The organism is Mesorhizobium sp. WSM4837, assembly GCF_055811435.1.
In genome coordinates this window covers 55,352-140,176 of sequence record NZ_JBVVQE010000010.1, presented here as the reverse complement: position 1 = coordinate 140,176, position 84,825 = coordinate 55,352, and the positions used below count along the sequence as shown (strand labels likewise).

The following is an 84,825-nucleotide window of genomic DNA, read 5'->3' as shown; positions in this document are numbered from 1 at the left end:
TGGCGGCTTTGCTTATAAACCCCCCCGGGCGGCCCCCCCCCCCCCACAAACCCCCCCCCCCCCCCCCGCCCCCCCCCCACCTCTCCCCCGCATGCGGGGGCGAGGAACCAAGGTTTCAGAGGTCGCCGACAAGCTCCGTGTAGGTCCTCACCGTCCCATCCTGCCCGCGAATCCGCCAGGTCTCCCCGTCCCGCGCCTCGACATAGCACGGCCCGAGCGGCACCTTGCCGCCGCCGTCCGGCAGGTCCAGCACGTAGACGGGGTTGCAGATGCCCGACAGGCGCGCCCGCAAGGCGCTGACCAGCGCCCGTCCCTCGGCAATCGTGGTGCGCCGATGCGCCATGCCGCGCGCGAGGTCGCCGTGGTGCAGGTAATAGGGTTTTATGCCGAGGCGGTACATCAGCTCGCGGCACAGTTCCTCCAGCACCTCGACGGTGTCGTTGACGCCTTTCAGCAGGACGCTCTGATTGAGCAGCACGAAGCCGCCCTGCCGCAACGCGCGGCAGGCTTCTTCGGTGGCCGGCGTGATCTCCCGCGCGTGGTTGAAATGGGTGACGACTGTGACCATCAGCCGGCCCTGCAGCGAGCGAACCAGCCCTGACGTGACGCGCGAGGGCAGCGCTACGGGCACGCGGGTGTGGATGCGCAAGAGCCGCACATGCGCAACCGCCTCGATGCGGGCGCGGATTTCTGCCAGCGCCTTGTCCGGCAGCGACAGCGGGTCGCCGCCGGTCAGGATCACCTCGCGGATTTCGGGGTGGGCCTCGATATAGGCGAAGGCGGGCTCCAGCGCCTCGCGCGAAAAACCCCGGCCGATCGAGGTCAGCGACTCCTTGCGAAAGCAGAACCGGCAATAGACCGCGCACTGGTAGGTCGCAAACAGCAGAACCCGGTCGGCATGGCGATGCGTCAATCGCGGCACCGGGCTGAAGGCGTGGTCGGCGATCGGATCGTCGAGCTCGCCTTCCTGCTCGGCCAGCTCTTCGGGCGACGGGATGACCTGCGCCCGGATCGGATCGGCGGGGTCGCTCCAGTCGATCAGCTCGAGATAGGCTTTTGGGATGCGAACCTTGTGGCGCGTGGCCGCGGCTTGAGCCGCCGCGCGCTCGGCTGGCGACAGCGGCAGGGAGTCGAGATCGCGCACCTGCCGCACGCCGGCGCGAACATCGTCCTGCCACGCGGCGTCGTAGGCGTGCTCGTCGTCGGCCGCCATGCGGCTGGCGTCGGGGATGTCGAGGTGTGAGGTCATCGCAGGCTCCTTGAATTCGGGCTGGATACAGCATTGGAGCCGAGGTGCGAACCCTTGCCGGATGCACTCGCGAACGCGCACGGCGTCGAAGCTGCCAATCTCCCCCCTCGTGGGGAGTGCCCGGCAGGGCAGAGGGGGGCGCGAAGGATCGCCAACCTTGTTCGTTCTGAATGCGCAAAGGACGTTCTAAGCGAATGCGCGTGAGAGCGGATCGGTGAGAGAAGTCGGCGGGACAGCGCCCCCCTCTGTCCTGCCGGACATCTCCCCCACAAGGGGGGAGATTGGCAGCTTCAGCGCCCGCCTGGGTTCTCAGCACGCCCGTCCGGCTTCATGATGATCTCGCGATGCGGATAGGGGATGTCTATGCCGTTTTCCCTAAAAGTGTCCCACAGCGCCAGCAGCACCCTGCCGCGCACGTTGGTCAGGCCTTGCTGAGGGTCGTGGATCCAGAAGCGCAGCACGAAATTGAGCGAGGATTCGCCGAAGTCGGTGAGCCAGCAGACCGGCCGCCGGTCCGCTTCGACACGGCCGACGCTCATGGCGGCCTTGATGGCCAGTTCACTGACCTTATGCGGGTCGGCGTCGTAAGAGACCCCGAAATTCACGTCGAGCCGCACGAGGTTGTCGCTGAACGACCAGTTGATGACCCTTTGGGTGATGAAGTCTTCGTTCGGGATCAGGTACTCGCGGCCGTCGCGCGTCACCACCGAGACAAACCGCGCCCGCAATTCGCGCACCCAGCCGAAAGTGCCTTCGAGCGAAATGGTGTCGCCCGGCTTGATCGACTTGTCGAGCAGGATGATCATGCCGGAGACGAAATTCGAAACCACCTTTTGCAGCCCGAAAGCCAGGCCGACGCCGACGGCGCCGGAGAATATCGTCAGGGCCGTCAGGTCTAGTCCGACGGAGGACAGGGCGATGGCACCCGCCACCAGCACAAGGGCGACCTTTGCGACCTTGCCGACGAGGACGCGGATCGAGGGCGTCAGCTCTTCGGAGATGCGGACGCGCTCGTCGATATACTTGCCGACGACCACCGCAAGCCAAACCGTGGCGATCAGCAGCAGCGCCGCTTTCAGCACCATGAGCGCCGAAAGGCGCACCGCGCCCAACGGTATTGCGAGGCCTTCCATGAAAGTCGCGGCGTCGTCATCGATGCCCAGGATGACGAGGGCCGCATAGATCCAGGTCAGCCAGGCGAGAGCCCGCGCGACAAAGCGATTGCGGACGATGCGCGACAGCACCGACGCAAACAGCCACGCAAGCGATAGCGAGAGCGCGATATAGATGAAATGGGTCCGGCTTGGCCAGGTGACGGCGCGCATGAGAACGAGCGCTGCAAGCAGGAAGACCGTGAACAGAATCCAGTCGGTGCGCCGCAGCAGGGCAACGACGACCCTCAACAGTCCGGGATGCCCCTTGATCTGGCGTGCCCGGCTCTCCATGAGCGGTTCGATGCGCTGCGCTGCGAGCTTCGCGACGAGGAAGAGCACGACGATGATGGCAGCCTGATAGAAAAACCACGGCGTGACGGCGTAGTCGAACCATCGGCTGGCCCAGGCCAGCGATTCATCGATGGCGTTGCGAAAATCCATTCCCACACGACCGTTATGAACTGGCGACCAGCACAATGTCGCCGGCCTGGTGCAGGGTCAAGCCGGCGCTCTGCGCTTCAGCCCCGCGCCCCCGGCGCCTCTTGGCCGGTGCGCTCAACATGCCAGGTATAGCCGCCGCCATAGGAGTGACGCGCGCGGCCAGGAAGCGGCCGCCAGAAACAACAACTGATCGGAGACAACCGCTGGAAAATCGCCAACGCGCAACATTGAATCACTGTTACATTAGCTTGCTCTTAAATTAGATTTAGCGTATGTATGCAGTTGGCCGGTGATCTACCCCCCAACCGGTTAGGCTCGGCGCCAGTCCCGCCCCCCTCAGGCCAACGACGCCGGGCCGCTCGGGGTCTATTTCCTCTTTAAGTATCCCCTACTGTTCCTGTCGCGCAGTTGAGAAGTCGACCGATCGTCGGCCTCTTCGATAATCGATCAAGGGGCGTTCACCACCGGCGGTGAAAACATCGACGACGTCCGCGATCCCCTCAGGTGTCGGCCTTCCCGTCGCCAGCCATGGTCGCTAATCTCGGCTCACGGAAAGAGCTGGAGAAGCGGAATGGCGAACGACTTGTCGCCAAGGCTTTTGGCGATCGTCGATGCGCTGCCTTTGCGGCACGGCATGCGGGTTCTGGAGATCGGCTGCGGCCCGGGTGCTGCGGCGCGCGAGATCGCGCGCCGGATTGGCGACGGCTACGTGCTGGCGATCGACCGCTCGGCCAAGGCCATCACGCAGGCCAGGGCCGCCTCGCGCGCCGAGATTGCAGCGGGCCGGCTGAGCCTGCGTCAGGTCGCCATCGAGGATTTCCAGTTGGAGGCGGACGAGAAGCATTTCGACATTGCCGTTGCGGTGCGCGTCGGCGCGTTGGACGGGCGTCATCCCGAGGCAGGAAAAATCGCCCTGCAACGGCTCAAGGCCGCGTTGACGGCGCAAGGCCGGCTGTTCATCGACGGCGGCGATCCGCTGTGCGAAATTGTGATACACGGCTGAGCAGCCCGTGCTTCCTTTCCGGAATCGAGCGTTTGGGTCATGATGAGCGGCAACGCCGCTCTGCGCCTCAGCTCCGCAGCCCCGGCGCCTCCTGCCCCGTTCTCTCGACATACTCCGTATAGCCGCCGCCATAGGTATGAATCCCCTCGGGCGTCAGTTCCAGCACCCGGTTCGACAGCGCCGCCAGAAAATGCCGATCGTGGGAGACGAACAACATGGTGCCTTCGTACTGCGAAAGTGCCGTGATCAGCATCTCCTTGGTGGCGATGTCGAGGTGGTTGGTCGGCTCGTCCAGCACCAGCAGGTTGGGCGGGTCGAACAGCATCAGCGCCATCACCAGCCGCGCCTTCTCGCCGCCCGACAGCACCCGGCATTTCTTGTCGATCTCGTCGCCTGAAAAGCCGAAGCAGCCGGCCAGCGCGCGCAACGGCGCCTGGCCTGCCTGCGGAAAGGCACCCTCCAGCGTCTGGAACACGGTGCGTTCGCCCTCCAGCACTTCCATGGCGTGCTGGGCGAAATATCCCATCCTGACGCTGGGACCGCGCGCCACCGTGCCATTGTCCGGCTCGGAAGCGCCGGCGACCAGCTTCAGCAGCGTCGACTTGCCGGCGCCATTGATGCCCATCACGCACCAGCGCTCGCGGCGGCGCACCTGGAAATCCAGCCCCTGATAGATCGGGCGGCTGCCATAGCCCTTGTGGACGTTCTTCAGCGTCACCACGTCCTCGCCGCAGCGCGGCGCCGGCTGGAAATCGAACGACACTTTCTGGCGGCGTTTTGGCGGCTCGACGCGGTCGATCTTCTCCAGCTTCTTCACCCGGCTCTGCACCTGGGCAGCGTGCGAGGCGCGCGCCTTGAAGCGCTCGATGAAGGCGATCTCCTTGGCCAGCATCGCCTGCTGGCGTTCGAACTGCGCCAGCTGCTGCCGGTCGGCGATCGCCCGCTGCTGCTGGTAGAATTCATAGTTGCCGGAGTAAGCGGTCAGCGAGCCGCCATCGATCTCGACCACCTTGTCGACGATGCGGTTCATGAACTCGCGGTCGTGCGAGGTCATCAGCAGGGCGCCGTCATAATTCTTCAGGAACTGTTCCAGCCAGATCAGGCTTTCCAGGTCGAGATGGTTGCTCGGCTCGTCGAGCAGCATGGCGTCGGGCCGCATCAGCAGGATCCTGGCCAGCGCCACGCGCATCTTCCAGCCGCCGGAAAGTTTTCCGACGTCGCCGTCCATCATCTCCTGGCTGAAGCCGAGGCCGTCCAGCACCTCGCGGGCGCGGCCATCCAGCGCATAGCCGTCGAGCTCCTCGAAACGCGCCTGCAGGTCGCCGTAGCGGGCGATGGTGGCGTCCATCTCGTCGGCGCGATAGGGATCGCCCATGGCCGCTTCGAGCGCGCCCATCTCGGCCGCCACTTCGCTCACCGGCCCGGCGCCGTCCATCACTTCGGCAACCGCGCTGCGGCCCGCCATGTCGCCGACATCCTGGCTGAAATAGCCGATGGTGACGCCGCGATCGACCGAGACCTGGCCCTCGTCGGGCTGCTCCTCGCCGTTGATCATGCGAAACAGCGTCGTCTTGCCGGCGCCGTTCGGGCCGACCAGGCCGACCTTCTCGCCCTTCTGCAAGGAGGCGGAGGCCTCGATGAAGACGATCTGCCGGCCGTTCTGCTTGCTGATGCTTTCCAGTCGAATCATGCTTTTCACGCGCGCCCAAGGGAGTTTCCCCGCGCCAATACGCGATAGGCGGCGCCTGCGGAAGCCCGCAAATCAATCGGAATACGACGCCACATTCGAAGTTCGAACTGAATTGGCGGAACCTCAGATAGGGCCGGCAGTTTAGAAAGATGACCTCAAACAGCGAAGGAGGACGAGATGAAGACCCTAACCGCTATTTTGCTCGCCACCTCAATGATCGGGCTGACGGCCGGCACGGCAAGCGCTACCTGCCACGACACGACCGCATCGATCGAAGCTCAATCAGGCGTCGCAAAAGACGCAACGCGCGCGCCCCTCGAAACCGACGCGAATACCGGTAACAGGGTAAAGGGCGGCCCGGCCAACAAGACCGGCAACACCATGCCGCTTGCCAACCAGGAAGCCGGCGGCGATAAAAACCTTGCCACCTCGCAACAGGATGTCGAGGCGCAGCAGGAGGGCGAGAAGACAGCAGCGGCCAAGGCCGACCCCTGCAAGCCGGACTGACGCGAATTGAAAAGCCGTTTGCAGACGGCGCGCCGCAGCACAAGGCGAAGCGCGATGGTCACCGATCCCGCCGGTCACCACGTAGGCGCCGGCGGCGCGTCCGTCCTCAAGACGCACGACGGCGGTGACGATCGAGCCGTACACGCCGCGCCAGACGCTGTGAATTCTCTCATGCTCTTTGGCCGGTACGACTGCACGCCCGGTGAAGCGCGCGCCGGTCCGTTGCATGCGAATGGGCTCGCCGTTGACATGGACTTTCACGCTGGTCTCGATTCCCGTTCCGGCCACATCTAGCGTGACTGTTATCCCGTCCTGATCACCGGCATGGCGCGTCTCGGCGGCAAGCGCCACGGTCAGCGGCGGCGTCTCGCCGGGCATGCTCGCGTTGTGTCGGGCGAAAAAAACATTGTCGGGAAGTTCCGGCGTGCGCGGCGGGCGGCTGCGGCGCTGGTCAAAACGCTCGAAGTCGCCGGCCAGCCGCAGCAGCCGGGTGTCGTCATAGGCCTTGCCGGCGAAGGTTAGGCCGACCGGCATGCCGATATCGGCCATCGCGCCCATCGGCACGGTGACGGTCGGAATGCCGAGATGGCGCGGCACCAGATTGCCATTGGCGACCCAGGTGCCGTTGCGCCAGGCCAGTGCTGCGGAGGCCTCGTTGACATCGGCATCGGCCCGACCGACATCAGCGACGGCGGGAAACACCACCGCGTCGAGCCGTTGCGCGGCGAGCCAATCCTCGAAATCGATGCGCCGCGTCGCCTCCAGGCCTTTCAGGCCGGCCTCCAGCTCGGGAATGGCCAGGAATGGCGTGACGCCGCGCTTGGCCCGCTCGACATATTCCGCCACATCAAAACTGTCCTCATAACGGTCCGGCAGCGTGCCCGGCGGCTGCGGAAAGATCTTTGCGCCGTCGACCGACGCGAGATCGGCGATGCCAGGGTCGGCATTGGCGCGCAGGAAATCGTCCCAGGCGAAGACGCACAGGTCCCAGATCTCGCGCTCGGCGAATCCTTTGGGAATCAGCCCGCGATCGACCATGTTTTTTGCTCCCGGCCGGTCGCGCTCGTAGTTGGAGACGACGGGAAAATCGACCTCGACCACATCTGCGCCGAGCCGCCGCAGATCGGCCGCCGCCTGCTGCCACAGTTCCAGCACCGAGGCGCGGGTCTGGATCGCAACGTCCGTATCGCGGCCGATATACATGCGGGGCACGCCGAGCCGCATGCCTCGGAGCGCTCCCTCCAGCTCGAGGCCGGTGTAGCTTGGCGGCCCTACATCCGAGCTCTTCGGCAGCGCCACCCAGGGCTGCGCACGCCAGAAATCGCCCCTTGTGTTCGGATCGTCGGCGACGATCACGTCGAGCAGTTCGAGCATGTCGGGCACGCTGCGCGTATGCGGCACCACCACGTCCATCGTCGGCACCAGCGGCCAGTTGCCGCGCACGGAAATGACGCCGCGCGACGGCGTGTAGGCGACCAGCGCGTTGTTCGACGCCGGCGCGCGGCCCGACGACCATGTCTCCTCGCCAAGCCCGAAGGCGGCGAAGCTGGCGGCGGTCGCGGTGCCGGAACCATTCGACGAGCCCGACGCGAAGGCGGCGGTCAGGTAATCGGCATTGTAGGGGCTTTCCGCCCGGCCGTAGACGCCGCGCTGCATGCCGCCATTGGCCATAGGCGGCATATTGGTCAGTCCGATCAGCACCGCGCCGCCGGCCCGCAGCCGCCCGACGGTGAAGGCGTCCTCGTTGGCGATGAGATGCTCGAAGGCCGGCGAGCCGGCGGCGACTGTCATGCCTGATACCTTGTAGCTGTCCTTGGCGGTATAGGGGATGCCGTCCAGCGGCCCGAGCGCAGCACCATTCCTGCGGCGCCAGTCGGACGCGGCCGCCTCCTCGAACATTTTGGGATTGAGCAAGGGAACGGCATTGAGGGCGGTGCCATGGCGGTCGTAGTGCGCAATCCTGCGCAGGCAGGCGCCGACCAGCTCGACGCTGGTGACAGTGCCGGCCTCCAGCGCCTGCCGCAGCTCTGCGATCGACGCTTCGACGATGTGGGGAAAGCCAAACGTCTGTTATCCGCAACAAGGTCAAATATGATCTTCGCCTACAATGTCTTGGTGTCCAACAGACCTTCCTCCTTCATCATATCCAGATAAATCTGGACACCGGGATGGCCATGGGAAGAAGCCTTGAGCAACCATTTAGCGGCTTCCTTGTAGTCCGGTTGTCCATCGATACCGCGATAATACAGCATCCCAAGACTGGCTTCGGCATCGACATTTCCCGTTTTCGCGGCAGCCAGCCACCAGAACTCAGCAGATTTGTGGTCTCTGGCGATGCCTTCACCATTGGCATAGGCGTATGCCACGAGGAGCTGGGCCTGGATATCTCCCTGCTTTGCGGCCTTGAGCCACCACGAAACCGCGTCCGCCTTGCTTTTGCTAACACCAGCGCCTTTCGAATAGGCGACCCCCAGGTTCAGTTGCGAACTGACGTCTCCCTGATTGGCCGCCTTGAGCCACCAAGACGCTGCGTCCGCATCGCTTTGGGTAACACCGTTGCCGATTGAGTATGCATAGCCAAGCGCGGCTTGTGCCTGGGCGTTGGCGTGTTCGGACGCTTTACGCCACCAGACGGCAGCCTGAGCATGATCATGTTGAACCCCCCAACCCTGTGAATAGGCTTGGCCAACAGCGAATTGAGCGTTGGGATATCCCTGATCGGCCGCCTTACTGAACCAGGAAAATGCCTTTGCGTCATCCTTGCCCACGCCTTTTCCCAACGCATATGCAGTTCCAACGGCATATTGCGCATCGGCGAGGCCACTGGCCGCGGCTTTCATCCACCATTCGAACGCCCTGCGGTCATCCTTCGCCACCGCCCGGCCTTCTGAATAGAGAACGCCAAGGAAGTGTTGACCATTTGCGTGCCCATTGTCCGCAGCCTTCCGCGCCCACATTAAGGCCAACTGATCGTCTTTTCCGATACCTCTGCCATCATAATAAGCTTGGCTGAGGCCGGACGCACCATCTAGGTTTCCTGCCTCTGCGGTCTTGCGCCAAAAGTTCACTGCCAGCGCGTCGTTCCGAGCAACGCCTTGGCCTAACCAATACATCAAACCAATATTGTTCTGCGCATCGGGGTTGCCGGCGTCGGCCACTATCTTCCACTGGCGGAATGCCTCGGCGTAGTCCTTGGCGAGGAATGCCGCTTGCGCCTTCTGGATGGCCGACCACTGAGCGTAATAATTGCGAGCTGGCCAAAACAGCACGACAGCAGCCAACACAAGCAAGACGATGGGAAAGATTCTTCGGCGATGTGGCACCGGCAAAATGGACACAGTTGTGTTCGCCTCAAGCGGCCAGTCTTCACTGCTCACGTTCGCCAATCCATTTGTCGATAGCGGTAATCATTAGCGCACGCCGCCTCTTTCCGAAATATTCGCACCTTGAAAATCTAATCAATCTGGCGCTCCGGCGAAAAGCACCACCCCGTCTCCGCCGCCTGCCGGCCAGTCCCGGATGGTGCGGTCGTAGCCGCCGGTCAGCACTGTGCCGTCGGCGGCGAACGCCACGGCGTAGACCGGTCCGGACCGGCTGTCGAACAGCGCGGTCTCGCTGCCGGTTTCCATGTCCCACAGCCGTGCCGTGCCGTCGAGTGAGCCGGACAGCAGCCGCTTGCCGTCGGCCGACAGCGCCAGCGCATAGACCGTGCCCGAATGGCCCTCAGGCGGCGGACTTCGCGGCCGCTGTCGAGATCCCAGAGCTTGATCGTATAATCGTCGCTGCCGGTGATCAGATGGCGCCCGTCGGCCGTGAACACCACGCCATAGGGGCCGCGCTCATGCCCGTGCCAGCTGCGCAGCTGCTTGCCGGTGCCGATGTCCCATAGTTTTAGCGTGCCCTCGATGCTGCCGCTGATCGCACGCGTGCCGTCGGGCGAGACGGCGACCCCGCTGATCGACCAGTCGTGCCCCGGCATCTTGTGAAGCACCGAGCCTTTCTCGATATCCCGGACGATGACCCTGCCGGTGTCGTGCCCGCTGACGGCACGTTTGCCGTCGGGGCTGATCGCCAGCTTGTTGACGCCGCCGTTCTGGCCTGACGAGAAGACGTGCAGCACCGCGCCATCGGCGAGCCGACGCAGCACGATCTCGCCGTCGTCTCCCGCCGTCAGCGCCCGCGCCCCATCGGGCAGGAAAAGCGCGGTACGGGCCATGTCCTTGTCGACGCCAAGCGTGTGGATCAGGCGCTTGCCGTCGATATCCCAGAGCTTGATCGTGCGGTCGGTGCTGGCGCTCATGATCGAGTGACCGTCGGGCGCCACCGCCAGCCAGACCACGGGCTCGCGGTGGCCGTCGGGCTGCGTCGGCTGCGGCGGCGGAACCTGTGGCAGCGGCGCGACGGTCTGCGGTGGCGCAGCCGGGGCTGGAGCAGGCTCCGGCGGTGAAACAGGTGGGACCAGCGCGACCTCGGATGGCGAGGCAGGAGCCGCTCCGGTTCCGGGGCCGGTGCGCTGGTGACCTCTTGGCCTTCCGGCGCGCTCGGCACAGTTTGCTCGGCGGTCAGGCTTTTGCCGGCGTCCTGTGGCTGCCGCGACCAGGGGCCGAGTTGGTCGGCCACCAGAGCGAGCACGGCGAGGAACGGAACGACGGCAAAGAGCCGCCGCAGGCGTGGTCGTCCGCCGGGTTGCGTTTCCGCACCCCTGCCGAACAGCGGCACCTTCGGATCGTGCGTCGACCGGCCCGGCAACAGGCCGGCCCAGAACAGCAGGGCTGCAAGGGCTGAGACAACGCCCGCTGTCCCGAAGAAAGCCAGGCGCGCGAACACGAAGCCTTCGCCGACGCCCCCCAGCGCGAAATACAAGCGTGTGAAGCACAGCATGCCGATCGCCAGCAGCAGCATTGCCAGCAGCCTGTCGACAAACCTGTTCATCGGGCTCCCCTCGCGCCGCTGTTCGCTTCGTCCGCAATGATGCAGGTCGGCGCCGGGCTTGTCGATGCCCGGTCAATTCCGAAGAGCGAAACAGCGAGCGCAAAACGCGCGCCTGCGCCAAAGCGCTCGATATGGCCTGGCGACACTCTTGGTCGCCGCAATGTTGCCCGGTCGCGCGCTAGAATCGCCTGCCAGGGAACTCAGCACCGAGGCCAAGTGATGGATGATTGGAAACTACCCTGGGACGGCGGCTGCCTGTGCGGTGGGATACGCTTTCGCATAAGTGCGCCGCCCTTGCTGACCATGGCCTGTCATTGCACCGGCTGTCAGAAGCTGAGCGCGAGCGCTTATTCCCTGACCATGGCGGTGCCAAGCAGCGGGTTCAGCGTTACGCAAGGCGAGCCGGTGGTCGGCGGCATGCACGGCCCGCACCGGCAACTCTACTGCCCGCACTGCAAGAACTGGATGTTCACGCATCCGCACGGCTTGGACTTCTTCGTCAATGTTCGCGCTACCATGCTCGACGAGCACAATTGGTACGTGCCCTTCGTCGAGGTTTTCACGTCGGAAAGGCTGCCCTGGGCCACGACCGCCGCCAGCCACAGCTTCGCCACCCAACCCGACCTTGAGGGGTATACGCCATTGATCGAGGCCTTCGCCCGCGAAGGCGCGCGACCGGGCTGACCGGTTGCGCATGAAGGATTAAGATTGGCGAAACCGCCAATGACGGCCAATCTCCGCCCTCACCGCAACTCAACCCAAACCGGCGCGTGGTCGCTGGCGCCGGGCTCGCCGCGAACGTCGCGGTCGATGCCTGCCCCGGCCAGCCGGCGCGTCAGTTTCTTGGACAGCACGATATGGTCGAGCCGCAGGCCGGCGTCGCGCTGCCAGCGGTTGCGGCGATAATCCCAGAATGTGTAGAGCGTCTCCTTCGGGTGTTTTTTGCGCAGCGCATCGGTCCAGCCCTGGTCGAGCAGCGCTGCGAAAGCGGCGCGGCTTTCCGGCTGCACCAGCGCATTGTCGTCATAGGAGCGGGTCGGATAGATGTCGCGCGGCTCGGGCACGATGTTGTAGTCGCCGGCCAGCACCACCGGCAGGCCGGTGTCGAACAGTTCTTCCGCATGCGCGTTCAGGCGTTGGTGCCAGGCAAGTTTGTACTGGAATTTCGGGCCGGGCTGCGGGTTGCCGTTCGGCGCATAGAGGCAGGCGACGACGATGCCGCTAACCGCCGCCTCGATGTAGCGGGCCTGGTTATCGCTGTCGTCGCCGGGCAGCGCCTCGCGGGTCAGAACCGGTTCTGAACCCCGCGCCAGTATGGCGACGCCGTTCCAGGTCGGCTGTCCCACCCAAACCGCGCCATAGCCGGCCGCGGCGAGTGCTGTGCGCGGAAACTGCGTCTGCCTTGCCTTCAGCTCCTGCAGGCAGACGATGTCGGGCTTGGCGACAGTCAGCCAGGCGAGCAGGTTCTGCAGCCGGCCGTTGATGTTGTTGACGTTGAAGGTGGCGATCTTCATTGGCCTGCTTCAGCGCACGATGCGCTCGGTCCACGCCTTCACCGCATCGGCTAGTGTCTTCAGATGATCGGCGGCCGAAAAACCGGAGATGCTCTTGCGCGGCTTCAAATCGTGGTCTCCATCTTCCAGCCACCGCATTTCGATGGTGTCGGAAAGGTCATAGGTCGCGACCTCGTCCCTGGTCCCGAATTCGTCGCGTGTGCCCTGAAAAATCAATGTCGGCGTCTTGAGACCGGCGAGGTGTTTTGTCCGAAGCTGCGTCGGTTTCCCCGGCGGATGGAAGGGATAGCCGAGGCAAAGCAGCCCTGAAATGTCGCCCTTCGAAAACACCTCGTCGGCGATCATCGAAGCGACGCGGCCGCCCATCGACTTGCCGCCGATGATGAGCGGCCCGTTCACGCCCTTCGCCCTGAGGTCGGCGATCGCCTTGATGTATTCCGGGTTCACCGTCTCGGCGCGCGGCGGCGGCTTGCGGTGGCCGTAGCGGCGGGCCGCCATGTAGTGGAATTCAAAGCGCGCAACGCGGAACCCGGCTTCGGCCAGCGCTTTTGCCGTGGCATTCATCGAGGCAGAATCCATCGGCGCGCCGGCGCCATGGGCGAGCAGGATGGTGATGGGAGCGGTGTCTGGGCCGTCGTAGAGGAAGGTGGTCATGGGAACTCCAACGTAGACGACCCCTTCTCCCCTTGTGGGAGAAGGTGGCCGAGCGAAGCTCGGTCGGATGAGGGGTGTTCCAGGGAACGCCAACGCCTCATTTCTTCCAGCACCCCTCATCCGTCTCGGCGCTAACGCGCCGATCCACCTTCTCCCACAAGGGGAGAAGGGAGCGCCATCGCCTCACCCCGCCGACATCCGCGCCAGCTGCAAATCGATGAACTGAATACCCTTGGCCGCCATCCGCGCCCATTCGGAGCCGGCGTCGAGCTCGAGATAGCGCGCCCAGTTCCGCCGCGCCTCGGCGAGGTTGCCGGCGTCGAACTCCAGCCTTGCCAGGTTGAACACCGCATCGGCATAGTTTTGGTCGAGCGCTATCGCCTTCTGCAGATGCCGGCGCGCCGAGGCCTCGCGACCCTCATCGCTCATCAGCCCGGCCAGATTGAACCAGGCCTCGACAAAGCCAGGGTCACACTTGATGGCGCGGGCATAGTCGTGCGCCGCCTCGGGCGCGCGTCCAGCGGCGCGCAGGCAGTTGGCGCGGTTGAAGGCGGCGATCGCATCGCTCGGATCGATGGCAAGGCAGCGCTGGTAGAGTGCAGCCGCCTGTTCGTGGTCTTCAGCCTCTTCCGCGGCTTCAGCATCGGCGAACAGTTCTTCCAGCGTGTCATCGTCAGGCGTTCCCAGATCGAACAGCAGCTGGCCGTCGAGTTCGCTCTGGCCGCCCTCGAGATAGATCTGATCGGCGCGCCCGTGCTGCGAGCCGACATTCAGCGACTTGGCGGTCAGCGAAGCGACCGGACCGCAGCGGTGCACCGAGCGCGCGATCGCCCCCCACGAGGCGCCGCCGGCGACCAGCCCGGCATATTTGCGGGCCAGGATCAAATCGCGAAACGAATAGGGTTCGCAATCATGCTCAAAGGCATCGAAAAGCGACAACAGGTCGAGGTCGGATGCGGCCAATCGCGATTGATCGAGAAGCGACTGCCGCGACAACGCCGAGGCCTCTGGCGCCTTGATCAGCCCGAGCAGGCGCAAAAAACCGTTTTCGCTGATCAGCTTGCGCCCGGCCGCACGCTCGGCGGCGACGCGGCGCTCGATCTCGGCATCCCCGGCCTTGGCCAGAAGTTTGCGGCCGAACACGACATGGCTGGTGCGCCTGTTGACGCCGCGTCGCAACTGGCCCTGCCGGCGCTCGACTTCACGCGCCGCCAGCCTCAGCGGGAACGCCGCCAGCGCGCCGATCGCGCCGAAGACGCTGCCGGAAATCATACCGGTGGGCGCTGTCACCCTTTGCTCTTGCCGACGGCCTTGAGCAGATTGGCCTTGAGCGGATTTTCCTTGGCCGCGCCGGCGCCGCCCCTGGCGGATTTCGTTGCCGGTTTCGCCGCTTCATCGGCCTTGCTCTTGCTCTTGGCCGGCGGCTTGGCCGACTGCGACAGGCTGGCCTTCAGCGCATCCATCAGATTGATCACGTTGCCGCGCTCGGGCGCGGCGGCGATGATCGGCTTGTGACCCTTGAGCTTCTCGCGGATCATCGCCATCAGCGCGATCTCATAGCGGTCCTCGTAGTTCTTCGGGTCGAAGGTGGTTTCCTTCTGCTTGATCAGCGCTTCGGCAAGCTGCAGCATTTCCGGGTCGGGCTTGCCGGCCGGGATGTTGCCGAAATATTCAGCCGTGCCGCGCACTTCGTTCGGGTTCCTCAAGGTGCAGACGAACATGCCGTTCTCGCGCGCCCCGATCGTCACCACGCGCTCGCGGCTGGACAGCACCAGCCGTGCGATCGCCAGCTTGCCGGATTTGCGCATGGCTTCGCGCAGCACCGCGAAAGTTTCCTCGGCCATCGCGCCATCCGGCGCCAGATAGTAGGGCGCGTCCTGGTAGATGACGTCGACCGAATGCTCGTCGACAAAAGCCTCGATGTTCATCGTGTGGTTGGATTCGATGCGCACCGCCTCGAGGTCGGCATCTTCGATGATAATATACTGCTTGTCCTCGTATTCGTAGCCCTTGACCAGATCCGAGCGCTCGACCAGTCCCAGCTCGGGGTCGACCGGCTTCATGTTGATGCGGTTGTGGGTGTCCTTGTGCAGCTGGTTGAAACTGATGCGCTCACTGGCACTCGTAGCCGGATACAGCCGGACCGGACAGCTGACGAGACTGAGCTTGAGGTAACCTTTCCAACTTGCCCTGGGCGCCATGAAACTCTCCTACGCGGCCGTGCACTGTCGAACTGTTCGCAGCGCTTCGTCCAAAGGACGAACGACGCTGCGCAAAACCTACATCGCCCTCACAATACCGGCAAATCCCTAGCGAAATCTTCCATGTCGGCCCAAGGATCGCCGGAGGTGGCCAGAAGCCCCGGCAGTGAAGAATAATTCAAATCTTCCGGAGCGTCGATGGATTCCAGATCGGACCAACTTACCGGCGTCGAGGCCGGCAGGTTTGTGCGGGCGCGCAGCGAATAGGGTGCCGCCGAAGTGTGGCCGCGCGCGTTGCGGTGAAAGTCGATGAAGATGCGCCTCTTGCGGTTGTCCTTGCCCATGGTGGTGGTGAAGGTGTCGGGCGCCGTGGCGGCCAATGCCGAGGAGATGGCGCTGGTCGCCTGGTGCAGTTTTTTCCAGTTCTGTTTTTGCCTCACCGGCACTGAGATGTGGATGCCCTTGCCGCCCGAGGTCTTGGCAAACGGCACCAGCCCCATCGCCTCCAGTTCGGCGCGGATATGCACCGCCGCCTCGACCACCTCGCGCCAGCTAACCCCCTCGCCCGGATCGAGGTCGAAGACGATCAGGTCGGGTTTGTCGAGCCGAATGCGATGGGTGCCCCAGGTGTGGAACTCGACGACGCCGAACTGCGCCAGCGCCAGATAGCCCTTGGCGTCCTCGACCGACAGGTAGGATTTGGTCTCGCCCTCGGAATTGGTCGCCTCAAAAGTCGCCACCGATTTCGGCATGCCGGTGAAGGCATGGCGCTGGAAGAAGCAGTCCTGCGGCTTGCCGGTCGGGCAGCGCACCAGTGACACCGGGCGGCCCAAAATATGCGGCAGCATGAAGTCGCCGACCAGCGCGTAATAAACGGCGATATCGAGCTTGGTCGGTCCGGTTCTGCCGAACAGCCGCCGCGTCGGGTTGGTCACCCAGATCGTGGCGAGGTCGGCCTCGGCGATCAGCCGCTTGCGCTTGGCCGATACAGGCGTCGACAGGCCGACGTCGCGCAGTCCGCGGAACACGGCATGGCGCAGCGCATTGTCGGTGGTCCGGTTGGCATAGTGGATATGGGCCGAAAGCAGCGGCCGCACCCACTTCATCTCGCGCATGATCTCGCGTGGAACGCCTTCGGGTGCAGACGCGCCGGCGCGCAGCGGCTCCAGCCGGGCCAGCAACGCGGTGGCGGTGGCGGCGTCGAAGCCGGTGCCGACCTTGCCGCGATAGTGCAGCTCGCCATCCTCGAATTCGCCGAGCCCGAGTGCGGCCAGCCCCTCGGCTGCAGCGGAGGTGGTGTAGCCGGCGATGACGAAATCGCCGGTCTTCAGCGCCTTGGTCTTGGTCCACGTCTTGGTGCGGCCGCTCTGGTAGATCGCCGTGGCGCGCTTGGAGACGATGCCTTCCAGCCCCATCTCGGAGGCCTGGTCGTAGAGCGCCTGGCCATCGCCTTCGACATGGTCCGAGAACTGGATGGCGGAGTTGGCGCCCAGGCCGGACAGCAATTGCGACAGCAGCGCCTTGCGCCGGCCGAGCGGCGCTTTTGTCAGGTCCCAGCCGTCGAGATACAACAGGTCGAAGGCATAGTAGTGGAGCTTGTTGCCGGCGCCCTCGGCCAGCGCCTCCTGCAAAAAGGCAAAGCGGCTGATGCCCCTGGCGTCGAGCACGACGACCTCGCCGTCGATGATTGCATCGCGGCAGGGCAGCCTGGCAAAGGCGAGCGGCAGGTCGCCATAGCGCCTGGTCCAGTCGAGGCCGGCGCGGGTGATCAATTTGACCGCGCCGTCGGCCAGATGCGCCATGGTGCGGTAGCCGTCGAATTTTATTTCGTGCAGCCAGATTTCACGCGTTTTTTCGGCAGGGCTTTCGCCGCCCGGCGGCTTCGGAACCTGCGTGGCCAGCTGCGGCTCGATCCGGGAAGGCAGCGGCGCCTTGACCGCGCCCGGCAGCGCACCGGGTTTCAATGCCACCGGTTTCGCAGGCCTTGCGGCAGGCTTCGGGGTTGCCACCAGTTCCTCGATGCGGCGGCCGGATTTGACGCTTTCCGGCCGGGCTTCCAGTATGTCGAGCCCGGCGGCGGCGGCGAGGTCGCGCTCCTTGAACAGCAGCCAGTTCTTTTTGCCCTCATCCTCGCCGGGCTTCGGTTTCAGCTTGGTCAGCATCCAGCCGCCATTCAGTTTCTCGCCGGCGAGACGAAATTTGAAGGAACCGGTGCGCAGGCTCTTTTCGACATCGTCCATCGGCGCCCAGACGCCGGTGTCCCAGACGATCATCGGCCCGCCGCCATATTCGCCCTCGGGAATGACGCCTTCGAAGTCGATATATTCAAGCGGATGGTCCTCGGTCTCGACCGCCAGCCGCTTGTCGGCCGGATTGAGCGACGGGCCGCGAGGCACCGCCCAGCTCTTCAGCACGTCACCGACCTGCAGGCGAAGATCGTAATGGTCGGCGGTGGCATGGTGTTTGTGCACGACGAAGCGATTGCCTTCTGCGGCAACCGGCCCGCCGGCGGGCTCCGGCGTCTTGCTGAATTCGCGCTTGGCGCGATAGGCCTTGAGTTTTGAAGGAGCTGGCATGTCAAAGATCGAAGCGCGCGGCAGTCAGCAACCAGCGTCTCATTCCTTCGCGCCCCCCTCTGTCCTGCCGGACTGTCCGCCAGGACAGAGGGGGGCGCTGTCCCGCCAACATCAAAACTCCATCGCAGCGGCGCTCCGATGTCACGGCATGGATCCCAGGGTCTCCGCGACGTCGCTTCGCTCCTGCTCCGCCCTGGGATGACGAAGGGATGGATGTCACACGCAGCTCAATCGTCGGTGGCCGGCGTCAATTCGAGCTCGGCCGGGGACAGACCCTGCTGGAGCTGGCTCAGCCGGAATTCGTCGACCCAATAGGCCTCGCCGTCGACGAGCACACGCGCCTTGTAGGCACCGGCTGAAAAACTTTGTGCGGTGATGTAGACCTTGTGGCGGTCGAGCGCCTTGCGCACCGCAGCGCGCTTGGAATTCTGGCTGGTGGCGGAACTGGCCATGGACTCGCTCATACACACGCCGCCGCAGGAGAAGGCGGCTGGGCTAAGGATGGCCGAGACCGGCTGTCGTGTCAATTTTTCCGTGGGCGCGAACGGTCTGGACGATCGCCGCGTCATGCCGAAACGAGCCCGCATCGTACCATGTCTGCCTTTTGGGTTGTCCTTCGTAAGAGGACAATCACTGAAGGAAACGGGCTTGCATCACGACATTCTTTTTTGTATCACTAATAATGGTTGACTCTCCTATTATCGTCCGGCCAGCAGCAGGGAAAGGAGCCTTTTGACATGACCCGCAAGAACCGCATGAAAGAGTTCGTTCCCGGTCGGGGTTACACCAAGGAAGACTGGGACAGTGCCGACAGCCCGGAATTGACCGACGAGCATATCGCCAAGGGCAAACCTTTTGCCGAAGCGTTTCCCGATCTGGCCGAGAGCATCAAGCGCGGCCGGGGGCGCCCACCTGTCGCGGTCCCGTTGCAGCAGATTTCCATCCGGCTTGAACCGGCGGTGATCGAGAAGTTCAAAGCAACCGGCAAGGGCTGGCAGGCCAAGGTCAACGATGTGCTGAAGAAGGCGAAAGTGGGCTGAGGCGGATATCATTTCGGCGAGGCCCACCCCGTAGCGCGGTGCCCATTTGGTGCTTGTGCAGGGCGGCAACACCCGCCTGATCGGCCGGCATCGATCGGGCGAGCCGGCACCGACCCCTGCATGCATCAACTTGCCTACGGCAGCTTCGCCAGCTCGGCAGCGTGGCGGATGGCAAGCAAGGCGTCCCGGTTGGTCACCGGATAGCCTGCGATGAAGCGTTCCACCGAAAAGCCTGGAAATTCGGCTCTCAAGCGGGCCGCGGCGCGCGCCGCATCGCCGGTCTCGCCCATGGCCGCATGCGAAAGCGCCAGGAACATCAGCACGTCCGGCGACTCCGGCGAACTCCTGCGGAGCGCCGCGACAGCTTCCCGATGCCTGCCGGCGGCAAACAGGATGCGGCCTTGCATGGCGAAATACCAGTGCGGGGCCAATGGATTGAGGCGCATGGCACGCTCGATGAGCGGGATCGCCTCGGCTGGATCGCCGGCGACAAGCGCTTTGCTGCCGGCCAGCAGCAGCAGTATGCCGGCGTGGTTGGAGCCGTATTCGAGAGCGCGCCGGTGCGCGCGCTCCGCTCCTTCGAGATCGCCAAGGCATGCCCTGACATTGCCAAGGCATGCGTGGGCGCAGCTGTCCGTCGGGTCGAGGCGCAAGGCGTTTTCGGCCGTGATCCGCCCGTTCTCGGTCGACGTCAGCACGTCGTCGCCAAAGCCGTTACAGGCCTCGACCGAATAGGCGTAGGCGAGTTCGGCCCAGCAGTTGGCGAAAGCAGGATCAAGCTCCAGCGCGCGCAAAAACAGGCGGATCGCCTCGGCATTGCCGGCGCGGCTGAACGTGGTGTGCTGTTCGAGCGCAAGCAGATAAAAATCATAGGCCCGCAAGCTGGCCGGTGGCTTGCGGCGAGCCGCATTGCGGCCGACCGTGGCCAGCGTTCCGTAACTGCCGGCGAACACGTTGATGATGCTTTCGGCCAGGCTGTCCTGCAGCGCGAAAATGTCCTCGGCCGGGCGGTCGTAACGCTCCCTCCACAGGTCGACGCCGCTACGGGCATCGGCAAGCTCTATCGTCAAGCGAATCCTCTGGTCGTCCGCACGCAACTGGCCCGATACGAAATAGGTGGCGCCGAGCGCCTTGCCGTCCGCCGCGAAATCGGCCGGCTTGCTGCCCAGCGATTTCATCGTGTGGAAGGCGATGACAGGCAAGCCAGCGTATCGCGCCAGGTTGATGGTGATGTCTGACGACAGCCCGTCGGCAAATCGGCGCCAGCGCTCGTCGGAATTCAGGCATTCGATCGGAAATATGGCGAGCACCGGCGGAGCGTCCGACGGGGGTGACTGCCCGCCCGGCCGAGCGCCGGAAGCGCCGGCAAAATACGCCGCGAGCCCGATCTTGGTGCGCACGCCAAGTTTTTCGTAGATGGCCGCAAGGTGGGTGCGAACGGTGGTCGGGGCAATGAAAAGTGCATCGCCGATTTCGCGATAGGTCATGCCGGTTGCGAATTTTTCCGCGACCGCGCGCTCGCGACCCGACAAGGCATCGAGCGTCTGCGCTTTCGAAGCGTCATTGACCGTCATAGTGGAACCCGTCCCAAGACAGAATACTACAAATGCAGGAGGCCGAATACTGCATCTGCCCGATCCCGCCGCGGGCGCACAAATTGCAAGGTCGTTTGCCGCAAAAGCGGCAATCAGGGGGAGGTTTCCATGCGTCCTGTTTCGATATTGCTGGCATGCACGATCTTGAGTTTTTCCGCCGCCCAGTCGCCGTCGTTCGCAAGAGGATGCAGGCAGGTGCTGGAATCGGATGTGAAAATCACGAGCATGCGCCTCTATGCCGACATCCTGGCCAATGCCGCCCGCAACGGCTGGGACTACACGCCTGAATCGATCGTCAGCGGCTCAAAGCGGCATTTCGAGGAGATGAAGCTCCAGTTGAATGACGCCGGCTATGAGATCATGCCAGTCGGCGTCCGCCTGTATTGCAAGCGGTGGGACAAGCTCGCCGCCCGCTAGCAACCAGCGATCCGCCCTTTGCGGCGCAAGCTTTGCCGAGACATCGATATGTCGAAGGTGCAGGCCAACTGTCTGCTTCTGCTTGCCGCTGCCTTTTGGGGCTTCGGCAATGTTGCGCAGAAGACTGTGCTGGATCATCTCGATCCGCTCAGCGCCGTGGGCATGCGCTGCCTGATCGCGGGGCTCATGGCCGCGCCGCTGACGGGGCTCGAATGGGGAACGAAATCCGGGCCAGGCTACTGGATCAGCCTCGCCAAAGTCAGCGCTCTGTTCTCGATATCCATCATCATCCAGCAGGTCTCCTATCTCGACACGTCGGTTACCAATGCGAGTTTCCTGGTGAGCACCGCAACGGTGATGACACCGCTTGCGGCCTGGTTCCTGATTGGCGAGCGCCCGACTGCTGTCGGCGGGCTTGCGGCTGCCATGACATTGGCCGGTGTCCTGTTGCTGTCAGGAGGCTTGATCACCAGCTTCAGCCAGGGCGATCTCGCTGCGACACTTTCGGCCGCGTGCTACGCGCTGTGGATGGTGGAGCTTGGCCGCCACGTGCAGACCCACGGCGCGCCGGTCGCGGCGGCTGCCGCGCAATTTCTCGGCGCCGCCGTGATCACGCTGCCGCTCGGCACCCTTCTGGGTAATCTGTCGCTGGCCGCCATCAGCGATGCCGCCCCGGAACTCGCCGTGCTCGGCATCTTCTCGACCGGGGCCGCCTTCGGCATGCAGACGATCGCTCAACGCTTCACGTCGGCCAGCCATGCCGCGGTGATCGTCAGCGCAGAGAGCGTGTTCGGAGCGGTTGGCGCCGCCATATTTCTGGGCGAGCGGCTGTCGCCGACCGGAGCAGCCGGTGCTGCGGTCATATTTGGATCAATCACCTTGCTGTCGCTGACAACCGGCAAAATCAGCAAGCCGGCGGTGGCAGACTGAGAGATTGTGGGACCAGCCGCTGCGGCTCCATTCGATTTCAGCACAATATCAGCATCCGTTCAGGACGCGGATGCCTTGTCGCGGCGATGCTCCCGGGAGACAAACCCGATGAGCGACCATGATAATCGCCCTGACAGAAGACCTCCTCGCCAGGATCGATCGCAAGATCGAAGACGCTGGCCCGGCGCCTGGACTGCGCAATCTGGAGGATCGCGACTATGTCGGCATTCGCAAGCAACTGCTTGCGGGACGCCCGCGTGACGTCTGGGTTTTCGCCTACGGCTCCCTGCTGTGGAACCCTTGCTTCGAATTCGTCGAGGAGCGACCGGCAACCCTGCATGGCTGGCATCGGCGATTTTCGCTGTGGCTGACCCGCTGGCGCGGCACGCGCGAGCGGCCCGGGCTGATGCTTGCGCTCAACCGCGGCGGCAGCTGCCGCGGTGTCGTCTATCGTCTCCCCGACCTTGATATCAACGCGGCAATCGACCGGCTGCTGCGCCGGGAGATGAGCGCCAACCCGCCGACCAACATTCCGCGCTGGGTTTCGGTTCGAGGCGCGGGTGGGAATTTGCGGGCCATCGCCTTCGTCGCCGACCGGAGTGGCCCCGCCTATGCAGCAGACCTGCCCGAGCAGACCACGGTGGAAATCCTGTCGCTCGCCGCCGGCCACATCGGAAGTTGCGCCGACTATCTGCGCCGCACCGTCGGTCAGCTTGAAGCCCGCAACATCCGCGACGCCACGCTAGGGCGGCTGCAGGGCAAGGTCGCCGCCTACCTCGGATCATTGCAATCCGGCACGCCCTTGCCGGCACCAACCGTGGAGATCGAACATGCATGCGAAGGCTGAAGGATCATTCCCCCCGTCGGTTCTGGCACGGGAAGCCGTGCACCGGATCCTGTCGACGGGCAACGTTGAATTCTGTGGCGGCGAAACGGCTCAGATGCTGCACTATCTCGACCGGCTGATGCCGAGTGAGACAGCCATGATTCCTGCCGAAACGATTCCTGCAGAAACGATGCCGCGCCTATGGCAGTGCCTTTCCCGCTTCTTTCGGGCTTGACCTTTACCGGCTTATGCGGCTCCGATGATCCTTGCGCAATCAGGCGCAGCGGTGGCGCAGGAGCTTGGCACACCAGGTCGGCAGCTCGGTTCTCGATCTCGACCGCGGCACATTGCGGCGTGACGGCGAGATCGTGCCGGTGCGGCCAAAGACCTTCGACCTGCTCGCCTTCCTGGTGCGCAATCCCGGCCGTGTGCTGAGCAAGGACGAACTGTTCCATGCGGTCTGGCCCAACACCATCGTGACAGAGGATTCGCTCACGCAATGCATTCGCGATGTGCGCAAATGCATAGGCGACGAGACGCAGTCGCTGGTTCGCACCGTGCCCCGGCGCGGCTACATGTTCCAGGCTGCCGACGATCTGTCCGCTTCGCTGCCGCCGGCCAGAGCTTCGGTTCAGATTGAACGAGCGCCCGAGCCGATGGTCGCCATCCTGCCGTTTCGCGTTAACATTGACGATGCGATGGCAAAGCCGCTCTTCGACGGCGCGGTCGAGGAGATCATCAACGCGCTTTCCTACTTCAAGACCATCGCGGTGCTGGCGCGCCATTCGGCCTTCGCGCTTGCCGAACATTCCGACCAGGACATCTGGGCGACTGCTGAGCGTCTCGGCGCCGACTATGTTGCGGAAGGCAGCGTCGAGAGCGCTGAGGATGGTTACAGCACGCACGTCGTGCTGTCCGAGACAGCGTCCGGTCGCCGCATCTGGGCTCATGCATTTTCGTTCAGGACCAGCGATCTCTTCGTCTTTCAAAGGATGGTGGCGCAACGGATCGCGACCGCGCTGGTCGCCAACATCGAGAGCGCGGCGATGCGGCGCATGTCCCCCGCGCCCGCCGCCAACATCGAGGCCTACGTCCATATCTTGCGCGGCATGGCACTGCTGCGCAGCTATGGCGAGGGCGTCAACCAGCAGGCCCGCGAACATTTGCTGAAGGCGCTCGAACGCGATCCGGACTCGGGGCTCGCTCACGCCTATCTCGCCTTGGCGGACACGATCATAGGCGGCTATGGCGGTGCGCCCCGCGCCTTGCTCGATCAGGCGCGGGACCGAGCCTTGCACGCCACTGCACTCAGCCCGGACGAGGCACGTTGCCACCGTATCCTGGCGTTGATCCTCCTCTACCTGGCCGAGTTCGACGCCGCAGCACGCCATTTCGCGCGCGCGTTGGATCTGAACCCCTACGACGCCGACACCTTGGCCCAGACGGGCTTTTTCGAGGTGATACGCGGTCATGGCGAGACCGGCCTGGTGCTGCTGGACCAGGCGGTTCAACTCAATCCGATGCATCCCGCCTGGTATTATAACGACCGGGGTGAGGCCCTGCTTGTCGTTGGCCGCTACCCGGAAGCGGCCGCGTCTTTTTCCTGCCTTCCGCGAAAAAGTGCCTGGCAATGGTCGCGGCTGGCGGCTTGTCACGCGCTTGACGGCAATATCGACAAGGCAAGGGCCTGCACCAGGGAGGGCCGTCGCCTAAACCCCGGCCTGACCGTGCAGGAAATCATGGCGGACCTTCATATGATGCGCTCGGAAGATCAGGAGCGGATACGATCCGGTCTCGAGTTGGCCGGATGGGATGAAGCGCAATTGCCGGACGCGCTATTGCCGACAACACCATGAGCAGCATCGGAGCGTCGAGCACATGACGCGGCCCTGTGTCGGATCCGCGCGTTCTTGCGCAAATCTCCGGCCTTGGCTAGCATCCGCCCGCCGGCGCCGAGCGGAGGAGAACGTCGCGGTGGACCGGCTGGAGCGCCGTTGCGTCCCCTTGGGCGCTCAAAGGACACTCCATTTCTGGATCGACGCAGGAATTTTCGGAAACCGGAACCGGTTTTCGGGTTCATGCGCTCATGTGGGAGGAGACTAAATTGATCAACAGACGTGAATTCCTGCTGTCGTCCGTGGCGATCGGCACGATGGCGCTGGCCGCTCCGCAACTGGCTTTCGCCCAGGACAAGCTGACCATCCTTGGTTCGGTGCCGAGCCTCGGCTTTCCGTTCTTCGTGCACATGCTGAACCAGATCAAGGCGGAAGCTCAGGCGCAGGGCGTCAATCTTGTCGAAAGCGACGGCCAGAACTCGGCGCCCAAGCAGACCGCCGATATCGAGGCAGCGCTCGTGCAGAAGGTCAATGCCATCGTCATCTCGCCACTCGACGTCAACGCGCTGGCCCCGGCCATCGAGCAAGCGATCCAGGCCGGCGTCCCCGTCGTCACCATCGACCGCCGCGTCGACGGCGTCGAAGGCATCCTCGCCCATGTCGGCGCCGACAACGTCAAGGGCGGCGAGGCCGAAGCGCAGGCCATGGTGGCGGCTTTCCCGAACGGCGCCAAGATCTTCCATCTGCAGGGCCAGCCAGGTGCCGGGCCGGCGATCGACCGCAACAAGGGCGTGCACAACGTCCTCGACCCGATGAAGGACAAGTACCAGATCATCTTCGAGCAGACCGCCAATTTCGCCCGCGCCGAGGCGCTCTCGGTCACCGAGGCCGGCCTTGCCGCCAACGGCAAGCCCGACGCGATCATCTGCGCCAATGACGACATGGCGCTGGGCGCGGTCGAAGCCTGCGCGGCGCGCAACTTCACCGACGTCAAGATCTACGGCTTCGATGCGCTTCCCGAAGCGCTGGTCGCCGTGCGCGACGGCAAGCTGGCCGGCACCGTCGAACAGTTCCCCGGCGAGCAGTCGCGCACCGCGGTGCAGATCGCCGTCGCCTACGCCAGGGACAAGACTGAGCCCAAGGAAAAGCTCGTGCTGCTGACGCCGATCGTCATTGGCAAGGACAATCTCGACAAGGCGGAAAGGCTGGGCGAGACGAAGTAGGCCAATTGGCGAGGCCGGTGGGACAGCACCCCCCCTCTGGCCTGCCGGCCATCTCCCCCTCAAGGGGGGAGATTGGCAGTTTCAACGCGTCGCCCCTTTCTTCAACGCCGAGGATTAGCGAAAGCGGCCATGACATCCGATCTCCCCCCTTAAGGGGGGAGATGTCCGGCAGGACAGAGGGGGTGTTCAAGCGCGGCGTGAACAACTGCATCGAGGGAAAAGCTTTTGCCAGCCGAAGCCACTGCGTCGCCCAATACTCCCCTCCTCGCGGTAGAAGGCGTGACCAAGCGCTTTGCCGGCGTCACCGCACTGAGCGATGTCTCGCTCGAGGTTCGGCCCGGCGAAATCCTCGGCCTGCTCGGCGAGAACGGCGCCGGCAAGTCGACGCTGCTCAAGATCCTGTCCGGCGTGATGCCGCCGTCCAGCGGCCGCATCGTCTTCGACGGCGTCGAATTCAATCCGCACAATCCGCAGGATGCCAAGCGCCTCGGCATCGTCACCATCTACCAAGAACTGAGCCTGATCCCGACGCTGACCGTGGCGGAGAATATTTTTATCGGCCGCGCGCCGCTCGGGCGCTTCGGCCTGGTCAGCTGGCGGAAGATGGAGGTAGACTCGCGCGCGATCATCGCCCGCGTCGGCCTTGACCTCGACCCGGCGACGCCGGTGTCTGCGCTGTCGGTGGCCGAGCAGCAGCTGGTCGAGATCGCCCGCGCGCTGTCGCTGAAGAGCCGGCTCATCATCATGGACGAGCCGACCTCGGCGCTGACCGAAACCGAAGTGCAAAAACTGATGTCGATCATGGGCCGGCTGCGCAAGGACGGCGTCGCCATCATGTTCGTCACCCACCGGCTGGAAGAGGCCTCCGCGATCTGCGACCGCATGACGGTGCTGCGCGACGGCAGGCTGGCCGGCCATCTCGACCGCGATGGCGGGCCGATCAAGCTGCCGAAAATCATCGAAAAAATGGTCGGCCGCGCCGCGTCCGAGCTTTATGCCAGGCCGACGCTGCGCGATGTCGCCGGCGACGTCAGGCTTTCCGTGCGCGGCCTGCGCACGGTGCGCGATCCGCAGGCGCCGCACGCCATCGTGCTCGAAGGCATCGATCTCGACCTGAAGGCCGGCGAGATCCTCGGCGTTGCCGGCCTCGTCGGCTCCGGCCGCACCGAGCTGGCCCGCGCCATCTTCGGCGCCGACCGCATCGCCGCCGGCACCATCACCCTCGACGGCAAGACGATCGCGCCTGAAACACCCGCCGACGCCATCGCCCTCGGCATCGGCCTGGTGCCGGAAGACCGCAAGCATCAGGCGATCTTCGCCGCGCTCGGCATTCTCACCAACTTTTCCGTCGCTGCGCTCGGCCGCTACTCCAACGCTCTCGGCTTCATGGCCGAGCGCCGCGAGCGCCAGGCGCTGGCGAGCTACAGAAAAACGCTGTCGATCCGCATGGCCTCGCCCGAGCAGCCCATCGAGGGGCTGTCCGGCGGCAACCAGCAGAAGGTCATCCTCGCCCGCTGGCTGGCGCGCGACCCCAAGGTGCTGATCGTCGACGAGCCGACGCGCGGCGTCGATGTCGGCGCCAAGGCCGAGGTGCACCAGATCCTGGTGCACCTCGCCGGGCGCGGCATCGCCATCATGATGATCTCGTCGGAATTGCCCGAAGTACTTGCGGTGTCGGACAGGATCGTCACCATGCGGCGCGGCCGCATCACCGGCGAGATGGCAGGTATCGAGGCGACCGAGGAAAAACTGATGGAACTGATGGCGCTCGATCAAACGCAGGAAGCGACGCAATGACCAGCACGACCGAACAGAGCCAGCGCGGCGGCATCAATGTCGCGCGCCTGCTGATGAGCTTCGGCCCGCTGATGTTCCTGGCGCTGCTGATCGTCGTCTTCACCGTGCTGAAGCCGAGCTTCATCGACCCGATCAACATCTTCAACATCATGCGGCAGATCTCGATCACCGGGCTGATCGCGCTCGGCATGACCTTCGTCATCCTCACCGCCGGCATCGACCTGTCGGTCGGCTCGCTGCTGGCTTTCTGCGGCATGGTCGCGGCGGTGGTGGCCAAGGGCGGCACCGCCAACACGCTGTCGCTGTCGACGTCCGGCGCACAAGGCTATGGCTGGTTCGCAGCCCTTCTGGCCGCCGTCGTCGTCGGCGCCCTGGCCGGCGGCGTCCAGGGCTTTGCCATCACCCGGCTGAAAGTGCCGCCCTTCGTCGTTACGCTCGGCGGCCTCACCGTGTTTCGCGGCCTGACGCTGACAATCTCCAATGGCGGCCCGATCTCCGGCTTCGACGCTTCGATGCGCTGGTTCGGCACCGGGCTAATCGGCCCGGTGCCGGTGCCGGCGATCATTTTCGCTGCGGCGGCCATCCTCTGCCACATCGTCCTGCGCTACACGCGCTACGGCCGCGCCGTCTACGCCGTCGGTGGCAATGCCGAGGCGGCGCGGCTGTCCGGCCTGCGCGTCGACCGCATCCTGATCTCGGTCTACATCATCGTCGGCTTCTTCGCCGGCCTTGCCGCCTTCGTGCTGTCGGCCAGGCTCAATTCCTCGGAAGCCGTCGCCGGCATCGGCTACGAGCTGACCGTGATCTCGGCGGTGGTCATCGGCGGCACCTCGCTGTTCGGCGGCATTGGCTCGGTCGGCGGCACGGTGGTGGGTGCAGCACTGATCGGCGTGCTGCAGAACGGGCTGCAGTTCAACAACGTCTCGTCCTACACGCAAAGCATCGTCATCGGCCTGATCCTGATCCTCGCCGTGGCCTTCGACCGCTGGCTGAAATCGCGGGTAAGGCGGTAGTCCGAGGGGCAATACAGACCTAGGTCGTCGGGACAGTACCCCCTCTGTCCTACCGGACATCTCCCCCCTCAAGGGGGGAGATTGGATGTCGCTTCGCCTTTCGCCAATCTCAGAAGAAGCGCTACCGGCGAAGCTGCCAATCTCCCCCCTTGAGGGGGAGATGTCCGGCAGGACAGAGGGGGGTCCTCGACCGTAGGGCGGAGAGATCAAAGGCAGTGCACCACTATCCGTACCTCCCCGTAACCGCGGCACATGCGCCAGATGCGCGAGGTCGTGATCGTAGCCGGCTTGGCAGGCGCGGAGATGCGCAACGTTGGCGCGAGGCACCCCCCTCTGTCCTGCCGGACATCTCCCCCTCAAGGGGGGAGATTGGATGTTGCTGCGGCTTTCGCCATTCTCCAACTTGGGGAAAAGCCGCGTTCATGCCGGTGCGTTGAGACGCTGCGAACGCGTTGCCCAATCGATGACTGTCCCGCCGGCAACGGTAGAACTCGTCAGCGGCGCGAGAAGATCGTTGCGGCGGGCGAACGCCACGAAGGTCGCCCGCGCCGTCTCGGCGTCGATCTCTCCGTCCATCGCCGCCCGGCAGGCTTTGGCGGCGATGTCATGCGCGGCCGTCCGGCTCGCCCGCGGCCAGTCGGCAAGCAGCGCATAGGCCTCAGCCGCGCTTTCTATCCTGGTCGGCGTGCCGAGGCCGGTCAGGATGGTGACCGGCTTTTCAAAAGAAGAACGGTCCATGACACTCTCCTTTCCGGTTCAACTGTCTCCAACAGGCGCAGGCATGCGCGCCTGCGCGGCAATCATTTACGCTCCTCCTGGCCGGCCCCGACGCGTTGGGCCGACAGGAACATCAGCGTATAGGTCGCCTTGCGGCGATCCCAGCCGGCCGACTCGGCCATGTCCAGCAAGCCGTCGACCAAGGGCGCCAGCGCCGCCCTGCAATCGGTTTCATAGTTGAAATCGTTCTTCGGGCGGGTCGGCGCCGCGATCTTTCCAAAACTGTCCATCACATCCATCGCAACACCTGCTCCGCATTAATCCCGGACCGGCAAGACCGCGCCCGCTTTGGCGGACACGGTCCATCTGCCGTTCAGAAGCCTCGCTTTGGAGGCCTGACCTTAGTAGTCCATGCCGCCACCGCCGGGCATTGCCGGTGCGGCAGCTTCCTTCTTCGGCTTCTCGGCCACCATCGCCTCGGTGGTTACCAGCAGGCCGGCGACCGACGCGGCGTCCTGCAGAGCGGCGCGCACCACCTTGGCCGGGTCGATCACGCCCTGCGCGTAGAGGTCGCCGAACTCGTTGGTCTGGGCGTTCCAGCCATAGCCGAATTCGGTCTTCTCGCGCAGCTTGCCGACGATGATCGAACCTTCCGCACCGGCATTCTCGGCGATCTGGCGCACCGGCTGCTCGATGGCGCGACGCACGATCTCGACGCCGGTCTTCTGGTCGGGATTGTCGACCGCGACATTGTCGAGCGCCTTCGCCGCCCTGAGCAGCGCCACGCCGCCGCCGGGCAGTATGCCTTCCTCGACCGCAGCGCGGGTGGCGTGCATGGCGTCGTCGACGCGGTCCTTGCGCTCCTTGACCTCGACCTCGGTCGAGCCGCCGACGCGGATGACGGCGACGCCGCCGGCGAGCTTGGCCAGCCGTTCCTGCAGCTTCTCGCGGTCATAGTCGGAGGTGGTCTCCTCGATCTGCGCCTTGATCTGGCTGATGCGTGCCTGGATCTCGTCCTTGCGGCCGGCACCGTCGACGATCGTGGTGTTCTCCTTCTCGATCAGCACCTTCTTGGCGCGGCCGAGCATCTCCAGCGTGACGTTTTCGAGCTTGATGCCGAGATCCTCGCTGATTGCCGTGCCGCCGGTCAGGATGGCAATGTCTTCCAGCATCGCCTTGCGGCGGTCACCAAAACCCGGCGCCTTGACGGCGGCAACCTTCAGTCCACCGCGCAGCTTGTTGACGACCAGCGTCGCCAGCGCCTCGCCTTCGACATCCTCGGCGATGATCAGCAGCGGCTTGCTCGATTGCACAGCGGCTTCGAGCACCGGCAGCATGGCCTGCAGGTTGGACAGCTTCTTCTCGTGGATCAGCACATAGGGCTCTTCGAGCTCGACGCGCATCTTGTCCTGGTTGGTGATGAAATAAGGCGAGAGATAGCCGCGATCGAATTGCATGCCCTCGACCACTTCGAGCTCAGTCTCGGCGGTCTTGGCCTCCTCGACCGTGATGACGCCCTCATTGCCGACCTTTTCCATCGCTTCTGCGAGGAAGCGGCCGATCTCCACATCGCCATTGGCCGAGATGGCGCCGACCTGGGCGATCTCGTCGTTCCTTGTCACCTTGCGGGCATTGGCCTTGAGTTCGGCGACGATGGCGTCGACCGCCTTGTCGATGCCGCGCTTCAGGTCCATCGGGTTCATGCCGGCGGCAACCGCCTTGGCGCCCTCCTGGACGATCGACTGCGCCAGAACGGTCGCGGTCGTCGTGCCGTCGCCGGCGACGTCGCTGGTCTTCGAGGCGACCTCGCGCACCATCTGCGCACCCATGTTCTCGAACTTGTCCTCGAGCTCGATTTCCTTGGCGACGGTAACGCCGTCCTTGGTGATGCGCGGGGCGCCGAATGACTTGTCGAGGATGACATTGCGGCCCTTGGGACCGAGCGTCACCTTCACCGCGTCGGCGAGGATGTTGACACCGCGCAACATCTTCTCGCGGGCTTCGGTATGGAATTTCACATCCTTGGCAGCCATTGGATAACTCCTTCAAATAGGCAGCTTACGTTGACTGATGGCTTGTTCAGGGCCCGCTCAGGCGGCCTTCTGCATCTTGTCGGTCAATTCGATCACGCCCAGCACATCGCTTTCCTTCATGATGAGCAGGTCCTCGCCGTTGAGCTTGATCTCGGTGCCCGACCATTTGCCGAACAGGATGCGATCGCCGACCTTGACGTCGAGCGGCTGCAACTGTCCGCTATCGTCGCGCGCGCCGGGGCCGGCGGCGATGACCTCGCCTTCCTGCGGCTTCTCCTTGGCTGTGTCAGGAATGATGATGCCGCCCGCGGTCTTCTCGTCGACCTCGATGCGGCGGACCAGGATACGGTCATGCAATGGACGGAACGCCATGTCGTTCTCCTCATAGGACAAACAGATTTTCTTGGACCTCCCTTCGCAGCCGACCAGTGGGTCGGTGCGACGGTGCGCGACCCCTGCTCAGGCATCACGCGCCTATCGAATTAGTCTGCCTATCCAGCCTTTCAAGAGGACGCCGAAAAAATTTTAGCACTCGCCGTTGTCGAGTGCCAACGCACCGTAATAACGCACTGTAATAATGGCGCTATTCCAGGATTTGAACGATGGATGCGGCTTGAAATCGGGGCGCAACCTTCCGACATCATCGTCGATCCCGGCACCGTCTGCCGGCGGCCGGAACCGATGAGGAAGTGGAAGCGTTTTCCCCCGCGGAGGATAGACGCCTGATCGTTCGGAAAGGAGACGGGCATGGTCGATAATGAGTTCCAGGTCAGCAACGAGTTCCGGCTCCAGATGCAGGGTTTTGGCCTGACGACGGCAGAGATCCATTATCGTCTTCCCGACTATCGGGACCTGCTCCAGCTCTTCATCTGGCAGCAATACGACATCGCCCCGGATTTCCCGACGCTGAAGCATTTCCTCGAATTTTGGGAACGTGAGATCGAGGGCCCGCTGCATTCTGTGCGCGTCGCCCATCACCGTCTGATTCAGCCCTCCGAATGGCGGGCGGTGGACGGCGTCATTACGCTGCAGTGAAATAGAAAAAAGGCGGCGCTTTTCATGAATGGCGCCGCCTCTGCGGCACAGCGCGTCCGCCCCGGCTTCAGGTTCCCCGGCTTCAGGTTCATTGGCGTTCAGGTGGATTGGCGTTCAGGTGGATTTACGTCCCGTGACCAGCAGTCCGGCGGTGCGCGCCGCCTTGACGAAGGCGGTTCGCGCCTCGCGGGCGGTGCGCCAGCCGTCGAGCGCGTCGCGGCAGGCGCGATAGGCTACGCGCCAGCTCCGGCCGCGCGCCCGGTCCGGCCATTGCTGCATGCATTCGATGGCTTCCCAGCTGCTGGCGACCTTGCGCTCTCCGACGGATTGGAGCTTGAGCGTGATCGGCTCGGAGAATGGGACGTCGTTCATCACTTCCTCCTTTTTTCTTTTTGAGAATAACCAGGAAGGCGGCCCGATCGGCGCCCGACTGACGAGATGGTTCGTCTAGCTGCACGCTTCAAGACCTCCCCCCCGGCTTAGCCTTACTTGCCTCCAGCCCTGCTTGCCGAAACCCGGCGCTATATGTCGTCGTCCGGCGGTTCGAGAAGTCCGATCAGCGTCGCCACCCTTGCCGACGGCAGCGGGCGGCCCTCGTTGACCAGCGCCTCATCGGCGCCGACCCAGGCAAAGGCCTCGCGCAACTCTTCGATCGTCGCGCCGGTCGAGGCGATGTCGGCGATCACGGCGTCGTCGACCGGGCCCAGCACCGAAATGATGTCGTCGCGTGTCATGGTCATGATGTCCTCCATGCGGCGTGCCGGCGCGACCCGCAAACGACGGTTGGAACCGGCATTACCAGTACAATCTGGCAACAAAAAATTCTGGCAGCGGGACAGAATCTGGGTCTTGATTTCGGCCTGACAATAACCAAATCGAAATTGCCGGTTGCCGAATGGGACCGGCAGAGCCCAGGGAGCGCCAAGCTCTTTGGCGTCCCTCGTACTATGTTGCTCCATGGAGGATGTAGCTATGAGAACCGCATTCGACTTTTCCCCGCTTTATCGGTCGAGCATCGGTTTCGACCGCATCTTCAACCTGCTGGAAAACGCGCCTCAGGCAGTCGAAACCTGGCCGCCTTATGACATCGAGCGAAGCGACGAGAACACCTATCGCGTGACGATCGCCGTCGCCGGCTTTTCCGACGACGATCTCGACATCAGCCACGAGCCGAACCTTCTCATCGTCTCGGGCGAGCGCAAGAAACAGGACGAGGTGGAATATCTCCATCGCGGCCTTCCGGTGCGACCGTTCACACGCCGCTTCGAGCTTGCCGATCACATGACGGTCACCGGCGCCTCGCTCAGCAACGGCCTGCTGACGATCGACCTCGTGCGCCAGGTGCCCGAGGAGATGAAGCCCCGTCGCATCACGATTGCCAAGCAAGACGGCGCGCGCAAGGCCGGGCAGGTCGAGAAGCCGAAGCAGGCCGCCTGAGCCAAGGCGATCTCTGGCGTTCGCCTTTGACACAACCACTCGAGAAAAGGAGAACAGCAATGGCTATTCGTGATCTCATACCCTGGGGCCGGGAGAACAGTCCGGTTCCCAGCTTCTATCGTGACGAGGACCGCGACCCGTTCATGGCGTTGCATCGCGAGATGAACCGCCTGATCGACGACGCTTTCCGCGGTTTCGAGACGCGCATGCCGATGCTCAGCGGATTTTCGTCGGCGCGCGGCAGCTGGCCGAGCGTCGAAATCGCCGACGGCGAGAAGGAGATCCGCGTGACCGCGGAAATTCCCGGCATGGACGAAAAGGACGTCGAGGTGATGCTCGATGACGGCGTGCTGACGCTGCGTGGCGAGAAGCGCTCCGAGACCGAAGACAAGGACAGGCAGTTCTCCGAGCGGTTCTACGGCCGCTTCGAGCGCCGCATCCCGCTCGGCTACGAGGTCGAGGAGGACAAGGTGAACGCCGCCTTCCATAACGGCGTGCTCACCGTGACGCTGCCCAAGACGGAGCGCGCACGGACGAAAGCCAAGCGCATCGCCATCAGTGGCAGTGCCGCCAGCCCCGGCAAGAGCAAGCACTGACGACATCGGCAGCCGGACGCGCCAGCCGCGCCCGGCTGCAGATCGGGCTGCATCCCGATCGGCCCGCGCGCTCCGCCCAAAGGCACGGGCTTCATTTGTTCGGCCGATGCGCCTGACGGCGCGCAGGCCGCATAGTGAGTATCTACGGAGCATTGAGTAGCAGCGTCGCTACCGTGGCGTTCCTGGCGCACAGGCTACGGAGCCCGTCATCCCTTGGGGTGGCGGGCTTTCGTATCAATTGTCGGCTTTATCGGCCTGTGAAAAGTCCTCGCCATCCGCTTCGTGTCACGATCGCGGGCGGAGGCAGCCACCCGTCTCAGATCGCCTCGCGCTGCCGTTCCGGCGTGGCGACCAGCAAGGCCGCGGCGGCGTTGGCGGCAGCAAGTGCGGCCTCGACCCGATGCCCGCGGGCAAGGCCTGCCGCGAACGCGCCGACGAACTCGTCGCCGGCGCCATGGGTGCTGACCACCTTCACCGGAAGGGCGGCCCGCGCGAACGCCTGGCCGTCGCGGCCGCAATAGGCAACGCCCTCCCCGCCGGCCGTGACGATCGCCGCCGGGTAGAAATCGATCAGCATGCGTGCCGCATCGGCAGCACCCTCGAGCGTATCGACGACCGCAACGCCGGCCAGGAATTCCGCCTCGATGGCGTTGACGATGACGATATCGGTGAGTGCGATCAATTCGCCGGACAGTTTTCGCGCGGGGGCGGCGTTGAGCACGACGCGGCCGCCATGCGCCTTCACCGCCCGCGCTGCGGCAATGTTGGCGGCTTCCGGCACCTCGTTCTGCAGCAGCAGCACCGCCGTTTGCGCAACCATCTCGGTCGCGGCCACGATGTCCTTCTCGCCCAAGGTGAGATTGCTGCCCGAGACGATCACCGCGCCATAATCGCCGCCGGCGTCGAAGATCGCCACGCTCATGCCCGAGCCGGCGCCAGGTGCGACCCGCACGAAGCGGCTGTCGACGCCGCGGCGCGCGAGATTGCCGACAAGCGCGCGGCCGAAATCGTCATCGCCGACGGCGCCGATCATTGCCGAGCGCACGCCGGCCCGCGCCGCCGAGACCGCCTGGTTGCCGCCCTTGCCGCCGCATTTCGGCTGCCAGGCATCGCCGGTTACGGTTTCGCCCTTGCGCGGGCGGTCAGGCGCTTCGACCATGATGTCGTAATGCAGGCTGCCGAACACGGTGACCAGCGGAGCCGTCATGTGCCCCGATCTTTCATGAGCCGCCCCAATCTTTCATGAACCGCCCTTGTCCCGGCGTTTCGACGTCACCGCCGACATCGTGCGGCCGAGATTGCGCTCCGCCGCCTGGTAGTCGCGCTGCGCCACCGCGACGAACAGCGCGTCGAGAATGTTGAGCTGGGCGATGCGCGCCGCCGCGTTCTCGCCCAACAATGGCGAGCCCTGCGCAGTCGAGCACAGCACGATGTCGGCGACGGCGGCCAGCGGCGAGTTGTCGTAATTGGTGATCGCCAGCGTCCGCGCACCGCTCTTGCGGGCGAGATGGATGGCATCGATGACGGCGCTGGTGTTGCCGGAATGCGAGAAGCCGACGGCGATGTCGTCGGCGCCGAGCAGCGAGGCCGACATCAGCATCATGTGCGAATCGTCGTAGACGGATGCGCGGATGCCGATGCGCAGGAATTTGTGCGAGACGTCGCGCGCGATCTGCGCCGAACCGCCGACGCCATAGAAATCGCGGTTCCTGGCGCGGTACAAAAGATCGGCGGCGCGGTCGAAATCGTCCATGTCGAGGATCGCCAGCGTTTCCTCCAGCGCCTGGATCGAGGTGCGGAACACTTTTTGGACGATCTCGGCCGAGCTGTCGTCGACCGACAGTTCCTGGTGCATTTCGGCGGTCGGCAGGCGGCTGTATTCGTAAACCGCGGTGCGGAAGTCGCGATAGCCGGAAAAGCCCAGTTTCTTGGCGATCTTCACCACCATCGCCTCCGACACGCCGGCTTCTTCGGCGATCTGCTTGAGCGGAATGGTCTCGTCGAAGCCGCGCCGTCCGAACACGGTTTCCACCACCTTCGCCTCGAGCGGTGTCAAATGCGGCATCATCATGCGGATCCGCGGTCCTACTGCTTTCAGATCCAGGCTGGTCAAGGTCATCCACGTCCCCTCGTCACGCGATCGATGAGCATCGCGGCGAGGATTATAAGGCCAGTTGCCAAGAGCTGATAGAAGGACTGGACATTCATCAGCGTCAGGCCGTTGCGCATGGTGCCGAGAATGACGGCGCCCAGGATGGTGCCGACGACGCTGCCCTTGCCGCCCATCAGCGAGGCGCCGCCGATGGCCGCCGCGGCAATGGCATCGAGCTCCCAGAGATTGCCGAGAATGGGTTCGGCGGCACCCAGCCGTCCGATCAGGATCTGCGCGGCAAGGGCCGCCAGCAGGCCCGAGATCATGTAGGCGGCGATCTTGGTGCGAGCGATCGGCACGCCGGCTATGTAGGCCGCCTCCTCATTGCCGCCGACGGCGAGCAGATATTCGCCGAAAGGCGTCTTCTTGAGGATGATCCAGGCGATCAGCGCGACCACGGCCACGATGATGACCGCCAGTGGCAATCCGAACAGCGAGCCGTTGAAGATGGCGCGGAAGCCGGCTGGCAGGCCGAGCACCGGATTGCCGCCGGTATAGATCAGCGCCAGCGCCCGGTAGGTGCTGAGCGTTCCCAGTGTGACGATGAAAGGCTGCAGCCCGACATAGGCGACCAGCACGCCATTGAGCAGGCCGCAGACGAGGCCGATAGCGAAGCCGGCGGCGATGGCGAGCGGAAACGGCACGCCGGCAACCAGCATCGAGGCCGAGATGACGGCCGAAAGGGCTGCCGTCGGCCCGACCGACAGATCGATGCCGCCCGAGATGATCACCAGCGTCATGCCCAACGCCAGGCAGGCGTTGATGCTCGACTGCTGCAGGATGTTGATCAAATTGCGCTCGGCAAAGAAGCCCGGGACCAGCGCGCCGAAGACGGCGAGGATCACCACCAGGCCGATCAGCGTGCCGGCGTCGCGCAGCGAAAACCGGTGCAGGAATTCAGCCCGTGGGCGCGCTGCTGTGTGTTCGGTTACATCAGTCATACGCTGGTCCTGTCCGTTATGACTTGCCGGCCCGATGGCCTTGCGCCTTGCCGGCCTTGCGTCTCCGATTGGGGTATGGCGTGCGCCGCGATCGCCTGTTCGCTGAGATCGGCCCGGTCGAGTTCGGCGGCGACCGTGCCGTCGCGCATGACCAGCACGCGGTCGGCGAGCCGGATCACCTCGGGAAGCTCGGACGACACGACGACGACCGAATGGCCTTCGGCGGCGAGCTCCTCGATCAAATGGTAGATCTCCGCCTTGGCGCCGACGTCGATGCCGCGCGTCGGCTCATCGAACAAAAGGATGCGCGTTCCCGCCGCCAGCCAGCGGCCGATGATCGCCTTCTGCTGGTTGCCGCCGCTGAACAGCCGGATCGGCCGGTCGAGCAGGAACGGGCGCAAATTGACGCGCTTCATCTTCTCGGCCGCGACCCGTTTCAGCCTGGCGTGATCGATGACGCCGCACGGTGCGAACACGCCCATCGAGGCCAACGCCATATTGCTGGAGATCGACCGCAGCGGCACGATGCCTTCGCGCTTGCGCTCCTCCGGCACCAGGCCGATGCCGGCGGCGATGGCTTCGCGCGGACTGGAAAGTTTTATCGCCTTGCCGTCGATCTCGACCCTGCCCGACGAGGCGCGGTCGGCGCCGGCCAGCAGCCGCAGCAGTTCGGTACGGCCCGAGCCGACCAGGCCGGCAATGCCCAGCACCTCGCCGCGGTGCAGGTCGAACGAGACGTTACGGACTTTTGTCGCCGAGGCGAGGCCACGCACGCTCAGCCTGACCTCGCTCGAGGTGTGCGAACGGTGCTGTTCCTGGGCGAGCTCGCGGCCGACCATCATCGAAACGACGGCTTTTTCCGACATTTGCGCCAGATCGACGGATCCGACCACGACGCCGTCGCGCATGATTGTGGCGCGCTGGCAGATGCCGAACACCTCGTCCAGCTTGTGCGAGACATAGACGACCGCGACACCGTCGCGCGCCAGCCCGGCAATGACTTCGGCCAGCCGCTCGAACTCGCTCGGCGTCAGGCTCGATGTCGGCTCGTCCATCGCCACGACGCGCGCCCGATCGAGCAGCGCCCGGGCGATCTCGACGATCTGCCGCTGCGCAACCTTCAGGCTGCCGAGCGGGACTGCCGGATCGATGGTCGGATCGAGGGCGGCAAGGGCTTCCGCGGCGCGGCGTTCCTGCTCGCGGCGGGCGACGAAGATGCCGCCGCGCGTCAGCGGATGGCCGAGGAACATGTTCTGGGCGACGCTGAGATGCGGCACCTGCTGCAATTCCTGATGGATCATGGCGACGCCCGCGGCGCGCGCCGCGACCGGATTGTTCAGCGCCACCGGTCTGCCGTCGATCAGCACGCTTCCGGCGGTCGGCCTGTAGACCCCCGACAGGATGCGCAGCAGCGTCGATTTGCCGGCGCCGTTCTCACCGAGCAGGCCATGGATTTCGCCGGCGCCGACGGAAAAGGACACATCGCTCAGCGCTCGCACCGCCGGAAACACCTTGGAAATGCCCTCGAATTGCAGCCGCGGGACAGACATTGGTTCTATTCTCCAGGCAAAGGGCGCCAGCCCGGCCGGCACCCGCAGTCCTGCCCTTAATTGCCCGCTGCCGCGTCCTCGAGCAGCGCCTTGCGCACGGCGTCGCCGGCGCCGGAATAGCGGTCGGCATTGTCCTTGGTGATAAGCGCCTGCGGCGTGGCGACGACGCGCGGCAGCTTCTGCCCGGCCACCAGCCGCAGCGCCGATTCCAGCGCCACCTCGCCGGTCAGCACCGGGAAGCTGTCGACGGTGCCGGTCAGTTCGCCGGCGCGGATCGAGGCATAGGCGTCGGAGATGCCGTCGGTGCCGAAGACGGCGACCTTGTCCTGCAGGCCGGCGGCCTTGACCGCCTCGACGATGCCCAGCGCCATGCCGTCATTGTTGGCATAGAAGCCGATCAGGTCGGGGTGCTGCTGCAGGATGTTGCTGGCCGCGTCGAAGGAGGTCTGGCGGTCCCAGTTGCCGGGCACGCTGGCGACGACCTCGAACTTGCCGGCCTCGGTGATCGTGGTCTTGAAGCCATCGGTGCGCTGGACGGCGGCATAGACGCCGGCCTGGCCTTCGACGATGGCGACCTTGCCGCCATCCGGCCGGTTCTTGATGAACCATTTGGCGACGCGCACCCCATTGTCGCGCTGGACATTGCCGACATAGTGCTCGGCCTGCGGGATGACCGCGTCGTTGACATTGACCACCGGCACGTTGGCGGCCCTGGCCTGTTCCATGATCGGCTGCAGGTTGGAGTCGGTCTGCGGCGAGACGAGCAGCACGTTGTAGCCCTGCGTGACCAGGCCTTCGGCGATTGTCAGCTGGCCGAGCTGGTCGCCCTCGCTCTGCGCCGCCTGGTAGACGACCGGCACGCCGACGCGATCGCCGAACGACTTGTAGCCCTCACCCAGCGACCGCCAGTATTCGTTGGTCAGCGTCTTGGAGACGGCGCCCGCCCTGGTGCCGTCGGGCAGCTTGGGAAACGCGCCGAACTTGGCCTCGAGCTGCGACCAGTCGATGCGGTCCTTCTCGGTATCGGAATTGAGCGGCGCGAGGTCGGTCGAAAAGGCCGAGCCGATGGACAGCGCCATCAGCGCAGCGGTGGCGGTGGCAAGCAGAAATTTCATGGTCTTTCCTCCCTTGTTGAAAACGGCGCCGGCCTCAGTTCTCCGGCCCGAGCATGGCTTCCTGGATGATGGCTTGCGACGCGACCGCGTCCTGGCGGTCGACGGCGGTGGACAGGCGGTTGTCCTTCTCCAGCCGCTCGACGACGCGCAGCATGCGCTTGACGGTGGCGATGTTGACTTCGCATTCGTGGATCGGATCGAGCCCGGTCATGTCGGGAAATGTGTCGAAGTAGATGGCGCCCGCGTAGCCGTCGCGGCGGATCTGCCTGAGCAGCTCGATCGTCTGCAGCGTGTGCACCGCGCCGACCATCAGGCCGTCGTCGCGCTTGGCGTAGCCGTCGTTGAGATGCACGCCCAAGAGCTTGCTGTGGCGCGCCACCAGTGCTGCGGCAAAGGCCGGCTGCTCGTCGGCATAGAGCACATGGGCAAAATCGAGCGTCACGCCGAGATTGGGCAGGCCGATCTCGCGGATCGCCAGCAATGTCGTCGCCGCGTCGGGCATCAGGCTGTAGGAACGCGGCTCGTTGGGCTTGTATTCCAGGCTGATCTCGCAGTCGGGATCATGCGCCGCCACTTCACGAATACCATCTATTTCGTGTTGCCATAGCGTCGCGTAATCGGCCTGGAAGGCATAGTCGAAGCCATCCTGGCCGAGCCACAGGGTCATCAGATTGGCGCCCGCCTCACGCACGGCGTCGATGCCGGCCTTGGTGAGGTCGATGGCTTCGCGGCGAACTGCCGGATCCGGATTGGTGAAGGCGCCGAGCTTGAAGGCGGGATTGGAGTAGTAGCGCATGGCAAAACCATTGATGGAAAGCCCGAGATCGCCGAGTTCTTGTGCCATTTCCGCAGGTTTTTCATCGACATGATCAGGAAAGTTGAGGTCGAGGTCGGTCAGCCCCGCAACCTTCGCCGCACGCGCCGCCATCTGCAGCATGGACGGCTTGCCGACAAGATCCGGCCATTCGGCCTGCGGCCGCGAGGCAAAGGAATTCAGGCGTGTGGCGAAACGACTGGCTGTCATGGATGACCCTTTTGGTGGACATAACTTCACATATTTTAGAATATTTGTAAAGTTCTCATTTGAGAACTCTAGGAAATTCGACCTTGTGGCGGCGCCGCCAAACCGTAGGGCCTGCGCATGGTAAGGTTCCGGGCGGGCGCTGCTGGTCGTAACCCTGTACAACCGCTCGTCGCCCTTGCGTCTTGCGCGCCAATTGATCATCCTCGCCGCAGTTGCACCGCGGCCGGGGGGTTCGCACATGCCGACGCTTTATGCGCTGAAACCGGCCTTCCAGGCCAGGCTGCGGCCGCTCGCCGACCGGCTGGCCGGGGCTGGCGTCACCGCCAACCAGATCACGCTGCTGGCTGCCGCCCTGTCGGTTGCCACCGGCGTTGTGGTCGCGGCCCTTGCCGGCCATCGCGCGATCTTGCTGCTGATGCCGGTGGCGCTGTTTGCGCGTATGGCGCTCAACGCCATCGACGGCATGCTTGCGCGCGAACATGGCCAGGCCTCAAAACTCGGCATGTATCTCAACGAGCTCTGCGACGCCGTCTCCGACCTGGCGCTGATCCTGGCCTTTGCCGCTCTGTTCCCTGCCTGGGGCGTCGTCGCCTTTGCCGTCACAGCAGTGCTTGTGGAGTTCGCCGGCGTGCTCGGCATCGCGGCAGGCACCGGGCGCAATTATGCCGGGCCGTTCGGCAAGAGCGATCGGGCGCTGGCGCTCGGCATCGTCGCCTTTCTCATCGCCTGCGGCCTCTGGGTGGAAGCCATCACGCCGTTCGTGTTTCCGGCAATGGCTACACTCTCGCTGGTGACCGCCATCAACCGGATACGCAGCGGCCTTAACGGGAGCGGCGACTGAAATTCCGGACGCATCCGCCTGGGGAAAAACATGCTTCATGAACCGACGATTGCTGCTTCCGCAGTTGAGCAGCGGGTGGCGCAGGAGCGCAGCTTCCGCAGCCATGACGGCACCGAGATCTTCTACCGCTACTGGCCGGCGGTCGGGCAACCCGCCAAGGGCGCGGTTGTGCTGTTCCACCGCGGCCACGAGCACGGCGGCCGCATGGCTCATCTGGTCGACGAACTCGATATGCCCGGCCATGCCTTCTACGCCTGGGACGCGCGCGGCAATGGCCGCTCGGCCGGCGAGCGCGGCTATGCGCCGTCTTTTGCAGCACTTGTGCGCGACATCGATTGGTTGGTGCGTGAGATCGGCAGGGACGGTTTTTCCCAGCGCGACATCGCGCTGATCGCGCAATCTTTCGGCGCGGTGCTCGCGGCCGCCTGGGTGCATGATTATGCGCCCGACATCCGCGCACTGGTGCTAGCCTCGCCGGCCTTCTCGGTCAAGCTCTACGTGCCTTTCGCCAAGCAAGGCATTGCGCTGTGGCAGAAGATCAAGGGCCGCTTCTTCGTCAATTCCTACGTCAAGGCCAAGTTCCTGACGCATGATCCCGAGCGCATCGCCTCCTTCGAGGCCGACCCGCTGATCACGCGGCCGATCGCTTCCAACATCCTGGTCGAGCTCTACGACCACGCCGCCCGCATCGTCTCGGATGCCCGCGCCATCACCGTGCCGACGCAATTGCTGATCTCCGGCAGCGACTGGGTTGTGCGGCATGGACCGCAGCACGAATTCTTCGTCAATCTCGCCAGCCCGGCCAAGCAGCGGCATGTGCTGCCCGGTTTCTTCCACGACACGCTGGGCGAACGCGACCGCCGCAAGGCACTCGACCTGATCAAGCCGTTCCTGGAAAGACAGTTCTCGACGTCGCAGAAGCCGGTCGACCTGACCGCGGCAGACCGCGCTGGCTACACACGCGACGAGGCCGACCGGCTGGCCTCGCCGCTCGCTTTGCTGTCCCCGAAAGGCCTCTACTGGGCAATGAGCCGCGCCTCGATCCGTATCGGCGCCTGGCTGTCGTCAGGCATGAAGACCGGGAAAGCCACCGGCTTCGATTCCGGCTCGACCCTCGACTATGTCTACGAGAACCAGGCGCGGGGCACCAGTCCGCTCGGCCGCATGATCGACCGCACCTTTCTCGACGCCATCGGCTGGCGCGGCATCCGCCAGCGCAAGCTGCATCTCGAAGAGCTGATCGGCAGCGCCACCGGGACGCTGAAGGCCGCCGGCCGCTCAGTCCATATCGTCGATATCGCTGCCGGCCACGGCCGCTACGTGCTCGACGCCGTCGCCAAATGCACCCAGCCGCCGGCCAGCGTTCGGTTGCAGGATTTTTCCGAGCTCAACGTTTCGCTCGGCTGCAAGCTGATCGCCGAGCGGCCCCTGCCGACCGATGTCTCGTTCCACCAGGCCGACGCCTTCGACGCCGAGATGCTTGCCGGGCTCGATCCGGCGCCGGACCTGGCCATCGTCTCCGGGCTTTACGAATTGTTTGCCGACAACGCCATGATCATCCGCTCGCTCGGCGGGCTGGCCAGGGCGATGCAGCCCGGCAGCCTGCTTGTCTACACCAACCAGCCCTGGCATCCGCAGCTCGAAATGATCGCCCGCAGCCTGACCTCGCACCGCGGCGGCCAGGCCTGGGTGATGCGCCGGCGCACGCAAGGCGAGATGGACCAGCTGGTGGCGGCGGCCGGCTTCGAGAAGCTCGACCAGCGCATCGACCAGTGGGGCATCTTCACCGTATCGGTCGCGCGGCGCGTCTGAGCATGGTCTTGCCTGTCCTTGGCCCTGCCGCCCCTTTTGCCCCTGCGCGCGAGCCTTACGCTGGAATCGCGCTGCGGGCGGCGCTGTGGCTGGTCTTTCTGGCGCCGTTCTTCTACGCGAGCTACGGCTTCGCCAACTGGCTGGCGTCGCAGCGCGACGATGTCGGCAGCATCGTCTTCGCCTGGGAGCACAACATCCCGTTCATCGCCTGGACGATCGTGCCCTACTGGTCGATCAATCTGTTCTACGGCCTGTCGCTGCTGCTCAACGATACCAAGCGCGGCGTCGATCGGCTTGCCGGCCGCTATCTGACGGCGCAGATCGTCGCCGTCGCCTGTTTCATCCTGTTCCCGCTGACGGCGACCTTCGTGCGGCCGCAGACATCGGGCCTGCCAGGCTTCATGTTCGCGGTGCTCGGCGGTTTCGACAAGCCGTTCAACCAGGCGCCGTCGCTGCACATTGCGCTGCTGGTCATCATCTGGGATCATTGGCGCTATCGGCTGAAAAGCATGGCCGGCGTCGTCTGGCATGCCTGGTGTTTGCTGATCGGCGCCTCGGTGCTGACGACGTGGCAGCACCATGTCATCGATATCCCGACCGGCGCTTTGCTCGGCTTTTTCGCCCTGTGGCTGTTTCCGCGCCACGGCGAATTGCCGTTCGCCGGCTTCCGGCTGTCCGCTGACGCCGGCGCGCGGCGGCTGGCGCTGTTCTACGCGCTGGTCGCAGCGCTGGCGCTGGCCGGCGCCGCTGCCGGGGCCTTCGTTTCGGCGCTGTGGCTCATCCTGCTGTGGCCGGCGCTGGCGCTGGCCATCGTTGCCTTCGCCTATGCCGGAGCCGGCGCCAAAGTGTTCCAGAAAACGGCCGACGGCAGCGTCTCGCTGGCCAGCCGTGTCTTGCTGCTGCCCCACCGGCTTGGCGCCAGGATCAATGCATGGATATGGACGCGCAAGCTGCCGCCGCATGTCGCCATTGCCGACGGTGTCTTCCTCGGCCGCTTTCCCACCGTCGCCGAGGCTGGCGCATTCGGCACGGTGATCGACCTTGCCGGCGAGCTGGAGCGGCCGCGCGGCGTCGCCTGCCGCTGGACGGCTGTCGCCATGGTCGATCTTTTGCCGCCCTCGCCCGAGGCGCAGGCGCAAGCGGTGGCGGCGATCGAGGACGCGCGCAGCTACGGCACGGTGCTTGTCTGCTGCGCGCTCGGCTTCCAGCGCAGCGCCGGCGCCGTCGCCGCATGGCTGGTTGCCACAGGCCGCTCGCCAACGCCGGCGCAGGCGCGAACCAAGCTCGCCACCGCGGGCCGGCCGGTGCATCTTCACGTGGACCAGCCGGCATGAGTGCCTATCGAGACAAGGCCGAAGCGTTCGCCGTCGGGTTGATGACGCAGGCGGTGTGGCCGCTGTTTTTTGTGCTGGCCGCGTTGGCGGCCGCGCCGGTCATTGCCGTGGCAGCGCAGCCGCAGGCGACCACGCTGGTGGCGGCGGCGTGGCTGGTCGCGGCAGCGAGCGGCGTGGCCACTCTCGCCGTCTCGGCCCTGCTTGCCTTCGACGCGTTGCTGTTCTGGCTGATGGCCAGCCACATCAGCGAGGCCGCCGGCGGTGCCTCGGTAGACGACGTGCTGGCGCGCATGCGCGTCAAACCGGCCGCTGCCGGCATCCGCTCGCTCGACCGGCGCATCGCGGGCACGCAACGCCTGCTGATGAAGCAGCGCATCGCACTCGGCCTGTTCGTGGCGGCGTCGCTCGTCGCCTTGTCTTTCTGAGCCCGACGATGAGCAGGCTCGGCACAAGGAGCTTCACCCTGCTGCAGACCGTGACCTCCGTCGGCCTGTCGGCGCTGGCCTGGGCGGTGACCGGCGTGCGGCCGATCTGGAACGGCAGCCAGCCGTCGGACCGGCAGCGCATCTACTTCGCCAATCATGCCAGCCACGGCGATTTCATCCTGCTGTCGGCCTGCCTCAGCGAGAAGCAGCGCGCCCGCACCCATGCGGTCGCTGCCGCCGACTATTGGGGAAAATCGCGGCTGCGCCGGTTCATCGCGCAGGACATGCTGTCCTCCGTGCTGATCCACCGGCAGTGGACCGATGAGGCGCAGAACCCGATCTCGGTCATGCTGTCGGTGCTCGACGAGGGCCATTCGCTGATCATCTTCCCCGAGGGCACGCGCAACATGACCGACCAGCCGCTGCTGCCGTTCCGCTCCGGCCTCTACAATCTGTCGATGGCGCGGCCCGACGTCGAACTCATCCCGTGCTGGATCGAGAACATGTCGCGGGTGCTGCCCAAGGGCCAGTTCGTGCCGGTGCCGCTGCTCTGCCGGGTGGTCTTCGGCGCGCCGATCGCCATTGCGCCCGGCGAGGAACGCCGCGCCTTTCTCGACCGCGCCCGCGAGACGCTGCTGGCGCTGAACCCACGCCCGCTAAGAGGCGATTAGAACACGATGCCAATGATGCACGAGACCCTTATCATGGTTGTCGGCCTCACTGCTGTGCTGACCACGGCAAGCCTGGTCGCCGGCATCCTGTCGTGGCGCGCGCCGAAGCCGCTGTCGTCGACGCTGGTCAACCTCAACCAGCGCATCAACGCCTGGTGGGTGATGGTGGTGGCGATCACCGTCGCCTTCATCTTCGGCCGCGCCGGCATGACCATCCTGTTCGCGCTGATCTCGTTTGCCGCCTTGCGCGAATTCGTGACGCTGACGCACAGCCGCCGCAGCGACCATTGGGTGCTGCTCGGCATGTTCGGCCTCATCATCCCATTCCAGTACTGGCTGGTATGGACCGCCTGGTACGGCCTGTTCACCATCTTCATCCCGGTCTACTGCTTCCTGCTGATGCCGGCGATCACCGCGCTGCACGGCGACACCGAGCGCTTTCTCGAGCGCATCTCGGCGCAGCAATGGGCGGTCATGATCTCGGTCTATTGCGTCAGCCACGTGCCGGCGCTGCTGACGCTCGACGTGCCCGGCTTCGAAGGCCGCAACTTGTTGCTGGTCGCTTTCCTGATCATCACCGTGCAAGGCAGCGACGTGCTGCAATACATCTTCGGCAAGCTGTTCGGCAGGCACCTGATGTCGCCGAAGGTTTCGCCGTCGAAGACCTGGGAAGGGCTGGTCGGCGGGCTGGCGACGTCGAGCCTGCTTGGCGCGCTGCTGTCGTTCCTGACGCCGTTTTCGCCGCTGCAGGCGGCGGGCGTGGCCTTCATCGCCTGCCTGATGGGCTTCCTCGGCGGGCTGGTCGCCTCCGCCATCAAGCGCGACCAGGGGGTGAAGGACTGGGGCCATCTGATCGAGGGCCATGGCGGCATGATGGACCGCGCCGACAGCCTGGTCTTCGCCGCCCCGGTTTTCTTTCACACGGTGCGCTATTTCTGGACGTGAGGGCGAGCTACGACCTCAGAGGCTGTTTCGAAAGTCGCTCCGGCGAGTCATATGGTGGTGGTTTCGAGAACCGGAGCGCAGCGGACATTTGGGTCCGTGAGCACCGGAAGCACAGAAAACGCCATCAGATGGCCGCCGGAGTAGAGTTTCCAAACAGTCTCTTACTTTGCAGCCGCAAGCGGCGCCTTCCTGGCCGGGCGCGGCCGGCGGCGCATGCGGCGCTTGGCAGCGACCTTCAGCGCAACCGGCGGATCGCTCGACAATGCGCCCAGAACGGCTTCGACCATGCCAAACGCCACAAAATCGGCGTTGATGTCATTGGTCCATTCGACTTCTGTCTTTTTGTCGTCGCCGTCCTTCGACCAGAACACGATGCCTACCCGCAGCGCCGACCTGGCACGTTTCAGCCGACGAACAAGAAAACGGGCGTGCTTGACCGAGTCGCGGTTCAGGAATCCGACCACAACGGTGTCGACAGCGTCGAGCTCGAGCCGGCGAATGCCAGTCGGATCCATATCGGCAAAGCTCGCCTTCGAGACCGTCGCCCCCTGGACTTCGAGCACCTGCGCCAGCATGGCGGCGGCGGCATCGTCGAGTTCGCCGCGGCCGCCGGCACACAGCACCGACATGTCCGTGCCATCCGGCAGCTCAGTGTCGTCCTCGCCCTCCGCTTGAGCCTGCTTGTCCTTGTCCGCCGGCGCAGGTTCGGCTGTGGCCGGATCATCGTCCTCCTCCGCTTCCTCCCGTGCGCTGTCGTCGAGGTTCGCCACCAGCATCTGCGCGCTGGCCGCCACCCGCCGTCTTTGCTCATCGCCCATGACGCCGCGCACCCGATCCTGCTCGCCGAGCAGCAGTGCGGCAATGGCGACCTTGTCATAGAATTCGAACAGATATTTTTCCTCCAGCATCTCCTCGGCGTGATCCGTGGCTTCCTCTGGATCGCCGGCCAGCAGCCGTTGGTAGAGCCGGGCGTGGGGTTCGAGCACCGGTTCGTTGCCGAACAGGACGTCGAGGAATTCGAATTGCGGCACGTGCCTGCCGAGCACGACGAGGCAGACCGTGAGCGGCGTCGACAGGACCAGGCCCAGCGGGCCCCAGAGCCAGGTCCAGAAGATCGCCGCAACGATGATGGCCAATGGCGAAAGCCCCGTTCGTGAACCGTAGAGCCACGGTTCGACGACATTGCCGGTGATTATTTCCATGACCACGAACAGACCGGCGGTCCACAGCACGAGCGACCAGCCAGGCGCTACGGCAAGCGCCAGGAACAGCGGCAGCAGCGCACCAATGATCGGGCCGATATAGGGAACAAAGCGCAGCGCCAGCGCCAGCAAGCCCCACAGCAGCGCATTGGGTATCCCCAGAATCCAAAGCCCTGCTGTAACCGGTATGGCATAGACGATATTCACGACCAACTGCATGAGAAGATACCGGCCGACCCGCTTGCCGGCATCCTGGAGCGCCTCGGTTGTTCGATGAAGATCACCATAGCCGACGAGGCGTATGAAACGGTCGCGCAGGTCCTCGCGCTCGAGCAGCATGAAAATGACGACGACGACGATCAGGCCGGCCGATGCCAGCGGGCTGATCAGCGGGCCGATCAGGTTCTGCAGAACCTGAAGCGGCCTTTCGCGTGCGATGATCTCGACAGGCACCGGCTCGCGCCGTGGCTGATCCGCGGCGGGCGGTGAGGTTTCCTGCCTGTCGAGTTCCTGGCCAACGCGTTCGATCGCCTCGCTCAGCCTGGCGATGACGCCGCCGCCGACGCCGGACTCCTTCAGGGATCGGACTTTGGTCAGGATATTTGACTGGTAAAGCGGGATGTTCTGCGCCAGTTCGCTGACCTGCGTGGCGACAATGAAGGAGAACAGCGCAAGGACCGTGAATGCGCCCAGCACACTGGCGATGACCGCGGGCAGACGGGGAATGCCGACCCGTTTGAGTGCCGAAACCAAGGGTGCAAGCGCAAAGGTCAGTAGCAGGGCGATTGCGATCGGCAGGAAAACCTCGCGCCCGAAATACAGGGCCGCAACCGCCGCCGCGACGGTCGCGACGGTGGGCAGCGACATGCGCGGCAGGGCCATGGCAGCGGAAACCACGCCCACCAGCCCGGGCTCCGACGGGTGCATGCCGTTTCGCCGATTGGCCGCCACTTGATGCCTCCACCCTGCCAATCACCATGATCGGGCATATTGACCCGGCGCGCAACTTTCGCTTCTTCGCACCGGCGAGCTCGAAAACGCGAGCGGCAAGGGCTTGGCGGCCCAAATGGACAGCCGGACGGGCGGTTGGTCGTCGGCCACAACAACTGACGTAGTGATCGGGTTCCGCACTGGCAGAAGACGAGGTCAGGCTTAATCCGAATGACGCAGCCAATGTCGGTCGAACACGTCGAGGATGGCTCGGAACTCGGCCGGCGGGATCTGGCTGGCACCGCCGTCCTTGCTGTCTCCGACGAGGAATTGGGCCAGCTGCCGGTCGACCGTTTCCGGCTGCTCAATTGCCACGCCAAGCGAAGCCAAATCCCTAGCGATCGACGCATCGGGCGGCAGATATCCGCCCCAGGCCTCGGGCGCCGGATTGCGCAAGCGGACGATCAGAATCCTAGTCAGGGATGGCTGCGGCTCCGGGCCGATGATGGTGGTGCCGCACAGGTAGCCGCCTAGCGCGCTTCCGGGCCGCGAGTGCGGAAACAGGCATAAAAAGAACTGCGCCTCGCCGCTGGCTTCCTTCAGATGCGCATAAAGCCCGCGTTTTGCCGACGTCACCTGCCCACCGAGCAGCAGCTGCCCGGTCGGCAAGGTCTCGCGATAAGCGGCGGTCAGGCCGTGCGCCCCCGACCCGGCCGCAATCGACAGGCTGCCCCTGATCAGCTGGCCGCGATAATAGGGCGACAAGGCGCGCGAATAACAGGCGTAGGTTCCGGCAAGGGCCAATCCAAGGCTCCGCTCCTCATGCCCGGCAGCGGTCTCGAAATGCGCACCGGCGCGGCGCTCCAGTTCGGCCCTGTCGATGCCGTGGCGGGCACAGATCGCCGCGGTAAAACCTGGCAGGTCGCTCTCGGCGATCCAGGCGCCGGGCTGCTCCAGCTTGAGAAGCTTCGACCAGTCGTCGTAGACGCTGAGCTCGCGTGGCTGGGCGCGCCCCTGCAGCCATTTATCGGCGCGGCCGAGATCGAACGCCGTCTTCGGGTTGACGCCCCGGAACGCCGCCGCCAAATCCTTGCGGGCGACGGTTCCCAGCAAGGCTGCGGTCAACCGTAACTTCTGCGCGATATGCTGTGCCATCCCCATCTGCCCCTTTATGCCACCGCAAGGCATAACATGTGCCAGCACTTGCTCCCACCGCATTCATTGCCGGCCGGAACTCTCCTAAAGTCCATATTCCAGGAAATCCGCAGAATTCCACGCCGCTCCACGCGCCTGCGCTTTTCGCCCAGCCGGGCGGCGCTAAGGTCGCGCAGGGCAAGGGCAAGTTATGAAACTCACGCTATCTCGCTTGAATACCAACACCCTTCCTCAGTCATTTGAACGACGGCGAAGCCGAGCTCTCGGCACCGGCACAAACCAGCGTAGATGCCGCCTCAACAAGGAAGGAATAATTCGATGTCGTGGATTGCCTCCCCCAAAATCCCTTTCACCGCGGTTGCGGCTGGATCCGCTGCACTGCTGCTGCTGACCTTCGGGCCGGATGGACCGTCGCGTGCCGCTGCCGGCTCGCGCGCGGCAGCGACATATGGCAAGGCGGCTCCTGCGGCGCCGATCATCGATCCGACGCGCATCGAAGTCGACGGCGGCGCGCACGTGATACGCTTTTTCATCGACGGCAAGCAGGTCGCCCTGCTCGACTCGAACGGCTTCAGGGATTGATCTTCACACCAGCGTTGGCCGCGACATTGAGCGGCCAAGCGCGACTGGATGTCTGGGTTCGGTCGCGGCCGCTCCAGGCTTCGGCCTGATGCGGCTGCAAGCCTACACGTGCCGGCACCTGCTCCGTTTCCCCCGTAGCCGCACTTTTCCACAAGCCATATTCCAGGAATTCCAGAGAATTCCACGCCTTTCCACCCTGCGGCGGTGTTTGGGCCGGCGGCTGGGGTTAACCTTACGTTAACCATTGAGGGACGCCGTCATGAAACTTGCTCTATCTGCACTTCTCGCGGTGCTCGCCCTTTCGCAACCCGTCGAGGCTAAAAAGAAAGTCGTTGCCACCGATGCGAAAGCGGCCACGGCCGAGAAAAGCCGGCCGCCGCTCGACAACAAGCCCACTGGTGGGATTACCGACTCCTCCGGCGCGATGGCCACGCCGGTCGACAAAAATGCGTCCAGCACGTATCCGCCGGCGATCTATTTCGATTTCTAGAGTCCATCCATCCCTTGTGGCGGGACTCTATCTTCTTGGTCGACCGTGCCACGCTTGCGGTGCCCGTGATCGACGCGCCCCCTGTTCGACAAGTCACTTGATCGAAGGCCACTTGATCGACCGGCCAGCCGGCGGCGCGCCAGGCTGTGATCCCCACGTTCCCTTGAAATCGGCTTCAATCACGAGGCATTGCCGACTTCGACGGCGATGAGGCCACCTGACATGAGCAACGCGGGTGCCCTGCCGCTTCAGGCGCCAGAGATGGCACAGTTTGCCACCACGCTTGACCTTGCCGCCATCCGCCGGATAGTCCGTTGTCCGGCTTCGATGAAAGACCCTGATATGACAGACGCGATCGTAAGAGACAGCAACGGCGCGCAGTTGAACGAGGGCGATTCCGTCACCCTGATCAAGGATTTGAAGGTCAAGGGCACGTCGGAGACGATCAAGCGCGGCACGCTGGTGAAGAACATCCGCCTCACCGGCAATCCCGGCGAGATCGAGTGCAGCACCAAGCAGGTCAAGGGCCTGGTGCTGAAGACCGAGTTCCTGAAAAAGGCGTGATCGCGCCCGGCACTCGGTGGGTAACCGGCGCCCCGGAGCCACGCCTTGAAAGCGCGCGAAACTGCGATATATCAATGACTAAGCGTGCGTTGCACGCGACGTAGTGCTTTGGTCAAGCTTCATCTGTGGAGGTTGTCATGGCAAACGATCTGATGGAAGGAAAGAAGCCCCAGGATTGGATCAACCTGATCCTAGCGGCATGCCTGTTCATCTCACCCTGGGTTGTCGGCTTCGCTGCTGAAACCGCTGCTGCCTGGAACGCCTGGATTGCCGCGATCTTGCTCGGCGCCCTGGCTCTCGCGGCGCTTTCAGTATTCGCCGAATGGGAAGAGTGGGTGAACCTTGTCGTCGGGCTCTGGCTGATCGCCTCGCCCTGGCTGCTCGGCTTCGTGGCAAACGCCAACGCAATGGCGACCCACATTGTCCTCGGCTTGCTGGTGGTTGCGGCATCGGCCTGGGCACTCTGGGACTCCCGTCATCATCCGCCAGCGCATGCGTGATCGGTGACGACTGATGCATGTCGCCCAAAAGCATGCCCTCGGGCCTGACCCGAGGGCGCGCAGCGGTTTTGGGGTAACGACAGGCACAGAAACAAAGACTTAAAGCGCGTCGATTTCCTTCGAACGCGAGGCGCTTTAAGGGGAGGAGTCCGGCGCGCGAACGGCGGGCTCCTTCTAAAGCCCGAGATCGGGTCCGTTAGAGTATTTTTGCAGCCTGGTGGAATCATTTGGCGTTCAAGAAATGCGGCTAAAGCGAACAGATGGAGCGGGCGCCAGTCAAATTCGCACGCCACCCGCCCGCCGTATCCCGGCCAAATTGTCTTTTTGTGCTCCAAAATCCCGCCGCCCAAAATCCGCCGCCGCGGATGCGGATGGCAGCGCTGGCGCGGCGTTTGCTGAGGACACGCCGACGAGTATGCCGCGCTGCACCCGGCAAACTTCCACTTATGTTGCACTGCGTTAGATTTGTTGCATTGCAATATCAATGCATTGCGTCGAGTCTTCGCACGGGTGGCTTTTCAACGACTTCGCGAGGTTTTGCCGTGTCAGCATCGTTTCGGCCTGATATCGAAGGGCTGCGTGCGTTGGCGGTGTCCGGCGTCGTCGCGTTCCATTTTGGTCTGTCGGACCTGCCTGGCGGCTTCACCGGCGTCGACATCTTCTTCGTCATCTCCGGCTACCTGATCACCGGCCAGCTACTGCGGGAAATCGCCGAGGACGGCAGGCTGGACCTGTGGCGGTTCTATGCAAGGCGCGCCCGGCGCCTGCTGCCGGCCTCGCTGTTCGTCATCTTCGCCACGCTGGTCGCCGGCTACTTCATCCTGTCGCCGGACGAACAGTCGCTCTATTCGAAAGGCGCCATGTTCGCCTCGGCCTATGCGATCAATTTCTGGCTGATACGCTGGTCGTTCGACTATTTCGCCCCCGACGCAGCGAACAACCCCTTCATCCACTTCTGGTCGCTCTCGGTCGAGGAGCAGTTCTATTTCGTATGGCCGGGGCTGCTTCTGCTGGCGGCATGGCTGCGCCCGGGCAAGCGCACGGCGATCCTGGTGATCGGCCTCACCGGCGCGGTGTCGTTCGCCGTCTGCGCCTGGCTCACCACCGTGGCGCAGCCCTGGGCCTTCTATTTTTCGCCGCTCAGGGCCTGGGAATTCGCCGCCGGCGGCCTGGCGACGATGGCGCCGGTAAAATTCTGGCGAGAGCGCCCGCAACTGGGCGCAGCACTGGCATGGCTTGGCCTGGCGCTGATCGCCGGTGCCTATCTGACCTTCAGCGAGCAGGACACTCCCTTCCCCGGCTTTGCGGCGGTGGTGCCGGTGGCCGGCACCGTGCTCCTGCTGCTCAGCGGCTCCGGCAATGTCCAAAGAGGGCCGAGCGCCATGCTGGCGCTGCCGCCCCTGCAATGGGTGGGGAAACTTTCCTACTCACTCTACCTCTGGCACTGGCCGGTCATCGTCTATGCGACGATGATGGTGCCCGACCTGGCCTGGCCGGGGCGGCTTGCCTGCGCCGCATTGACGCTGGCGCTGTCGCTCTTCACCTATAATTTCATCGAAAACCCGATCCGTCGCAATGGCTGGCTGATGGCGAACGCGGCGCGCGCGCTAATCCCCGCCGCAATGCTGACCGGCGCCGGCGTCGTGGCGACTTACGCCAATGCGCGCCTTGCCGTGGACGGCCTCGACCCCTCGCAACGCATCATTGCCGAAACTGCCGCGCAGCCCTCTACCGCGCGCGCCAAGGTAGGCTGCGTTGTCGACTACGAGACAGTGACGCCGAGGGCCTGCGAGTTCGGCGCCAAGAATACCGAGCGCTCGATCGCGCTGTTCGGCGATTCGCATGCCGATCACTGGTCGACGCCGCTGATCGAGGCGGCGAAGAAGAACGACTACAAGGTCGTCACTTGGCTCAAAGCCGCCTGCCGGGCGTCGCGGCTGACGGTCTGGAGCTCGAAGCTGAAGCGCGACTACACCGAGTGCGATCAATGGCGCGAGCAATCGATCAAGGAGATCATCGCCCTGCGCCCGAGCCTGGTGGTGATCTCGGAGATCGCGCTGACCAGTTCGCGCAAACTGTCGCCCGACGCCCGGCAATCCGAAAGCCTCGATCAGGACTGGCAGGGCGGCCTGCGCGCAACGCTGGAGGCGTTCAGCCAGGCCGGGCTGAAAGTCGCCTTCATCCGCGATGTGCCGTTCAACACCATGTTTGTCGACACCTGCGTGGCCCGCGCGCTGTGGCGTGGACAGACGCCATCGGTATGTGACGCGCCGCGAACCGACGCCGCCAACGACGCCATGGCCGCGGTGGAGCGTGACATCGTGCGCGCCGTCCCCAACGCGACCTACATCGACATGACCGACCGGTTCTGCGACGCCAAGACCTGCCATGTCTTCATCGACGGCAAGCTGGCCTATCGCGACCGCCACCACATGGCGACGCCCTTTGCGCAAACGCTGGAGCCGACGGTCGAGCGCGCGCTTTTCTCGACCGGGGCGGCCGGGAAGTAAGGCGCGCAAGACGCGCCTTTCACCAGCGTCTCGGTGCCCCCAGTCTCAGTGCAAGCCAAACTCGCGCAGCAGTTCTTCGCGGTAGCGCACGAACTGGCTCTCGCTGCGATCGCGGGGGCGCGGCAGTTCAACCTCGACCAGCCGTACAGTGCCGCCCTTCTCCCTGGGCAGGATCAGCACCCTGTCGGCAAGATAGATCGCTTCTTCCAGATCATGGGTGACCATGACCATGGTGACGTTCTCCTCGCTCCAGATGCGCGCCAGTTCCTCCTGCATGCCGATCTTGGTCATGGCGTCGAGCGCGCCTAGCGGCTCGTCGAGCAGCAGGATTTCAGGTTGCACGGTCAAGGCCCGGGCAATGCCGACGCGCTGTGCCATGCCGCCCGAAAGCTGCCTGGGATAGGCATCGCTGAATTCGGCCAGGCCGACGAGCGCGGTATAGAAGCGGGCCTTGTCCTCGGCCTCCGCCTTGGGCACGCCCCGCACTTCGAGGCCAAAGGCGACGTTGCCGAGCACCGTCAGCCAGGGCAGCAGGCGCGGTTCCTGGAAGATGACCGCGCGCTCGGCGCCGACGCCATGGACCGGCCTGCCGTCGATCGCGACACCGCCGCTGTCGGCGGCCTCAAGACCGGCAAGGATGCGCAGCAGCGTGGTCTTGCCCGATCCGCTGGCGCCGACGATGACGAGACATTCGCCGGAGCGGATGTCGAGGTTGAGCGCCCTCAGCACGGCAAGCGGGCGCCCGCCGAGGGTGAAGGATTTGGAGAGGTCGCGTATCGTGACCTCGCCGCCGCTTGTGCTGGCCATGGCCGTCTCCCGATCAATTGGTTTTCGTTTCGCCGCGCCCGTAAAGAATATCCGCGGCTTTCAGCCTGCCCTTGGGCAGCCGGCCGTCGCGCTCGAGCACGCTGACCCAGAAGTCTATGTCGCGGTCGTCAGCCTTCGCCCCTTCGCGCAGGCCGAAGCCGGTCCAGTAGCGCGCCAGCTCGCCAGTTTCGCCGCGTTTATCGAGGATCTCCGCAAGCACCTTGCGCGCCTCGTTCGTGTTCTGGCGCGACCAGTCGGCGGCGCGGGCCGACTGTTCGACGAAATTGCGGGCGCCGTCCGGATGCCCCGCGATGAAGTCGCGCCGCAGGACAATGAAGCCGCCGGCCAGTTCGCCCAGCACGTCGGTGTCGTTGAACACGCCGCGCACACCGCCCTTGTCGACCAGCGCGCCGGCAAACGTCGCCTGCCAGTAGCCCAGTGCCGCGATATCGACCTGGCGTGACCGCAAGGTCTGTTCGAGCTGCGGCCCGGGCACGACGACGAGGTTGGCGGCATCAGGCGGCAGGCCGACGCCGTGCAGCGCCTCGCGGACGGTATAGTCGAGATGGGCGCCGAGCGTGTTGACCGCAATGGTCTTGCCGGCGATGTCGGCAATCGATTTGATCGGGCTGTCTTCCAGCACGTAGAAGACGCTGCGCACTTGGCCGTTGATGCCGTTGCTTGGATAGGCAGCGACGAAGTCGTTGCCGCCGGAGATCGAATTGATCACCGCAGCGGTTGCGGCCGAGCCGAGATCGACGCTGCCGGAGGCGAGCGCGAACAGCGATTCCGGGCCGCCGCTGGAGTAGCCGACATTCTCAAGCTTGACGCCGACGTCCTTGAAATAGCCGAGGGCATCCGCCAGCTCATGCGGCGAGATGCTGCCACGGCTGGCGAGGTAGCGCAACGTGACCGGCGCGGCTTGCGCAACGGCAAAGCGAGGCAGGCCGGTGGCGATGATGCCGGCGGCAAAGGGAGCGCCCGCAAGCAGGGAACGGCGAGTGATTGGCATGGTCCGGACTTTCGTGTTGGAGGATGGGGCCTGTTGGAGAATGGGGCCTGTTGGAGAGGATGGTTGAAAGCTGGTCAGTCGATGGGATTGCTCCAGCGGCAGAGCCGCCGCTGCAGGCTGACCAGCGCCTGGTTGGCGATCAGGCCGAGGCCGGCAAGGATGACGATCGCTGCAAACATCAGCGGGATCTGGAAGTTGTACTGCGCGTTCATCACCTGGAAGCCGATGCCCTTGTTGGCGCCGATCATTTCGGATGCAATCAGCAACAAGAGCGCCGTGGTCGCACTCAGCCTCAAGCCGACGAAGATCGAAGGAACGGCCCCCGGAAGCACGACCCGGCGAAACGCGGTGAGCCGCGTGGCGCCGTAGACCCGGGCCATCTCGAGCAGTTTCGGATCGACTTGCTTGACGCCGCTGATGGTGTTGAGCAGCAGCGGAAACAGCGTCGCCCAGAAGATGACGAAGACCTTTGATGCCTCCCCCAGCCCGAGCAGCAGGATGAACACCGGGTAGAGCGCCAGCGCCGAGGTCTGCCGGAAAACCTGCAGGATCGGGTCAAGCGCGGTTTCGACGGCGCGCACCTGGCCCATGAACAGACCAAGCGGGATGGCAACCGCCACCGCCGCCGCGAAGGCGAGGCCGGCGCGCTGCAGGCTGATGGCGATGTCGCCAAGCAAGGTGCCGCCGGCCAGACCATTCCACAGTGCGGAGACGATCGTGTCGACCGGCGGCAGCACCGCGGCGTTGACCCATCCCGCGCTGCTCGACACCTGCCAGATCGCGAGGAAGGCGATCAGGATGCCGTAGCGGGACAGGAAGCGGATGACAGTGCGGTTGGCCAGGCGCGGGAAATCGGCGCCAAGGCCGGTTCTGCCGCCATGTGCATCGATCGTCACCCGCTGCTCGATGTGTTGCAAACTCATCGTCTTGCCCTTTGCTTCAAGAGAATCTATTCGGCGGCCATCACCTTGGAGCGGGCGGCGGTCCAGGGGTTTTCCGGCCGCCTGAGGCCGAGATTCTCGCGCAGCGTCCTGCCCTCGTAGGCGGTGCGGAACAGGCCGCGACGCTGCAGTTCGGGGATCACCAGGTCGACGAAATCGTCGAGCCCGCCAGGCAACCACGGCGGCAGGATGTTGAAGCCGTCGGCGGCTTCGTTGCCGAACCATTCCTCCAGCTGATCGGCAACCTGCGCCGCGCTGCCGATCACGGTGTAGTGGCCGCGGGCCGTCGCCACCCACTGGTAGAGCTGGCGGATGGTGAAGTTGTGCTCGTCGGCAATCTGGCGGATCAGCGCCTGGCGGCTCTTCATGCCTTCGGTTTCCCGGCTCGGCGGCAGCGGTCCGTCGAGCGGGTAACCCCGGATGTCGAGCGTCTGGCCGGCCAGCCCATTGAGCAGGGCCACGCCATCCTCGGGCAGGATCAGCTCGTTCAGCTGCTGGTACTTGGCGCGGGCTTCCTCTTCGGTGCGGCCGACGAAGGGGGCTACGCCCGGCATGATCAGCACCTGCCCGGGGTCGCGGCCGACTGCCGCCACGCACGCCTTGATATCGCGGTAGAATTCTTGCGCCGAGGCCAGGTTCTGATGGGCGGTGAAGATGACCTCAGCCGACTGGGCGGCGAGCTTGCGTCCGTCCTCCGACTGCCCGGCCTGCACCACCACCGGGTGGCCCTGCACTGGGCGCGGCACATTGAGCGGACCTTTGATGCTGAAATGCCGGCCCTTGTGGTCGATGTCGTGAAGCTTGTCCTTGTCGTAGAAGCGCCCCGACTTCTTGTCGCGGATGAAGGCATCGTCTTCCCAGCTGTCCCACAGCGCCTTGACCGTCTCGACATGTTCATGCGCGCGGGCATAACGCTCGGCGTGGGCAGGCTGCGTCTCGCGATTGAAATTGCGCGCGGTCTCGTCACCCGCCGAGGTCACGACATTCCAGCCGGCCCGGCCGTTCGACAGCAGGTCGAGCGAGGCGAACTTGCGGGCGAGCGTATAGGGCTCCTCATAGGTGGTGGAGGCGGTGGCGATGAAGCCCAGATGCGTGGTGAGCGGCGCCAATGCGGCAAACAGCGTCACCGGCTCGAACCCGGCGATCTTGGCATTGCCGCCTTCGCGGGCGCCGAGGCCGACGGTCAGATTGTCGGCCAGGAAATAGGCGTCGAACAGGCCGCGCTCGGCCGTCAGCGCGAGCTGCCTGTGGAACTCGAAATTCGTCGCGCCGTCGGCCGGCGCGTCAGGATGGCGCCAGGCTGCGATATGCTGTCCGCCACCGGGCAGGAAAGCACCAAGCTTGATCTGCCTCGACTTGCTGGGTCTGGTCATTGCGGGCTCCTTCTGAGCTGTGCGGGCAGCGAATTGAGGACACGGGGCCGGTATTCAGGCGGCAAGACCGACGCTGCGTGGCACCGCACGGCATGCTTCGGCGACCGCTTGGCTGGCGCGAGCATGGATGGCTTCGGACACCAGCACGCCGTTGGCGAAGTCCTTGTCGGAGGCGTAGATCGCGGTCGGCAGGGTCAAAGCCTCGAAGAAGCCGAACAGCGGCCGCAGCTGATGTTCGACCACCAGCGAATGACGATCGCCGCCGCCGGTTGCAGCAAGGATCACCGGCTTTCCCCGCAGGGATGACGGGTCGAGCAGGTCGAAGAAATGCTTGAAAAGCCCGGTGTAGCTGCCTTTGAAAGTCGGCGAGCCAACCACCAGAACGTCGGCGCCCAGCAATCGCTCGACGATGTTCCTGGCCGATGGATCCAGATCGCCAATGCGCCTTGCCAGCGGAAACGACCGACCGAGATCCTCGATGTCGAAAACGGTCGAGGCTGCACCGGTGCTGCTCGCCACCTCCGCAACGATGTGGCTGATGAACGCCTTGGTCTTCGACGGACGGGTCAGGTTGCCCGACAGCCCCACCACCAGATTTTTCGACATTTGGGCTCCTCGCAAAACGCTTGTGTGCGTTAACTCTACTAAGTTTATAGAGTTTAATGAGAAAGAAGATTTCAAAACGAGCCCGCCAAGCGGATTGAGTTTGCGGCACATCGCCGTTGATTGGTTCTTTCGACGCGAAATGCGAACGGCGAGTTCGGCAACGGCGCCTTGACCGCATTCCGGCCATGCGTTGATGATCTCACACCAAAGGCATCGCCCCGGAGGATTCGCATGAAAACAGCCGTTCTGACCTACCTGCTCCTGGCCATTTTGCTGGCGTCGCCGGCGCAGGCGGGCTGGAAGCCGGTCGAGAAGGTCGAGACCTACGCCGTTTCAGGGCAGACCGGTCCCCAGCTCCATGCCTCGATGGGCGAGCGCGGTCCGACGATCGGCAAAAGCAGGGTCCGCGCCATGGCCTATACCAATTTCAAGCTGACCTGGGTCAGGGACTATCAGCGGCAAGGCAATGCCTGTGTGCTGGTGTCGGCGCGCCCAAAACTCATCATAACCTATACCTTGCCCAAAGCGTCCGGGCCGGTGCCGGCCGCCGTGCAGAAGAGCTGGGACGTTTTCGCCGCTGGCCTCGCCGCCCACGAAAAGGTGCATGGCGACATCATCGTCGACATGGTCCGCAAGATCGAGACGGCGACCATCGGCCTGTCCGTCGCCGACGATCCCGGCTGCAAAAAGATCAGGACCGAAATGACCACGCGGCTTGCCGAACTCTCCCAGGCGCAGCGGCAGGCAAGCCGCGATTTCGACCGGGTAGAATTCGCCCCGCGCGGCAATCTGCAGCGGCTGATCGTCGCTTTGCTGATGGGGCGGTAGTATTGTGACGCCTGAGCGAGGCACCCCCCTCTGCCCTGCCGGGCATCTCCCCCTCAAGGGGGGAGATTGCGCCTTCGCGTCGCTCCGGCCTCAATCGCCGATGTTGAAGGACGAGGTGCGGCGTTGCGGTCAGCCAATCTCCCCCCTTGAGGGGGAGATGCCCGGCAGGACAGAGGGGGCGCCGTAGAGTGCAGGCCTCGCCTCACCCCGTCACCGGCGTCCACATCACATCCTCGACCCGCATCGCCCCCGTCGCCAGCATCACCAGCCGGTCGAAGCCGAGTGCGGCGCCGCTTGCCTGCGGCATGATGGCCAGTGCGGCGAGGAAATCCTCGTCGATCGGATAGCGTTCGCCGTAGATGCGCTGCTTCTCGTCCATTTCGAGGATGAAGCGCCGGCGCTGCTCGTCGGCGTCGGTCAGCTCGCCGAACGCATTGGCCAGCTCGACGCCGCAGCAATAGAGCTCGAAGCGCTCGGCGGTCCTCGGGTCATCGGCGCTCGGCCGGGCAAGGGCGGCCTCCGAGATCGGATAGCCGTAAAGAATGGTGGCGCGCCCCTGCCCCAGCGCCGGCTCGATCTTTTCCACCAGCACCCGACTGAACAGATCGGCCCAATTGTCGTCGGGCGCGGTGCGCAAGCCCGCCTGGACCAGAGCCGCATGCAGCGCCTCACGATCGGTGCTGCCGTCGGCGGCGACCGTGACCAACAGATCGATACCGGCATAGCGGATAAAAGCCTCGGCGACGTTCAACCGTTCCGGCTCGGCGAACGGATCGGCCTCGCGGCCGCGAAAGGCGAAGCGTTTCGTGCCGGCGCGCTCGGCGGCCAGCGCGACAAGCCCGGCGCAATCCTGCATCAGGCTGTCGTAGGTCTCATCGGCCCGGTACCATTCGAGCATGGTGAAGGACGGATGGTGCAATGGGCCGCGCTCGCGGTTGCGATAGACGGCACTCAGGCTGAAGATGCGTTTCTCGCCGGCGGCGAGCAGCTTTTTGCAGGCGAATTCCGGCGAGGTGTGCAAATAGAGCGGCTGGTGCCGCCCATCTGGGCCGAGCGCCTCGGTGGCGAAGGCCGACAGATGCGCCTCGTTGCCGGGCGAGACCTGCAGCGCCGCGGTCTCGACTTCAACGAAGTCGCGGCGGGCAAACCAGTCGCGCACGGCCGCGGTGATGGCGTTGCGCAGGATCAACCGCGGCCGCCGGTCGGCGTGAACATCAGGCGTCCACCAGGGCGAGGCGGCGGTCATGGCGACAGGATTTGCATCGAGGACTGGCGATTGCCGCCAAGATGCGCTAGGCCGCACCGAACGGCTCCCGCAGCCGATTTGCGCCATTCGGCGCTCCCAGGCCAATCAACGCTGTTAGGAATAAAGCCCGTGAAGGTCATCGCCAGTTCCCTACGCAAAGGCAATGTCGTCGAAAAGGACGGCAAGCTCTATGTGATCCTCTTTGCCGAAAACATCCATCCGGGCAAGGGCACGCCGGTGACCCAGCTCGACATGCGCCGCATCTCCGACGGGGTGAAGGTTTCGGAGCGCTACCGCACCACCGAGCAGGTCGAGCGCGCCTATGTCGAGGAGCGCGAGCATACCTTCCTCTACCACGACGCCGAAGGCTATCATTTCATGAACCCGGAAAGCTATGACCAGGTCGCGGTGCCGGAAAGCGTGGTCGGCGAGATGGCGCCCTATCTCAAGGAAGGCATGGCGGTGCAGATTTCACAGTACAACGGCATCGCCATCTCGCTGGTGCTGCCGCAGCGCGCCACCTTCGAGGTGGTCGAGACCGAGCCGGTGACCAAGGGCCAGACGGCGTCCTCATCCTACAAGCCGGCGACGCTGTCCAACGGCGTGCGCACGCTGGTTCCGCCGCACATCACCGCCGGCACCCGCGTGGTGGTGATGACGGCTGATGCCGCCTATGTGGAGCGCGCCAAGGACTGAGAGGCAGGATCATTTCTGTCGTCGCTGAAGGTGTCGCGCGCGATGAATGCCAAGGCGCAACTCACGCCGGTGCCGCCATGCGTGCCGTCTCCTTCACTGAACAGTGCAGATTCAGCCAAGGATGAAACCCGCCACCAGAACCGTAAGGATCATCGACAGCGGGACGGCAAGCAGGCAGCAGGCCTCCAAGGTGTTGATTTGCCAAGAGTTCATCGGGCGCTTCCCAGTTGGTTTCCTGTCTAAACGGTCAGACCGGGATGGCAGTTCCACGAAAAATCTCCCGCGTCATTCCGTGCCACGATCATGCCGATCGACACGAACCTCGGTCATCCAGCGGGCACGCGCCAGATGCGTCGCCCAGGCGCGGAATGCCCGTTCTGGCTCCTGCTCCGGGTCAATGTGCAGGACGGTGTGGGCGACCTCACGCCAATCGGCGCTGTCCGCCGAAGCATCGAGCAGCCGGATGTAAGTCAGCATGCAGTGCTCGTCATACGCGGTCAGCGCCGAAGACGTCGGCGCCGTATCTGCGAAATGAGCGTTTTGCGGCATCTTTGGCATTGTGATTTACCAGCAATGGCGCAGCGTAACAGGCCGTCGGGAAACCCGCGCCCTTCAATTGGAGGACGCTGGCCAAAACGCATTGCCAAACGCCCCGTTTGCCCCTTCACCGCGGCCGCCGCATCAGCATCATGCCGTAATGCACCGCCAGCAAGTCCAGCCCGATTTTGAGCAGTTTCGACAGCACATCCCGCGGCTCGCCGGTCTGTTCGGCCAGGCTCTTCACCGTTTCGCCGGCGCAGCAGACTTTTTGCACCACGACCGACACCTCCCAATGCGCAAGCGCCCTGGTGGCGTCGGCATAGGCGCGGCCGGCGGACAGGATGCGGTCGGCAACGCCGCCGCCGATGGGTCCGCCGTCGACGCGCTCGATCAGCGCCATCGGCTTGACGCCGTCCTGTGCCGAGACGCGAAAATCCTCGCGGTAGCGCATGCCCGCCTCGCGCTGCTGGCGCGACAGCGAGGTGATGCCGGTCAGCGGGTCGACATTGCGCACCCGCACAATCCCGCCGGTCGCGGTGTGGCCGTTATTGGACACCTCATAGACGCGCCTCGCCTCCAGCGTGCCGGTCGCCAGCCGCTTGCGGCCAAAGGCATCGTCCTTCAGCGCGAAATCATGACCGACCTGCTTGCGGATGCGCACCTGCTCGGCCTCGCCCGTGGGTAATTTGGGCGGTTTGGCCTTTTGGGCGGTCTTCTTGCTCATCTGTGGCTCCTCGTTTCATTGCTGTCTTCGCAGAACCTGGGCTCCTCCGCGCAGCGGGGGCGAGGAACCGGGCCGCCGTGCTTGGCGAGAAGACTCTCGACCGATGCCGCTCACGCTGCGTCCGCGAGAGCCGTACGGCGATGGTCGCAGAACCGCGCCGCGTGATAGGCGCAGTAGCTTTTCAGCGGCCGCGTGCGCAAGCCGCAGCACAGCATCGCCAGTGCCGGCCGGCTGCCGGGCGCGTCGTTTTCGGGATTTTGCTCGAGCGTCAGGTCGAGCGGTGCGCGGCAGCGGTTGAACAGGCAGTCGATGAAGCGCATGGCCGCGACATGCGGCTGGCGCCCGACGGCGGCAGCGGGGCGCGGCGACGGCAGCTTGAGGGCCTCGCCGTCGGGCCCTTGGATCTCGCGCACCAACGGGCGCTGCGGCAGCCAGACCGGCGGCGCCAGCCTGGCCGGCGTGCGGGCGATGCTTTGCAATTTTGTGTCGGTATAGGCGGGCATGATGTTCTTCCATCGAGATCGAAAGGGTTGCGTAGATGCCGAAGCTGCCCCCTCTCCCCGTTCACGGGGAGAGGATGCCGGCAGGCAGGTGAGGGGCGGCGCGGCGTCGCCGATTACCTCTCCCAGGGGAAACCGCCCTGCCCGTGCGCCGGGCGAAGACGATGACCGTGCCGTCCTCGGTGCGGCTGCACGAAAGGCCCGCATTGCACGCGCCGAAATTCGGGGCCGGAGCCGTGAGGGGACGGCTCCGGCCGTTCCGGTCGCCGCCGCTGACGGCAGGGCCACCGGATCCGAGGCGCGAGCCTCGGGCTTCGTCCCGGCCGGGGAGGAGGACAGCCGGGACGGATGGGAAAGCGAGATGGAGCGTGGCTTGTGCATGGCTATATATAAGCATAACTCAAAAAATTATGCAAGCCATTCTTTCATGGACGAAACCGATTCTTATGTTTCAGATGGCGCCATGGCGAAAACCTCATTGTCGATCAAGGTCGGGGCGGCGATCCGCAAGGCGCGCAAGCAGCGCGGCCTGGTGATGCGCCATATTGCCGAGCACAACGACACCGACGTCGCCGCTGTCGGCAATTGGGAAACCGGCCGCAACCTGCCGAAAACCGAGAACCTTTTGAAGACCGCCGCCTTCCTGCGCGTCGACCCGGTGGCGCTCGGCAAGGGCGAGGTCGTCTTCCTCGACGACGCCGACAATGTCGCCGACGCCGAGATCGTCACCGACGCCGCCCCCCTGCCCGCCGGCCCGATGGACATCGAGCTTCTGGGTGCCGCGGTCGGCGGCGACGACGGTGACTTCACCTTCAACGGCGAGGTCGCCGGCTATGTCCAGCGCCCGCCCGGCATCGCCCATCTGCGCAAGGTGTTCGCCCTGCACGTGCTCTCCGACTCGATGGTGCCGCGCTACGAGCCCGGCGAGATGCTCTATTGCGGCGGCCGCGACGCTGTGCCCGGCGACCACGTGGTGGTCGAGATGTTTCCCGAGGAAAACGAGCGCAACGGCAAGGCCTTCATCAAAAAGCTGGTCAAGCGGACCGCCGCCGAGTTGGTCGTCGAGCAGTACAATCCGCCGAAGTCGCTGACCTTCAACCGCTACGCGATAAAACACGTCTGGCGCGTCATCCCGCTCAAGGAACTGCTGGGGTACTAGGGCGGCGGCGGAGCGCGCCCTTCTCCCCTAGTGGGAGAAGGTGGATCGGCGCGTAGCGCCGAGCCGGATGAGGGGTGCTGGACGGAATGAGGCATCGGCAATCCGTCGCCTTCGCTTCACTTCCCTGGAGCAAAGGCAGGCGTTGGCGATCCGTCCAACACCCCTCATCCGACCTCGCTTCGCGAGGCCACCTTCTCCCACAAGGGGAGAAGGAATCGCCACTCCCCATCAAGCCCGCCTGGATCTCTCCAGCGGAACCTCGCGCTCGCCAAGCATCCGCGCCTCGGCGCGGCGCTGCTGCCGCTCGTCGATGAACGCCGCCTGGATCGAGACCGCCGCGCCCGGCAGGCCATCGGCGCGACAGGCCGAGCAGCGAAGCCGCCCCGACAGCGCCGCCAGCGGCGTCTGCGCGGTCACCCCGAATCGCCTCAGCTCCGCCGGCTTCCACCATCTGTTTCGACCGCAATCGATACACTCGACCGCGATCGAGACGACCTCGGCGATCGTTGCTTCCTTGCCCGGCAATGCCATCGTCCCTGGTGCCTCGGTTCCTGTTTTGTTCACATCATTAGGGGTTTTTCCCGAAGAGTCGAGTCGGTTCCGCTCAACCCGTGCAAAAGTTTAACTTGTGCCAATTTTCGAGTTATGCTTATATAAAATACTCCAGACGAACGGGCGACGGGACCGGGTCTCCGTCGCGCCGCCGCCAGCCAAGGAGACGAAGATGGACGCCCTCTCCGCCCAGTTCGCCCGCGATTGCGGCTATACCAGCGACAGCCCGGCCATGCTCGCCGCCCTCGCGGCTATCCGCCTCGACGGCATAGGCCGGGCGCGCCTCGGCCATGGCCAGCGCAAGGCGCTGGTCGACCGGCTGAAGCTCGGCGAGGCCTTGTTCGTGGCGGCGATCCGCCCGGCGCAGTCGACTGAGGAGGCGCTCGAGGACGCCGCCCGCTTCATCGCCTGTTATCGCAATATGCCGCGCTGGCGCCAGGAAAGGCGCGGCGCCGATCTCGCCCGCGCCAGGCAGCAGCTTCTGCTGGCGCGCTTCTTCCGCCGCTACGGCCACCGCCTCTGGGCACGGCAGGCGGCGTAGGCTGGAGGTGAGTAACGTCGGCGCTGCCGCGCTGCCGGCACCTTCTCCCCGTATGGTGACGGGGAGAAGGGGCTGGCCGCAGCGTCGGCTCCATTTCTGAACGCCAGAGATTGGCGAAATCCTTTGCGAAGTGTCCCATCTCCCCGTTCCTATACGGGGAGAAGTGCCCGGCAGGGCGATGAGGGGCAGCGCAGACCTGAAGCGATTACCCTCCACCTGCCCTCCACGCTCCTTGACAATCCGCCCTATTTGTTCTCTTTATGTTCGCACAAAACCCACCCTCAGGACAATGCGGCGTTCGAACCGCCGCGGGCGAACGGGCCGGATGGAAGCCAACATCCTCCACGCTGATCTGGACGCTTTCTATGCCTCGGTCGAACAGTTGCTCGACCCCGCCCTGCGCGGCAAGCCGATCGCCGTCGGCGGCGGCGTCGTCTTGGCCGCGTCCTACGAGGCCAGGGCTTTTGGCGTGCGCGGCGGCATGCCGGGGCGGCGCGCGCGGGAACTCTGCCCCGGGCTGATTTTCGTCGGCGGCCATTTCAAGGACTATCAGCGGCTCGGCGATGCGGCTATTCAAGTGCTCGGCGATTTTACCCCGGTGGTCGAGCGGATTTCCATCGATGAGGCCTTTGCCGACGTCGCCGGCTGCACCCACCTGTTCGGCCCGCCGGCCGAGATCGCGACAACCATCCGCCGCCGCGTGCGGGCCGAGCTTGGCTTGCCGATCTCGGTCGGCGTGGCGCGCACCAAGCACCTGGCCAAGATCGCCTCGCAGGTGGCCAAGCCCGACGGGCTGGTAGTGGTCGATCCGCGCCACGAGCTGGAGTTCCTTCACGATCTGCCGGTCGAGCTGATGTGGGGCGTCGGTCCGGTCACCAGGGAGCGGCTGGCCGGCATTGGTGTGCGCACCATCGGCGAACTGGCGAAGACCAATGGTGGGTCGCTGGAGCGTCTGCTCGGCCCGGCGGCAGGTGAAAAACTCAACGCGCTGGCCTGGAACCGCGATCCGCGAAAACTCGAGACGCAGCGCCGGGCACGATCGGCCGGCGCGCAATCGGCGCTCGGCAGGAAACCGGCCGAGGCAAAAATCTTCGTACCCACCCTGCTGCATCTGGCCGACAGGGTCGCCACCAGGCTGCGGGCGAAATCCCGGCCCGGCCGCACGGTGACGGTCCGCGTCCGCTTTGCCGATCTGCGCTCGGTGACGCGTTCGATCACGCTCGACCAGCCGATTTCGGCAACCGCGATGCTGGCCGAGATCGCCGAGGCGCTGGTGCGCAAGGTGCTTGTCGATCATCCGCACGAAAAGACCATTTCGCTGCTGGCGATCGCCGTCTCGCATCTGGAGAAGCAGCCGGCCCTGCAGCTGGAACTGCCGCTCGGCCTCGATGACGACCGCCTCCGCCCCGGCACCAGGAAGGGTGCGGCGCGCTGGACCGCGGACCACGCCATCGACAAGATCCGCGACCGCTTCGGCTGGGAGGCGGTCGGCTATGCCTCGGTCGCGCTCGGCCAATCGCGATCGGTCCCCGATGCGTTTCGCGAGCTGGCCGAAAAGGAATTGTAAGTAAGGGAAGGCAGTAGGCAGTAGGGGAGTAGGGGAATGGCCCCTGGAATGGCTTCCTCACCACTGCCCACTGCCCACTGCCCACTGCCTACTGCCTACTGCCCTACTCGCTTCCCAGCGGCGCCACGGCCGGTCCGTTCAAGGCCGTGCCATCGATTGCAAAATGCGAACCGTGGCAGGGGCAGTCCCAGCAGCGCTCGAGCGAGTTCCAGTGGACGTGGCAGCCGACATGCGTGCATGCGGCCGAGCGCTTGTAGAGCGTGCCGTCGTCATCGCGAAATGCGGCGATCTTGCTGAGCCCTTCGCGGACGATGGCACCTTCTCCCGGTCGCAGCTTATCGACGGAATCGATCTCGCCAGGCGCGATATATTCGGCAAAACTCTTGATCGCCGTCGCATTCTCCGACAGGTAATCGCCGATCGCGCCTGCCGTCTTGCGCGACGGCTCGTAGAGTTCGCGCCAGGGACTTTCCTCCTTCAGAATCAGGTCTGAAATCAACAGGCCGGCGACAACGCCATGGGTAATGCCCTGGCCGGAATCCCCGGTCGCCACAAAGACGCGGCTGTCGCCAGGATTGCGGCCGATGAACCCCGCATAATCGACGGTCTCCATCACCTGCCCGGACCACCGGTTGATTTCCACGCCGACATCGGGCACCAGCCTTTTGGTCCAGGCCGTCAGGGCCGCGAAACGGTCACCGGCATCATCGGCCTGTCCTGTCTTGTGGTCTTCACCTCCGACGATCAGGAAGTCGGTCCGACCGTCGCCAGGCTGAAGCCGAACGTAGTGATAAGGGTCTTCAGTATCCCAATACAGCGCATCCGGTATGGTATCGCGCGCGATCTCGAACGACATCGCGTAGGTTCGATAGGGCGCTTGCTTGGTGTGAAGCGCGACCCGATCGTTGATCGGCGAGTTGGTGGCGACAACGGCCGATCTGGCAGACACGGTAAAGCCCGAAACCGTGGTTACACGCACGCCGCCATCAGTCTCCTCGACCTTTTCGACGATAGTATCAGCATAAAGCACGCCGCCGCGCGCGCGGATGGCCGCGGCCAGCCCGCGGAGATATTTGAGCGGGTGGAAGGTCGCCTGATTGGCGTATCGAAGGGCCTGCACATCCGAAAAGCCTGCAAATGGCACGCCCCTGGTCTTCTCGACCTCGACACCGATCTTCAGAGCGGCGTCCAGTTCGCGCGTGATATCGGATTCCTGGCTGCCGGAAGCCGGAAAGAGAAAGCCATCAAGGCGCCGGAAATCGCAAGCGATACGCTCGGTCTCCCGGATGGATTGGATACGGTCGATAGCGGCCGATTGGCTTTGGTAAAAAATCCGCGCCAGGTCCTCGCCGCGCAATTTGGTCAGCTCCGAAAAATAGTCGTCGCAGACAGATGACAGGTGCGCAGTGGTGCGAGCCGTCATGCCGCTTCCGATCCGGCCGCGATCGAGGACAGCCACCTTTTGCCCGGCGACGGCCAGTTCGTAGGCGACCGACAGTCCGGCAATCCCAGACCCGACGACCACGACATCGACCTGTTCGCTTTGCCCGAGCGGCACCGCATCGGGCACGACTTCGGTCGCCGCCCAGAGCGATACAGTCCTTTCATCGCTGACATTCATCGGCGGAGCCTCCCATCCACGATATTCGGTAACGGATTCGAGAATTCAAAGTTCCTCGACGCTTTGAATGCCGACAGAGGCGGCCCTGGTCGTCAGACCAAAAGCGTTGCGCTGCCCCAGGCGATCAGGGCGATGCCGGCTGCCCGGCCAACCCACGGGCCGGCAGGAAACAGTTTTTCCGCCAGCACCAGAATGGCGAGCGCGGCGATCCACACCAGGTTCATGATGCCGCCGACGAACAACAACGCCATCAGCATCCAGCAGCATCCGACACAAAACGCCCCATGCAATGCGCCCAGACGCAGCGCGCCAAGGGCGTGCGGACGCCAGTGGCGGGCAAGGAACGCCGTCGGTGCCCGGCAATGCGACAGGCAGGCGTTCTTGAAGGACGAGAGCTGATAGATCCCCGCGCCGATCAGGACGATGGCTGAAAGCCAGCGGCTCTGCGAACTCATCATCGTTGCCGAAACGAAGGCTTCGCGTTCGAGCAGCCAATGCAATGCGGTTGCGGCGACGGAGAACCCCAGCCAGACCAGGAGGTAGCCTGCCATGAACACGCCGGTCGGCGCGAGCTTGTCCTGGATCTGACCCCGTGCCAGCGCATGGCGATGCACGCGCGCATAGAGCAGGATGGTCGGCGCCGCACTCGGCGACATCATGGCGACCATCATGACCCACCACATGCCGATCATCAGCGCCCAGTTCGCGGTCCCCCAGGCCCGCGGCTCCGTCGCCATCGCGCTCATGTCCATACCGGACATGCCAGACATATCCATGCCAGACATATCCATACCGGGCATATCGGATGTCATGTTCGGAGTTTGCAGGTGGGGGAATAGCGCGAGCCTCGACATCTCCCACGCATTCATGCCGAGCCCTGCGCCGGCGGCGATGTAAAGCCAGGCCAGCAGGCACAGCGCCACCACGCCCGCAATCGTGATGACGCGGTCGCGCCTGAGCAGCCGTTCCAGTGGCGACCCGCCGTTCATGCGCCGCGTCAGGCCCGCACCACCCCGTGATTGTTGAGATGCAGCCGCGCGAACTGGCCGTAACTGTCTTTAGTGGTCACCTGAACCGGCCCGCTGGTTGCGCTCGAAGCGCTGCCGATCTCGGCGACGGCATATTCGAAGCCGTTCGGCAACACGATTTGAGCCCGCGAGTCCGCGCCCGTCCCCTTGTTGCGGATCGGCTCGCCGACGGTTTCGATGTAGTCCTTGACGAAGATGCGGCCCCTGCGGCCGTCGATATTGAGGTCGAGATCGATCTTGGTGAAAACCGGCTCGTTCATTTTTGTCACGGTCGAGGCGTAGACGGCGAACATCGTCGCGAACGGGTCGGTGTCCTGGCCGGTCATGATGCGCAGCAGCGCGTTACGCTGCTGGTCGGTTGCCTTCTCGTCGACGAAAGCGATGGCTTCGCCGTTGCCCTCGTGGATTGCGCCGGGCCATTTGAAGATCGCGGCGATGCGCAGGCCGTCGAGAACGGTCTCGCCATGATGACCTTCATCGATCTGGATGCCGGCCACGGCATGGCAATGGCCCTTGTCGGGCAGCGCATTGAATTGACAGTTGCAGCCATATTCGCAGGTGCAATTGACGAGTTCGCGCCCCTTGATTTCCCAAGACGTCATGCTGTCCTCCCTGATCTCGAAATATTAGACGATCATCATACACTGGACTCTTCCCTCTCAAAGGCGCACCCTCAAAAAGGCGAAACCCAAGCGAGAGTTTCGTCCAAGGCTTCACATGTTTGAGATGCGCCGCTGATTGCTTGACCTGTCCGGATAATCTCCGGGCGGGGCAAACGTTCATTGCGCCTACCCATGTTCAGGCTGCGGCCTAAGGCACGTGCAGCCTGTTTCCGGATCAACTGGGAGGAAACAACATGCCTGATCTTCAACGCAGAGAACTTCTTGTTCAGGGAAGTGCTGCCCTTGCCGCAATTGCTGCTCTCTATACCTCGCGTCGGGCTTACGCTTTTCCAACACGGGCGAGCGAGGAGGTTATTCGGTGGCTGGACCAGCCGACCGAAAATCCCGATCCGGTCGGCATCCAGAAGCAGCTTGTCTGGGAGGATCTGGATAGCTGGATAACGCCAAACGACAAGTTCTTCAGCATCTCGCATTTCAATCGACCAACGATCGACGAGAAGACATGGTCGATGGAGATCGGCGGCCTGGTCAAGAAGCCCTTGAAACTGACTCTCGCCGACATCAAGGCGCGGCCGCGCCAGGAGGTCGTTTTCACAGTGGAATGCTCGGGCAACCACGGTTTTCCGTTTTTCACCGGCGGCATCGGCAATGCCCGCTGGGCAGGGACGCCGCTCGCCCCGATCCTCGAGGAAGCCGGCGTTCTGGAAGATGGCATCGAGGTGGTCTTTTTCGGCACTGACACCGGCGAGGTCGCCATCCGCGACGTCAAGATGCAGCAGAATTTCGCGCGCAGCATGTCGCTTGCCGAAGCGACGAACCCAGACAATCTGCTCTGCTATGAAATGAACGGAGCCGCCTTGCCGGCGGCCAATGGTTTTCCGCTGCGGCTGATTGCTCCGGGCTGGTATGGCATCGCCAACATCAAGTGGCTGGAGCGCATCGAGGTGCGCGACACCCGCTTCATGAGCCTTCTGATGGCGCGTGACTATGTCACCATCCGGGAGGAAGAGCGCAATGGCGAGACCGTGTGGACCGAGGACTCAGTCGGACGAGCGCTGATAAAGTCCGCGCCCGCGAAGGTCACCCGCAAGGACTCGGACTACCGCATCATTGGGGCAGCCTGGGGGGCACCGATCGATCGGGTCGAAGTGCAAATCGATCAAGCGCCATGGGCACCGGCGACCATCGACCGCAGCGAGGAGGCCGAACACGCCTGGAAGATCTGGTCCCTGGATTGGCCAAATCCGTCGCCTGGAGAACACACGGTGACCTCGCGCGCGGTCAGCACCACGGGACAGGTTCAACCGGCAATGGACGATCCCTTGATTGCCAAGAAACACACATACTGGGAAAGCAATGGCCAGGTGACGCGCCGCGTGCGTGTCGTTTGATAGACTTTGCGGGAAGGTGAAGCAGGCAGCGCCTGATCGCAGACTGGTCGCCAGCGTCAGTCCTTGGATGCCGTGATGACGAGCGCCGGCATGTCGAAAGCGACGGCGCCGGCTGCTGTCACGTGAGGCATAAGTGCCCGCTCGGCCTCCTCCGGGAGCCGCTTGAACTGCTCGTTGTCCAAAAGCCCGCCCAACGTCCAGATGCAGGCTCTTTCAGTCGAGATCAGCGACTCGATCGAGGCAAAACGGACCGTTCCGCGGTGCCGCTTCACCTCGGCACGCTCTATGCCTGCCTTCGCGCAGAGCGAGCGCAGTAACTCCGCATCGCCGAGTACGAAGGGCGCGCGGAACGCGTTCGCAACGTCGGCTCCAAACAGCCGTTCAAGCATATCCGCCACTGCGGCATAGCCGGGCGACTGGTCGAGCGGTCCGCAGACCGCGACGGCGAGCCGGCCGCCGGACTTAAGCACGCGCATCATTTCCCGCAGTCCGGCTGCTCGATCGTCGAAGAACATCAGGCCGAACTGGCTGACCGCGGCGTCGAAGCTTTCATCCGGGAAAGGGATCTGCTCGGCGCGCCCTTCTCGCCAATCGATGCGAGTGCTTTTGCGGCGGGCAACGCAAAGCATATCGGGATTGGGATCAAGCCCGACCACCTTGCCCTCCGCGCCAACGCGGTCGAGGGCCGCGAGCGCCAGCACACCCGTACCGCAGGCAATGTCGATCACGCAGTCGCCCCTCCCTATTCGCGCCTCGGCGGCGACGATAGGCCCCCATTGTCGGAACAGCGCTGGGACGAACAGTGAGTCGTAGATTTCAGCCGGAGTTTTCGATGTCTTGCCCCGGCGGGTCTGGGCCGCCGCTTGCTTCGATCCCGGCGTTGCACCTTCAAGGAACACTGCGTTGGATCGGGTTCCGGCGACGCGTAGCGCCTTCAGCGGCTCGTATTCGGGCGATGAATACCAGCGCCGGGCATGCTCGCCGTCGGCAAATTCGACGATGACCGGATAGACCGGCTGCCAGTCTCCTTCGACAAGGTCGGATTTCCCGCCCAGCACCAGATAGCGCCCTCCATACTGTTCAACCGTTGCAAAGACCCCTGCCAGATACTGCTCGACCTTGGCCTGGTCGGTGATTTCACGCACGTCGAAGAAGCAATAGGTAGACATGGCCGACCTCCGTTGATCGCATGGACTCCACGGGATGCGCGGTGGATATACTGTTCGGCGCATAGTAGACTTGGCCATGGGCACGCTCCATGACCCAGCGTCTCAATCGCTTGCTGCAGCGTCCGTTCTGGCGCGATCGCCTGGGCGGCCATCGGAAGAGGTCGTTGCCGATGCCGCACCTTCGGCCGCGCCGGACAAGGATGTGCTTTCGGATGTGCTGCGCGTGGTAAAGCTCACCGGCGCGCTTTTCTTCTGGGTCGATGCCTCTTCGCCCTGGAGCGTGGAAGTGCCGCGGGCGGGTTCATTTGCCCATCTTATCCTGCCGCGCGCCCAACATGTGATTTCCTACCACATCATCACCCAAGGATCGGGCTCGGTCAGCATCGGTGACGATCCGCCGATGGAGTTTGCCGAAGGCGACATACTTGTGATCCCGCATGAGGATTCGTACGCGATGTGCAGTGCGCCCGGAGTGCGATCAGGTTTGAGCCCGGAAGATTCGCTCGATTTCTTTCGCGCCATGGCGGCCGGACAACTGCCCTTCGTGATCAACGAAGGTGGCGACGGCCTCCTCCTGACCAGATATGTCTGCGGTTTCCTTGGCTGCGATGCACGGCCGTTCAATCCTCTGCTCGGGGCCCTGCCTCCGCTGATACGCATCCGGCGCGCGGCCGGCGCACCGAGCGATCTGCTCGACCGGCTGATCGAGCTAACGCTGGCAGAGGTGTCCGTTCAACGGCCAGGCGCTGAATGCATCCGCCTGCGCCTCAGCGAGTTGATGTTCGTTGAGGTCGTTCGCCGCTATGTTGAGGCACTGCCGCCGGAGCAGACCGGCTGGCTGGCCGGCTTGCGCGACCCCGCCGTCCGCCGGGCTGTTGCGCTTGTCCACGAGAATCCGGCGCGCGGCTGGACAATTGAAGAACTCGCACGCGAAACCGGCGTCTCGCGGTCCGTCCTCGCGGCCCGCTTCACGCGTCTCGTCGGCTGCCCACCGATGCAGTATCTCACGCGATGGCGCGTACAACTGGCCGCACGACTGCTCACTGATGGGCTGGCCAAAGTCTCGGCGGTCGGGCGTGATGTCGGCTACGAGTCCGAAGCGGCCTTCAGCCGGAGCTTCAAGAAGCTCGCGGGCGTCTCGCCGGCTGGCTGGCGCGACGGCCGGCGCGGATAGCGGGCGGCCGGAGGCCGACCCTCCCCTACCCCTCCATCGTGCTGATCTCGGCATCGATCAGGCACCAAGGCGCATAACGAAAATCGCGGATCTGGACGACCCGCTCATCCCGCCATTCGACCAGCATGAAGCCGCGCACCGCGCCGTCCGGCTCCTGCGGGTTGCGGATCAGGATCGCCGGCCGGCCGTCGACAAAACCCAGCGACAGCGCCCAGTCGCTGATGCGCTCGTAGTTGCCGAAATAGGTCGACACTTCAGCCTTGCCGCGCATGCGGAGCCGGCTGACCAATTCGAGTTGGACATCCTCGGCGATCAGCGCCCTGACCGCGTCGAAGTCGCGCGCGTTGAACAGATCGACATAACGGCGCAGCCGTCGCTCGTCATCGGCGTCGAGCCGTGGCGCGGCAACGTGCTCAGGCTGCGACGCCAGCAGGCGCAGCTGCGCCCGCCCGCGATGCAACGCCGCCTTGGTGGCGGCGAGCGTTGCGCCGGTCACCTCGCAGGTCTCGTGCAGCGAAAGGCCTAGCACGTCGACCAGGATCACTGAGCTGCGTTGCGCAACCGAGAGTTGCATGAAGCTGCGCAGGCCGCTCGCCGCGGCGAGCCTGCTGTCGGCGCTGCCGGAAGGATCCTCGATGGTGGTCATGTCGGTCTCGGTCATGCGCGACCTTTCCCGATGGCGCCGGCGCAGATGGTCCTGCGCGGCATTATGCGCGATGCGAAACAGCCATTGCTCGGGCCGCTCGACCGTCATGCTGCCGTCGACCGCCTGCAGCGCCTTGATCAGCGTCTCCTGCACGATGTCTTCGCCGTCGATCACCGAGCCGGCCATGCGGGCGCAGTAGCGGTGCAGTTTTGGGCGAAACCCGGAGAGCATCGCCTCAAGCGCCGGCCGATCGAATTTCGGTTGGATCATGGCGCCCATTCTATCCGGCCTTGCTCTCCTCAAGCACACGGTAGTTGCCGATGATTTTGGCAGGCGACCGCTTCACCGGGGTCGAGCGCCGTTCCGCATGGTTTTGCGTGAACGCCTCGAAGGCCGCAAGCCCGGTCAGCGCAGATGTGTCGTTTCCCTCGCCGACGACATGGACGAACTCGCCGTCGTCGAGTTCGAGCACGAGATAGCGCACGCTCTGCGGCGCCGTTTCATCCAGCGTCTCGAACACTTTTGCCACCAGCGCGCGGTTCTCTTCCAGCCCGGTGTCTTTCACGCTGTAGCGAATGAGTTTGTAGCCCATGGTTCGTCTCCTGAATGGTTGGTCTGAGCAGAAGACGTTTCGCGTTCCCGAAAAGATTCTCGCACGCTATAAATTTTTTCGGCCGCCCGGATCGACTTCCACCTGCGGACGGCTAGGCAGCAGCCATCGAGGAGCAGGAGCGACGACCATGCACATCCAGTTTGCCGAACTGCCGGTATTCGACCAGGACCGCGCCAAGGCGTTCTACACCAGGCATTTCGCCTGCAAGGTGACGGCCGACGAGAAGATGGGCGACAGCGGCTGGCGCTGGATCGAGCTGAAATTTCCCGACGCCGTGACGAACCTGCATTTCGTGAGGCGCGCCGACGACACGCCAGGCGCGGAGCCGGTGCTGGCGCTGGTCGACGACGATGTCGACGCGACGATCGCGGCGTTGAAGGCGGGCGGCGTCGAGATCATCACCGAACCGCAGGAGGCGCCCTGGCAGCCAGGCCGCACGGTGGCGGAATTTCGCGACAGCGAGGGCAACCGCATGGTGATCGGCAGCCAATGAGCGGGTGCAGCCGGAAAACGGCCACTTAAGCAGCCCCGGCTTTGTGCGCCAAAGCATGCCTCGGCTGGTAAAGGCCAAGCGAGCCGCCACTGGGAAGCGAGACATGCGTGAGCGGGCCCCAGCCTTCATCGGTGACCGAAGTGCATTCAACATCGTGCGATTTCAGCTCTTGGATCGTAGCATTGATGTCTTCGCACATGAGATAGACTTCGTGGCTGTCGACTTCGGCGGCCGGGTGAACGGCAATCTCGGCCGGCGGCAATGCGAAGATCAACCAGCCTTCGCCAGCATCGACTGCTGGAAAACGTAGGACATTGCGAAAAAAATGCGCGGTCTGCCTCGGCATCCGTGCTGTAGATGATCATGTGTGCGCCGGAAATTATGGCTCCTTATCTCCCTGAAAGTGATGCGAACAAACAAGCTATTGCCGTTGCAAACGACGTTTCCGCCGTCGACACAGCCGCTCGATATCGGCAAGCTTCAGTTGGATATAGGTCGGCCGGCCGTGATTGCAGGTGCCGGAACGCGGCGTTGCTTCAAAGACCGACGCCTGCCAGACCTCACGCTATCAGCGGAAGAAGCTGGAGATGCTGTTGGCGCAGCTGCCGCCATTACCCGGCCATCGGTTTTGAGTCGACCTGGCGCGCGTTTTGGCTCTGGTCGGCGACTGGGGCGGCTGGGGCATCGATCCGGCTCAGAATGTGATCCGAGATGCCGCGCGCGATCTCCCGCTCGCCCATGATGATCAGGTCGGCGCCGAACTTCTTCAGGTAATCCACTTCGGCATCGGAATGCGCACGGGCGATGATCTCGAGCCTTGGATTGATGGCATGGGCTTGCTCGATGAGATTGCCGCTCTCGAACGGATTGGGAATGGCGCTGATCAACCACCGGGCCGAGGCAACGTTGGCCGCCTCAAGCAGGCCCGGCTGGGCGGCATTTCCCGCAATGACATCAACGCCGCGGGCGCGCAGCTGTTCTACTATCACTTGCCGTTCCTCGATCACCAGGTAAGGCTGCCTTGCCTTTTGCAACGTCTCCGCGACCAGGCTTCCGACCCGTCCATGGCCGACAAGCACCGCGTGGTCTGTCAGGCTGGTAGCCGCGAGTTCGGGCGGTTCGGATTTGCCTTCTTGCGTGGCGATGGTTCGCTCTCGTGCTTTCAGCCACGGCGTCAGCCGATCCAACGCCGCAAACAGCAGCGGGTTGACGAGGATCGAAAGGATGGCTCCGGCAAGCACCAGGTCACGTCCAGCCTCTGGTAGAAGCGCGAGGTCGACACCTAGTCCCGCCAGGATGAAGGAGAACTCGCCGATTTGCGCTAGGCTTAGGCCGAGTGTCAGGGCCACGTGGGACGGATAGCCGAACATCAATGCGATGGCCGATGCGGCCGTGGCATTGCCGATGACGATGATCAAAAATGTCGCCGACGAGCAGCGGCTGCTCGACCAGGATCATCGGGTTGAACAGCATGCCGACGGAGACGAAGAAAAGCACGGCGAATGCGTCGCGCAGCGGCAGCGTTTCCTGAGCGGCCCTTTGGCTCAACTGGGATTCGGCAAGGATCATTCCTGCGAAAAACGCCCCAAGAGCGAACGAGACGCCGAACAGCTCGGCTGCCCCGAAAGCGACACCAAGGGCGATCGCCAGCACGGCCAAACGGAAAAGCTCTCGCGAGCCAGTGTGAGCAACGTAGTGAAGGATCGGCGGAATGACACGTCGCCCGACGACAACCATGATCGCGAAGAAAGCCGCCAATTTGCCCAGCGTCAGCCCGAGCGCGCTCCAGATGGTCTGCGGCTCAAACAATGTGAACAGGTCATTGCCGTTAAGGTTTGGCCCGTTGAAATTGCCACCGAGCACACCGGCGAAGGCCGGCAACAGCACGAGCGCGAGGATCATGGCGAGGTCCTCTACGACCAGCCAGCCGACTGCGATGCGTCCGCCATCGGTTTCGAGCCGCCGCATTTCCTGCAGCGCCCGTAGGACCACGACTGTGCTTGCAACCGACAGGGCCAGCCCAAACACCACTCCGGCTCCGATCGGCCAGCCGATCGCCTGCGTCACGAGGAGCCCGAGCATGGTCACCAGAGCCATTTGACCGATAGCGCCGGGAATCGCGATCTTTCTTGCCGACAGCAGATCGTTCAGCGAAAAATGCAGCCCTATGCCAAACATCAGCAGGATCACGCCGAGCTCGGCGAGTTGGCGCGCCAGGGCCTGGTCGGCAACGAAGCCGGGCGTGAACGGGCCAATCAAGACACCAGCCACGAGGTAGCCGACCAGCGGCGACAGGCGAAGTCGGTTCGCCAACGTGCCGAGGATGAAGGCGAGTCCGAGGCCGGCGACAAGGGTTGCGATAAGTGGCGCCTGGGGCATCTTCCCAATCCCGGTTTCCGGCCACGCTTGGCGCTCGGGTCACGCGTTGCACGAGCCAGAGATAATGGACCCGGGGATAATGGACTAAGACGCGGCGGTCTCAACATCTTTCACGCAGCGAACGGAAACGAGCCGGTCGGAGCGACCGTTAGTGGCCGTGGTGCTCGCCGTGAGGATGTCCATGGCGGTGATCGGCATCCGCGTTCGCCAATCTTATATTCGCCGCCGCAAGCGCCGGCATGTGCTCGAACAGCTGGTGCTCCAGCGCTGCGGTGATCTTCTTCGCTTCGCTGACCGGCAGGCTTTCTTCGACGGCGATGGCAATGTCGGCGTGCAGTCTGTGACCGATCCACCGCGCCTTGGCCTCGACAATGCGCGCTGCCGGCACATGCGCGGCGGCATGGTGGATGTCGCCGATGACATCAGGATCTATACCATCGAGCATGCGGGTCAGCACCGAGCTCGCCGACTGCCAGACGATGCCGAAGATCGCAAGCGTGATGAGCAGGCCGACGATCGGGTCGGCCAGCGCAAAGCCGAGCCAGACGCCGAACGCTCCGAGGACCACGGCAAGGCTGGTCAGGCCGTCGGTGCGGGCGTGGTAGCCGTCGGCTATCAGTGCGGCGCTGTTGATTTCGCGGCCGACGCGGATGCGGAACACCGCGACGGCCTCATTGCCGAGAAAGCCGACAATGCCAGCCGCCGCCAGCCAGCCCAGATGCGTCACCAGGCGGGGATTGATCAAACGGTCGATGGCCTGGTAACCGGCGACGATGGCGCTGAACAGGATGATCCCGACGATGATGATCCCGGCCAGGTCCTCGACCCGGCCCAGGCCATAGGTGAAGGTCGGCGACGGCTTGCGCCTGGCCAGCAGGAAGGCGATCCACAGCGGAATGGCGGTGGTGGCGTCACCGATGTTGTGGACCGTGTCGGCCAGCAGCGCCACGCTGCCCGACAGCGCGACCACGACCATCTGCATCGCCGCGGTGATTGCCAGGATGACGAACGACCATTTTATCGCCCATATGCCTCGGTCGGTCGTCGCAATGGTCGCATCGATGATCCCGTGGCTATGCGACCCGCTCACATGATCGTGATGGCCATGACCATGCGCGGCGTGATCGCGCGGCCCGAACCCGAACCAGTCGAGGATGCGCGCGCCGAGCACAGGCATTTGACGGCTCACAAATATTTCGCCAGTTGCTTGAGTTCCGCCAGCGAGTTGCCGCCGGCTTCCGCGGTGTCCGTCAGGCAATGCTCGATATGATCGTGGATCAGTTCGCGCTTTGCGCTGCTGATGGCGCTCTCCACGGCGTGGAGCTGCTGCGCCAGGTCAACGCAAGGACGATGCGCCTCGAACATCGACAGCACCGCCGCAAGATGGCCTTGCGCGCGCTTCAGACGCTTCACGATAGCCGGATGCGAACGATGAATGCCCTCGGACATGCCTGTTTTGTATCCTCCCCGGGAGGATCCGGTCAAATCTTCTTTTGAGCTCACCTTGCCGGCGAGTCCGTCACAAATCGAAGAATGACGGCCAGCCACCTCCTGCGGGTCACCCGCCGGCGGCGGCGGCCCGTATTATTTCGTGACCATGTTGCGCCGGAACCTTCCCCTCGCACCAGCGTTCGGGGCGCTGTATTCGCGATCCCTTATTTTTTGGGCAAACATGATAGGCGACGGGCGAATACCGGTGGGGAGGCAAAAGGCATGGGTCGGGGAGGAGCATGTTGTCATGTCGAACCGTGAAATTGGAACGTCCCACACATTGGGGCTGCGCATCGCTGATCTCAAAGCCAGGATGCGGAGCGCCCGGATTACCGAGCACGAGATGAAAATTTTTCAGAAGGTAGCCGCTGTCATGGGAGCAGGTGAAGGCTCCCTGCGGATCGATGCCGACGACCTGATTGCCGCATCTTTCGTTGTCGAGGACGAGCCCAGGGCAAACTGAAGATCGTGGCGCCCCCGGCGATCAGCCAGGCACCACGTCGGAGGCCAGCGAAGCGGCGTGCGAGGCTCGCGATGTTGGCGCTCTACGGCGCCCCTCTGTCCCGCTGACCTTGCCAGAATGTCCGAGGCGCTCGGTCGCAACGAAGGCGCCCTAGCTCACACTTCCGGATACTCGTATACGAGGATACCCACACGGGTGGCTTTCTGTTAGGGCGTGGAAACGCTTTTGCCAGGGCTGGAGATGGGCTGGCGGGAAAGACCTGACTTGCCGGAACGATCACGCAAAACCATGGCGCCACGGCCGAACGCCGGCCGGCCCAACCCAGGCGTCAGTTCCCCCAGCGTCAGCCTTTGCCGTGCGCTGTCAAAGCTTGGGCTGTGCTCGCGCAAGCAGGCGGAAATTCTGGTCGCCGAAGGGCGCGTCCGGGTCGCCGGCAAAATCGTGCGCAACGGCTCGCTGCGCGTCGATCCCGGCCGCGATCGCATCGAGGTCGACGGCAGCCGCGTCGTCGCCGAGCGCAAGGTCTACCTGATGATCAACAAACCGCGCGGCCTGGTCACCACCCGCGACGACCCGCAGGACCGCGGCACCGTCTACGACTGCCTGGCAGAACTCGACCTGCCTTTCGTGTCGCCGGTCGGCCGCCTCGACAAGGCCAGCGAAGGCCTGCTTTTGATGACCAATGACACCCGTTTCGCCCAGCGCCTGCTCGACCCCGCCTCGCACGTCGCCAAGGTCTATCATGTGCAGATCGGCGCCCTGCCCGACGCGGCCCTGCTGGCGCGGTTGCGCGCCGGCGCCACGGTCGATGGCGAAGATTTGACGGCGCGGTCGATCGACATCCTGCGCAGCGGCGCCAGCACCGCCTGGCTGGAAGTCACCCTCGACGAGGGCCGCAACCGCCACATCCGCCGGCTGCTCGGCGCGCATGGCGTCGACGTGCTTCGCCTGGTGCGGGTGGCGATCGGCCGCTTGCGGCTCGGCGACCTCGCCAAGGGCAAGGCCCGCCACCTCACGGCCGAAGAACTGGCGCTGTTTCAATGCTGAGCGAAGGCGCCGAAGCGACCCGGCAAAGCGGAACGGCAAGCCCATCGCTTCAGGTTGGCACGGCCCCTCACCTGCCTGCCGGCATCCTCTCCCCGTATAGTGACGGGGAGAGGGCACTCTCTTCGCCGGTTTCGCCAATCACCAGCGTTGCAGAATATTCACCTAGGTCGCCGCCAGCCACTTCTCCCCGTCACTATACGGGGAGAAGTGCCCGGCAGGGCGATGAGGGGCGGCGCCGACTTCGATAATTCGTCGCCTCTAATGCGAACGCGCTATGTCCCGCCCCGCTACTCGGCCGGGACCGGGCTGAGGCCGGGATCGCCCATCGCGTGCGGCCTGGTTTCCTTGCGTGCCGACGCCCGGGCGAGCACGCTTTGCCGGTTGACCGATTTGCGCTCGGCATCGATGCGCTGGATCAGGATTTCCGCGCGTTCGATCGACCCGAGCAGGGCCAGGATCGTGCCGCGTTCGGCGGCGCCCGCATTGGGTCCGAGCGCCAGCGTGCGGGCACGCAGTTCCTCGACCTCCGGCAGATTGACATGTCCGGCCGGCACCTTCGGGTCGGAGATGCCGTAAGTCGGCAAGATCTGTCGCAGCGAGGCATCGAGCTTGCTCAGCCCGACGTCGACGATGGCCTGCGCCGGACCGCTGAACTTCTCGCGCCTGACGCGGCGCGCCACCTGATGCATCGATTCCGTCAGGGCGGCGGTGAAGTCGGCTTCCTCGATCAGGCTGGCGATCAGGTCGAGCTGGTCGTAGGGCAGGTCTTCCTTCATCAATTCGGCGGTGTAGGCGCGGATGTCGCGGCTGAGGATATCGGTTGCGAGGTAGTGCTCGCCCGGATCCGACGGCGCCTTCTTCGACGAGCGGGCGATGTCGAGGAACATGGCGCCGGCTTGCAGATGGCGGGCCGTCTCCTGCTGGACAGCGGGAACGGCCTTGGCGAAATCGCCGGCTAGCTTGCGGTCGAGGAATCGCGGCGTCGAGAAATCTTCCGTGTCCTCGGCATCGGTGTGACCGACACGCGACAGGACCCGCTCGAACACCCCGATGAACGGAAACAGCAACAACGTGTTGAAGACGTTGAAGAAGGTCGAGTAGAGGCCGACCGCGACCGGCACCAGGGGAAAGGTCTCCTTGCCGTCGACGATCACCGGAATGGCGGGATCGCCGCCGAAGAACTGCATGGCCCATTCCAGGACCTGCATGGAGACGAAGAACAGCGGGATGGTGATGCACACGCCGATGATGTTGAAGGAGATGTGGGCGTAAGCGGTGCGCTTGGCGTTTTTCGAAAGATTGAGCGAAGCCATCCACGAGGTGATCGTGGTGCCGAGATCGGCGCCGAGCGAGAAGGCGACGGCCGTCGTCCAGTCGAGAATGCCGGCAGCGCCAAGGCCCATGACAATGCCGATCGTCGCCGAGGACGAATGGATCATGGCGGTCACGCCGGCGGCGATGAACACGCATTTGAGCAGGTTGAGATAGGAGTCGGCCGTCAGTGTTTGCAGCAGTGCCATGACTTCGGGCAGATTGCGCAGCGGGCGCAGGCCGCCGGTCATCAGGTTGAGGCCATAAAAGATCAGCGCGAAGCCCATGCCGGCAAGCGCTATGTTCTTGACCTTCTCGCTTTTGGCAAAGCAGTAAATCAGCGAGAACACGCCGGCCAGGATCAGCCCGAGCGGACCGAGCGGCAGGGCGATGAGCCCGTTGCCGAGCGTGGTGCCGATATTGGCGCCCATGATCACGCTGATCGCCGGTCGAAGCGCGATGACGCCGGCATTGACCAGGCCGACGACCATGACGCTCATCGCCGTCGACGACTGGATGACGCCGGTGATCAGCGTTCCCGCCAGCACGCCCTTGATCGGCGTTCCGGCGGCCCTGGCGAGAAAGGCGCGCATCCGGTTGACCGACAGCGCCTGGATGCCGTTGGCCATGAAGTCGAGGCCGAGCATGAAGATGCCCAACCCGCCGATCACCGGCACGAGGATGTCCTTGAAGATATCGATGTCCATGTCACGCAGTCCCCAACAAGCCGCCATCACGGCGCGATATGACGTTCAGTTCAGGCGCTGCGCCAAGCAGCAGCCTGGTTGTTCCGCTCAGTTTCCGACGGGCTCCTGCCCTGCCCAGTATTGCTCGATCCGGGCGACCAGCGCCTTCGGCAGCGGCACGTAGCCGAGCGCGGCGGCGTCATCCGCGCCGTGCGCGAAGGCGAGCCGGAAAAGGTCGTGCACGCGGCGATAGCGATGTTCCGAACGGCCCGAGACCTGAACGACCGCGAACACCGCCGTGCTGATCGGATAGGCGGCATCGCCGTTACGATCGGTCAGCGAAGCGAAGAAGTCGGTCGTTTGCGCCCAGTCGATCGATGTCGCGGCAGCCTGCACGCCCTCCGGCTCCGGCTTGACGAACTTGCCGGATTTGTTCTCGA

85 protein-coding genes and 2 pseudogenes (1 of these 87 running past the window's edge) are annotated in these 84,825 nt (G+C 64.3%); 36 read left to right on the top strand and 51 right to left on the bottom strand.

All coding sequences use genetic code 11. The annotated features are described in order from the left end of the window. Positions 1–115: 115 nt before the first annotated feature. Positions 116–1,249 carry a KamA family radical SAM protein gene (locus tag AC0L3D_RS08460; RefSeq protein WP_473643877.1) on the bottom strand — a complete coding sequence of 378 codons (1,134 nt, stop codon included), beginning with the start codon at positions 1,247–1,249 and terminating at the stop codon, positions 116–118. A 290-nt stretch (positions 1,250–1,539) separates the two neighbouring features. Further along, positions 1,540–2,844, bottom strand: a complete 1,305-nt coding sequence (locus tag AC0L3D_RS08455) for a mechanosensitive ion channel family protein (protein ID WP_473643875.1) — start codon at positions 2,842–2,844, stop codon at positions 1,540–1,542. 571 nt (positions 2,845–3,415) lie between these two features. Here AC0L3D_RS08455 and AC0L3D_RS08450 point away from each other — a divergent pair. Next, complete coding sequence (locus AC0L3D_RS08450) at positions 3,416–3,847, top strand: SAM-dependent methyltransferase (protein WP_473643873.1); 432 nt, start codon at positions 3,416–3,418, stop codon at positions 3,845–3,847. Positions 3,848–3,914: 67 nt separating this feature from the next. Here AC0L3D_RS08450 and AC0L3D_RS08445 read toward each other — a convergent pair whose 3' ends face one another. From AC0L3D_RS08445 to AC0L3D_RS08420, 6 genes and pseudogenes are all read right to left on the bottom strand, one after another. Then, on the bottom strand, positions 3,915–5,537 hold the full coding sequence (locus tag AC0L3D_RS08445) for an ABC-F family ATP-binding cassette domain-containing protein (RefSeq protein WP_473643871.1): 1,623 nt from the start codon (positions 5,535–5,537) through the stop codon (positions 3,915–3,917). Positions 5,538–5,819: 282 nt separating this feature from the next. After that, positions 5,820–8,093 carry an amidase gene (locus AC0L3D_RS08440; RefSeq protein WP_473643888.1) on the bottom strand — a complete coding sequence of 758 codons (2,274 nt, stop codon included), beginning with the start codon at positions 8,091–8,093 and terminating at the stop codon, positions 5,820–5,822. Positions 8,094–8,146: 53 nt separating this feature from the next. Beyond that, the gene (locus AC0L3D_RS08435) at positions 8,147–9,421 is read right to left on the bottom strand and encodes a tetratricopeptide repeat protein (protein ID WP_473643869.1); all 1,275 of its coding nucleotides are present in this window, start codon (positions 9,419–9,421) and stop codon (positions 8,147–8,149) included. Positions 9,422–9,502: 81 nt separating this feature from the next. Continuing rightward, complete coding sequence (locus AC0L3D_RS08430) at positions 9,503–9,736, bottom strand: WD40 repeat domain-containing protein (RefSeq protein WP_473643887.1); 234 nt, start codon at positions 9,734–9,736, stop codon at positions 9,503–9,505. A gap of 116 nt (positions 9,737–9,852) precedes the next feature. Next, positions 9,853–10,368: pseudogene (locus AC0L3D_RS08425) on the bottom strand (WD40 repeat domain-containing protein); the annotation flags it as partial. Beyond that, on the bottom strand, positions 10,341–10,976 hold the full coding sequence (locus AC0L3D_RS08420; protein ID WP_473643867.1) for a hypothetical protein: 636 nt from the start codon (positions 10,974–10,976) through the stop codon (positions 10,341–10,343). The pseudogene AC0L3D_RS08425 and the gene AC0L3D_RS08420, both read right to left, overlap by 28 nt. 219 nt (positions 10,977–11,195) lie before the next feature. Between AC0L3D_RS08420 and AC0L3D_RS08415 the strand changes: the two genes are divergently transcribed. After that, positions 11,196–11,660 carry a GFA family protein gene (locus tag AC0L3D_RS08415; RefSeq protein ID WP_051505774.1) on the top strand — a complete coding sequence of 155 codons (465 nt, stop codon included), beginning with the start codon at positions 11,196–11,198 and terminating at the stop codon, positions 11,658–11,660. A gap of 59 nt (positions 11,661–11,719) precedes the next feature. On the opposite strand, the gene AC0L3D_RS08410 is transcribed toward AC0L3D_RS08415, so the two are convergent. The 6 genes from AC0L3D_RS08410 to AC0L3D_RS08385 all read right to left on the bottom strand — a co-directional run bounded on the left by AC0L3D_RS08410 (position 11,720) and on the right by AC0L3D_RS08385 (position 18,373). After that, the gene (locus AC0L3D_RS08410; RefSeq protein WP_473643866.1) at positions 11,720–12,490 is read right to left on the bottom strand and encodes an exodeoxyribonuclease III; all 771 of its coding nucleotides are present in this window, start codon (positions 12,488–12,490) and stop codon (positions 11,720–11,722) included. 9 nt (positions 12,491–12,499) lie between these two features. Then, entirely contained in the window at positions 12,500–13,144 is a 645-nt protein-coding gene (locus AC0L3D_RS08405; RefSeq protein WP_128170365.1) for an alpha/beta hydrolase family protein, read from the bottom strand. A gap of 183 nt (positions 13,145–13,327) precedes the next feature. Continuing rightward, positions 13,328–14,416, bottom strand: coding sequence for a tetratricopeptide repeat protein (locus AC0L3D_RS08400; protein ID WP_473643885.1), 1,089 nt, complete (start codon positions 14,414–14,416; stop codon positions 13,328–13,330). A 14-nt stretch (positions 14,417–14,430) separates the two neighbouring features. Further along, positions 14,431–15,345 carry a non-homologous end joining protein Ku gene (gene ku, locus AC0L3D_RS08395; protein WP_023799023.1) on the bottom strand — a complete coding sequence of 305 codons (915 nt, stop codon included), beginning with the start codon at positions 15,343–15,345 and terminating at the stop codon, positions 14,431–14,433. Between the two features lie 89 nt (positions 15,346–15,434). Next, positions 15,435–17,921, bottom strand: coding sequence for a DNA ligase D (gene ligD, locus AC0L3D_RS08390; protein WP_473643863.1), 2,487 nt, complete (start codon positions 17,919–17,921; stop codon positions 15,435–15,437). A 227-nt stretch (positions 17,922–18,148) separates the two neighbouring features. Then, entirely contained in the window at positions 18,149–18,373 is a 225-nt protein-coding gene (locus tag AC0L3D_RS08385; RefSeq protein ID WP_027155417.1) for a hypothetical protein, read from the bottom strand. Positions 18,374–18,658: 285 nt separating this feature from the next. On the opposite strand from AC0L3D_RS08385, the gene AC0L3D_RS08380 reads away from it, so the two are divergent. Beyond that, positions 18,659–18,961: a BrnA antitoxin family protein gene (locus AC0L3D_RS08380; RefSeq protein WP_287346186.1), complete on the top strand. Its 303-nt coding sequence runs from the start codon at positions 18,659–18,661 to the stop codon at positions 18,959–18,961. 134 nt (positions 18,962–19,095) lie between these two features. Here AC0L3D_RS08380 and AC0L3D_RS08375 read toward each other — a convergent pair whose 3' ends face one another. After that, positions 19,096–20,535 (bottom strand): LuxR C-terminal-related transcriptional regulator, encoded by a 1,440-nt coding sequence (locus tag AC0L3D_RS08375; protein ID WP_473643861.1) that lies wholly within the window; start codon positions 20,533–20,535, stop codon positions 19,096–19,098. Positions 20,536–20,648: 113 nt separating this feature from the next. Beyond that, on the bottom strand, positions 20,649–20,777 hold the full coding sequence (locus tag AC0L3D_RS08370; protein WP_287074776.1) for a hypothetical protein: 129 nt from the start codon (positions 20,775–20,777) through the stop codon (positions 20,649–20,651). Here AC0L3D_RS08370 and AC0L3D_RS08365 point away from each other — a divergent pair. The 8 genes from AC0L3D_RS08365 (at position 20,767) to AC0L3D_RS08330 (ending at position 28,597) form a co-directional block, all read left to right on the top strand. Then, positions 20,767–20,973: a hypothetical protein gene (locus tag AC0L3D_RS08365; protein ID WP_128171069.1), complete on the top strand. Its 207-nt coding sequence runs from the start codon at positions 20,767–20,769 to the stop codon at positions 20,971–20,973. The two genes, AC0L3D_RS08370 and AC0L3D_RS08365, sit on opposite strands and share 11 nt — an antisense overlap. A gap of 48 nt (positions 20,974–21,021) precedes the next feature. Beyond that, complete coding sequence (locus AC0L3D_RS08360; RefSeq protein WP_419693901.1) at positions 21,022–21,903, top strand: DMT family transporter; 882 nt, start codon at positions 21,022–21,024, stop codon at positions 21,901–21,903. Between the two features lie 118 nt (positions 21,904–22,021). Beyond that, positions 22,022–22,750 carry a gamma-glutamylcyclotransferase gene (locus AC0L3D_RS08355; protein ID WP_473643859.1) on the top strand — a complete coding sequence of 243 codons (729 nt, stop codon included), beginning with the start codon at positions 22,022–22,024 and terminating at the stop codon, positions 22,748–22,750. Further along, the gene (locus AC0L3D_RS08350; RefSeq protein WP_473643857.1) at positions 22,734–22,964 is read left to right on the top strand and encodes a hypothetical protein; all 231 of its coding nucleotides are present in this window, start codon (positions 22,734–22,736) and stop codon (positions 22,962–22,964) included. The genes AC0L3D_RS08355 and AC0L3D_RS08350 overlap by 17 nt, the downstream gene beginning before the upstream one ends. Before the next feature lie 64 nt (positions 22,965–23,028). Beyond that, the gene (locus tag AC0L3D_RS08345; protein ID WP_473643855.1) at positions 23,029–24,585 is read left to right on the top strand and encodes a winged helix-turn-helix domain-containing protein; all 1,557 of its coding nucleotides are present in this window, start codon (positions 23,029–23,031) and stop codon (positions 24,583–24,585) included. A 251-nt stretch (positions 24,586–24,836) separates the two neighbouring features. After that, positions 24,837–25,787, top strand: a complete 951-nt coding sequence (locus tag AC0L3D_RS08340; RefSeq protein ID WP_287292294.1) for a substrate-binding domain-containing protein — start codon at positions 24,837–24,839, stop codon at positions 25,785–25,787. A gap of 225 nt (positions 25,788–26,012) precedes the next feature. Continuing rightward, complete coding sequence (locus AC0L3D_RS08335; protein WP_473643853.1) at positions 26,013–27,584, top strand: sugar ABC transporter ATP-binding protein; 1,572 nt, start codon at positions 26,013–26,015, stop codon at positions 27,582–27,584. Continuing rightward, positions 27,581–28,597 (top strand): ABC transporter permease, encoded by a 1,017-nt coding sequence (locus tag AC0L3D_RS08330; RefSeq protein ID WP_023799033.1) that lies wholly within the window; start codon positions 27,581–27,583, stop codon positions 28,595–28,597. Before AC0L3D_RS08335 ends, AC0L3D_RS08330 begins: the two co-directional genes overlap by 4 nt. A 420-nt stretch (positions 28,598–29,017) precedes the next feature. On the opposite strand, the gene AC0L3D_RS08325 is transcribed toward AC0L3D_RS08330, so the two are convergent. From AC0L3D_RS08325 to AC0L3D_RS08310, 4 genes are all read right to left on the bottom strand, one after another. Continuing rightward, on the bottom strand, positions 29,018–29,335 hold the full coding sequence (locus AC0L3D_RS08325) for a DUF982 domain-containing protein (RefSeq protein WP_287249657.1): 318 nt from the start codon (positions 29,333–29,335) through the stop codon (positions 29,018–29,020). A 62-nt stretch (positions 29,336–29,397) separates the two neighbouring features. Beyond that, positions 29,398–29,604, bottom strand: coding sequence for a hypothetical protein (locus AC0L3D_RS08320; RefSeq protein WP_473643851.1), 207 nt, complete (start codon positions 29,602–29,604; stop codon positions 29,398–29,400). A gap of 111 nt (positions 29,605–29,715) precedes the next feature. Then, the gene (gene groL, locus AC0L3D_RS08315; RefSeq protein ID WP_473531900.1) at positions 29,716–31,347 is read right to left on the bottom strand and encodes a chaperonin GroEL; all 1,632 of its coding nucleotides are present in this window, start codon (positions 31,345–31,347) and stop codon (positions 29,716–29,718) included. 57 nt (positions 31,348–31,404) lie between these two features. Further along, positions 31,405–31,719 (bottom strand): co-chaperone GroES, encoded by a 315-nt coding sequence (locus AC0L3D_RS08310; RefSeq protein WP_236377497.1) that lies wholly within the window; start codon positions 31,717–31,719, stop codon positions 31,405–31,407. Positions 31,720–32,094: 375 nt separating this feature from the next. Between AC0L3D_RS08310 and AC0L3D_RS08305 the strand changes: the two genes are divergently transcribed. Continuing rightward, on the top strand, positions 32,095–32,382 hold the full coding sequence (locus AC0L3D_RS08305) for an usg protein (protein ID WP_473643849.1): 288 nt from the start codon (positions 32,095–32,097) through the stop codon (positions 32,380–32,382). Between the two features lie 114 nt (positions 32,383–32,496). Here AC0L3D_RS08305 and AC0L3D_RS08300 read toward each other — a convergent pair whose 3' ends face one another. Both AC0L3D_RS08300 and AC0L3D_RS08295 read right to left on the bottom strand, forming a co-directional pair. Next, on the bottom strand, positions 32,497–32,754 hold the full coding sequence (locus AC0L3D_RS08300) for a DUF982 domain-containing protein (protein ID WP_473643847.1): 258 nt from the start codon (positions 32,752–32,754) through the stop codon (positions 32,497–32,499). 149 nt (positions 32,755–32,903) lie between these two features. Next, positions 32,904–33,122 carry a hypothetical protein gene (locus AC0L3D_RS08295; RefSeq protein WP_023799042.1) on the bottom strand — a complete coding sequence of 73 codons (219 nt, stop codon included), beginning with the start codon at positions 33,120–33,122 and terminating at the stop codon, positions 32,904–32,906. Between the two features lie 232 nt (positions 33,123–33,354). Between AC0L3D_RS08295 and AC0L3D_RS08290 the strand changes: the two genes are divergently transcribed. Continuing rightward, on the top strand, positions 33,355–33,819 hold the full coding sequence (locus tag AC0L3D_RS08290) for an Hsp20 family protein (RefSeq protein WP_287285140.1): 465 nt from the start codon (positions 33,355–33,357) through the stop codon (positions 33,817–33,819). Between the two features lie 59 nt (positions 33,820–33,878). Next, positions 33,879–34,415 (top strand): Hsp20/alpha crystallin family protein, encoded by a 537-nt coding sequence (locus AC0L3D_RS08285; protein WP_023799044.1) that lies wholly within the window; start codon positions 33,879–33,881, stop codon positions 34,413–34,415. A 316-nt stretch (positions 34,416–34,731) separates the two neighbouring features. On the opposite strand, the gene AC0L3D_RS08280 is transcribed toward AC0L3D_RS08285, so the two are convergent. The 6 genes from AC0L3D_RS08280 to AC0L3D_RS08255 are packed head-to-tail and all read right to left on the bottom strand — an operon-like array spanning position 34,732 to position 41,197. Continuing rightward, a complete protein-coding gene (locus AC0L3D_RS08280) occupies positions 34,732–35,622 on the bottom strand; it encodes a ribokinase (protein ID WP_473643846.1) in 891 nt (296 codons plus the stop codon). A gap of 33 nt (positions 35,623–35,655) precedes the next feature. Further along, on the bottom strand, positions 35,656–36,534 hold the full coding sequence (locus AC0L3D_RS08275) for a MurR/RpiR family transcriptional regulator (protein WP_473643844.1): 879 nt from the start codon (positions 36,532–36,534) through the stop codon (positions 35,656–35,658). Beyond that, on the bottom strand, positions 36,531–37,508 hold the full coding sequence (locus AC0L3D_RS08270; RefSeq protein WP_023799047.1) for an ABC transporter permease: 978 nt from the start codon (positions 37,506–37,508) through the stop codon (positions 36,531–36,533). Before AC0L3D_RS08270 ends, AC0L3D_RS08275 begins: the two co-directional genes overlap by 4 nt. Then, a complete protein-coding gene (locus AC0L3D_RS08265; RefSeq protein ID WP_473643843.1) occupies positions 37,505–39,058 on the bottom strand; it encodes a sugar ABC transporter ATP-binding protein in 1,554 nt (517 codons plus the stop codon). Before AC0L3D_RS08265 ends, AC0L3D_RS08270 begins: the two co-directional genes overlap by 4 nt. A 56-nt stretch (positions 39,059–39,114) precedes the next feature. Beyond that, entirely contained in the window at positions 39,115–40,173 is a 1,059-nt protein-coding gene (locus tag AC0L3D_RS08260) for a sugar ABC transporter substrate-binding protein (protein WP_473643841.1), read from the bottom strand. 34 nt (positions 40,174–40,207) lie between these two features. Continuing rightward, positions 40,208–41,197: a TIM barrel protein gene (locus AC0L3D_RS08255; protein WP_473643840.1), complete on the bottom strand. Its 990-nt coding sequence runs from the start codon at positions 41,195–41,197 to the stop codon at positions 40,208–40,210. Between the two features lie 238 nt (positions 41,198–41,435). On the opposite strand from AC0L3D_RS08255, the gene AC0L3D_RS08250 reads away from it, so the two are divergent. The 6 genes from AC0L3D_RS08250 to AC0L3D_RS08225 are packed head-to-tail and all read left to right on the top strand — an operon-like array spanning position 41,436 to position 47,225. Continuing rightward, complete coding sequence (locus AC0L3D_RS08250) at positions 41,436–42,038, top strand: CDP-alcohol phosphatidyltransferase family protein (RefSeq protein ID WP_287170982.1); 603 nt, start codon at positions 41,436–41,438, stop codon at positions 42,036–42,038. 30 nt (positions 42,039–42,068) lie between these two features. Next, on the top strand, positions 42,069–43,850 hold the full coding sequence (locus AC0L3D_RS08245; protein ID WP_473643838.1) for a bifunctional alpha/beta hydrolase/class I SAM-dependent methyltransferase: 1,782 nt from the start codon (positions 42,069–42,071) through the stop codon (positions 43,848–43,850). A gap of 2 nt (positions 43,851–43,852) precedes the next feature. After that, positions 43,853–45,184 carry a phosphatase PAP2/dual specificity phosphatase family protein gene (locus AC0L3D_RS08240; protein ID WP_473643836.1) on the top strand — a complete coding sequence of 444 codons (1,332 nt, stop codon included), beginning with the start codon at positions 43,853–43,855 and terminating at the stop codon, positions 45,182–45,184. Continuing rightward, positions 45,181–45,609, top strand: a complete 429-nt coding sequence (locus tag AC0L3D_RS08235; RefSeq protein ID WP_473643834.1) for a hypothetical protein — start codon at positions 45,181–45,183, stop codon at positions 45,607–45,609. The genes AC0L3D_RS08240 and AC0L3D_RS08235 overlap by 4 nt, the downstream gene beginning before the upstream one ends. Positions 45,610–45,617: 8 nt before the next feature. Then, entirely contained in the window at positions 45,618–46,280 is a 663-nt protein-coding gene (locus tag AC0L3D_RS08230) for a lysophospholipid acyltransferase family protein (protein WP_128173013.1), read from the top strand. A gap of 6 nt (positions 46,281–46,286) precedes the next feature. Then, entirely contained in the window at positions 46,287–47,225 is a 939-nt protein-coding gene (locus tag AC0L3D_RS08225) for a phosphatidate cytidylyltransferase (RefSeq protein WP_473643832.1), read from the top strand. A gap of 161 nt (positions 47,226–47,386) precedes the next feature. On the opposite strand, the gene AC0L3D_RS08220 is transcribed toward AC0L3D_RS08225, so the two are convergent. Beyond that, on the bottom strand, positions 47,387–49,378 hold the full coding sequence (locus tag AC0L3D_RS08220) for an AI-2E family transporter (RefSeq protein WP_473643830.1): 1,992 nt from the start codon (positions 49,376–49,378) through the stop codon (positions 47,387–47,389). A gap of 201 nt (positions 49,379–49,579) precedes the next feature. Further along, positions 49,580–50,512: a hypothetical protein gene (locus tag AC0L3D_RS08215; RefSeq protein WP_473643829.1), complete on the bottom strand. Its 933-nt coding sequence runs from the start codon at positions 50,510–50,512 to the stop codon at positions 49,580–49,582. Between the two features lie 318 nt (positions 50,513–50,830). Between AC0L3D_RS08215 and AC0L3D_RS08210 the strand changes: the two genes are divergently transcribed. From AC0L3D_RS08210 to AC0L3D_RS08190, 5 genes are all read left to right on the top strand, one after another. Continuing rightward, the gene (locus AC0L3D_RS08210) at positions 50,831–51,094 is read left to right on the top strand and encodes a hypothetical protein (RefSeq protein WP_473643827.1); all 264 of its coding nucleotides are present in this window, start codon (positions 50,831–50,833) and stop codon (positions 51,092–51,094) included. A gap of 259 nt (positions 51,095–51,353) precedes the next feature. Next, positions 51,354–51,584 (top strand): hypothetical protein, encoded by a 231-nt coding sequence (locus tag AC0L3D_RS08205; protein WP_473643825.1) that lies wholly within the window; start codon positions 51,354–51,356, stop codon positions 51,582–51,584. Positions 51,585–51,926: 342 nt separating this feature from the next. Continuing rightward, entirely contained in the window at positions 51,927–52,148 is a 222-nt protein-coding gene (locus tag AC0L3D_RS08200) for an alkylphosphonate utilization protein (RefSeq protein WP_027154286.1), read from the top strand. Between the two features lie 137 nt (positions 52,149–52,285). Then, positions 52,286–52,648, top strand: a complete 363-nt coding sequence (locus AC0L3D_RS08195; RefSeq protein ID WP_473643823.1) for an SPW repeat protein — start codon at positions 52,286–52,288, stop codon at positions 52,646–52,648. 542 nt (positions 52,649–53,190) lie between these two features. Next, positions 53,191–55,158: an acyltransferase family protein gene (locus AC0L3D_RS08190; RefSeq protein WP_473643822.1), complete on the top strand. Its 1,968-nt coding sequence runs from the start codon at positions 53,191–53,193 to the stop codon at positions 55,156–55,158. 45 nt (positions 55,159–55,203) lie between these two features. Here the strand turns inward: AC0L3D_RS08190 and AC0L3D_RS08185 are convergent, their stop codons facing one another. The 5 genes from AC0L3D_RS08185 to msuE form a co-directional block, all read right to left on the bottom strand. Next, positions 55,204–55,965: an ABC transporter ATP-binding protein gene (locus AC0L3D_RS08185; RefSeq protein ID WP_128170711.1), complete on the bottom strand. Its 762-nt coding sequence runs from the start codon at positions 55,963–55,965 to the stop codon at positions 55,204–55,206. Between the two features lie 13 nt (positions 55,966–55,978). Next, on the bottom strand, positions 55,979–56,977 hold the full coding sequence (locus AC0L3D_RS08180; protein WP_473643819.1) for an ABC transporter substrate-binding protein: 999 nt from the start codon (positions 56,975–56,977) through the stop codon (positions 55,979–55,981). Positions 56,978–57,051: 74 nt separating this feature from the next. Beyond that, on the bottom strand, positions 57,052–57,900 hold the full coding sequence (locus AC0L3D_RS08175; RefSeq protein WP_128170709.1) for an ABC transporter permease: 849 nt from the start codon (positions 57,898–57,900) through the stop codon (positions 57,052–57,054). A 26-nt stretch (positions 57,901–57,926) separates the two neighbouring features. After that, positions 57,927–59,291, bottom strand: coding sequence for an LLM class flavin-dependent oxidoreductase (locus AC0L3D_RS08170; RefSeq protein ID WP_473643817.1), 1,365 nt, complete (start codon positions 59,289–59,291; stop codon positions 57,927–57,929). 54 nt (positions 59,292–59,345) lie between these two features. Next, a complete protein-coding gene (gene msuE / locus AC0L3D_RS08165; RefSeq protein ID WP_128246992.1) occupies positions 59,346–59,897 on the bottom strand; it encodes an FMN reductase in 552 nt (183 codons plus the stop codon). 231 nt (positions 59,898–60,128) lie between these two features. Here msuE and AC0L3D_RS08160 point away from each other — a divergent pair, with 231 nt between their 5' ends. Then, positions 60,129–60,725, top strand: coding sequence for a DUF922 domain-containing Zn-dependent protease (locus AC0L3D_RS08160; RefSeq protein WP_023799064.1), 597 nt, complete (start codon positions 60,129–60,131; stop codon positions 60,723–60,725). A gap of 202 nt (positions 60,726–60,927) precedes the next feature. Here the strand turns inward: AC0L3D_RS08160 and epmA are convergent, their stop codons facing one another. After that, positions 60,928–61,971: an EF-P lysine aminoacylase EpmA gene (gene epmA, locus AC0L3D_RS08155; protein WP_128173020.1), complete on the bottom strand. Its 1,044-nt coding sequence runs from the start codon at positions 61,969–61,971 to the stop codon at positions 60,928–60,930. 129 nt (positions 61,972–62,100) lie between these two features. Between epmA and efp the strand changes: the two genes are divergently transcribed. After that, on the top strand, positions 62,101–62,667 hold the full coding sequence (gene efp / locus AC0L3D_RS08150) for an elongation factor P (RefSeq protein WP_023799066.1): 567 nt from the start codon (positions 62,101–62,103) through the stop codon (positions 62,665–62,667). Positions 62,668–62,952: 285 nt separating this feature from the next. On the opposite strand, the gene AC0L3D_RS08145 is transcribed toward efp, so the two are convergent. From AC0L3D_RS08145 to AC0L3D_RS08135, 3 genes are all read right to left on the bottom strand, one after another. Then, a complete protein-coding gene (locus tag AC0L3D_RS08145) occupies positions 62,953–63,225 on the bottom strand; it encodes a hypothetical protein (protein ID WP_023799068.1) in 273 nt (90 codons plus the stop codon). Positions 63,226–63,331: 106 nt separating this feature from the next. Further along, a complete protein-coding gene (locus AC0L3D_RS08140; RefSeq protein ID WP_023799069.1) occupies positions 63,332–63,931 on the bottom strand; it encodes a DUF6456 domain-containing protein in 600 nt (199 codons plus the stop codon). A gap of 110 nt (positions 63,932–64,041) precedes the next feature. Next, positions 64,042–64,434 (bottom strand): hypothetical protein, encoded by a 393-nt coding sequence (locus tag AC0L3D_RS08135; protein WP_051407815.1) that lies wholly within the window; start codon positions 64,432–64,434, stop codon positions 64,042–64,044. 460 nt (positions 64,435–64,894) lie between these two features. On the opposite strand from AC0L3D_RS08135, the gene AC0L3D_RS08130 reads away from it, so the two are divergent. Beyond that, positions 64,895–65,590: an XRE family transcriptional regulator gene (locus AC0L3D_RS08130; RefSeq protein WP_473531883.1), complete on the top strand. Its 696-nt coding sequence runs from the start codon at positions 64,895–64,897 to the stop codon at positions 65,588–65,590. A gap of 228 nt (positions 65,591–65,818) precedes the next feature. Here AC0L3D_RS08130 and AC0L3D_RS08125 read toward each other — a convergent pair whose 3' ends face one another. Further along, positions 65,819–66,121, bottom strand: coding sequence for a hypothetical protein (locus AC0L3D_RS08125; protein ID WP_023799072.1), 303 nt, complete (start codon positions 66,119–66,121; stop codon positions 65,819–65,821). A 193-nt stretch (positions 66,122–66,314) separates the two neighbouring features. Between AC0L3D_RS08125 and AC0L3D_RS08120 the strand changes: the two genes are divergently transcribed. Together AC0L3D_RS08120 and dinB are read left to right on the top strand one after the other, a co-directional pair. Continuing rightward, the gene (locus tag AC0L3D_RS08120) at positions 66,315–66,683 is read left to right on the top strand and encodes a hypothetical protein (protein ID WP_473531882.1); all 369 of its coding nucleotides are present in this window, start codon (positions 66,315–66,317) and stop codon (positions 66,681–66,683) included. Between the two features lie 325 nt (positions 66,684–67,008). Continuing rightward, the gene (gene dinB, locus AC0L3D_RS08115) at positions 67,009–68,250 is read left to right on the top strand and encodes a DNA polymerase IV (protein WP_287345379.1); all 1,242 of its coding nucleotides are present in this window, start codon (positions 67,009–67,011) and stop codon (positions 68,248–68,250) included. Positions 68,251–68,353: 103 nt separating this feature from the next. Here the strand turns inward: dinB and AC0L3D_RS08110 are convergent, their stop codons facing one another. The 3 genes from AC0L3D_RS08110 to AC0L3D_RS08100 all read right to left on the bottom strand — a co-directional run bounded on the left by AC0L3D_RS08110 (position 68,354) and on the right by AC0L3D_RS08100 (position 71,501). After that, positions 68,354–69,871, bottom strand: coding sequence for an FAD-dependent oxidoreductase (locus AC0L3D_RS08110; RefSeq protein WP_473643815.1), 1,518 nt, complete (start codon positions 69,869–69,871; stop codon positions 68,354–68,356). Positions 69,872–69,963: 92 nt separating this feature from the next. Continuing rightward, a complete protein-coding gene (locus AC0L3D_RS08105; protein WP_473643813.1) occupies positions 69,964–70,860 on the bottom strand; it encodes a DUF2182 domain-containing protein in 897 nt (298 codons plus the stop codon). Between the two features lie 8 nt (positions 70,861–70,868). Continuing rightward, positions 70,869–71,501 carry a DUF1326 domain-containing protein gene (locus AC0L3D_RS08100; RefSeq protein WP_128170303.1) on the bottom strand — a complete coding sequence of 211 codons (633 nt, stop codon included), beginning with the start codon at positions 71,499–71,501 and terminating at the stop codon, positions 70,869–70,871. Between the two features lie 254 nt (positions 71,502–71,755). Between AC0L3D_RS08100 and AC0L3D_RS08095 the strand changes: the two genes are divergently transcribed. Then, positions 71,756–72,913 carry a sulfite oxidase gene (locus AC0L3D_RS08095; RefSeq protein WP_128170304.1) on the top strand — a complete coding sequence of 386 codons (1,158 nt, stop codon included), beginning with the start codon at positions 71,756–71,758 and terminating at the stop codon, positions 72,911–72,913. 56 nt (positions 72,914–72,969) lie between these two features. Here the strand turns inward: AC0L3D_RS08095 and AC0L3D_RS08090 are convergent, their stop codons facing one another. Beyond that, complete coding sequence (locus tag AC0L3D_RS08090) at positions 72,970–74,082, bottom strand: DUF1330 domain-containing protein (protein ID WP_287375605.1); 1,113 nt, start codon at positions 74,080–74,082, stop codon at positions 72,970–72,972. 76 nt (positions 74,083–74,158) lie between these two features. Here AC0L3D_RS08090 and AC0L3D_RS08085 point away from each other — a divergent pair, with 76 nt between their 5' ends. Beyond that, on the top strand, positions 74,159–75,256 hold the full coding sequence (locus AC0L3D_RS08085) for an AraC family transcriptional regulator (RefSeq protein WP_473643811.1): 1,098 nt from the start codon (positions 74,159–74,161) through the stop codon (positions 75,254–75,256). 25 nt (positions 75,257–75,281) lie between these two features. Here the strand turns inward: AC0L3D_RS08085 and AC0L3D_RS08080 are convergent, their stop codons facing one another. Further along, positions 75,282–76,172: a sigma-70 family RNA polymerase sigma factor gene (locus AC0L3D_RS08080; RefSeq protein WP_473629785.1), complete on the bottom strand. Its 891-nt coding sequence runs from the start codon at positions 76,170–76,172 to the stop codon at positions 75,282–75,284. 10 nt (positions 76,173–76,182) lie between these two features. Continuing rightward, positions 76,183–76,494: a hypothetical protein gene (locus tag AC0L3D_RS08075; protein ID WP_023799082.1), complete on the bottom strand. Its 312-nt coding sequence runs from the start codon at positions 76,492–76,494 to the stop codon at positions 76,183–76,185. Positions 76,495–76,642: 148 nt separating this feature from the next. Between AC0L3D_RS08075 and AC0L3D_RS08070 the strand changes: the two genes are divergently transcribed. Together AC0L3D_RS08070 and AC0L3D_RS08065 are read left to right on the top strand one after the other, a co-directional pair. Next, on the top strand, positions 76,643–77,008 hold the full coding sequence (locus tag AC0L3D_RS08070) for a VOC family protein (RefSeq protein WP_473643810.1): 366 nt from the start codon (positions 76,643–76,645) through the stop codon (positions 77,006–77,008). A gap of 103 nt (positions 77,009–77,111) precedes the next feature. Further along, entirely contained in the window at positions 77,112–77,318 is a 207-nt protein-coding gene (locus AC0L3D_RS08065; RefSeq protein ID WP_473629787.1) for a hypothetical protein, read from the top strand. A 301-nt stretch (positions 77,319–77,619) separates the two neighbouring features. On the opposite strand, the pseudogene AC0L3D_RS08060 reads toward AC0L3D_RS08065, so the two are convergent. The 3 genes and pseudogenes from AC0L3D_RS08060 to AC0L3D_RS08050 form a co-directional block, all read right to left on the bottom strand. Next, positions 77,620–79,387, bottom strand: a pseudogene (locus AC0L3D_RS08060) (cation:proton antiporter domain-containing protein). A gap of 148 nt (positions 79,388–79,535) precedes the next feature. Then, positions 79,536–80,564 carry a cation diffusion facilitator family transporter gene (locus AC0L3D_RS08055; protein WP_473643808.1) on the bottom strand — a complete coding sequence of 343 codons (1,029 nt, stop codon included), beginning with the start codon at positions 80,562–80,564 and terminating at the stop codon, positions 79,536–79,538. A gap of 8 nt (positions 80,565–80,572) precedes the next feature. Beyond that, positions 80,573–80,836, bottom strand: coding sequence for a metal-sensing transcriptional repressor (locus AC0L3D_RS08050; protein ID WP_027154260.1), 264 nt, complete (start codon positions 80,834–80,836; stop codon positions 80,573–80,575). 289 nt (positions 80,837–81,125) lie between these two features. On the opposite strand from AC0L3D_RS08050, the gene AC0L3D_RS08045 reads away from it, so the two are divergent. Beyond that, positions 81,126–81,341, top strand: a complete 216-nt coding sequence (locus AC0L3D_RS08045; RefSeq protein ID WP_023799088.1) for a hypothetical protein — start codon at positions 81,126–81,128, stop codon at positions 81,339–81,341. A 288-nt stretch (positions 81,342–81,629) separates the two neighbouring features. After that, positions 81,630–82,388, top strand: coding sequence for a pseudouridine synthase (locus tag AC0L3D_RS08040; protein ID WP_473629818.1), 759 nt, complete (start codon positions 81,630–81,632; stop codon positions 82,386–82,388). Between the two features lie 287 nt (positions 82,389–82,675). Here the strand turns inward: AC0L3D_RS08040 and AC0L3D_RS08035 are convergent, their stop codons facing one another. Both AC0L3D_RS08035 and pstS read right to left on the bottom strand, forming a co-directional pair. Next, positions 82,676–84,406: a Na/Pi cotransporter family protein gene (locus AC0L3D_RS08035; RefSeq protein WP_473629790.1), complete on the bottom strand. Its 1,731-nt coding sequence runs from the start codon at positions 84,404–84,406 to the stop codon at positions 82,676–82,678. An 87-nt stretch (positions 84,407–84,493) separates the two neighbouring features. Beyond that, positions 84,494–84,825: the 3' portion of a phosphate ABC transporter substrate-binding protein PstS gene (pstS, locus tag AC0L3D_RS08030; RefSeq protein ID WP_473629791.1), read on the bottom strand. Its footprint extends 754 nt past the window's final position; 332 of the gene's 1,086 nt are visible here — the last part of the coding sequence; the start codon falls outside the window, past its right edge — the gene reads right to left on this strand; it ends in the stop codon at positions 84,494–84,496.

What these genes read in the sequence shown, in the direction of transcription:
- AC0L3D_RS08200 (WP_027154286.1), top strand. Translation starts at nt 51,927, where the DNA reads ATGACAGACGCGATCGTAAGAGACAGCAACGGCGCGCAGTTGAACGAG.
- AC0L3D_RS08130 (WP_473531883.1), top strand. Translation starts at nt 64,895, where the DNA reads ATGGCGAAAACCTCATTGTCGATCAAGGTCGGGGCGGCGATCCGCAAG.
- AC0L3D_RS08355 (WP_473643859.1), top strand. Translation starts at nt 22,022, where the DNA reads ATGATAATCGCCCTGACAGAAGACCTCCTCGCCAGGATCGATCGCAAG.
- AC0L3D_RS08455 (WP_473643875.1), bottom strand. Translation starts at nt 2,844, where the DNA reads ATGGATTTTCGCAACGCCATCGATGAATCGCTGGCCTGGGCCAGCCGA.
- AC0L3D_RS08080 (WP_473629785.1), bottom strand. Translation starts at nt 76,172, where the DNA reads ATGATCCAACCGAAATTCGATCGGCCGGCGCTTGAGGCGATGCTCTCC.
- AC0L3D_RS08380 (WP_287346186.1), top strand. Translation starts at nt 18,659, where the DNA reads ATGACCCGCAAGAACCGCATGAAAGAGTTCGTTCCCGGTCGGGGTTAC.
- msuE (WP_128246992.1), bottom strand. Translation starts at nt 59,897, where the DNA reads ATGTCGAAAAATCTGGTGGTGGGGCTGTCGGGCAACCTGACCCGTCCG.
- AC0L3D_RS08230 (WP_128173013.1), top strand. Translation starts at nt 45,618, where the DNA reads ATGAGCAGGCTCGGCACAAGGAGCTTCACCCTGCTGCAGACCGTGACC.
- groL (WP_473531900.1), bottom strand. Translation starts at nt 31,347, where the DNA reads ATGGCTGCCAAGGATGTGAAATTCCATACCGAAGCCCGCGAGAAGATG.
- AC0L3D_RS08375 (WP_473643861.1), bottom strand. Translation starts at nt 20,535, where the DNA reads ATGACGGTCAATGACGCTTCGAAAGCGCAGACGCTCGATGCCTTGTCG.
- AC0L3D_RS08070 (WP_473643810.1), top strand. Translation starts at nt 76,643, where the DNA reads ATGCACATCCAGTTTGCCGAACTGCCGGTATTCGACCAGGACCGCGCC.
- AC0L3D_RS08175 (WP_128170709.1), bottom strand. Translation starts at nt 57,900, where the DNA reads ATGAGTTTGCAACACATCGAGCAGCGGGTGACGATCGATGCACATGGC.
- AC0L3D_RS08235 (WP_473643834.1), top strand. Translation starts at nt 45,181, where the DNA reads ATGAGTGCCTATCGAGACAAGGCCGAAGCGTTCGCCGTCGGGTTGATG.
- AC0L3D_RS08170 (WP_473643817.1), bottom strand. Translation starts at nt 59,291, where the DNA reads ATGACCAGACCCAGCAAGTCGAGGCAGATCAAGCTTGGTGCTTTCCTG.
- AC0L3D_RS08040 (WP_473629818.1), top strand. Translation starts at nt 81,630, where the DNA reads ATGGCGCCACGGCCGAACGCCGGCCGGCCCAACCCAGGCGTCAGTTCC.
- AC0L3D_RS08310 (WP_236377497.1), bottom strand. Translation starts at nt 31,719, where the DNA reads ATGGCGTTCCGTCCATTGCATGACCGTATCCTGGTCCGCCGCATCGAG.
- AC0L3D_RS08360 (WP_419693901.1), top strand. Translation starts at nt 21,022, where the DNA reads ATGTCGAAGGTGCAGGCCAACTGTCTGCTTCTGCTTGCCGCTGCCTTT.
- AC0L3D_RS08240 (WP_473643836.1), top strand. Translation starts at nt 43,853, where the DNA reads ATGGTCTTGCCTGTCCTTGGCCCTGCCGCCCCTTTTGCCCCTGCGCGC.
- AC0L3D_RS08290 (WP_287285140.1), top strand. Translation starts at nt 33,355, where the DNA reads ATGAGAACCGCATTCGACTTTTCCCCGCTTTATCGGTCGAGCATCGGT.
- AC0L3D_RS08265 (WP_473643843.1), bottom strand. Translation starts at nt 39,058, where the DNA reads ATGTCTGTCCCGCGGCTGCAATTCGAGGGCATTTCCAAGGTGTTTCCG.
- AC0L3D_RS08325 (WP_287249657.1), bottom strand. Translation starts at nt 29,335, where the DNA reads ATGGACCGTTCTTCTTTTGAAAAGCCGGTCACCATCCTGACCGGCCTC.
- AC0L3D_RS08410 (WP_473643866.1), bottom strand. Translation starts at nt 12,490, where the DNA reads ATGAAGATCGCCACCTTCAACGTCAACAACATCAACGGCCGGCTGCAG.
- AC0L3D_RS08405 (WP_128170365.1), bottom strand. Translation starts at nt 13,144, where the DNA reads ATGACCACCTTCCTCTACGACGGCCCAGACACCGCTCCCATCACCATC.
- AC0L3D_RS08295 (WP_023799042.1), bottom strand. Translation starts at nt 33,122, where the DNA reads ATGACCATGACACGCGACGACATCATTTCGGTGCTGGGCCCGGTCGAC.
- AC0L3D_RS08205 (WP_473643825.1), top strand. Translation starts at nt 51,354, where the DNA reads ATGAAACTTGCTCTATCTGCACTTCTCGCGGTGCTCGCCCTTTCGCAA.
- AC0L3D_RS08280 (WP_473643846.1), bottom strand. Translation starts at nt 35,622, where the DNA reads ATGACGGCTCCGCTGGTCACCGTGTTCGGCAGCCTGCATTACGACATC.
- AC0L3D_RS08210 (WP_473643827.1), top strand. Translation starts at nt 50,831, where the DNA reads ATGTCGTGGATTGCCTCCCCCAAAATCCCTTTCACCGCGGTTGCGGCT.
- AC0L3D_RS08245 (WP_473643838.1), top strand. Translation starts at nt 42,069, where the DNA reads ATGCTTCATGAACCGACGATTGCTGCTTCCGCAGTTGAGCAGCGGGTG.
- AC0L3D_RS08075 (WP_023799082.1), bottom strand. Translation starts at nt 76,494, where the DNA reads ATGGGCTACAAACTCATTCGCTACAGCGTGAAAGACACCGGGCTGGAA.
- AC0L3D_RS08050 (WP_027154260.1), bottom strand. Translation starts at nt 80,836, where the DNA reads ATGTCCGAGGGCATTCATCGTTCGCATCCGGCTATCGTGAAGCGTCTG.
- AC0L3D_RS08095 (WP_128170304.1), top strand. Translation starts at nt 71,756, where the DNA reads ATGCCTGATCTTCAACGCAGAGAACTTCTTGTTCAGGGAAGTGCTGCC.
- AC0L3D_RS08185 (WP_128170711.1), bottom strand. Translation starts at nt 55,965, where the DNA reads ATGGCCAGCACAAGCGGCGGCGAGGTCACGATACGCGACCTCTCCAAA.
- dinB (WP_287345379.1), top strand. Translation starts at nt 67,009, where the DNA reads ATGGAAGCCAACATCCTCCACGCTGATCTGGACGCTTTCTATGCCTCG.
- AC0L3D_RS08225 (WP_473643832.1), top strand. Translation starts at nt 46,287, where the DNA reads ATGCCAATGATGCACGAGACCCTTATCATGGTTGTCGGCCTCACTGCT.
- AC0L3D_RS08445 (WP_473643871.1), bottom strand. Translation starts at nt 5,537, where the DNA reads ATGATTCGACTGGAAAGCATCAGCAAGCAGAACGGCCGGCAGATCGTC.
- AC0L3D_RS08100 (WP_128170303.1), bottom strand. Translation starts at nt 71,501, where the DNA reads ATGACGTCTTGGGAAATCAAGGGGCGCGAACTCGTCAATTGCACCTGC.
- AC0L3D_RS08330 (WP_023799033.1), top strand. Translation starts at nt 27,581, where the DNA reads ATGACCAGCACGACCGAACAGAGCCAGCGCGGCGGCATCAATGTCGCG.
- AC0L3D_RS08285 (WP_023799044.1), top strand. Translation starts at nt 33,879, where the DNA reads ATGGCTATTCGTGATCTCATACCCTGGGGCCGGGAGAACAGTCCGGTT.
- AC0L3D_RS08215 (WP_473643829.1), bottom strand. Translation starts at nt 50,512, where the DNA reads ATGGCACAGCATATCGCGCAGAAGTTACGGTTGACCGCAGCCTTGCTG.
- AC0L3D_RS08090 (WP_287375605.1), bottom strand. Translation starts at nt 74,082, where the DNA reads ATGTCTACCTATTGCTTCTTCGACGTGCGTGAAATCACCGACCAGGCC.
- AC0L3D_RS08035 (WP_473629790.1), bottom strand. Translation starts at nt 84,406, where the DNA reads ATGGACATCGATATCTTCAAGGACATCCTCGTGCCGGTGATCGGCGGG.
- AC0L3D_RS08135 (WP_051407815.1), bottom strand. Translation starts at nt 64,434, where the DNA reads ATGCCCGCCTATACCGACACAAAATTGCAAAGCATCGCCCGCACGCCG.
- AC0L3D_RS08275 (WP_473643844.1), bottom strand. Translation starts at nt 36,534, where the DNA reads ATGACCTTGACCAGCCTGGATCTGAAAGCAGTAGGACCGCGGATCCGC.
- AC0L3D_RS08120 (WP_473531882.1), top strand. Translation starts at nt 66,315, where the DNA reads ATGGACGCCCTCTCCGCCCAGTTCGCCCGCGATTGCGGCTATACCAGC.
- epmA (WP_128173020.1), bottom strand. Translation starts at nt 61,971, where the DNA reads ATGACCGCCGCCTCGCCCTGGTGGACGCCTGATGTTCACGCCGACCGG.
- AC0L3D_RS08145 (WP_023799068.1), bottom strand. Translation starts at nt 63,225, where the DNA reads ATGCCAAAGATGCCGCAAAACGCTCATTTCGCAGATACGGCGCCGACG.
- AC0L3D_RS08320 (WP_473643851.1), bottom strand. Translation starts at nt 29,604, where the DNA reads ATGGACAGTTTTGGAAAGATCGCGGCGCCGACCCGCCCGAAGAACGAT.
- AC0L3D_RS08400 (WP_473643885.1), bottom strand. Translation starts at nt 14,416, where the DNA reads ATGATTTCCGGCAGCGTCTTCGGCGCGATCGGCGCGCTGGCGGCGTTC.
- AC0L3D_RS08160 (WP_023799064.1), top strand. Translation starts at nt 60,129, where the DNA reads ATGAAAACAGCCGTTCTGACCTACCTGCTCCTGGCCATTTTGCTGGCG.
- AC0L3D_RS08125 (WP_023799072.1), bottom strand. Translation starts at nt 66,121, where the DNA reads ATGGCATTGCCGGGCAAGGAAGCAACGATCGCCGAGGTCGTCTCGATC.
- AC0L3D_RS08110 (WP_473643815.1), bottom strand. Translation starts at nt 69,871, where the DNA reads ATGAATGTCAGCGATGAAAGGACTGTATCGCTCTGGGCGGCGACCGAA.
- AC0L3D_RS08300 (WP_473643847.1), bottom strand. Translation starts at nt 32,754, where the DNA reads ATGAACGACGTCCCATTCTCCGAGCCGATCACGCTCAAGCTCCAATCC.
- AC0L3D_RS08105 (WP_473643813.1), bottom strand. Translation starts at nt 70,860, where the DNA reads ATGAACGGCGGGTCGCCACTGGAACGGCTGCTCAGGCGCGACCGCGTC.
- ligD (WP_473643863.1), bottom strand. Translation starts at nt 17,921, where the DNA reads ATGCCAGCTCCTTCAAAACTCAAGGCCTATCGCGCCAAGCGCGAATTC.
- AC0L3D_RS08270 (WP_023799047.1), bottom strand. Translation starts at nt 37,508, where the DNA reads ATGACTGATGTAACCGAACACACAGCAGCGCGCCCACGGGCTGAATTC.
- AC0L3D_RS08045 (WP_023799088.1), top strand. Translation starts at nt 81,126, where the DNA reads ATGTCGAACCGTGAAATTGGAACGTCCCACACATTGGGGCTGCGCATC.
- AC0L3D_RS08350 (WP_473643857.1), top strand. Translation starts at nt 22,734, where the DNA reads ATGCATGCGAAGGCTGAAGGATCATTCCCCCCGTCGGTTCTGGCACGG.
- AC0L3D_RS08055 (WP_473643808.1), bottom strand. Translation starts at nt 80,564, where the DNA reads ATGCCTGTGCTCGGCGCGCGCATCCTCGACTGGTTCGGGTTCGGGCCG.
- AC0L3D_RS08415 (WP_051505774.1), top strand. Translation starts at nt 11,196, where the DNA reads ATGGATGATTGGAAACTACCCTGGGACGGCGGCTGCCTGTGCGGTGGG.
- AC0L3D_RS08305 (WP_473643849.1), top strand. Translation starts at nt 32,095, where the DNA reads ATGGTCGATAATGAGTTCCAGGTCAGCAACGAGTTCCGGCTCCAGATG.
- AC0L3D_RS08260 (WP_473643841.1), bottom strand. Translation starts at nt 40,173, where the DNA reads ATGAAATTTCTGCTTGCCACCGCCACCGCTGCGCTGATGGCGCTGTCC.
- AC0L3D_RS08140 (WP_023799069.1), bottom strand. Translation starts at nt 63,931, where the DNA reads ATGAGCAAGAAGACCGCCCAAAAGGCCAAACCGCCCAAATTACCCACG.
- AC0L3D_RS08250 (WP_287170982.1), top strand. Translation starts at nt 41,436, where the DNA reads ATGCCGACGCTTTATGCGCTGAAACCGGCCTTCCAGGCCAGGCTGCGG.
- AC0L3D_RS08385 (WP_027155417.1), bottom strand. Translation starts at nt 18,373, where the DNA reads ATGGCCAGTTCCGCCACCAGCCAGAATTCCAAGCGCGCTGCGGTGCGC.
- AC0L3D_RS08065 (WP_473629787.1), top strand. Translation starts at nt 77,112, where the DNA reads ATGCGTGAGCGGGCCCCAGCCTTCATCGGTGACCGAAGTGCATTCAAC.
- AC0L3D_RS08255 (WP_473643840.1), bottom strand. Translation starts at nt 41,197, where the DNA reads ATGACAGCCAGTCGTTTCGCCACACGCCTGAATTCCTTTGCCTCGCGG.
- AC0L3D_RS08180 (WP_473643819.1), bottom strand. Translation starts at nt 56,977, where the DNA reads ATGCCAATCACTCGCCGTTCCCTGCTTGCGGGCGCTCCCTTTGCCGCC.
- AC0L3D_RS08460 (WP_473643877.1), bottom strand. Translation starts at nt 1,249, where the DNA reads ATGACCTCACACCTCGACATCCCCGACGCCAGCCGCATGGCGGCCGAC.
- AC0L3D_RS08420 (WP_473643867.1), bottom strand. Translation starts at nt 10,976, where the DNA reads ATGAACAGGTTTGTCGACAGGCTGCTGGCAATGCTGCTGCTGGCGATC.
- AC0L3D_RS08085 (WP_473643811.1), top strand. Translation starts at nt 74,159, where the DNA reads ATGGGCACGCTCCATGACCCAGCGTCTCAATCGCTTGCTGCAGCGTCC.
- AC0L3D_RS08195 (WP_473643823.1), top strand. Translation starts at nt 52,286, where the DNA reads ATGGCAAACGATCTGATGGAAGGAAAGAAGCCCCAGGATTGGATCAAC.
- ku (WP_023799023.1), bottom strand. Translation starts at nt 15,345, where the DNA reads ATGGCGCCCAGGGCAAGTTGGAAAGGTTACCTCAAGCTCAGTCTCGTC.
- AC0L3D_RS08450 (WP_473643873.1), top strand. Translation starts at nt 3,416, where the DNA reads ATGGCGAACGACTTGTCGCCAAGGCTTTTGGCGATCGTCGATGCGCTG.